We start from the raw sequence: 115,343 nt of genomic DNA on the forward strand, positions 1-115,343 counted from the left end.
ATTGGTCACTCAGTTCATTGAAATCAATTTTGATTCCGAAGAATCTGTTTTATCTAACGATAAAACGTTTTGATATTCATCAACGAGTGCCCACACAGATTGATAGGTTTAAATTGTTAAAGAGCTTTACTTGTTGAGCCTTCCTTTTAGTAAGGAGCCTCTCGAAGTGGACGGCCATTCTAGCGGATTAGATTCCAGTGTCAAACACTTTTTCCAGCTAATTTTTCAAAGCATCTTAAATGCTTATCACCGTCTTGTTACTCAGTTCAAACCGCTTGGTTATCCTTGGCAACGGAGGCGCATTATAGAGAGAATAATCCTTTGTACAAGGCTAAAAACGAAAAAAAGCCGCCACCGGCGACCGTTCGAACACTATTCACACAAAGCGTTTAAAATAGGTACGATTAAGCCTTAATTTCGGCCAATCGTACCTACCGTTCTTACTTCAACTATTGGTGAGCAATAATGCGGTCGTTGTTTACTAATAGCTGCACTTTCTTATCTGGATTAATTTTTCCTGCCAGTATCGCTTTCGCTAACGGGTTCTCGACACTTTGTTGAATCGCTCTTTTCAAAGGTCGTGCACCATATACTGGATCAAAACCAACTTGAGAAATTAACTTGAGTGCTTTATCCGAAACTTCAAGCTCATAACCATTGTCTTCCATTCTCTTCTTAAGGTGCTCAAGCTGAATAGCGGCTATCGACTGAATGTGCTCTTGACCCAATGGATGGAACACCACGCTTTCATCAACTCGGTTCAAAAACTCAGGACGGAAATGTTTACCTACCACTTCCATCACTTCATTCTTTATTCCTTGGTAGTCGAGCGTATTGAAGTTCTCTTGAATTCTCGAAGAGCCAAGGTTGGATGTCATGATCACTACCGTGTTTCTAAAATCGACTGTACGACCTTGTCCATCAGTTAAGCGTCCATCATCAAGCACCTGCAATAAGATATTGAAAACATCAGGATGCGCTTTCTCTACTTCATCTAGCAAAATCACTGAATAAGGCTTGCGACGCACTGCTTCTGTTAAGTAACCACCTTCTTCATATCCAACGTAACCCGGAGGAGCACCAACCAAACGAGCAACAGAGTGTTTCTCCATAAACTCAGACATGTCGATACGCACCATTGCATCGTCACTATCAAACATGAAGTTCGCGAGTGTTTTACACAACTCCGTTTTACCAACGCCAGTTGGACCAAGGAATAAGAAAGATCCAATCGGCTTGTTTGGATCAGATAAACCTGCACGGCTACGACGAATCGCATTCGATACCACTTCGACTGCTTCCGCTTGGCCAATAACTCGCTTATGTAGAACACCTTCCATTTTAAGAAGCTTCTCTTTCTCGGCTTCTAGCATTTTAGAAACAGGTATGCCTGTTTGCTTCGATAGCACGTCTGCAATTTCTGCATCAGTGACCTTATTACGCAGCAGCGTCATTTCTTGCATTTCAGCTTGAGTCGCAAGATCTAACTGCTTCTCTAATTCTGGGATTCGACCGTATTGCAATTCAGACATTCGGTTAAGATCACCAGCACGTCTCGCAAAATCCATATCCATACGAGCTTGTTCTAGCTCTGACTTGATGTGTTGCGTGCCTGAAAGCGCGGCTTTCTCTGCATTCCACACTTCTTCAAGCTCTGCGAAATCGCGTTCTTTGTCAGAAAGCTCTTCTTGTAATGTTCGAAGACGTTTTTCACTGGCTTCATCATTTTCATTGGTAAGAGCTTGCTGCTCGATCTTCAATTGAATGATCTTACGCTCGAGCTTATCTAGCGACTCAGGTTTTGAGTCGATCTGCATACGGATACTCGAAGCCGCTTCATCAATCAGATCAATCGCTTTATCCGGCAGTTGACGATCAGAAACGTATCGATGAGATAGTGTTGCTGCAGCCACGATTGCTGGGTCGGTAATTTCTACATGATGATGAAGTTCATAGCGCTCTTTCAAACCACGAAGAATCGCCACCGTGTCTTCAACCGTTGGTTCATCGACAAGCACTTTTTGGAAGCGGCGCTCTAACGCTGGATCTTTCTCTATGTATTGACGGTATTCATCAAGAGTCGTTGCGCCAACACAGTGGAGTTCACCACGAGCCAACGCTGGTTTTAGCATGTTACCGGCATCCATAGAGCCTTCACCTTTACCAGCGCCGACCATAGTATGAATTTCATCGATGAAGAGAATGATATTGCCCTCTTCTTTAGACAATTCATTGAGGACTGACTTCAAACGCTCTTCAAACTCACCACGATATTTAGCGCCAGCTACCAAAGCACCCATGTCTAATGAAAGTACGCGTCGGCCTCTTAAACCTTCTGGCACTTCATTGTTAATAATGCGCTGAGCCAAACCTTCAACGATAGCTGTCTTACCAACACCAGGTTCACCGATAATGACTGGGTTGTTCTTAGTACGACGCTGAAGTACTTGGATAGTACGGCGGATTTCGTCATCTCGGCCAATTACCGGATCCAGCTTGCCTTGCTCCGCTCTTTCAGTCAGATCGATGGTGAACTTCTCTAACGCTTGGCGTCGGTCTTCGGCATTTGGGTCATCAACTTTTTGACCGCCACGAACCTGCTCGATAGCTTGAGATAATTTTTGCTCAGTAAGACCTAGCTCTTTAAGCAGGTTACCTAAAGGGCCTTTATCTTCAATTGCGGCAAGTAGGAAGACTTCCGAAGAAATGTATGTGTCTTGACGCTTTTGTGCGACCTTGTCACATAGGTTGAACAAAGTACCCATTGCATTCGACAGTTGAACATCACCACCGATACCACTTACTTTCGGTACACGGTCTAATATTTCGCTTAGCTTTGAACGCAATTGAACCACATCAATATTCAGCATGGTGAGCAATGGACGAATTGCACTACCATCTTGATTAAGCAAAGACACCATTAGGTGCACAGGCTCTATATATTGGTGATCACGACCTAATGCGAGCGACTGAGCATCAGATATCGCAATTTGGAATTTACTAGTGAATCGATCGAGACGCATGCCAACCTTCCTACTCTTAGATATGTTTATCTTATGGTTAGAAGATGGATACGGTAACGCGGATTTTCAAGGGATAAGAATGAAGAATAGAGCTGTTATAAAAATATAAATGAGCTGGATGACTGGTTGCACTAGTTAAAGGTTGCACTAGTTAAAGGTTACTCTAACCAAATAAAAGTAGCTTGGCGTCCAGTAATACCATCACGACGATAAGAATAGAACGCATCGGCATCAGCGAAGGTACATAGATTAGAGTCTGTCACAGAAGTTACACCAACTTTGTTCAGTCGTTGCGTTGCAAGCTGAGACATATTCGCTAGCCATTTGCCTGGTTCAGCTTTGGCTTCAAATGCGAGCTTAGCTTGAGAGTCAAAACTAACGAAAGCTTCCAACACATCATCGCCTACTTCAAAAGCTTGTTTGCCTATTGCAGGACCAAGCCAAGCAATGATCTTATTCTCTGAACCTAAGTTTGAAAACTTTGCGACGGCATTTTCAAGAATGCCACCAGCAAGACCACGCCAACCAGCATGAACTGCAGCAACTTGAGTGCCTTTGGTATCAGTAAGGATTACAGGTAAGCAATCGGCTGTCATCGCAGAACAAACAACATCTTTAGCTGTGGTAAATGCACCGTCAGCATCAAGAATATCTGCCGTAGGGTGTAAAACCGTAACGACATCTGTTGAGTGAGTTTGATGTAGCCATACCGGAGCGGCAGGCATATTAGCGTGTTGCTTGAGCCAGGCTCTGTTGTTTTCAACAAGCGAAGCATCATCCCCAACATGCGTACCTAGGTTTAATCCTTGATACGCACCAGTAGAAAAACCATCAAAACGTGTCGAAGCAAATGCTTTCACGTTTTTTGGTGCATTCCAGTTAGGGATGATCATCGACATGATTAAATGTCGTCTTCCAAGTTTTCGCGCGCATCAACACGTAACGCTTCAGCCATCACGACCATGTCATTTGGCACAGGAGCGTGGAACTCAACTTCTTCACCTGTAATTGGGTGAACAAATTTAAGCATAACGGCGTGCAGTGCTTGGCGATCAAAAGAACGAATCATTGTTGTTAGTTCTTCAGATGCACCTTTTGGAATACGAGCACGACCACCGTATGCAACGTCACCTAGCAGCGGATGCTGAAGGTATGACATGTGAACACGAATTTGGTGAGTACGACCCGTTTCTAGGCGTAGACGAATACGAGTATGCTCGCGGAAGTGCTCAGCAACACGGTAGTGAGTTACCGCTGGCTTTCCTAATTCATTTACATCCATTAAGGTACGCTTAGTTGCATGACGGCTAATGCCTTTCTCTACCACACCACCAGCGGTCATTTTGCCAATTGCAATTGCTTCATACTCACGAGTAATACGACGCTTAGCAAGCGCACGCACAAGACGAGTTTGAGCTGGAACCGTTTTAGCCACAACCATAAGGCCTGTTGTGTCTTTATCAAGACGGTGCACAATACCTGCACGAGGCACTTCTGCAATCTGTGGGTAATGGAAAAGCAATGCGTTTAGTATGGTTCCATCCGGTGTGCCTGCGCCTGGGTGTACAACCAGATCGCGAGGCTTATTGATAACCAATAAGTCATCATCTTCGTAGACAATGTTTAGAGGAATATCTTGTGCTTCCCAGCGCTCTTCATCTGCAAGTTCAGCTTGCAAGATGATCTCTTCACCGCCCAAAACCTTAACGCGCGGCTTTGTAATAACTTCGCCATCCACTTGGATTTTGCCGTCAAGAAGCCACTCTTTAATGCGAGAGCGAGAAAAATCGGTAAATAGTTCAGCGACAGCTTGGTCTAAACGTTGACCTAACTGGCTGCTTTTTACTGTGTCTGTTAATGTGATCTGCTGAGCCATATCGAACTTTTTTAAAAACCGTGAGACTAATACCCATTAGTATGGATAAAATAGAATAATTGCATCATTGTATCTGTTACTGGTTAGAAAGTAACGGAAGCTTACGAAATATTTAATTCAAGGAATCGACGCCTGACATGAAACACCTTACTTTATCGGGTCTATTAGCCGTATCACTCTTGGTTGGTTGTTCAAGTAGTGAAGAGATAGTGCCAGATGTACCACCATCGGTTCTCTACTCTGACGCGCAAGAATCACTGCAGAGCGGTAGCTGGCTTTCAGCAATAGAAAAGCTAGAAGCCCTAGACTCACGTTACCCATTCGGCGCCTATTCTGAGCAAGTACAGCTCGATCTGATTTACGCTTACTACAAAAATGATGACTTGGCACTTGGCCTTGCTACCATTTCACGTTTCCTACGTTTGAACCCAACGCATGAGAAACAAGACTGGGTTCTTTACATGCGCGGCTTAACGCACATGGCACAAGATCGAAACTTCATGCACGATATTTTTAATATCGACCGTAGTGACCGAGATCCTGAACCAGTGAAGCTTGCGTTTGCTGACTTCAAGCGACTACTCGAACGTTTCCCTAGCAGCCCTTATGCTGAAGATGCACAAAAACGCATGTTCGCACTTAAGAACCGCCTAGCAGAGTATGACTTAGCAACCGCTGATTTCTACCTACGCCGCGAAGCTTGGATTGCTGCGATCAACAGAACGCAAGAGCTGCAAAAAACTTACCCAGACACCATTGCTGCGCGTAAGTCTTTAGATATCCAGCTAAAAGCTTATCAACAACTCGGCCTAGATGACGCTGTGTTAAGAACAGAAAAGTTGATTGAGTTAAACCCACTACCTTAATCAAACCTCTTACATCTCAATCCTAAAAGCGCGCTAATTTACTAGCGCGCTTTTTTTCATCTACATATCGCAAACTTGATGGATCGCATAATACACGGTATCTTCAAAAGATAACTTTTAACAAAACATCAACATGGAGTGTGGATGTGAGTAGGTTGTTATTATTTATCTGGATATCGCTGTTTAGCCACTTATCCTACGCATTAGAACTGTCTCCATTAAGCAATAAGCCTTACATGGGTGACTTGGATGTGCTCAAAACCAAAGGAACGGTTAGAGTGCTAGTGTCTGCCGATCTTGGTTTCTATTACATCGAGGATGGCAAGCCAAAAGGCATCGTGGCAGAAATGCTCTACCACTTTGAGAAAAGCCTTCGTAAGAAACATCCCTATCTCAATGTTCAAATCATCCCCGTGCAACGAGATGATCTACTTCCCTCTTTAGAGTCTGGCTATGGTGATGTCGCTGTCGCTAACCTAACGATCACCGATAAACGATTACGAACCATCGATTTTTCGGATCCGATGATTAAAGATGGTAAAGAACTCATTATCACAGGGAAAAAGGCCGAACCTATCACCGAAATCAAGCAATTGAGTGGCAAAGAGGTGTGGATACGAGCAAGCTCGAGTTACTTCGAGAGTGTACAAAGAGTTAATAAGGAGCTTAACGAGCTAGGTTTACCACCACTGCATGTCCACTTTATCGAGGAGTCATTACAAGACTACGAGCTGATAGAACTGGTTAACCAAGGTTATATACAAGGCACAATTCTGGATAACCATAAAGCCAAGCTCTGGATCGATGTAATGGAAAACATTCAAGTCCATAACGACTTACCTTTACTAGAAAATGGTCGTATTGCTTGGGCTTTAAGAAAAGACAGCCCTCAACTGAAGAAAGAGATAAACAAATACGTCAAGACCGCACGAACAGGCACCCTGCTTGGGAATGTCATCTACCAGAAATACATCGACAATACTCGCTGGTTAGGCCGAGCACTCAACCCCAATAAAGTAGACCGAGTAGCTAAACTCTCAGATGTCTTTGAAAAGTATTCGAGCAAGTATGAATTTGATCCTTTGATGATGTCAGCTCAAGGTTTCCAAGAATCAGGACTGGATCAGAGCCGGATTTCTCATCGCGGGGCTATTGGTGTGATGCAGGTATTACCGAGTACCGCCAAAGATAAAAACGTCAACATCAAGAACATCCATAAGGTGGATAACAACATCCATGCGGGTGTGAAGTATATGCGCTTTATCAAAGACCGATATTTTGACGACCCGGCAATATCACCCGACAATCAAATCTACTTTACCTTGGCTTCTTACAACGCTGGTCCTGCTAAGATCAGAAAGATGAGGAGCATTGCCAAGCAGAAAGGTTACAACCCAAACATCTGGTTTAAAAACGTAGAAATCATCACTCGCAAATACGTGAGTAAAGAACCCGTAACCTATGTTGCCAACATCAATCGTTACTTCGTAATCTATAAACAATTACAAGCTATCAATGCTATCCGAGAGGACGGCACAGCGAGATTACTGAACACTAACGACTAGGATCGCCTCCATCCCAGAGCTGGGGAGCCAAAGGTATTAGGTAAAGCTAAAAAACACAAAAGCCGCATAAGAATACTTATGCGGCTTTTGTTTATCTAATTCTGAAGAAGCTTATGTAGCGACCTATATTACAAGACCTATATCACAAAACACTATTGAGTAAATTTCAATCAAGCACTTTCCATAGGCTGTAGGACGCCCCTAAAAACTGATTTAATTTTTAGCGAAGCCTTGCCTCCAAGTTATCGTTTTTCATAAGGATAACAAGCATTTTTCGCCAAAAAGATACTAAGACTTGCGTAAGATCACATTTGATTTTAATGCTTATCCCACCCAACCAAAACAAGATCTAGATCACATTCTTTATTCCTAAAAGTCGTAATCTGAAGTTAACCCATGAGGGATACAACAGAGGAAAACTTCTATGAAAATGAACATCACTGGTAAAAACATCGACATTACCTCTGCAATCCGTGATCACATAGAAAGCAAATTTAAAAAGCTAGATAAATGGCAAGTAGACATCATTGGCTGCCAAGCGAGCTTTAGCGAAGAACCAAACAAGAAGAAGAAATTTGAAGCGGTACTAACCGTACCAAAAGGCCAACTTGTTGCTTCATCAATCCATGACGACCTCTACGTAGCGATCAACGAAGTAGAACAAAAACTAGAGCGTCAACTCAACAAGCTACGCCATAAACCAGAAGCGCGCCGCGCTGAAAAGCCTGAAATCGAAGAGCTAGAAGCTGAAGTAGAATAAGGAAAGAGAACAGATTAAAAAATAGCGCCTCAGGGCGCTATTTTTTTGCTTGACGCTCGTAGCTAGCTTGCTTATTGTGTTTAAACATTCATAAAACAATCACTTTTTATGCACACTCAATCTTTGTTTATTTTTGACTTCTTTTTTCTTCCGTAAATCGGAGGCTAAGTCGTTTTAGAAAAACAAGTCAAAAACGAACAAGAAGCCTCCCACACTAGGGAGGCTTTTTTATAAGGACACATTTATGACTGACCGCTCAATTTCACTGGATGATATCCGCCTTCGTCTTAATGATTTAGACGACGAACTCCTGAAGTTACTTTCAGAGCGTCGCAAGCTAAGTATCGAAGTCGCTAAAAGCAAAGTAGAGACATCAAAACCAGTTCGTGATGCAGTACGAGAACAACAACTATTAGTTAAGCTGATCAACAACGGCAAAGATAAATACGAACTTGATGCGCAGTACATTACCAAGCTGTTTCACACCATCATCGAAGATTCCGTTTTACTACAACAGTCATACTTACAAAACCTAGCGAACCCGCAAAGCCGTAAACCATTGGCTCGCGTTGCATTCTTAGGTTCTAAGGGATCGTATTCTCACCTTGCGAGCCGCGAATACTTCAGCCGCAAGAATATGGAATTGATTGAGCTGAACTGTAATCACTTCAAAGAAGTCGCATCAACAGTAGAGTCTGGCCATGCCGACTACGGTGTCCTGCCGATTGAGAACACCAGTTCAGGGTCAATTAACGAGGTCTACGACCTGTTACAGCATACGACTCTATACATTGTTGGCGAACTTTCTCAACCGATTGAGCACTGCCTTGTTGCTAAAAGTGATATCCGTTTAGAAGACATCAAAACACTCTACTCGCACCCACAACCTCATCAACAATGCAGTGAGTTCTTGAGCCGCCTTAAGGGTGTCAACCTTGAGTCTTGCGCAAGCACCGCTGATGCAATGAAAAAAGTTAAAGAATTGGGTGGTAATGACGTAGCTGCTATTGGTAATGCATCGAGCGGTAAGCTTTATGGACTACAGCCAATCCAGAGCAATATTGCAAACCAAACAGAGAACCACACTCGTTTCATCGTTGTGGCGCGTAAGCCTGTTGAAGTATCGACTCAAATACCAGCGAAAACAACGCTCATCATGTCGACATCTCAAGAGGCGGGTTCTTTGGTAGAAACACTACTGATCCTGCAACGCTTAGGCATCAACATGACTAAGCTAGAATCTCGTCCTATCATGGGTAACCCTTGGGAAGAGATGTTCTATGTCGATTTAGAGGCGCATCTGGATTCAGATAATATGCAACAAGCGATAACGGAACTAACAGCCATTACTCGCCACCTTAAGGTGTTGGGTTGCTACCCAAGTGAGAACATCAAAGCGACTCAAGTTAAGTTGTCATAGCTGAAAGTGAGTATCAGCTTTTAGCTAACATAAGTATTTGGCCTACAGTAGGCCAAATACTTAAATCACCCTCTAGTCGAGTACTATTCTCGCTAAGAAAACTCACCCTAGCATGCCTGAAACACAATTCACTTGTTTCGCACATTCGGCACGCTTACTCTCTCCACTACTTGAGCCTTTCTAACAAAAACTCATTAGTGGCTTTTTTTATCAATAAAGACAAAACCTTACCCCCTTCACAGGAAATCATCGAACTACGTATAATTAATAGCGAGTAAGCATTAAGTAACATAAACTTATGCGCTTAATTTATAAATAGTGTTGTCATTAACTATGAAGCTAAGTACTAAAATCTTACTACTAATAGCCCCTGTGATACTGATCAGTACCGCGGCTTCTAGCTATATTATTTATTCGACGCAAAAAAGCAGTTTCATCAAACGCGAAGACAACGCACTTCAACTGAACATGGAAAAACTAGCCGGATACTTTCGCCAATCTCGTTCGTTCCTCAATAGCTACTCTTACACCTTGACCCAGAGTGATATGGTGAAGCGTTATTTTCTCACTGACCAAAATCTATCTCGCGATCTTGAACTGGTCAGTAATCTTCGAGAAGCCATTCATTTCCTGCAAGATGACGATGAAAGCTATACAGGTTTAGCGCTTCTTAATGGTGATCGAAAACTGCGTTATTACGCGGATAATAGCAATGACTCACGCACTCAGATTGACAGTAAGATATTGGAGTATGTTGACCTGCACTATCAAGACACCTTAGCAACATCGAGTACCAACTATATTCAAAACTCCCAAGGCGAAGGGATGTTGGTTCACTATGACAAGGTAGATAGAAAAGCGATTTTCCCAACCGTTAACAATCAACCCGACGATGTGTTCTTTGTTGTTGTCTCTGTCTCTCTCGACAAATTTAATGCGCTGAGAAAACAGATAGAGTTCGACTACCAAACCAGCTTGTTCTTCACATCCATAGCGGTTTCTTTGGAAAATGATGTTACTCACTCAGTCAAGCTTGCACCAGAACTGTACGCCACGGTCGATCCGGCGCAATTCCTGTTGGAAAACAAGCTCGATTCAATTTGGAACAAGCTGAGTTTGTCGTTTGCACTGTCTGCGTTTGTAACTGTCGCTCTGCTACTCATGCTTCTGTCTCGCACTGTGATTACTCCAATAACACGGCTCGATCGACAGCTACAGCAAGTCGAAAAAAAACAACGTAAGAACATTGAACGCTTAGGCACTCGTGACGAGCTTGGCCGCCTATCACAGCGTTTTTATGACATGTACCAAGAGTTAGATAACACCTACCAACAGACCAAGCTCTTGGCCGAAAATGATCAGTTAACCCAAATAGCCAATAGGCATCAGTTTCAAACCTTCGTTCAGCAATCGTTGCCAAAACCGAGTTCGAATACCGAAACCTGGGTTCTCTATTTTGACTTGGACAACTTCAAGTTTGTGAACGACAAATACGGACATCAAATCGGCGACTCGATTCTGGTCTCTTTTGCTCAGCGTATTTCAGATATTTGTCGTCACTATAAAGAGGAGTTCGACGCTCATTGTATGCCAGCCCGACTTTCTGGAGACGAGTTCGTTGTCTACATTAACGCTCCTAGTCACCGAGGAAATGTCGCGCATCGATTCTCGAATGATTTACTGACTCCACTGCAAAAAGGTTTTGTCACCGAATCAGGCAGCTTTCCGATCACGGTCAGTATTGGTATTGCGACCTACCCTAATGATGGCAACTCAATCGAGAAGCTACTGTCCAACGCGGATACTGCGATGTACCAAGCCAAGCGTGCCGGTAAAAACCAATTTGCTGACTATTCACGGGATTTAGACAAAGCCATTCAGCGCCAAGCAGACATTGAACGTGCGCTTAGAGGTAAGAATTTTGATGATGAATTCAGGCTCGTTTACATGCCCTACATGGATTCTACCGGGACTGATGTTATTGGCGTTGAGGTGTTATTACGTTGGAATTCAAAGCAACTTGGTTTGGTTCCACCGGATGAGTTCATTCCAATAGCCGAACAAACCGGGCTGTTCGAACATGTTGACCGCTGGGTAATACAGAATGCGTTTGCTTCATTCCATCGACTTCAGACTCAATTTGATCACTCGATTCAATTGTCGATCAACTTATCTTCTGCTGGCATTGAAACCACTCACCTTGCGGGTTTCATTAAAGAACACGCGGAGTTAAATCGAATTCCACCAAGCCTAATCGATTTTGAAATCACTGAAACCTTTTACTCAAACTCAGAAGGCTTCCCATTGCTGAATGAGCTGTCATGCATGGGTTATCGACTGGCGATTGATGACTTTGGTTCCGGTTACACCTCTATCACTCAACTGGTGCAGTATCCAACTCAGAAAATTAAATTGGATAAAGCGTTTTTGGATACCTTAATTGAAACCGATAACCAGAACATCGTAAAACCAGTTATCGGGTTGTGTCATGCTCAGGGGAAAAAGGTCACCGCCGAAGGGATTGAAACTCAAGACATGCACCAGTGGTTACAGGATGCACAGTGCGATATGCTGCAAGGCTATTACTTTGGTAAACCCATGCCACTAGAAGAGTTGAGTGACTGGTACCGACAACATCAACTCAATCTAATCGACAACAAAAAGAATCCGACACATGAAATCTGTAATCATCGCATCGCTGAACCCAGCTAAAATAAACGCCGTTAAAAGTGCGTTCTTATCTGCTTTTCCTGATACTGAATTTGATTTCAAAGGCATCAGCGTCCCTAGTGGTGTCGCCGATCAACCGATGAGCAATGATGAAACCTATCAAGGTGCCGTGAATCGAGTTCACAACGCAACTCAAGCTCAGCCTGATGCAGACTTCTATGTTGGTCTAGAAGCGGGAATAGAAACAAACGTCACCTTTGCCTGGATGGTGATCGAAACGAATGGCCAACGTGGCGAGTCTCGTTCAGCAAGTCTGATGCTGCCACCAGCCGTGCTTGAGAAACTAGAGCATGCAAACGAGTTAGGGGATGTGATGGATGAAGTGTTTGGTACCGACAATATCAAACAGAAAGGTGGTGCCATTGGCCTACTGACACATAACCAATTGTCACGCAGTTCGGTCTATCATCAAGCTTTAATTTTGGCTCTGATCCCATTTGTGAATCCTGAACACTTTCCTATTTAGTATTTGAGGCTTCCTTAAACTTCAAAAGATTCCAAGAACAATCTTCAGAAACAAAAAACGCTAACATCCAGTTAGCGTTTTTTATCGAATTCGTATTCATACTATCGCGTGATAGCTTAATTCCATTATTACTTTAGCAATAGGTCGGCGATCACGACTTTCTCTTGCTCAGATTTGGCCTTTAGCTCATTTGAGCCTCTGGTTATCGTCGCTACGCCTACGCCCAGCATTTGACTCACCTGTCGTTGAGACATATCGCCTTTCATCAGCTCACAGAAGATATTAATTCGAGCAACCAGAGCATCTCGCTCGTCTGGTGTCATCATCATAGTCAACAACAGCTCGTGCTGATCTTTTTCGACAGCCGTCTTTACCAAGTCCATCAGTTGTTGCCAATTATCATATTCAGGTTGTGATGCCATATCTCTACACTTACTTTTAAATTCTGACTTTAAAGAGTCGCTTAACGATTGAAAGCGTTTAACACTTTATACCGAAACACTTGATGCGATCCAATGTAAAAAGGCAGTAAGTGGAAATGGTTAGCACTCACTGCCTTTATTCTTACTCAGTTTCGGGCCAAATGCCGAAGGCTTAGTATTTCGTTTTTGCCTCATGGGGCGCTAAAAACGTCCCTTTCTCACCCAAGATATCTCGATAGTAGGTCTCAAACATCAAGATATTCTGAACGTAGCCACGTGTCTCTTTGAATGGGATCATTTCGATAAATGCAAAGGCATCGAGCTTTTCATCGCTGCGTGAACGCCACTGTTTCACACGGCTAGGTCCAGCATTATAAGCCGCAAACGCAAAGATACGGTTGTCATCATATTGAGCGAGTAAACCATCTAAGTAGTGACTGCCAATCTCAATGTTTTTGCCGACATCATAAAGATCATCGCTGCCCTGATACTTAATCTTATGTTTGTTCGCTGTGTATTGCGCCGTCTTGGGCATAATTTGCATAATGCCACGCGCGCCAACTGGAGAGCGAGCTTCTGAATCCATCGCACTCTCTTGTCTTGCTAAAGACATCAAAGTGATTGGATCGAGATCGTGCTTTTCAGCGTAGAAGTTAAACCACCACTTATGAGCAACAGGGAAGCGCAGCGCAATGTTATCCCACATCTTCGCAGAGATACTCGCTGTTACGGTAAAGTGATTCCAACGCTGTGTCGCAGCGTAAGCGGCAAGCATCTCTTTTTGCTCTTTATCTGCATTGGTCAGTAACCAGCGCCATTCACTTTTCGCTGCCGCAATTTTGTCTCGGTCAATCAGTTCACCAATACGCACCAAAGAGGTGTCGAATGGCTTCACTGTTTCAGCATTGTATTTAAGTGTCGATGTTGGATATTGAACTGGCTTACCTAACTGCTTAGCCGCAGCCACACTGTAGAAATTACGCTGACCCAAGATATCTGACAGTCGCTTATTGCCTTTGTCAGTATCGCCCGTCGCGATTTCAGATCTGCCCTGCCAATATTGCCAACGAAGCGAAGCCTGATGTTTATCATCCAAGCGCGCTATCCACTCTTTCAAACCCGTCCAATCGGCATGTTGAATTGCTAAGCGAGCACGTCGTTCCAGCAGAACTTGCTTTGATGAACTCGCGAGCATTTTGTCGCGCCACACCATTAACTCTTCAGAGTCGGTGTTGATCAGACGAAACGTTAGGTAATCAGCGAGCTCTTGAGATTTCTCTTTCGAAAACTTCTGAGCCTTGATGACATCATCAAACACCTTTTGAGCACTGCTTGATGATTTCCTTGCTAGCTTCTCGAAAGCAAACTCGGTTTGAGCTTGGTAGAATTCATTCGCTGGATGTTTTTTAGCAAACGCGAGTACATTTTCAGGCTTGTTGTACAACGCCTTCATCTGCTTCGCTTGAGCAATTGACTCATCATGATCCAATTGCTTAATCAGATAGCTCATTAACTTACCGTTACGGCCCTCGAACGCTAGCAGCATTCTATCCAGAATCAGCTCATCAGTTCTTAGCCCAGCTTGATCCCAGCTTTTAAATAAAGGGTCACAAGCGTCATCAACACCACTACCACTCAACCAAAGTTGTTTAGCTCCTTTAAAGGCAAGCTCTTGGTTACCTTGCTCGTAATGCGCTCGATAATAAATACATTGGTATTTTTCACCGACAGGCTCTTTGGTTTGAAACTCAAGGATCGTCTTCCACTGTTTTTGAGAAGCCAATGAGTCCAAATAAGGTGCGCGCATTCGATTGGAGAAAGGCAATGCCTTGTTCTCTTCAATGAAAGCATCGACCTCAGCAGGTGTGCGATCACCTAAGCCAATCAGAAAGGCCCGATAATCGGTGTAAGGTGTTAAAGGGTATGTTTGAATTTTGTTACGCAGCGCGGAGTAAGCTTTTAGATCACGGCTGTCTAAAACCTCTTGCGCTTTGTCATAAACGTCACGCTGCATTTCAAGCTCGGATGCATTGCTAGCCATAGCGACCGGAGCCAGTGAAACCGAAGACAAAATTGCCGATGCAGCCACAGCAATTTTCGTATTACCAATGCGGAAAAACATTCGCTCTTTCCTTAGTGCGTGTATGAATACGTGAAGTCTATTTACGCCCGACATCACATCAAATGTAAAGGATTTGAGTGTAAATATTATTAATATTTAACACTTCGCCTCAGAAGCCCATTAAATATAGTTTTAATGACCAATGTGACAATAATAGGTAAGGATTAGTTCAAGAGTGGCTTTTCTGCCCTAGGAGTAACATCTTTGAGGATATTGGTATAAAATAGCAGACAATTTTGAACAATAATTAGGATCGATCGGCAATGGCTGAATACGTATATACCATGTCTCGGGTGAGCAAAACTGTTCCACCTAAGCGTCAAATTCTTAAAGACATTTCTCTTAGCTTTTTTCCTGGCGCTAAAATCGGTGTTTTGGGTCTAAATGGTTCAGGTAAATCTACCCTACTACGTATCATGGCTGGTATTGATACTGATATTGATGGTGAAGCACGTGCACAACAAGGCCTTAAAGTAGGTTATCTACCACAAGAGCCTGTGCTAGACGAATCAAAAACTGTTCGTGAAATCGTAGAAGAAGCGGTTTCTGACGTTGCTGACGCACTTAAGCGTATTGATGCGGTTTACGCAGCTTACGCAGAACCAGATGCAGACTTCGATGCACTGGCAAAAGAGCAAGGCGAACTAGAAGCTCTGATTCAAGCAAAAGACGGTCACAACTTAGAGACTGCTCTAGAGCGTGCTGCTGATGCACTTCGTCTTCCTGAGTGGGATGCGAAAATTGAATTCCTATCAGGTGGTGAGCGTCGTCGTGTTGCTATCTGTCGTCTACTTCTTGAAAAGCCAGACATGCTGCTTCTTGATGAACCAACCAACCACTTGGATGCAGAATCAGTAGCATGGCTTGAGCACTTCCTTGTTGATTACAGTGGTACTGTTGTGGCGATTACCCACGACCGTTACTTCCTAGACAACGCAGCTGGCTGGATTCTAGAACTTGACCGTGGTGAAGGTATCCCATGGGAAGGTAACTACACGTCTTGGCTAGAGCAAAAAGACGAGCGTCTTAAGCAAGAAAAAGCGGGCGAAAGCGCACGTCAAAAGACAATCGAGAAAGAACTTGAATGGGTTCGTCAAAACCCTAAAGGCCGTCAAGCTAAGTCTAAAGCTCGTATGGCTCGTTTTGAAGAATTGACAACTGGCCAATACCAGAAGCGTAACGAAACTAACGAACTGTTTATCCCTCCAGGTGAGCGTCTAGGTGACAAAGTTCTTGAAGTGAACAACCTAACTAAATCGTTTGGTGATCGCGTTCTTATCGACGACTTATCGTTCAGCATGCCTAAGGGTGCAATCGTCGGTATCGTTGGTGCCAACGGTGCAGGTAAATCAACACTATTCAAGATGCTAAGCGGTGCAGAACAGCCAGATTCAGGTACAGTTGAACTAGGCGAAACCGTTAAGCTTGCTTCTGTTGATCAGTTCCGTGACAGCATGGACGACACTAAGACAGTATTCCAAGAGATCTCTGAAGGCGCTGATATCATTAAGATCAACAACTTCGAAATCCCTGCGCGTGCTTACTGTTCTCGTTTCAACTTTAAAGGCAACGACCAACAGAAGATCATCGGTGAGCTTTCTGGTGGTGAACGTAACCGTGTTCACTTAGCGAAACTGCTAAAAGCGGGCGGTAACGTACTGCTACTCGATGAGCCTACCAACGACCTTGACGTTGAAACGCTACGTGCTCTTGAAGAAGCACTGCTTGAATTCCCGGGCTGTGCAATGGTTATCTCGCATGACCGTTGGTTCCTTGACCGTATTGCGACCCATATCTTAGACTACCGTGATGAAGGTCAAGTTAACTTCTACGAAGGTAACTATACTGAGTACACTGAGTGGCTTAAGCAGACTCTAGGCGCACAAGCGGCAGAGCCGCACCGTATCAAGTACAAGCGTATAGCTAAGTAAATAAGCTTGTATTTTGAACAAAGGCCGCGATAATAGCGGCCTTTGATATATCTGGCTTACGTGTAATGCATCGATATAGAGAGATTACTTATGGTTGAAAGACGTCAATTTTCACGAGTTATTTATCAAGTCCCTACTGAGATCTCACAAGGACAAGTAAATATATCAGGCTCAGTGCAAGACTTATCACTCCATGGTTTACTCATTCAATGCAATGAATCAAAACAACTTAGCCATGATGTCCCTGTTCAAGTGAGCTTTAAGCTCGAAAACAGTGATATCAATATTCAGTTAGAAGCAACGATAGTCTCTACCATCAATACCTCAATGCGTTTACGCATAGAGCATTTAGATATTGATAGTATCAGCCACCTTAAGCGACTTGTGGAGCTTAATGTTGGCGACGATGACCTGCTTTATAGAGAGATTGAACACCTTACCGACTTAGGTAGTAAGTGACATCTCCATTACCCTTTTTCTATTAGAAGCATTTAGTTAATACAGAACCATGTCTAAAAAACTATCCATTACTATTCCCTCCAGTCAGGGGGAACAGACGTTTTACTTCGGCCGTAAAGCCGTGCTCATTTGCACTACTGCCATTTTTTCAGTACCGCTATTGATTGGCGGAGCGGCGTACATGCACTTCGAGAGTAAACAAGAACTCGCACTGCAAGCGGGTGATGCCCAACAGTTGATTGAAACACTGATTGTTGAAAAAGAACAAACAGAATTTCTTTATGCTGAGCAAGTAGAAACCAACCATTCGCTATCGCAAACACTGACCGAGAAAGAAGGCACGATTCAGCTACTTGGTAAGCGTGTATTCGATGTGGAATCAGTACTGGGTCTTGCTGATGAAGATCTGCTTACCGATGATATTTCTTTAGAAGATCGCATTGATGCGGCTGCAGTCGATTCAGCAGTAAGAGCCACAATGTTCCGCTTGATTCCAAACGACAGTCCGATGGCTTATCAACGTATATCTTCTTCTTATGGTAGCCGCACTAACCCTATTTCAGGGAAACGCCATGTACATACTGGTATCGATCTAACGTGTAAGCGTGGTGAAGATATTGTCGCGCCCGCAGATGGAGTCATTGAAACGGTACGCCCAAGTAAAAAAGGCTTCGGCAACTTTATTACTATGCGTCACTCGTTTGGTTTCATGAGTTCTTATGCGCACCTACAGAAGTTCAAGGTACGTAGCGGTCAGTTTGTGAGTAAAGGCGATGTGATTGCGAGCTGTGGTAACTCAGGTAACTCAACCGGCCCACACTTGCATTATGAAGTACGCTTCCTTGGTCGTTCATTGAACCCTCAATACTTGATGGATTGGACACCGGAAAACTTCAACTACGTGTTCGAGAAAGAGAAAAAGGTTAAGTGGGGCCCACTAGTTCAGCTGATTGATAATGTGGTTCGCTTGCAGATCAACCTGACTAACGTGCCTTACATTAGCTCGACCATCGACACCGTATCGAGTGAAGATAGCAAAAAACCTATCACGACTAACTAGTTGTTAATGGCTAACTAGTTGTTAATAGCTAAGACCTGTTGATTTGGCCTATGATGATCTAATTGCTTTTAGTCTACTGTAGGCAAAATGCTTTCATAGCGTTCAGCACAAACAAAAAGAGCGACCAGATGGTCGCTCTTTTTTATGATTTCAAATCAGTATTAACCACGATGAATCGAGTCATGTGCTTGTTTTAGAAGACTTTGGCTCTCTTGCAAGAATTGTTGTGAGTAGTCACCAAACCAATCACTCACTTGGTTGAAGCTCTCAACAAACTTAGCCTTATCTTTGCCATCTAGGATTTCTAACGCTTCTCCGAAACAGCTATGGAAGCGTCGAATCATCTCTATATTCTCATCCGAAGACAGAATGATATCACCGTACAAGTTCGGGTCTTGAGCAAATAGACGACCAACCATCGCAATCTCAAGTCGGTAGATTGGTGAGCTTAGCTTCAGAAGCTGATCAATATTCGGGTTCTCTTTACTCAGGTGTAAGCCGTAAGCAAAAGAGGTGAAGTGACGAAGTGCTTGAATCAAGGTCATGCCGTGATCGTGTTCAGCTGCATCCATCTGGCAAAGGCTCGCGCCCCAAATACCAAATTGATTCAGTAGCCATTGGTAGCTCTCAGAACCACGACCATCACTGTAAACAATCACCTGCTTAGCAAGGCTTGGAACATCAGGACCAAACATTGGGTGCAATCCAACCACTGGGCCTTGGTGCATGTTCATCATTGCTTGCAGCGGTTTAGATTTAATTGACGTCAAATCACATAGAATACAATCACTTGGTAGATTACCTAGCTTCGCAATCACACCTTCAGTTAAGTGAATTGGAACAGTCACAACCACAAGTCCTGCATTATCCAAGATTTCATCGGCTGTATCCCAATCTTGGCTGCCAAGGACTTTCACTTCGTAGCCAGACAGTTTGAACATACGACCAAACAAGCCACCAAGTTGACCATTACCACCAACGATCACCACTGAACGTAACTCTGGGTTAAGACACTTAAAGCCAGAATCTTTCTCACTGGCATAAGACTCACGCATAGTACGACGCAAAATATCTTCGATTAACTGTGGTGGAACCCCTATTTTCTCGGCTTCTTGACGACGAGATGCCAGCATCGCAGCTTCACGCTCTGGTACATAAATAGGTAAACCATGTTCACTTTTTACTTCGCCTACTTTCTCTACTAGAGCAAGGCGTTGAGCCAGTAAATCCAACATTTGTTTATCGACAGCATCGATTTGGTCGCGTAATTCGTTCAGTTCAACGGCCATTTTATTCCTTACTAATCTATAAGCCCGTGCCAATCTATCATCCCACAATCACGTAGGTTCGCTAGCAACAGATCTTAAAATGCCCCATTAGATGAGGCACTTAAATTTAAACTCTGACTAACCTTTCAAGCGGTTCTCTAAGAACGGGACTAATTCCGTATGTGCATGTTTCAATAGTGCCTCAGTTGAATCCCAATTGATACACGCGTCGGTAATAGAAACGCCGTATTTCATCTCATTGAGAGGTATATCCGAAGATTGATTTCCTTCGTTAATATGGCTTTCAATCATCAGGCCGATAATCGACTTGTTGCCTTCACGAATTTGGTGAATCACATCTTCTGCAACTAAAGGTTGGCGACGGAAATCTTTACGAGAGTTCGCGTGGCTACAGTCGACCATTAGCGCGGCCTCTAAGCCAGATTTACCCAGCTCTTGCTCACATTCGTGTACCGATACTGAATCGTAGTTCGTCTGCTTACCGCCACGTAAAATCACGTGACCATTTGGGTTACCTTGCGTTGTTAGTAGTGCAACCTGACCTTCGCGGCTGATACCCATGAAACGGTGGCTAGAAGAAGCCGCCTGCATTGCGTTGATTGCAGTGCCTAGGTTGCCATCGGTGCCGTTTTTAAAACCGATTGGCATTGAAAGACCACTTGCCATCTCACGGTGAGTTTGAGATTCAGTCGTACGAGCGCCAATAGCCGCCCAGCTGAAGGTATCTGCTAGGTATTGCGGGCTAATTGGGTCTAATGCTTCAGTCGCTAGTGGGATTTCCATCTCAGCGAGTTCAACAAGTAGTTCACGACCTACATGCAGACCATGCTCAATATCGAAAGTGCCGTCTAGATGTGGGTCATTGATCAAACCTTTCCAACCGACAGTGGTACGAGGTTTCTCAAAGTAAACACGCATAACAATATACAGTTGATCGCTAAGTTGCTCAGATAAGGCTTTTAGGCGTTTCGCGTACTCTTTCGCAGCTTCAATGTCATGGATAGAACATGGGCCACATACAACAAGCATGCGATGATCTTTCTTATGAATGATGTTTGCGATAGTTTGACGAGACTCTTGAATGAAACGACGAGCATTATCACTCAAAGGCAGTTTTGCTTTTAACTCCTCAGGAGTAATCAGTACCTGTTCGTCGATGATATTGACATTGCTTAATTCACTTTTCTGCATAACTCAACCTGTATATTTATTTTTACACCCAACATTTCCATTTGGGCTAACAATCTTTAAAAACACAATAACAGCTAAAAAAACGATTGCAAGTGTAAACAATAAAAAACATCAACTGTAAATCTTATCTTACACATTGAATTTAGCTCACTCTAAGAGATAAATAGGTTTAAACCACGGATCACACATACAAAAAAGGCGATATTTATCATATCGCCTTATCTAAAATTATTATGTGTTTATTTATCACTCACTGCCTAGCATTCGCTTAATCGTCTCTGAGGTCTCTTTCCACCTAGCATCCGAGTGAAGTGTCGACAAATCAAAGCTGTGTTTTTTAAGCAATGAGTTGGCTAAAGGCACCTCTTGAATCGCTAAGTTATCCAGAGCTTCAATTTGTGCATCTCGTTTATTACACATCAACACCATGTCACAACCTGCATTCAAGGCCGCTTTCGCTCTGTCGGCTGGTCCACCCATTATGGCAGCGCCTTCCATCGTTAAATCATCAGAGAACACCAAGCCTTTAAACCCAAGCTGCTGCTTCAATACTTTCTGCAGCCAATACTGTGAACCGCTCGCAGGTTGATCATCATAGTGAGAGAAAACCACGTGAGCTGGCATCATGGCATCCAATATTCCAGCTTCAATTTGCGCCTTGAAGATTGCCATGTCTGTTTCAAAGATGTCGTCTCTAGGGTCATATGGCGTCTCTAAGTGTGAGTCAGCAATCACGCCACCGTGTCCAGGGAAGTGCTTGCCTGTCGTCGCCATGCCAACCGACTTCATGCCTTTGATGAAAGCGCTGCTATGACGAACAATAGTATCAATATCTTCGCCAAACGCTCGGCTACCAATCGCTTTACAGTCATGGCCTTTGTCTAATACTGGCGCAAAGCTCAGATCGATATCGTGGGCAATCAATTCTGCCGCCATCAGCCAGCCAGCCTGTTCTGCTAAATGTTCACCGTTATTCTTAGTCGCGAATTCTTGAGCAGCTGGGATAATTGAAAAGCCATCGCGGAAGCGCTGAACTCGACCACCTTCTTGGTCAACACCAATCAAAATAGGACGTTTCGCTACCTTACGAATTTCTTTGTTTAACGCCGATAACTGTTTGCTATCGTGGTAGTTTCGAGCAAATAAGATGAGACCACCAACAGTTGGGTGCTCTAAAATTTCTCTGTCTTCAGCTGTCAGCTCGTAGCCTGCAACATCAACCCACAACGGTCCCATATTTATCCCTTATTAAACCTAATTTCATAAACTTCCCGAGATTATTCTCTTTAAATTTGCTTTACAATGTTTTTAAACCAACCTGTGGAAGACTTTAAGAATGCAGTGCAAGAGCTTAGGAATGGATCATAAAGAACTGTATATCGGTGTGATGTCAGGGACGAGTATGGACGGTGTTGATACTGCCTTAGTGTCGATTGAAGATACGCGCATCACATTGCTTGCTCATGATGAGTTCCCAATGCCTGACGACCTCAAAGCGCGTCTGCTTGAAGTTTGTATTGGTCAGAAAACCGATTTAATTGCCATTGGAGAACTCGACCACCAGCTTGGCCATCTGTTTGGCGATGCGGTTTTGCAACTTCTCGAAAAGTCAGGTACACCTGCATCTTCTGTGACTGCGATTGGTAATCATGGTCAAACGGTATTCCACCAGCCAAGCGGCGAATCTCCATTTACCATGCAGTTGGGTGATGCCAACATCATTGCCGCTAAAACACAGATTCAAACGGTTGCCGATTTCAGGCGTAAAGACATGGCATTAGGCGGACAAGGTGCGCCATTAGTCCCTGCCTTCCACCATACTATTTTCCAGCCACAAGACAGCTCAGTTGTGGTGTTGAATATTGGTGGTATCTCGAATATTTCAGTGCTGCGCCCTAATCAGCCAACGCTTGGTTATGATACAGGTCCGGGCAATATGTTGATGGACGCTTGGGTTGATAAACACACGGGTGAGAAGTTTGACCGTGATGCGCAATTTGCGCTTAAAGGTCAACTCAATCAAGCTTTACTCGAACAGTTGTTAAATGAGTCTTATCTATCTCAAATGCCACCGAAAAGTACTGGTAGAGAACTATTCAACCTACCTTGGCTAGAGCAACAATTAACAGAATTTAAAGATCTTGCAGTAGAAGATGTTCAGCGCACGCTTTGTGAATACACCGCATTGACGATAGCCAATGAAGTGGAGACTTATCGCTTGGGTAACCAGCCTGCACTGTATGTGTGTGGCGGTGGTACAAGAAACCCATTGTTGATGAAGAGACTGTCTGAACTGCTTCCAAGTTGGGAGGTTTACTCAACCACCAGTAAAGGCGTGGATGCCGATTACATGGAAGCAATGGCCTTTGCGTGGCTTGCTCAGCGTCATGTTCATAAACTGCCAAGCAATTTACCAGAAGTGACTGGCGCAAGCAGAGCGGCCTCTCTAGGCGTTCTCTATCGAGCTGACTAAACAACTTTAGAACCATAATTTTAGAATCACCATTTAAGGATCATTATGAGTAACGACGCTCTCATATCAGCGCTCTCGCACCTCGTTTCGGAGGGGAGAAACCCTGACACTATGGATATTGATCTGCTCACCTCTCTCGAAGTGGTTGAAAAGATTAACCAACAAGACAAACAAGTCCCACTGGCGATTGAAGCGGAACTGCCACAGATCGCGAAAGCGGTCGATAAAATTGCTCATGCCTTTCAAAACGGTGGTCGACTGATTTATATGGGCGCAGGCACCAGTGGTCGATTAGGTGTGTTAGACGCCTCAGAATGCCCACCGACTTTCGGTGTTTCGGACAAAATGGTTATCGGCTTAATTGCAGGCGGACCAGAGGCGATTTTAAAAGCCAAAGAAGGTGCAGAAGACTCGCTAACTCTCGGCATTGAAGATCTGAAAGCGATTCAGTTTTCAGAAAATGATGTCGTGGTAGGTATTGCTGCGAGCGGTCGCACACCTTACGTGATTGGTGCACTCAACTATGCCAATCAGCTTGGCGCAGTAACGGTTGCATTATCTTGTAACCCTGACTCTCCAATTGCTGAAATCGCTCAAATCGCAATTAGCCCGGTGGTTGGCCCAGAAGCATTGACTGGTTCAACACGACTCAAATCAGGTACAGCACAAAAGCTGGTGCTTAATATGCTGACCACTGCCAGCATGATTCGCATTGGTAAGAGCTACCAAAACCTTATGGTCGACGTAAAAGCGACCAATGAAAAGTTGGTTGCCCGCGCCGCTCGTATCGTTATCCAAGCAACGGAGTGCGATAAAGCACTGGCGGTGTCGACACTTAAAGCGACTGATTACGATGTGAAGTTATCTATTTTGATGATTCTAACAGGGCTAGATTTAGAGTTAGCCAAGGCTCAGCTTGATAAGCAAAATGGCTTCTTGAGAAAAGCCGTCGAGAATAATCAGTAATCTTAATTTGGCTTGTAGCTTCTCATTTAGACAGCTACTTCAACGACATACAAAAAGACCAGCACACACGCGGTACTGGTCTTTTTTTAGTTTTAATTTTTTATGGCTAGCTTGGGCTTAATAGTCGTTTGAGAACTCGTCCCAGCCGCGTTGCCATTCCATACGGAAACGTTGAGCGTCTTCCGTACCAGAACACACGCCTTCATACACCTGACCAGATAAACCAATCTGATAAGCATGGTTCGGATTACAATATTCAGTCACACCTAGGTGATAACCTTCTGTGTAACTCGCTTGATCGACTGCGCCAAGCTCAGTCATCTCTGAATACGAACGCTGAGTGTGGCCTTTGATACCATCACGATAGCCAATCTCTTGCCAATTGCCTTCAGCTGCTAAATCTTGAACATTGGCGCTGCATCCTGCAAGGCTAAATGCCACGGCGAATAGTACGATTATTTTTTTCATTTCAATCCTTTATATTGTTACTTCACCACTTTCTGACGAAGCGCTGCCTTTGTGGTGATTCTCCGCTGAACACGTACTGATGTCCACTCATTGTCTGTTGTTGTCCTCTTAAGCAAGAGAACAAACCGCTCAATCAGTTATAACACCACTTAATTAGCTATTCGACCACTCACTCTCATAGCGGAAGTTTCTTCTCATACACTCCTTTAATATACACCCTGACTTAATTAATACATTCAGGGATAACAAATTATGATGTGGTTTCTTACCTGTGTTGCAGCACTCATTGGTGGCTACTTTATTTACGGTGCCTTTATCGAGAAGATTTTCGGTATCAATGAAAAGCGTCAAACACCCGCTCACACCAAGCAAGACGGCGTGGACTTCGTTCCAATGTCGACGCCAAAGGTTTACCTAGTTCAACTGCTTAACATTGCAGGTGTAGGTCCAATCTTCGGCCCTATCATGGGTGCCCTTTACGGCCCAGCAGCAATGCTTTGGATCGTGCTAGGTTGTATCTTCGCAGGTGCCGTACACGACTACTTCTCAGGTATGTTATCTATCCGCAATGGTGGCGCTTCGGTTCCAACCATCACTGGACGTTACCTAGGCAATGGCGCAAAACACTTTATGAACATCTTTGCCATTGTTCTACTGCTTCTTGTTGGTGTGGTGTTCGTTTCTGCTCCAGCAGGCATGATCACTAACCTAGTGAACGACCAAACTGATTTCGTAATGTCTACGAGCACCATGGTTGTCATCATCTTTGCTTACTACATCATCGCAACGATTGTCCCTGTCGATAAAATCATTGGTCGCTTCTACCCATTGTTCGGTGCACTGCTTATCTTTATGTCTGTTGGCCTAATCACTGCGATTGGTCTATCTGACGAGCACCAAATCATGGGTGGCTTCGAGATGAAAGACATGTTCACCAACATGAACCCTAACGATCTACCACTTTGGCCTGCTCTATTTATTACCATCGCTTGTGGTGCTATCTCTGGCTTCCACGCAACTCAGTCTCCACTAATGGCGCGTTGCATGGAAAACGAGAAAAATGGTCGCTTCGTATTCTACGGTGCAATGATTGGTGAAGGCATCATCGCTCTAATCTGGTGTGCGCTTGCTCTGTCATTCTTCGATTCAGTTGAATCTTTATCTGACGCGATTGCAAACGGCGGCCCTGGTAACGTGGTATACAGCGCTTCATTTGGCCTACTGGGTGTATTTGGCGGTATCCTTGCTTTCCTTGGCGTGGTTATCCTGCCAATCACTTCTGGTGACACAGCGTTCCGTTCAAGCCGTCTTATCCTTGCTGAATACTTCAACATGGAACAGAAAACACTGCGTAACCGTCTACTAATGGCGTTACCACTGTTCGTTATCGGTGGCATCCTGACTCAAGTTGATTTCGGTATCATCTGGCGCTACTTCGGTTTTGCTAACCAATCAACAGCAGTCATGATGCTATGGACAGCTTCGGCTTACCTACTTCGTCACAATAAACTGCACTGGGTAACAACGGTTCCAGCTGTGTTCATGACATCTGTGTGTATCACATTCATCCTGAACAACAGCCAACTGGGCTTCGGTCTACCAATGCAGCTTTCAACCATCATCGGCGTGGTGAGTGCATTCGGAATTGCGGCTTACGTTATCAAAATTTCAAAAGGCAAAGGCGATATCGACCTTGCTGATGAAGAAGAAAAAGAAGCAAAAGGCGTCACCAAAACCGCCTAGTTCTTTCAGACTCTTGAGAACAAGAGACACGTCTTCATAGAGAGACAAAAGAACAGCCAAACACAACTTCGCTTGCTCCCGTAATCACCCAGTGATTCGTGGAATCTAAGACTAAAGCCCGTCCACTGTGATGGGCTTTAGTGTTTTCAGGCGTTAGTGCTTTCGACTCTGGGAAGCGAATATAACCTACGAAAACACAAGCAAAGCTACCGTTACCAAGCAATGAGCTTTACACTTAACAAGCGTCTCAATAGGTGAAAATATGGAACTCATTCTCTCTCTGCTGCAACAAACCTGCGTCTACTTAGTGATTGCTTACATGCTGAGTAAAACCCCACTGATTCTCCCTTTGTTGAGCATCTCATCTCGCTTAAGCCATAAGATCAGCTGCTACGTTCTGTTTTCCCTGTTCTGCATTATGGGTACCTATTTCGGACTGCAGATCAATGATGCCATCGCCAACACGCGTGCGATGGGTGCGGTAATGGGAGGTCTGTTTGGCGGCCCTGTCGTTGGCTTTGCCGTCGGCTTTACTGGTGGAATTCACCGTTACTCATTAGGCGGCTTCACAGACTTGGCTTGTGCGATTTCAACCACAGCAGAAGGCTTGATTGGCGGCCTGTTACACGTTTATCTCGTGAGAAAGAACAAAGCCAGCCAACTGTTTAATCCGTTAGTGGTTTTCTCGGTAACCCTGTTTGCAGAGATCATTCAGATGCTGATTCTGCTGGCGGTCGCAAAACCCTTCGAACAATCCTATGCTCTGGTCTCCGATATTGCGGCGCCAATGATCATTGCTAACTCGGTCGGTGCGGCGCTGTTCATGAGCATCATCCAAGATCGGAAAACCATCTTCGAGAAGTATTCGGCAACTTTCTCACGCCGCGCACTTACTATTGCCGAACGTTCGGTGGGTATTTTGCATGGTGGGTTCAATTCCGATAACGCACAAAAAATCGTACGTATCGTTTATGAAGAGACCAACGTAGGGGCGGTAGCGATTACCGACCGAGAGAAAATCCTCGCGTTCGTTGGTATTGGTGATGAACACCATATTCCGAACACCCCGATTTCATCGCAAAGCACGCTCACTTCGATGGAACAGAACGACATCATCTACCTTGATGGCAAAGAGAACCCATACCAATGCTCCTTGTCGCAGGATTGTAAATTGGGTTCTGCGTTGATTATTCCATTGCGCGCGGGTAACGAAGTGGTCGGCACCATCAAGCTCTATGAGCCAAAGCTGAAACTATTCTCGACCATCAATATGTCGATGGGTGAAGGTATCGCTCAACTATTATCGAGCCAGATCCTATTTAGCAACTACCAGCAGCAGCAAACGCTACTGACACAAGCAGAAATCAAACTGCTGCACGCTCAAGTGAACCCGCACTTCTTGTTCAATGCGCTTAATACTATCAGCGCAGTAACACGTCGTGACCCAGATAAAGCTCGAGAGTTGATTCAACACCTGTCTCACTTCTTTAGAAGCAACCTAAAGCAGAACATCAACACCGTGAAGCTCAAAGACGAACTGGCACACGTCAACGCTTACCTGACCATAGAGAAAGCACGCTTTACCGATCGACTAGAAGTGGAATGGGATATCGACCCGCAGTTATATGAATCTCAATTGCCGAGCTTTACCCTGCAACCGCTGGTAGAAAACGCCATCAAACATGGGATATCTAATATGTTGGAAGGCGGTAAAGTAAAGATCTCTAGCGAGGCTTTCGAGGGTGGGTTCAAGTTAACCGTTGAAGACAATGCAGGTAATTATCAGAAGCCATCTCAAGATCATGTAGGATTAGGGATGGAAATTGTTGATAAACGACTCACTAATTTCTTTGGACAAGATTCAGCACTAAAAATAGAATCTCAACCACAGCAATTTACTCGAATGAGCTTTATCATACCTATACTCAAATAATGGTATTTTCGGAGACGGATCGCTCCGAGTTGAAACATTTAGAAGCAGACATTTAAAAGATAAGCGTGAACCAAGCAGGGATAGAACCAAGATGAAGATTGTAGGATGTTAAAGGCACTAGTTATCGATGATGAGCTTTTTGCTCGCGAAGAGCTGATTGAGCTGCTGACCGAAACCGGAGAAGTGGAAATCATAGGCCAAGCGAGTAACGCGATCGAAGGACTGAAACAGATCAACCTACTCAAGCCTGATGTCGTGTATTTGGATATCCAAATGCCGCAGGTTACTGGGATTGAGCTGTTAAGCATGCTTGACCCAGATACCATGCCCTACGTGGTATTCGTCACCGCCTACGATCAATATGCGATTCAAGCCTTTGAAGACAATGCCTTTGACTACCTACTCAAACCCGTCGAACCTTGTCGATTAAACAAGAGTGTTTGCCGTCTGAATAAGGTCATCAAGCAGAATCAGAAAGCGCCAGCACAAGACATCTCTGCGATTGCTCCCTGCCACTTAGAGCAGATTCCGTGTATTGGTCATAACCGCATTGTGATCATGGCAAGCCAAACGGTTGAATGCGCCTATTCTGATATCAGTGGCGTGCATGTTCGTAGCTCATCACAAACAGCAACCTCGCAACTAACCCTGAAGATCTTGGAAGAAAAGACCGATTTGATCCGCTGCCATCGACAATATTTGATCAACATAAAATCGATCCAAGAGATCAAGTTACTAGAGAATGGATTAGCCGAGATCATCACACTGACGGGCTTTGAAGTCCCGGTGAGTCGTCGCTATCTCAAGACGTTAAAAGAGCAACTCGGCCTCCAGTAAACAAATTTCAGGTTTAGATATAGCACGATCAAAAAAGCCAACGCATCAACGTTGGCTTCCTGCTGTTTACAAATCAATAGTGTTTGCAAATCGATAGTGTTACGCATCGATCTTGTCACCAATCAATAGAGATTAGTCGACTTGCTTAATCTGTAGCTCTTTTGGTACTTCAAAGAACATGTTCTCTTCACGACCTTGAATCTCTTCAACGTCAGTCGCACCTAGCTCACGAATACGATCTAGAATTTGGTTTACCAGCTCTTCAGGAGCAGAAGCACCGGCTGTTACACCGATTTTCTTTTTCCCTTCAACCCACTCGGTTTGAATGTCTTCAGGACAGTCAGTTAGGTAGCCTGGTGTGCCTAGTTTCTCAGCTAGCTCTTTTAGACGAGTTGAATTCGATGAGTTCTTAGAACCAACCACTATCACCACATCAACGTCATTCGCCATCTCACGCACAGCGTCTTGACGGTTTTGAGTCGCGTAACAGATGTCGTCTTTACGTGGGCCTTGAATCTCAGGGAACACTCGACGTAGCTCTTCAATCACATCTGCAGTTTCATCTACTGATAGCGTAGTTTGGCTAACATAGTGCAGGTTACTTGGATCATTCACCACGAGGTTCTGTACGTCCTCTGGTCTTTCAACCAAGTACATACCACCAGTTTGGCTCGCGTACTGACCCATAGTGCCTTCCACTTCAGGGTGACCTGCGTGGCCAATCAGTACCACTTCCATATGTTTGCGGCTCGCACGAGCAACCTCCATATGAACTTTAGTCACCAAAGGACACGTCGCATCAAATACCGTTAACTCACGCTCTTTCGCTTCTTTACGAACCGCTTGAGAAACACCGTGAGCCGAAAAGATCACGATGTTGTCGTCTGGCACCTCACTCAGTTCTTCGACAAAAATAGCACCACGCTGCTTGAGCCCCTCAACAACAAAGCGGTTGTGTACCACTTCATGGCGAACATAGATCGGTGGCTGATACATTTCGAGTGCACGCTCTACGATGCTGATCGCACGATCGACACCGGCACAAAAGCCACGAGGGTTAGCTAACATTATTTTCATTTCATTGCTCATCATTTACCGCGGTACTAAGGTTGCTTCTATAGAGTTCGCCGTCAGCGAGGTTCGCATTCTACAGTGAAGCGTCTAGACAGTGAAGCTCTGGGTGAGATCACAGCTGTAAGGCTATCTTATTCTAGCGTGAAGACAGCTATTCTAACGTTAAGAGAGTTATTCTACCGTTAAGATATTGACGTCAAAGCTAACGTCTTGACCAGCGAGTGGGTGATTAAAATCAACCGTCACTGAATCACCTGCGATCTCAGTAATAATACCTGGAATTTCCATACCGTCAGGACCTGAAAATGCCATGATAGTGCCCACTTCAACTTCAGAGTCGCCAACAAACTTAGCACGATCCATATAGTGAATATGATCTGGGTTTGGCATACCAAACGCGTCTTCCGCCTTCAGTTCGATAGACTTTTCAGTGCCGGCTTCAAGTCCAAGTAAGCACGCTTCAAAGTTCTCACTTAGGCTGCCATCACCCATGACGAACTTCGCTGGTTTGCCCATGTTCTCCGTACTATCGGCAACTGAACCATCCTTCATTTTAATCGTAAAATGTAGAGTTACTGCTGAATCATTTTTAATTGCTGCCACGTTACTTTCCTTAGACTTCTTTATTATTTGAGGATGCGCTGTGCTTTGCTTCCTTGTTGACTGAAGCATAAAAAAAAGCGCCGTCGGAATCAACCGACAGCGCTTAGGGCTATTCTATTCTGTGAGTCATAGACTGACTTTGAAGCAAGCTATTTGCTTTCGTCTTTCTTACGGAAACCATCTAAGATGATCATCGCAGCACCGATACAGATTCCCATATCCGCTAAGTTAAATGCAGGCCAGTGGTAAGTGCCCCAGTAGAAGTCTAAGTAATCGACAACAAAGCCATGTACGACTCGGTCAAACACATTACCTACTGCACCACCAATGATGATCGCATAAGCAATGTTATTCCACTTCTCTGTTGCTGGTAGTTTGCTCATCCAGTACGTCAGCATACCTGTTACCGCAAATGCGATACCCGTAAATAACCAACGCTGCCAACCACTTTGATCACTCAAGAAGCTAAACGCTGCACCGTAGTTATGCACGTACAAAAAGTTAAAGAATGGCAGCACCTCAATACGGTTTGCCCAACCATAACCCATATTGTCCATGACAAAGAGTTTAATGCCGATATCAGCCAAGAAGACCAATAGAGCCAGCCATAACCAACGTACACCAGATTGTTTTAACGAAACTTCACTCATTTCTATTCCTAGTATTTACGAAGTTGGTATTCATTGTTAGTCACCTTACGTGACCTTGATTACCAACTTGGTTAAACACATTTCCTATAACTAAAAATAACCCCAGTTGATACTGGGGCTATGATTTTTACAAAAAGTTCAGTCTTTCTCTGAGTCGTTATGCGAACTTACGCACTTCGCCTTCACCGTCGATGTTCGACACACAACGACCACAAACTTTCTCGTGACCTTCGATAGTGCCTACATCTGGAGTGTGGTGCCAGCAACGGTCACACTTCTCAGCTTCAGTAGCCGCAACTTCAACGAATAGACCAGCAACGTCTGTCGCTTGCGCTGCATCAGACTTCTCGCTCAGTGGCTTAACAACAGCTGCAGAGGTGATAAGTACGAAACGTAGCTCATCTTCTAGCTTGTTGATTTTAGCCGCTAGTGCATCGTCAGCGTATAGAGTAACTTCAGCTTGCAGTGCACCACCGATCGTTTTCTCTTTACGAGCATCTTCAAGAAGCTTGTTCACTGCGCCACGAACAGACTGGATTTCAGTCCAGAATTCGTTGCTTAGCTCTTCGCCTTCTGCAAGACCAAATAGACCTTCGAACCACTCACCTGTGAATACGAACGTGTCGCGCTGCTCTCCAGTTGGTAAAGAGCTTGGCATTTCGTTCCAGATTTCATCTGCAGTGAACGACATGATAGGTGCCATCCAACGAACTAGAGCTTCTACGATGTAGTAAAGCGCCGTTTGACAGCTACGTTGAGCATGGCTGCCCTGCTTCGCTGTGTACTGACGGTCTTTGATTACGTCTAGGTAGAAAGAACCCATTTCGATAGAACAGAACTGCATTAGACGTTGAGTCACACCGTGAGTGTTGTACTCGCCGTATGCTTTAACAATCTCTTCTTGTGCAGCTTGAGCACGGCCAACAGCCCAGCGATCAAGTGCAACCATCTCTTCAGCAGGAACTAGGTCAGTTTCAGGGTTGAAACCGTTCAAGTTCGCTAGGAAGAAACGAGCCGTGTTACGAATACGACGGTAAGCATCCGCTGAACGCTTCAGGATTTCATCAGAAACCGCAACTTCACCCGTGTAGTCTGTAGAAGCAACCCATAGACGCAGGATATCTGCACCTAGCTTGTTGGTTACGTCTTTAGGAGCAACAACGTTACCGATAGATTTAGACATCTTACGGCCGTTACCATCCACTACGAAACCGTGCGTTAGTACTTGCTTGTACGGTGCTTCGTCTTTCATCGCGATAGATGAAATTAGAGAAGACTGGAACCAGCCACGGTGTTGGTCTGAACCTTCAAGGTAAAGATCAGCACTGTGAGTGCGCTCTTCGTTCGGGAAGTTGTACTCTTCACGAGAATCAACAACAGAGAAGTGCGTAACACCTGAGTCGAACCATACGTCTAGCGTATCCATTACTTTTTCGTACTTATCAGCGTCTTCTGCGCCCATAAGTTCAGCAGCGTCTACATCCCACCAAGCTTGAATGCCTTTCTCTTCAACTAGCTTCGCAACTTTTTCAATAAGCGCTGGGCTTTCTGGGTGAAGTTCTGCTGTTTCTTTATGAACAAACAAAGCAATTGGCACACCCCAAGTACGTTGACGAGAGATACACCACTCAGGACGACCTTCAACCATGCCTTCGATACGGCTTTGACCCCATTCAGGCAACCACTCAACACTCTTGATTGACTCTAGTGCTTTAGCACGTAGGCCAGCTTGATCCATAGAGATGAACCATTGTGGTGTTGCGCGGAAGATGATTGGAGTTTTGTGTCTCCAACAGTGTGGGTAGCTGTGCTCGTAAGCGTGGTGATGCAGAAGTGCACCTTTCTCTTTTAGAACTTCTAAAACAGAGTCGTTCGCTTTGAATACGTGCTGACCAGCAAATAGCTCTGTATCTGGCAGGTAAACGCCGTTAGAACCAACTGGGTTAGCGATTTCTAGGTTGTACTTTTTACCAACCACGAAATCTTCTTGACCGTGACCAGGCGCAGTGTGAACCACACCAGTACCTGAATCTGTTGTTACGTGATCGCCAAGAACTGCAGGAACAGTAAAGTCGTAGAACGGGTGGTTGAACTGAGAAAGCTCAAGATCAGCACCTGTAGCAAAACCAAGGTTGTGGAAGTGCTCGATACCTGCACGATCCATTACGTCTTTTGCTAGTTCAGAAGCAACAACGATACGTTGAGCAGGCTGGTCGCCATTCGCTTCAACTTGGATAAGCACGTATTCAAGATCATCACGTAGACATACTGCGCGGTTAGCAGGCAGAGTCCATGGTGTTGTTGTCCAGATAACGATAGAAATTTCGCCTTGACCCGCATGACCTTCAGCTAGAGTAAATTTCTCTAGAAGCGCCGCTTCGTCAGCTGCTGTAAATTTCACATCGATAGATGGAGAAACTTTATCTTTGTATTCAACTTCAGCTTCAGCCAGAGCAGAACCACAATCAGTACACCAGTGAACGGGTTTGAAACCTTTAAGAAGGTGACCTTTGTCTGCGATTTTGCCAAGAGAACGAATGATGTTCGCTTCTGTGCCAAAATCCATAGTGCGATAAGGTTTGTCCCACTCGCCCATGATGCCAAGACGTTTGAAGCTCTCTTTCTGACCTTCAACTTGACCCGCAGCGTACTTTCGACACTCTTCGCGGAATTCAGCCGCCGAAATCTTCTGACCAGGCTTACCTTTCTTCTTCTCAACCATTAGCTCGATTGGAAGACCGTGACAGTCCCAACCAGGGATGTACGGTGCATCAAAACCAGAAAGGGTCTTAGATTTGATAATAATGTCTTTAAGAATCTTATTCAGCGCGTGGCCAATGTGAATATCGCCGTTCGCGTATGGAGGGCCATCATGCAGTACGAAAGATTTTTTACCTTTCTTTGCCTTACGGATTTCGCCGTAAAGATCTTCTTTGTACCAACGCTTCAGCATTTCTGGCTCACGATTTGCCAGATTGCCGCGCATTGGGAACCCTGTTTCTGGTAAGTTCAGGGTATCTTTATAATCACTCATCGATTCTTAATTCCGTTATATTGGGCGAAGTTAGACATTATGTTAATCGGTGGAATCATCCGATTAATTCTTTAGCTGAAGCAGCCACACCCTTGCGGCTTCAGCATCCAATTCTATTTGATTCTTTAGTGCGTCGAACGATTCAAATTTTATCTCGTCGCGCAGTTTGTGCAAAAGTCGTACTTCTAACTGTTTACCATATAAATTGGCTTTAAAGTCAAAAAAATGCACTTCCAATTGCTGCCTTACCCCATTAACTGTTGGTCGTTGTCCAATATTAGCAACGCCACCGACAGGAACACCGTCGATATCCAAAGCTTCAACAACATACACTCCCGATACAGGAGAAACACAACGCTTTAATGGAATATTAGCGGTAGGGAAACCGATAGTTCTCCCTAGTTTTCGACCATGGGACACTCGACCACTAATACTGTAATCACGTCCTAACATGGTAGCACTTGCAGCCAAGTCATCGACCGCTAATGCATTTCGTATCTCAGTACTGCTTACTCGTAATTGGTTTAAGCAATAGCTTTGGGTGCTGACCACCTCAAAACCGTACTTCTCACCCGCCTCTTTGAGCATAGCGAAATTACCGGTACGACCTTTACCAAAGCAAAAATCGTCACCAACCACCAAGAACTTCACACCAAGCTTATCAACCAAAAGATCCTTAATGAATGCTTCCGCGGATAAACTTGCAAAATACTGATTAAAATTAACACACAATAAGCGACTGATATCTAGCTTACTCAGTTGCACGTATTTGTCTCGTAAACGAGTTAAACGTGCTGGCGCTCTATCTCGGGCAAACAGCTCCATAGGCTGCGGTTCAAACGTCATAACAACAGAAGGTAGCCCTAATGCTGCAGCTTGTTTAGAAACCTGACTCAAAACCTCTTGATGTCCTAAATGAACACCATCGAAGTTACCTATGGTTAATACACAGCCATGATGCTGCGCTTTAATATTGTGTATACCTCGGATCAGTTCCATTATGATCAGCTAAAACCTGTTATTTGCATCATTTATTGTGTGAAACCGACGGATTATATACTAATCAGTATTAATCTGTCGCTGCTTTTAAATGTTTTACTCGGATACCTAAAATCAGTACCGAAACAATATAAACAAAGCCACCAAGTCCAATCAAGCCAGTTAATGTCAGCGCTCTCTGGCTAAAGCTCCATTCAAGCCAATGTTGCATATTATCCAGCTGCCATAAAATAGCCGCTACCATCACCACACCTGAGATAATTAATTTGGCACTGAACAACAAGGTTGTCTTAGTTAATTGATACACACCCGCAAGGTGCAATCCTCGATATAACAAGGCCATATTCACAAAGGCAGACAGTGCCGTCGCAATCGCCAAACCCACATAGCCATAAAAATAAGCAAAGATCGCGTTAAACACCATATTAGTCACCATAGCGATAATGCCGTACTTAACCGGTGTTTTGGTATCTTGGCGAGAGTAGTAACCCGGAGCTAAAACTTTAATCAACATGAAGTTAAGCAAGCCTGATGCGTAAGCTACCAATGACATCGATGCCTGCTGTACATCGTGTGGAGAGAACTCACCGCGCATGAATAGCACCATCAGCATTGGTTTAGCTAAAACGATAAGACCTAACATCGCAGGAATACCAAGCAGCAAAACCATGCGCACGCCCCAGTCCATGGTATGCGCGAACCCTTCCCCTTGAGCATCTACATGTTTACGAGATAAAGCAGGAAGAATCACGGTCGCAATCGCGATACCGAATAAACCGAGAGGAAATTCAAGCAGTCGGTCTGAGTAGTACAACCAACTGATAGAGCCTGTTGCGAGGAAGCTGGCAATAAAGGTATCAAACAATAAGTTGATTTGACTGACCGATACACCGAACAAAGCAGGGATCATTAATGTGCGGATCTTAACCACCCCCGGATCTCTCCAGCCCCACTTTGGCTTAACCAACACACCCGCTTTGATCAAGAAAGGCATTTGGAAAAGGAATTGGACTAAGCCGCCAAGAAACACACCAATGGCCAAGCCAATTTCTGGTTGCTCTAAATTAGGTGAGATAAACCATGCAGCGCCTATGATCATCACGTTCAAGAACACAGGGGTAAAAGAAGAGACCGCAAACTTACCTAATGTATTAAGAATCGCACCGGATAAAGCAACGAAGGTAATAAACCATAAATAAGGAAAGGTAATCTTGAGCATAAAGCTCGCCAACTCAAATTTGGGTGCTGATGGGCCATCATTTAGCCAGTCGATAAACCAACCTGCACCAAACATCGCGGTGATCACGCCAGAGCCCAATACTCCGATAACGGTGACAATAGAAACTAAAACCCCGAGCGTACCCGACACCTTAGCAATTAAATCTCGTGTCTTATATTTATCACCTGCGGCGTGATATTCCGTTAATACAGGAACAAACGCTTGAGAAAACGCACCTTCTGCAAAAAGTCGACGTAAGAAATTAGGAATTTTATTAGCGAAAAAAAATACGTCGGCACTCGCTCCTGCCCCCATCAAATTTGCTACTACTACATCACGTACTAGCCCCAATACACGGGAAACAAAAGTCATTGCGCTGACAATCAGGCCTGACTTTAATAGTCGTTTACTCACAGAAACCTCTGACACTGGTTGATTACTTTCAAGCGAGGATAAATACTATCCTGTCCTAAGAAGCATATTTATTAGCATTGGTCTAAAAATGCTGTTAGAATCCCCGCCATCTTAACCGCGATGACCTTTCCATACCAAAGTTTGTTTGGCTACGATTGGTTTTTGCACAAATCATTTGACAATTAAGCGCTAATGAGGGATAGTCCTCGCCCTTAAATTGTCACCGAACTAAGTTTTTGGGAGTTAGACCCTTGGCAAACAGTAAATCTGCTAAGAAGCGCGCTATCCAAGCTGAGAAACGTCGCCAGCACAATGCTAGCCGTCGTTCTATGATGCGCACTTACATGAAAAAGACTATCGCAGCTATCGCAGCTGGTGATAAAGAAGCTGCAACTGCTGCTCTTGTAGAAGTTACACCACTTCTTGACCGTATGGCGACTAAAGGCCTTATTCATAAGAATAAAGCTGCACGTCATAAGTCTCGTTTCGCTGCTGCAATCAAAGCTCTTTAATAGAAATTTGATTACAACGCAAAACGAAAAAAACCGGCCTAGGCCGGTTTTTTTATATCTAAATTTTGAGTAACGCTTTTATTTTACGTGCTAACAGCCGTTTTTCTGACCGATAAACAATTTAAGCAGATAGATAAAACAAACAATCAGAAAAATAAATAGAGAAGCAAATTGGTACGTAGATAGATAGGTAAACACTAACGTTCAATGTGAAATGCTAACACTTCCTTGTGTCATTCTATCGCTGATAAGAAATCCCCCTCCCACCAGCAATAAGCTACTTGCAGTAAATACCATGCAGTAGGTTAATCATCGCTTTTACTTCTTCACTACTCAATGTGTAATACACAGTTTGAGCTTCTTTGCGAGTTTCGACCAAACCATCTCTTCTCAACCAAGCAAGATGTTGAGATAAAGCAGACTGACTCAGTTCCAACTTGCCACACAACTCCCCAACCGACAGTTCAGTGCCATGTAATAGGCACAAAATCTGTAAGCGACGCTCGTTAGCCATGGCTTTGAGTAGAATCACAGCTTGTGCTGAGTTCTTCTCCATCTCTTTTAAGTTCATAGTTTGGCTCCCTACAACCTTTACGCCAACTACGGGCTATCAGTATTTCCGGCATATTGCGGAGTTATGATAATCGATATCAATTCATTAACAAACTATCTCACTCGAACAATTTGCTAAAATCTGCGTCACATACGTTTTTTACTGCTGGATGTTGGATCATCCTCTCAGCAAATATGACGTAGTACTCCTCTTTTAACTCTTCAATACCGCCTAATAGTTGCAGTGATGTGTCGTCTTCCACTTCAGACATATAAATCGTCGGTGCTAAAAATATTACGTCATGATGGTAACGAGCAAAAGCCTTCATCAATGCGGCATCATCAAACTCACCTAAAATATCTGGCTTAAGCCCTTGTCTATCAAACCATTGCAGCACTTTACGACCCATTGAGGTTCGGCTGCCAGGGATCAAAAGCTTTCTTTGCTCCAATACAGCAGGGAAATTAACCCCTTCAACCTGACCTGAACTAAAAAAGCTCATTCCACTCTCACCCAGCTTTTTACTGAACAGGCCCGGGCTTTGACTAGAGTCCACCGGACAGTCAGACAAAATCATATCGAGCTTATGTTGAGAGAGTTGCTCAAGTAGCATTTCATGGGTCGATTCAAAACAGCGCAAGTGAATGCTGTTATCTGGAGGGATGGTCGACATCAGTATCTTACTGACGAGTCTTTTAGAGAGCGCATCCGCGACGCCAACATCAAACAGAATATTGGAGTGCTGGCTGTAATTCACGATGTCCAGCATCTCGTAACTCAGGCCAAACATACGATCGGCATATTTAAAGACCAGTTGCCCAAGCTCTGTAGGCTCAACACTTCGGCCATTACGCTTGGTCAACTTGCCATCCATGCGTTCTTCTAAGGCTTTTATCTGCCCCGTTACCGTTTGTGGTGTTAGGAATAGGGCTTCTGCAGCTTTAGTAACAGAGCCTTGCTTGCAAACCATCCAGAAGTAATACAGATGGTTGTAGTTGAGATGCGACATAGATGTGCCGTAATAAAAGAGTAGATACCCTTTTATATCAAATATGACACCGCCACTCAACAAACTCGGAAAAACCTAACCAAACATAGATTTACCACTTATTTTTTCGAAGTGTCTGATTTCATAATGTAATATTTCATCGATTATTTTCAATTTTTTTTTAACTTTTAAGATCTATATCACCTATAGAATTTCCATTAAAAAACAATTTAAAACAACAACTTAAAACAACCACATTAGCAATTGGAATATTTAAAGAGTAAATCATCACAAAAAAGTCGCACCTAAACCAAAATGTAATATTACTGAAATATTTCCCCTCTAACATCACGCTCAGATTAAACAAACAGACCAAACACAGACTTAAACGGTCCAATGGAGAAAACATTATGAACCAAGCTACTACTGCAGCAGCGCCTATCTCGAGCACTACTCGTTGGCTACGCTGGGCTAACTTGGCATTCATGCTTTACCTACTATTACTTTCAGTTTCAATGGTTGGTACAGGCTTCAAATGGGCAACAGGCGAGCAAGCAAAGGTTCTTTTCGAATTTGCTTCACACCCAGTTGCAGGCTTAATGATTGGTTTAGTAGCAACAGCGCTTATTCAATCATCAAGTACAGTTACTTCAATTATCGTTGGCCTTGTGGCAGGTGGTTTACCTGTTGAGCTAGCAATTCCTATGATCATGGGTGCTAACATTGGTACTACGGTAACCAATACGCTAGTTAGCCTTGGTCACGTTCGTTGTAAAGAAGAGTTCAAACGTGCATTCGCAAGTGCGACAATCCACGACTTCTTTAACCTATTAGCCGTTGCTATCTTCCTACCACTAGAGATGGCGTTTGGAATTCTAGAGAAAATTTCTCACTGGTTAGTATCACCGATGCTAGCAACAGGTGATATGAGCATGGGTGGTCTTAACTTCATCAAGCCAATCACTAAGCCTGTTGTAAGTGCGATTAAAGAACCACTATCAACGTTTGGCGACACTGTTGGCGGCATCATGCTTATCGCTCTAGGTATCGCAACTATCTTCGTAGCTATTACTGTAATGGGTAAGCTGATGAAGAGCCTAATGGTTGGTCGTGCTCGTGAGATTCTAAAGAACGCAATCGGTCGTGGTCCAATCCACGGTATCGCTTCTGGCTCTATCGTGACTATCCTTGTTCAGTCTTCTTCTACGACAACAAGCTTGATGGTTCCACTAGTAGGTTCAGGTGTTCTTAAAGTACGTGACGTTTACCCATTCACTCTGGGTGCAAACATCGGTACATGTATTACGGCTCTACTTGCAGCTACAGCAGTGTCTGGTGAGTTCGCAGTATTCGCACTACAAATTGCTCTAGTACACTTGGTGTTCAACATCATGTCAACGGTATTCATCTTCGGTATCCCGTTCCTACGTGAACTTCCAGTTAAAGCGGCAGACATGATTTCAGACATGGCTGTGAAGAACAAAGCTGTAGTGGCTGGTTACCTTGTTGCGGTATTCCTTGTACTGCCTGGTAGCGTGTTAGCTCTTACCGCTTAATAGCAAAATAAACATCGCTTATAGCAAAGCCCGCTACCTCCTAGGTTGCGGGCTTTTTCTTTTTAAGAGCAGATACGGGATTCGTGTAAGCGAGTATCGAAGAGAAAGAGCCAATGCGCGTTGAGAGTATACGAGTAACATAAAGCATCACACAGCATATGATTTCTCTGCTCTTCGAATCTCGATTACTCGTCACTGTAACTTAGATACAAAAAAGGCTGCACAGAGGCAGCCTTTCAATCAAACAAAGCGAGTGAGATTAAACCGAGAATGGGTACTTAATCGCTTCGTGGCATTCGTAACCTTCAACCCAGAAGTCATCCATCGTTACCCATGTTTCCAAATCTTCTAGAGACTTAATCTGAGGATTGATATGGAATGTTGGGCCAGCTAACGGCTCACGCTTTAACTGGATATCACGCATAGGTGCAAGTTGATCTTCGTAAATATGAGCATTTACTAGCTTATGGTAAGCCACGCCAGCTTTCTTACCCGTGATTTGCGCCATGATAGCTAGGAAGACATACACTTGAACCATGTTGAAGTTCAGGCCTAGGGGTACATCGCAAGAGCGCTGAGTGCTGTTTAGGTACAGAGTATCACCAAGTAGTGAGAAGTGATGGCTGTACATACACGGACGCAAACATCCCATGTGGAACTCACCTGGGTTGTAGAAGTTTAAGATCTCGCCGCGGTCATCAATACCGTTAGTTAGATCATCAACAATCTTCTTCAGTTGGTCGATATGACCGCCGTCAGGTTTTGCCCATGCACGTCCTTGAACGCCATAAACACGGCCCATGTCATCTTCACCCTTGCGGTAAGGGTTATTCAGCCATGCTTCATTCAGGTTAGAATTCGCATCCCAAGTTTTAGTCCCTAGCTTACGAAAATCTTCAGCATTGTCGTAACCACGGATATAGCCAAGCAGCTCAGCAACTGCGGCTTTCCAAAAACTCTTACGCGTTGTTACCAGTGGGAATTGGTTATTACCAACATCATATTCAAGATCAGCATTGATCACGGTTAGGCAACGCTTGCCCGTGCGTTCATTTTCAATCCAAGTACCGTCATCAACGATACGCTGACAGAGATCTAAATACTGTTTCACACCAATTCCTTACTTCGTTTGTTGTGGTAATTCGTCTTTGTAGTGACCACGCTTGTATGCCCACACCATCATCAGCACACCGATGATAACCATTGGCAGTGACAAAATTTGTCCCATAGAGATAAATCCACCGAACAAACCTAGGTGAGCATCAGGTTCACGTACGTATTCTACTAAGAAGCGGAATGTACCATATCCAGCTAGGAATAACCCTGATACAGAACCAAGAGGACGCGGCTTTTTGATAAACCAGTTCAAGATGAAGAACAGCACGATACCTTCAAGCGCCATCTCGTAAAGTTGAGATGGGTGACGAGGAAGTGGACCACCGTTAGGGAACACAATCGCCCATGGCACATCAGTCACACGGCCCCAAAGCTCGCTGTTCATGAAGTTACCTAGACGGCCCATACCTAAACCAAATGGGACGAGTGGTGCAATCATGTCTGCCACGCCAAAGAAGGTGCGACCATTCTTTTTCGCATACCAGAACATTGCGGTGATAACACCCAGCAAGCCACCGTGGAAAGACATACCGCCAGTCCATACCTTAAATAGGTACAGTGGGTCTGCTAGGAAAAGGTCAAAGTTGTAGAAAAGTACGTAGCCAATACGACCACCCAACACCACACCTAGAAAGCCAGCAAACAGTAAGTCTGATACTTGCTCTCGAGTCCAACCACTACCCGGTTGATCAGCTCGGCGATTTGCTAACCAAAGAGCAAACATAAAACCGACAAGGTACATTAGGCCGTACCAACGAACTGAGATTGGTCCTAGTTCAATAAGAACAGGATCGATATTTGGGAATTCGATAAAACCCTGAGACATACTTGGCTCTCTATCTAAATTGATTAACGGTTAGCTCAATGACTAACAGAAAAGACACTACAGCAGCATTGTGGCTGCTATAAACATTAAAAATACCGCAAAGAATTTCTTCAGCACAGGGGTTGGCAATTGAGTGGCCAGTTTCGCACCCACTCGAGTGGTCAAAACTGAGGTACAAGATATCGCGATCAAAGCCGGTAGATAAACATAACCCAAGCTATACGCAGGAAGATCATCGACAGAAGATCCATGCCAAATGAAACCTAGCATTCCCGAAATCGCGATAACACAACCGCATACCGAAGATGAGCCGACGGCTTTACGCATTTCCACACCGTGATGGTTAAGGAAAGGTACCGATAAAGACCCACCGCCAATGCCCGCTAAGCTTGATACCAAACCAATCCCGCCGCCACACAACACGGTTTTAGCTGAACCCGGCATCGATTTTTGGCTCTTGGAGCGAATCGACAATAGCATTTGCAACGCCAACACCAAAACAATCACACCAAAGACTTTTGGTAAGTATTGAGCTGGAATTACATCGGCCACGAAAGAGCCGAGGAAGCCACCTATCACCACACCTGGCATCAACCATTTAACGACAAACATCTCTAAGTTACCCAACTTTAGATGGTTAATCGCAGACGATCCCGACGTAACGATGATGGTTGATAGCGAAGTAGCCAATGCCATTTGCATCGCAAACTCTTGGGGGATACCCGCTTTAGGAAGCAAAAACAGTAAGGCAGGAACAACCAGCAAACCACCACCAATGCCTAGCAAGCCTGCTAAAACACCAACAATAGCACCAAGGCCCGCTAACAAGCCTATCAGTTCATATGACACGTTAAATCCTATTTTTTACCTGCTCGAATGAAGCCTGTAAATTCACGCTCTTCGAAATAGTTCAGCATCATACTATAGATGTCACTACCATACGGTTTTGAAAGTGCCTTATTTGCCAAATCCTGTAATTCAGCCAAGTTCGATTGACGAATCAAATATTTGGTTCTTGCGACATTCGAGGTATTCATACTTAACGTCTCATACCCCAATCCAATCAATAGCAGCGCGCCCATCGGGTCACCGGCTAACTCGCCACAAATACAAACAGGTAATTGATATTGCTTACAAGTATCATGAATTTGTTTTAATGCCATGATCACCGCAGGGTGCATTGATTCATAGACATCGGATACTCGTGAATTGTTCCGATCAACCGCTAATAAATATTGGGTTAAGTCGTTGGTACCGACTGAAACAAAGTCGACCTTATGCGCAATCAGCGGCAGTATGTACAGCATGGATGGCACTTCAATCATGATACCAACGCGAGGCATACGCACTCGGTTATCAAGCTCATGCACTTCATAATACGCTTGTTCAATCAACTGTAGCGCGTCATCCAACTCCTGTGCACCAGAGATCATCGGCAGCAAAATACTCAAGTTATGGCTTTCACAGCTCGCACGTAGCATGGCACGTAACTGAATAATAAAGATGTCAGGATGATCGAGCGTAAACCGAATACCACGCCAACCAAGGAATGGATTGTCCTCTTCGATAGGAAAATACGGTAAGGCCTTATCACCACCGATATCGAGTGTACGCATCACCACTTGTTTCTCTGGGTAGCTTGCCAGTACAGAACGATACTGCTTGAATTGTTCATCCTCTGACGGGAATCTTTGCTGCAACAAGAAAGAAATTTCAGTTCGATACAGCCCTACGCCATCAACGCCTTGGTTGATAGCGATGTTAGTGTCTGCACTTAAACCCGCATTAAGCAGAATCTCGACTTGCTTGTTGTCTTGCGTTTTTGCCGGTAGGTACAGCTCGCGATTGACCATAGAGGAGAGCTCACTCTCTTCTAGAATCAGCCCTCGATACTCTTTGAGCAGGCTTTTAGTCGGCTCAATAAAGATCTCACCGCTATACCCATCAACAATCGCTCGCTTGCCATTAGCTTGAGCTAGGTTGAGGTTTACCCCCATGACGGAAGGAATGCCAAGCGCTCGAGATAAAATCGCTGCGTGCGAGTTCGCCGCCCCTTCCAAGGAAATCACCGCTAAGAGCTTTTCTTTGGGAATAGACGCTAATACCGAAGCGGTTAACTCACGAACCACTAGGATAATCGGCTTATCTAACGTGCGAAGTTCATGTTCAGAGTTGTGGAGGAAATAGAGCAGCCTTTGTCCGAGCTCTCGGATGTCTTGTGCTCTCTCACGAAGATACACGTCCGACATACGAGCAAAGCGATTAGAATAACTCTCTACAACCTGTCTTAGTGCCCAATCGGCTTTATCGCCTTTCTGGATTTGGCTTTTTAGATCCTTACGCAGCATAGGATCGTTGAGTAAGTGAGTAAACAGGTCAAAGATCGCCAACGCATCTTTATTGATTTCGCTATCTAAGCGCTTTCGCATGCGCTTAAAGTCATTGAGGGCGTTTTCAACCGCTACCGCCAACAACTCATGCTCTCTCTCTATATTGAGCGTCGAAGCAGGATAAACATCGGTGAGTTCAGGCTGAGTGTTGTCCCACCATAAGTCACCAATCGCCACGCCCGATGAAGCTGCAATACCTTTAGTAGCCGGTAGCTTCTGTTGCTCTAACAGCCAATGGCCTTGAGTTTGGGCGTGCGCCACAATAACGGCAAGTTGTGCAGAGAGCGTGACAAGGAAGGATTCTTCCATCTCACTAAATAAACGTGGGGTCTTCTGTTGAATGACCAATACACCGAGCACTTGCTTGCGGTGGATAATCGGAGTACCGAGAAAAGAGTGATAGACGTTTTCTCCAAGCTCTGGAAAAAACTTATAAGCAGGGTGAGCAGACGCTTGTGCAAGGTTGATAGGTTCAGCACTTCTTTTAACAAGGCCAACCAGACCTTCGTCAAAACCAATGTGAATGCTATTGCCTTTGAAGATCAGGCCTTGAGTTGCCATCAACTCAAGGCGCTGCATATCATTATTTGCCAAATACACGGTGCAACATTCCGTCTGCATCGCACTGCATGTCTCTTTAACCAAAATATCAAGAGCCGTCGACACATCTTCAACTCTTGATACGTGTTCAACTATTTCCCTTAGTTGACTGAGCATGCTTAACCTCTACGCAATTTGCGCTTTCCTTTTATTTTTCGCTCTTTAAACGGCATTGCTAAAGATGCGAACTCTTTCATCGCTCGACGGTAAACATCTCGCTTGAAAGAAACAACTTGTCGAACTGGGTACCAGTAACTCACCCAACGCCAACCATCAAACTCAGGTGTACTTCCACGCTGCATATTGATATGCGATTCATCGCAATCTAAGCGCAAAAGGAACCACTTCTGTTTTTGTCCAATACAGACAGGTTTAGAATCCCACCGAACCAGTCGTTTGGGTAGCTTGTAGCGTAACCAATGACGACTTGTCGCGACGATCTTTACATCCTTTTTAGTAAGGCCAACCTCTTCATACAACTCGCGGTACATTGCCTGTTCCGGAGTCTCACCTTCATCTATTCCCCCTTGAGGGAATTGCCATGAATGTTGCCCGTATCGTTTAGCCCAGAAGACCTGACCATGGTTGTTACAGATTACAATACCAACATTTAATCGGTAACCATCGCCATCTATCACTGGCCAACCTCTATCTAAATTTTTAATTACTCTGATTTTTCCACATATCCCCAATCGGAGCAAACTTAGTGACGTGATAAGCGCTATATTTATGAATAATAACTAGGAATATGGATAAGTTTTGCTCAAATTCTAGTTACCCACACAATAGTGAGACATAGACCACATTTATTCACCTTTTCTGTGAATAACTATGTGAAGAATTACCCGCAATCGTTTTTTTTAATCCATAGATTCATCAACACCAAAAACAACAAATCAGTCAAAATAATTTTATTATTATATAAATCAGTAGATTAAAATAACATTCTAGTTTTAAAAAACATTAGAAATGTAAAAGATCTTTCAGAAACCTGACATGGTTAAAGATCAACCACTCCGATGTTTATCCACACTACTAAGTGAAAGATTCATTTTGAACCCCATTTGGCAAGCATTTTATCCACCATAAACCCCTGTTTATTTATCCACTAAATTAATATTTCAATTAATTACCTTTATGTCCTGTGGATAACCCTGAATTTGATCCCTTCTCTCGCAAGGAGATCATTTCTTAACCAGTCGTCATTTGGTGATAACTTCTGATAAAATCATTTTTTTGATCATGCCTTTTATTATGAAACCAGAACCACAAACACAACAAGAGCTGTTAGAGCGCGCGTATGCCATCGCCGGAATGACCTTTAAAGAGCTCGCTGACGAAGCTGAGATGGTGATGCCAAACGACCTTAAGCGTGATAAAGGCTGGGTTGGGCAGCTATTGGAATGGCACTTGGGTGCACCTGCAGGCAGTAAGCCAGAACAAGATTTTGCCAAGCTCGGTATCGAGCTAAAAAGCATTCCGATTAGCTACTCTGGCAAGCCACTCGAAACCACCTTTGTGTGTGTTGCTCCTTTGATGGGTGTGCAAGGCATAACTTGGGAAACCAGCCACGTTCGAAACAAGCTGTCTAAGGTGTTGTGGATCCCTGTCGAGGGAGAAAGAGAGATCCCGCTAGCAGAGAGGCATGTAGGATCCCCATTATTATGGACACCTAGCCAAGCTGAAGACGAACTCTTGAAGCGAGATTGGGAAGAACTGATGGAGTTGATCGTTTTAGGCAATGTTGAACAGATAACAGCAAGACACGGTGAAGCACTGCATTTACGTCCGAAGGCTGCTAACAGTCGTGTGTTAACGGAAGCTTACGGTGCAAGCGGAAAACCTATCAAAACTAAACCACGTGGTTTCTATCTGCGAACTCAATTCACCCATAAATTACTGACAACACATTACGCATAGATCGTTTAATCGAGCCTCGATAGCCAAAACTATCAGTGCGTTAAAAAACAGTCTGGAATTAGAATCAATATCTCGCTACCAACGCCTCTTAATGAGGTTTGAGCGCCAGTTCAATATCACAGTAGCTTTGGCTTGGCTCATTACCAAACTCATCATAGGCGTTGTGTAAGCGAAGATACGCCTTTTCAAAGCCGAGCCGGAGTAACTCCTCTTTCACTTGATCCAAGGATCCAAAGTGAAGCGGCTCGCCGTCTTGCTTTACCGGTTCTAGCTTATGTTTGTACTCCACCGCCAATAGATATTCTGAAATATCAGAACAGCCAATAACGTACACTTTGGGTGTTTGATAAGAGTCTTTGTGCTCTCCATGTAACCACATGTCTAATTGATGCTTTTGCATAGCCGGCCTCCCTTGCTCTATAAAGCTTAGTAGAACTCTTTTCCTTTACTAGATAACGACTTAAAAAAGCACAGATCTCGGCTTAAAAAAGCAAAAAAGAGAAGCAAGCGCTTCTCTTTTTTGGCCAGTTCTAGTTCAAAAGTTTGCACTTTCGACGCCATAACTATCACTGTTAATTATCTTAGGGGTTGAAAGGTGCTATCAACCCCGCAGATTACGTCGGTATTCGCGCACTTAAGACACGACGAAGGTGACGTACTCGACGTTCAATCGTGACGACTTCTGGTTCAGAAAAACCAATCGGTCGACCGTCAGCTTCAAGACCAATATCTCTTAATAAGTGAGTATTGTTCCATGGCAGCTCATATGAACTACGACGAACTTTTCGTTGCCATTCGCGCTCTTCACGACGAAGATCGGCACGGATAAGGACTGTTGCTAATTTTAAATATACTGAGTGACGCATAATAACTCTCCAGTTGTTGAATCAACTGAGGAAAAATAGCGTGTTAGATAGTATGAGGGCTTCTCACTTAGCTGCTATTTTTCCGCAGCCAAATAAGGGTACGGATCTATTAGTTAGGTTTATCTTGGGTGTTTCGATCGGCTATGGCTGATGTGAGTGACATATCAGTCACCATGTCAGTACACGGCTCAAACGACGCGCAAATATGCTGTATAAAATCGAAATGTTTCATTTGCGCCTCCAAGCTAACTAAAAAATCCAAAAAAAATGGGGAAGTAAAAGCAGACAAGTCTTTGTTAAATCGTTGCTTTAACGGTTAAAGTCTAACCAAGTGAGTATATTATTCAACCGCTAATTGATTAACATTTTTAAAACAATGCATTCGCCTAAAATATCAGTTGCATATTCATTTACATATAACATATTCACTATGCTTATATAAAATCACAGCATATCTCTCTTAGGGTCTAACTAGAAAACAACGGACTACCCTTCAGAAACAAAAAAGCCACGTAGATACGTGGCCTTTAATTTACGGTGACTGAATAAAGTCATGTAGAGAAGAGTCTAAACAACACCTTCAGAGATTAGGCTGTGTTTATTCAGCAAGCGGTACATCGTCGCTCGTGATACACCGAGCTCCTTAGCCGCCAATGAAACCTGACCACCGTAAGATTCCAATACAATCAGTAACGCATCGCGCTCTGAGCGCTCTCGAATACTCTTCAAGCTTCGGCGTTCATCATTCTGTTTTGGTAAATCCAGTTGGTGATCCTCAATGATCACAGCATCAGACATCAACACAACACGCTTAATCTGATTCATCAGCTCACGCACATTTCCAGGCCAATGGTATCGATTCATCGAACGGATAGCATCGTCTGAGAAGCTCTTCGCTTGAGCATTAAACTCTTTCGAGTACTCACGCAGAAAATGATTCGCCAGTACTGAAATATCGCTCACACGTTCTTTTAAGCTTGGAACATGAATACGCAGAACATTGATATAGTGATAAAGCTCTTCATTGAAGTCGCCCTCGATCAACGCCTTCTCGATATCAGAGGAGTTCGCGGCCAGAATACGCACATCGACAGATTTAGGTCCATTCGCAGTTTCAATCTTACCTTCTTGTAGAAAGCGCAACAGGTTCAGTTGTTGATTGCGTGGCATCGCTAAAACATCATTAAGCAAGATGGTTCCGCCATCGGCTTCTTCCAACATACAAGGCGCAGTCGCTGACTGTGCTGATATGCCAAACACCTCGGCCTCTATTCTCATTTCAGACAAGGCACGACAGTTAACCGTTAAAAATGGTTTCTGTGCTCGCGACGAATTTTGATGAATCGAGCGTGCAATCGTCTCTTTACCAGCCCCACTCTCGCCATAAATCAAGATACTGACATCAGTCGGCCCAATACGCTTTACTTGGTCTCTCAAGCGCTTCACGGCCACAGAATCGCCTAGCAGTCCCATGTTGTTATTGATGCCGTAGTTTGGCCATACCTTCTGCTCAAGCTTAAGCATACCCAGTTGGTGACCAATGGTACTCAGCAATTGAGCATCTGGGATTGGTGCCGTGAAAAAGTCGATACAGAAGTTGACGATAAACTGGCAGATCGTATCAGAGCTTAATTGAGATTCACGGATAAAGGCGAGCCATCGCACCTGCTTGTTATTGCTTACGAGGTTAGCAATACCGTTAAGACTAAACTCATCATGGCTAAGATCAACAATACCGATACATGGACCAATGTCAGCAATCAAGGCATCGGCTTTTCGTAGATCTGCACACTGGGTACACTGCCAACCCACTTGTTCTAACACTGATAACCAGGGTTCGTACGCACCACCAACCACGATAAGAGAACCTGGTAAGGAATCCATCTTAAATTGAGTTCCCATCCTTCTTCCTTATTCTATTTTTATTTAAATCAGACTAATACGAGTTTAATGCTGATAACTCTACAAAATGCCACGAGATCGTATTCAGCGCCGAGGCGTATAATAATGAGACTATCTTAGATTTTTCGTCTCAATAGTAAGACTATGTCAGAAATAGTGATTTTTCGAATCAAGAGTGCGGTGCAAGCAAGGTTTTAAAGTCATAAAAGCAGAAAAGCCACCCGAAGGTGGCTTTTCAATTAACGCGTTTGTTACAAACCGTAAGCGAAAATTACGCTTGTGGGCGCATTGCCGGGAACAAAATCACATCACGAATTGTGTGCGTGTTTGTAAATAGCATCGCTAGACGGTCGATACCGATACCTTGACCCGCTGTTGGCGGTAGGCCGTGCTCTAGTGCTGTAATGTAGTCTGCATCGTAGTACATAGCTTCATCATCACCCGCGTCTTTCGCGTTAACTTGCGCTTTGAAACGTTCGTCTTGATCTTGTGCATCGTTAAGCTCAGAGAAACCGTTCGCGACTTCACGGCCACCGATGAAGAACTCAAAACGGTCTGTGAAGAATGGGTTGTCATCGCTACGACGTGCTAGAGGAGAGATGTCCGCTGGGTAGCCAGTGATGAACGTTGGTTGAATTAGCTGAGGCTCAGCCGTTTCACCAAAGATCTCTTCAAGAAGCTGACCACACGTCCAAAACTTCTCAACGTACAGACCTACTTCTTCTGCAATTTTAACCATCAATTCTCTGTTCTGAAGATCATCTTCAGTCAAAGCTTGAATGTTTGCATTTTCAGGAGTGTAGTGTTTGATTGCATCGAACATGCTCATGCGAGCGTAAGTGCCACCGAACTCAACTGTTTCCTCACCGTAAGGCATAGAAGTAGAACCAAGAACGTCCATTGCTGCTGTGCTTAGCATCTCTTCCGTTAGATCCATTAGATCTTTGTAGTCAGAGTACGCTTGGTAGAATTCCATCATTGTGAATTCTGGGTTGTGACGTGGAGAAAGACCTTCGTTACGGAAGTTACGGTTGATCTCGAATACACGGTCAAAACCACCAACCACTAGACGCTTAAGGTAAAGCTCAGGTGCAACACGTAGGTACATGTCGATGTCTAGTGCGTTGTGATGAGTGATGAATGGACGTGCTGTTGCACCGCCTGGGATCACGTGCATCATTGGCGTTTCAACTTCTAGGTAGCCTTTTGAGCTCATGAAGTTACGGATTGAAGACACAAGCTTCGAACGCACGATGAATGTGTTACGAGAGTCTTCGTTCACGATTAGGTCAACGTAACGCTGACGGTAACGCATCTCTTGGTCAGTTAGACCGTGGAACTTCTCTGGTAGAGGACGAAGTGCTTTAGTCAGCAATTCAAACTCTTCCATGTTCACGTAAAGGTCGCCTTTACCTGATTTGTGAAGCGCACCTTTAACACCGATGATGTCACCGATATCTAGGCCTTGGTACTTCTCTTTCAGTACTTTTTGAACGTCTTTCGCTGCGTATGCTTGGATACGACCAGAAGTTTCTTGAATCGCAAGGAATGGACCACGCTTCGCCATAACACGACCAGCGATCGCAACGATGTGGTTAAGCTCTTCTAGCTCTTCCTTAGTCTTCTCACCGAATTCCGCTTGAAGATCGCCAGCTAGGTGCTCACGACGGAAGTCATTTGGGTGACCGTTAGCTTTGCAGTTTTGGCGGATGTGATCCAGCTTGCTGCGGCGCTCAGCGATTAGTTTGTTCTCTTCAGGTGAAGAAGCTTCTTGTGCGTTTTCGTTTTGAACAGCATCAGTCATTAGAGATGTACCCTGCTTTTAAAATTTGGACCGCTATATTTTTGCAAATATAGGCATTTTTACCAATATTATTGGTAAAGCTTAATAGTTGATAAAGCTTACAGACCTGATTTCAGGCTAGCTTCAATAAACTTGTCTAAGTCACCGTCAAGAACCGCTTGAGTATTACGGTTTTCGATGCCGGTGCGTAAATCTTTGATACGAGAATCATCCAGCACGTAAGAGCGGATTTGACTGCCCCAACCGATGTCTGATTTCGTCTCTTCGCTCGCTTGTTTTTCAGCATTTTGTTTTTGAATCTCAAGTTCAAAAAGCTTAGCACGTAGCTGCTTCATCGCTTGATCTTTGTTCTTATGCTGCGAACGGTCATTCTGACACTGAACCACAGTGTTAGTCGGAACGTGAGTAATACGTACCGCTGATTCCGTGGTGTTTACGTGCTGACCACCAGCGCCAGAGGCACGGTATACGTCAATACGTAGGTCAGAAGGATTAATGTCGATCGTAATGTTGTCATCAATCTCAGGATAGATAAACGCAGATGCAAATGAAGTATGACGACGACCACTTGAATCAAATGGTGACTTACGAACTAGACGGTGAACACCAGTCTCTGTGCGTAACCAACCGTAAGCATACTCACCAGAAATACGTACCGTTGCGCCTTTAAGGCCAGCAACATCGCCATCCGACACTTCGATAACTTCAGTCTTGAAGCCTTTCGAATCTGCCCAACGTAAGTACATGCGCAACATCATTGAAGTCCAGTCTTGAGCTTCTGTACCGCCCGAACCTGACTGTAAATCGATGTAGCAATCTGATGCATCGTGATCACCAGAGAACATACGACGGAATTCCAGCTTCTCTAGCTTAGCTTCAAGCTCGGCCAGTTCTGGTTCAATTTCATCGAACGTTTCTTGATCTTCTTCTTCAACCGCAAGCTCTAATAGGCCATCAACATCCTCAACACCTTGGTCAAGTTGGTCGATCGTTTCTACTACCGCTTCCAATGCAGAACGTTCTTTACCTAGCGCTTGAGCACGCTCAGGTTCGTTCCATACATCCGGTTGTTCTAATTCTGCGTTTACTTCTTCTAGACGCTCTTTCTTAGCGTCATAGTCAAAGATACCCCCTCAGGATATTTGTGCGCTCAGACACATCCTGCAGACGGTTTTTTATAGGATTGATTTCAAACATTTTAGCTCATCATTTATGAGTAGAATTTAACCGAAGAATTGTACTCAAAAGTGTGACGGAGATACAGAATTTTTTAGAGTGGTGAACCAAGATTCAACAACTTAATGGGATATAAAATTGACAGGCATAAAAAACACGTAAATTTTGTAAGGGCAGGAAGGAAAACAAGCCCTGTTTTTGAACAGAGCTTGTTGAATTTGGCACTATATGATGAGCATTATTGAGCCCAAAATCACTATTTGGCTTCGATATGATCAATCATCAGCTGCAACGATTGGTTGCCGCGAAATTCGTTGATATCGAGCTTAAATGCAAGATGAACGGTTTTTACTGATGCATCAGGCCAGCGACGTAGGTCGACGTTAAAGGCAATACCGTCAATCATCACATTGGTTGGGTGGCCTTTGTAGAGCGGCTCAAGCATCAGCTTAAGGTGCTTTTCACCCACCAGCTTTTGGTGCAGCACTTTAAACTCACCATCGAAGATTGGCTCAGGGAAAGCTTGTCCCCACGGGCCACCTGAACGCAGCGTTTCAGCGGTGTGCATCGAGAACTCTTCTGGTAACAGCTCACCATCAGACAAGATAATGCCCTTCAGTGCTGTTTCTCCAAGTTCATACTTCACCACATCATTGAACAGCTTGCTGAAGCGTTCAAAGTCCTTTTCCATGATGGTTAAACCAGCCGCCATTGCGTGGCCACCAAATTTAAGAATCAAGCCAGGGTTTTGAGTATCAATTCGGTCCAATGCATCACGCATGTGCAGACCCGGAATTGAACGACATGAACCTTTGATACTGCCTTCGCCGCCATCTGCAAACGCAATCACTGGGCGGTGGTATTTGTCTTTGATACGCGAAGCCAAAATACCAATCACACCTTGGTGCCAATCACGTTGGAACAGGGCTAAGCCAGAAGGTAGGTCGTCTTTACCAAATTCAAGGCGCTCACAAAAAGCCATCGCTTCTTGCTTCATACCCTCTTCGATCTCTTTACGTGTTTGGTTCAAGCCATCTAACTCACTCGCCATTCGACGAGCCGCATGGATGTTGTTACTCATTAGCAGCTCAACACCAAAAGACATGTCGTCTAATCGACCAGCTGCATTGATACGAGGACCAAGAGCAAAGCCAAAGTCAGACGCCACCAAACGCTTAGCGTCTCGCTTAGCAATTTCGATCAAGGCTTGAATGCCCGGACGAGCTTTACCCGCACGAATACGTTGCAAACCTTGATGAACTAAAATTCGGTTGTTTTCATCGAGTGGAACCACGTCGGCAACCGTACCCAGCGCCACAAGGTCAATCAGTTCCATCAACTTAGGTTCTGTCATGCCGCGCTCTGCAAACCAACCCAATTTACGCATGTGAACACACAATGCCATCATCAGGTAAAAAGCGACACCAACCCCCGCTAGGGCTTTCGAAGGAAAAGCACAACTTTCAAGGTTTGGGTTAACCATAGCATCGACCATTGGCAGTTCATTGCCCGGCAAGTGATGATCGGTAACCAGAACCTCTAGCCCTTTCTCTTTAGCAAAGCGAACACCTTCAATTGAAGATACACCGTTGTCGACCGTCATGATCACTTCAGCACCAAGCTCGATTGCCTGTTCAACAACCTCAGGGCTCAAGCCATAACCATCTTCAAAACGGTTTGGTACCAGATAGTCGACGTTAGAGCTGCCGAGCATACGTAACGCTAAAACAGACAGCGCCGAGCTGGTCGCGCCATCGGCATCAAAGTCACCAACAATGATGATGCGTTTTTGCTGCTGAATCGCTTTGAACAACAGCTCAACCGCAGCATCAATGCCGCCCAGTTTTTGATAAGAGTGCAAGCCTTTCGCTGCTGTCTCTAGTTGGTCGGCACTGTCGATTCCACGACTCACATAAATGCGCTTTAACAAGTCAGGTAAGTGAGCAGGTAAGACTGAAATGTCGACCTCAGGACGGCGTTGGATCTCTATCATATAAAAATGGGCCCGATATCAATCAGGCCACTCCTTAAATCAAAAACATGGGGGATAAATTGGCAATACAGAAAACGAGATTATTGCTCTAAACGTTGAAGAAGTTGTGCTGGCGGTAAGTAACCACTCACCAACTCACCACTTGCTAGCACGATAGCCGGTGTGCCATTGATGCCAAGCTCACGACCTAATTGGTATTGTTTAGCAATGATCTGCCTTTGCTCTGCTAGGTCTTTACCAGACGCTGGCATTTGACGGTTTACTTTAGCGTCATGCATCGCTGTTTTTGGATCATCTGACGCCCAGATTGCTGCCATTTGATCGGCAACTTGCCCTGTCGCACCTTGGCGTGGGTAAGCCATGTAACGAACGGTGATACCCAAATCGTTGTAGCCTTGCATTTGGCTGTGCAGACGAACACAGTAGCCGCACGTAATGTCAGTAAATACCGTCACAACATACTTTTCGTTATCGGCTTTGTATTCAATAACCGTATCCGACATCGCTGCCACTTTTTCAGCATTCAGCGGAGCTTGACGCTCAGCCAAAACATCACTGAACTTTCCGTTTTCATCCAAAGAGTAAAGTGTACCGGCTAGAAAGTGATCGCCCTCTGGAGAAGAAAAGATAATGCCGCTGTTGGTTTGAACTTCTAAAAGACCATCGATATCCGAAGGCACAATCTTATCGACCTTAATACCGATTTTTTCAAAACGCTTAGTTAACGCAGCTGTATCAATAGCTTGAGCTGGAGCAGCTTCTACGGCTGTTGATGTTGTTTCTACTTTCGCTTCTGATGCATTACATGCAGTAATCATAAGAGGAAGCGCTAGTAGAGGAAGACGGCGTAATACGCTCATTAAGTTCACCTTAAAAATAAATGGATTTAAGCACGTGGGTGATGCTGCGCATGAATTTGCTTGAGCCTTTCAGTCGCCACGTGAGTATAAATTTGGGTTGTCGATAAGTCACTATGCCCAAGTAACATCTGTACGACCCTGAGATCTGCGCCATAGTTCAGTAAATGCGTCGCAAAAGCGTGTCTCAATACGTGTGGTGACAACAGCTCTGTATCGATCCCAGCGACGACCGAGTAGTGCTTAATACGATACCAGAACGTCTGACGGGTCATTTGCTTGGCGCGTTTACTCGGAAAAACCACATCAGAACTGTTTTCGCCAAGTAGATGTGGACGACCTTGTTCAATAAAAGTCTCTATCCAATCCACCGCATTTTCGCCCATTGGTACTAAGCGCTCTTTGCCACCCTTACCAATAACACGCACCACGCCCTGTCTTAGGCTGATGTTTTCCATCGTCAAGCTAACCAGTTCTGTCACACGCAAACCGGTTGCATAGAGTAACTCAAGCATCGCCTTATCGCGAAGCTCAATCGGATCGTTCGGATCTGGCGCATCGAGCAAAGCATCAACCTGCTCTTCACTCAAATCTTTCGGCAAGCGTTGCGGCAGCTTCGGGCTGATCAACAAGGCACTTGGATCATCGCCTCTGATTTTCTCGCGGTGCAAATATTGGAACAAGCGACGAATCGCCGACAACATACGGGCACGAGAGGTCTGCTTAAAATCGGCGTCGGCTAACCAGCCTTGATAATCCTGTAAACCTGAAAGGCTAATGAAGTCGAGGCGGTAATTGTTCTTTTCCATCCACGCTAATAACTTGGACAAATCGGTACGGTACGAGACAAGCGTATTCTCCGATAATCCTCGCTCCATCCACATAGCATCTAAAAACTGCTCAACGAGACCGTGGTCTGCGCTCTGCCCTTGAGGCGACTGCATAGTGTTACTCACAATATTGGAAACTGTTTTGAGAGTATGCCAGAGCAAATATGAATGCCATAAAAATTACGACTTGAGCGGATAATCGCTGCAATCGAAGTCGATTTATGGTTAGAATTCGCCATCTGAAATTAAAATCGAACGTTTGCTATGAAAATTGGATTATTTTACGGCTCAACCACCTGCTACACAGAAATGGCAGCAGAGAAAATTCGCGGCATTATTGGTGAAGACCTAGTTGATATCCATAACGTGAAAGAAAGCCCTCTTTCATTGATGGCGGACTACGACCTTTTATTGCTGGGCATCTCGACTTGGGACTTCGGTGAAATCCAAGAAGATTGGAATGAACTGTGGGAAGACATCGCAACCACGCCTATGAAAGGCAAGGTTGTGGCTCTGTTTGGTTTGGGTGACCAAGAAGGCTACGGCGAATGGTTCCTAGATGCGATGGGTCTATTGCATGATGAACTGAAAACCGCGGGTGCAGAGTTTGTTGGCTTCTGGCCAAACGATGACAGCTACGAGTTCGAAGCGTCTAAAGCGTTAACCGAAGACAAATCTCAATTCGTTGGTTTGGCGCTTGATGAAGATTCACAATACGAGCTAAGCGACAACCGTATCGCAAGCTGGGTTGAGCAAGTACTGGTTGAGTACAGCGAAAAGCTATAACCAAACAGAAGTACTCCCGGCTAAGTAGCTAACCAAGTAACTAGCTGGATATAATAAGACCACAGAATACAAAAAGGCCTCATTACTGCGAAGTAATGAGGCCTTTTCTATTTCATCTCGAAGGACAATCTAATCTCAACGGAAGATTAAACAGTCTCTTCAGCCATCTCTTGTTCTGTTGACTTGCCAACAAAGAACATACAGATGATTGCAGCCGTTGTTGGAAGCAACCAACCCATACCGATCTCAAACAGTGGCAGCATCTTAAGTGCAGACACGTCTACACCCGCTACTTTAGCGCCATCAATAAGAGCAAACAGCAGTGACACTAATACCACTACGCGGTAAGCCGCTTTTGGATTAGGGAAACGGCTACGTAAGAATGTCAGAGCAACCAACGCGATAGCGACTGGGTACAGTGCAAACAGTACTGGAACAGACAGAGAAATCAGTTGAGAAAGACCAACGTTCGCAACGGTTGCACAAGCTACACCATTGATGATTACCCAAGTCTTGTAAGACAGAGGCGTTAGCGAGCTGAAGTAATCAGAACATGCTGACACAAGACCAATCGCCGTAGTTAGACATGCTAATAGTACGATCACAGAAAGCACTAGCTGACCAGAAGGACCAAACAACGATTGAACGTATAGGCTTAAAATAGCACCGCCATTGTCTGCACCAGCTGCGACTGTTGCACTTGTTGCGCCTAGGAAAAATAGAGAGATGTAAACAAACGCCAGACCCGCTGCGGCAATACAACCCGCGCTAATTAGGTACTTAGTCGTCGCTGCACGGTCAGTAATGCCCTTGCTACGAATCGCATCAACAATCAGCATACCAAACATCAAAGAAGCAAAAGTATCCATGGTGTTGTAGCCTTCAAGGAAACCTTTGGTTAGTGGTTGAGTGATGTACTCACCGTGAGCCGCAAGAATATCGCCTTGAGGGTTAACGAATACAGCAATCGCCAGCACAACCAAACCAACGAACAGTGCAGGTGTTAGCACCTTACCAATGACGTCAATAAGCTTACCTTGCGACCATGAGAAGAACATCGCTACTGCAAAAAATGCAATCGAAAAGAGAGTTAGGTGAGCTTGAGAGGCATCGATGAAGAACGGTTTCACCGCCATCTCATAGGCAACAAGGCCAGTACGCGGTGCAGCAAATGCAGGACCGATAATGATAAAGATCAGTACAGCCATGATGGTTGCTGCTTTCTTAGGAAGATCTTTAGTTAAGTGACCCCAAGAGCCACCAGCCACTGCGACCGCGACGATAGTGATTAAGGGCAGACCAACGGCAGTCAGCAGAAAACCAGACATCGCTGGAAGGAAGTGATCACCGGCTAATTGGCCAGCTAGAGGTGGGAAGATGATGTTACCCGCACCCAAGAAAAACGCAAAAAGCATAAAGCCCAATGCCATTATATCTGTTAGTTTTAGACTCTGTTTCACAGATAATCCTTAATTATATTTATGAATTTATGTTGTGCTTACATGAATGTTACAGCTCAAAGCTGCCAATCAATCTATAAAATAGTCGCGCATAATGACGAAACAACTGGCTAGCTGCAAGTCACCACACAAAAACACCATATAAATTTGCATATGAGAACAAAAAGCAGTGGATTCCACTAGCTATAGAAAAATAGCCACAATTATAAACTAACCATAATGCACAACAATATTCTTCCAAGCAGAACATTGATTCATACAAGCGGTTAACATTAGAGCTAATCACTTAAAATATCTCGATACTCAGAACATTAATGAAAGACAAAACAGTGCAAACTAAAAGCTTCAATTTTAAGCAATTCTCAATTTACGGCGGGAAAAGCGGTATGCCCGTCAGTACCGATGGCGTATTACTTGGCGCTTGGGTAAGCCTGCCACAAAGATCATGTGTACTCGATATTGGAACCGGGACAGGTCTGCTGGCTTTGATGGCTGCGCAGCGTTTTGAAGATGCTTCAATCTCTGCGATAGATATTGATCAACACGCTATTGATGCTGCCACTGTCAATATTGAGCAGTCGCCTTGGCAAAATCGTATCTCCCTTGATCACGGCAGCGTGTTAACAGCCGACTTTCCACAAAGGTTTGATGCGATCATCTGTAACCCACCCTACTTCAACTCTGGAGAACAGGCGCAGCAAAGCCAAAGAGCCACCGCCAGGCACACCGACAGCTTGGATCATTTAGCGCTTGCCCAGCGTTGTTTCGAGATAACAACCGACGCCGCGACTGCCAGTTTCATCCTACCGACGCCTGAGGGGGAAGGTTTTATCAAGCTTGCCGAGCAATGTGGTTGGTATCTAGCAAAACGCCTTGATGTAAAAACAACAGATAAAAAGCCAGCTAGCCGAATTTTATTCGAGTTATCTAAAGATCCTGCTTGCGAGCAAGATTTGCAGCGTGAATCGCTTACAATTCACCATCAAGGTGGTTATAGCGAAGCATTTATTGCGCTCACTAAAGATTTTTATCTCAAGATGTAGCAAATACCATGTGATCCTAATCACTAATGCTTCTATAATGTCCGACTACTCTTTTTTATCGTCTGCTTTTTGAGGCAGAAACATTTATTGCTTGTGGAGAAACAACAGTGATCAGAACCTTTGCAGAACTCGATCTAAACCAAGAGCTGCTTAAAGCAATTGACGAAATGGGCTACGAACGTCCAACACAGATACAAGCTGAAGCAATCCCACAAGCGTTAGATGGAAGAGACGTTTTGGCTTCTGCGCCAACAGGTACTGGTAAAACAGCATCATTTGTATTGCCAGCACTGCAATACCTACTGGATTTCCCACGTAAAAAATCTGGCCCTGCACGTATGCTTATCCTGACGCCAACGCGTGAGCTAGCAATGCAGATCACCGAACAAGCACGTGAGCTTGCTAAATACACCAGCCTAAATATCTTCACGATCACGGGCGGTGTTATGTACCAAGAGCACGCAGATATCTTAAGTACCACTCAAGATATCGTAGTAGCAACACCTGGCCGTTTGATGGAATACATTGAAGGCGAGCGTTTTGACTGTCGTGCGATTGAATGGCTGGTTCTAGATGAAGCCGACCGCATGCTAGACATGGGCTTTGGTCCTGTTGTTGACCGTCTGTCTGCAGAGTGTCGCTGGCGTAAACAAACTTTACTGTTCTCAGCAACGCTAGAAGGTAAAGGCATTGAAGGCTTCACTGAAGATCTACTGAAAAACCCAGCGGAGATCGATGCGAAATCATCACTTCGTGAGCGTAAGAAGATCACTCAGTGGTACCACCGTGCAGACACAGCAGAGCACAAGCTGAACATCCTAAAGCACGTCATCACAGAGCAAGCTGAGCGCAGCATCGTATTCTTGAAGACTCGTGATCGTCTAGGTGATCTACGAGCTCAACTTGAAAGCGCACAAATTCCATGTGCGTGGATCCAAGGTGAAATGCCTCAAGATCGTCGTAACAACGCGATTGCTCGTTTCCGTGACGGCTCTGTAAACGTACTACTAGCGACTGACGTTGCTGCTCGTGGTATCGACCTTCCAGACGTAAGCCACGTAATCAACTACGACATGCCACGTACTGCTGACGTATACCTACACCGTATTGGCCGTACGGCTCGTGCTGGTAAAAAAGGTAACGCGGTTTCTATCATTGAAGCGCACGATCAACTAATGATTGAGCGTGTGGCTCGTTACACAGACGAACCAATCAAAGAACGCTTCATCGAAGGCATGCGCCCTACGCATAAGAAAGCGGCCGTGACTAAGAAGAAGAAGCCGAAGAAAGAAGATAAGAAAGCGGTAGAGAAACAAAAAATCGCGAAGAAGAAAAAAATCGCGAAGAAAAAGAAAGCAGCAAAGAAGAAGTAATCTACCAGCTTCAACGATTCAATAAAAAAGCCCCATGCAGTTCGCTGCATGGGGCTTTTCTCTATCTGGTCTGTTATCAGGCTAAAACCGAGAGCTACTCGTTAGCCAAGGACTACTAGTTTTGCTCTTCGCGCTTAAAGACAAGCTCTTTCGCGTTCGACTCTTCTTCAACGAAGTAGTAGCCCGCCGTATCAAACTGGGTCAGCGCCTCAACCGAGTCGATCTTGTTCTCGATGATGTAGCGAGCCATCATGCCACGCGCTTTCTTCGCGTAGAAACTGATCACCTTGTACTGACCGTTCTTGCAGTCTTTGAATACAGGGGTAATCACTTGGCCATCCAAGTTCTTCGGCTTCACGGCTTTAAAGTATTCGTTAGACGCCAAGTTGATCAACACATTGTCGCCTTGAGCATTCAACGCTTCATTCAGCTTGTCTGTGATGATATTGCCCCAGAACTGGTACAAGTTAGTACCACGAGCATTGGCTAAGCGTGTACCCATCTCTAGGCGGTATGGCTGCATCAAATCTAATGGCTTAAGCAAGCCATATAACCCAGAAAGCATGCGCAGGTGGTCTTGTGCGTAGTCAAAATCTTCATCCGATAGCGTTTCAGCGTCTAGGCCAGTGTATACATCGCCTTTAAAGGCTAGGATTGCTTGGCGTGCGTTGTCTTGGGTAAAGGTCTCGCTCCACTGCTCAAAGCGCGCTACGTTCAACCCTGCGATTTTATCGCTGACTTTCATCAGTGCAGAAATATCTACTGGCGTCAGTTTGCGGCACTCTTCAATCAGCTCAGCAGAGTGTTCAACAAACTCAGGCTGACTAAAGCGTTCCGTCGCTAATGGTGATTCGTAATCAAGTGTTTTGGCTGGAGAAACGACAACTAACATAACTTTACCCTAATCGGTTATCTAACTGGATGCTGCTAGAGTATAGAAAAAACATCAACTTGTCTTTATGACTCTTCCTATTACTTCGATAGGGAGAATGAGCTTCGATAGACAGAATGAGACAAATGACAGGCAAACAAAAAGGCTAAGGTCGAAACCTTAGCCTTTCTAATCACTTTAGGATGAGCCGTTTATCGCTCCAACAAGATTACTTCTTGTTGTTGTCCCAAATACCGTCTTCCAGCTGAGACTTAAGCTCTGGGAAGTCATTCGAATCGAATGTTGGTACTTTACCCGCGTCTAGTTGGCGGTTGTAGTCTTTCGCTAGCTTAATCACGATGCCTGATAGCAGGATAATCGCCACCAAGTTAACAATCGCCATTAGGCCCATCGATACGTCAGCCAGTGCCCATACCGTTGGTAACGTCGCTAGAGAACCGAACATAACCATACCCAGAACAACGATACGGAACAGCACTAGGCCCTTCTTGTTGTTGTGCTCAAGGAAGATAAGGTTCGTTTCAGCGTACGAGTAGTTTGCAATGATTGAAGTGAAAGCGAAGAAGAAAATCGCTACCGCTACAAAAATGCCGCCCCATTCGCCCACTTGTGCTGTTAGTGCACGTTGCGTTAGTTCGATACCCGTTACTTCACCGTGTGGTACATACTCACCAGACATCAGGATGATTGCGACTGTTGCTGAACAGATAACAATGGTATCCATGAACACGCCTAGCATTTGCACGTAACCTTGTGATGCTGGGTGCGGTGGGTAAGGCGTAGCAGAAGCTGCTGCGTTTGGCGCAGAACCCATACCCGCTTCGTTCGAGAACAAACCACGTTTGATGCCGTTAATCATCGCTTGTGCGATTGCGTAACCTAGGCCACCCGCTGCTGCTTCTTGCAGACCGAATGCACTCTTGAAGATAAGAGCCAGTACTTCAGGCACTTTCTCGATGTTCGCGAACATCACGTACATAGCGATCGCTAGGTAAGCCAATGCCATGATTGGAACGATGATTTCTGCTGTGCGTGCAATCTTACGGATACCACCGAAGATAACGAACGCAGAGATGATTACGATACCAACACCAACGTAGCTACGCTCAAGGTCGAATGCCGTATTCATTGCGCTTGCAATCGCGTTCGCTTGAACCGCGTTGAATACAAGACCAAATGCAATGATGAGGAAGATAGAGAATAGAACCCCCATCCAACGCATGCCTAGGCCTTTCTCCATGTAGTATGCAGGGCCGCCGCGGTAGTTACCGTCGTTATCACGCGTTTTGTATAGCTGTGCCAGTGTGCTTTCTGCAAACGATGTTGCCATACCTAGCATTGCGATTAGCCACATCCAGAAGATAGCACCAGGGCCACCAGCGGTTAGTGCTACAGCAACACCTGCCATGTTACCCGTACCTACACGAGCAGCGAGACTAGTACAAAGAGCTTGGAAAGAAGAGATACCAGCACTGTCTGCTTTACGGCTGTTTCTAAGAACAGAGAACATGTGGCCGAAATGGCGGAATTGAATGAAGCCTAGTCGTACAGTGAAGTAGATACCCACACCAACCAGTAAGTAAACTAAGATAGATCCCCAAAGGAGATCGTTCATCAAATTGATTAAGTCTGTCACGTGAACCTCGTAATTGAGTTTAAGCACCGATCATGCTTCCTAGCCTTCCTCTTAATCGCCTATGCCTCTGTCAATGTTGTGTCGGCACTCTTGTTATATTCTTGCGGCGATTGAGACTGTAAATGTCGCTTCATGCATCCATTTTACGTATCAGTGTATTTTTTGACGGGCGGATAATGCAGCGAGACGGCCTAAAAATCAATATGCAAATACACTTATATTAAAATGACATTTCACTAATAACACACCTTTTGTTAACACAACTTTCAACAATGCAGCCCAATAAAAGTCACATTATCGGGACATAATATCAACAACAGCCACGGCACTACCCCAACAAGAACACCATCCTATAAAAATGACGTCAGCCTAGGTTTTACAAGGTATAGTGAAGATCTTCGTTTTTTTCTAGGCCAATGAGATCCCTATACCGCACGGTACCATGTGCACTTCAATGCATTGTAGTCAAAACGCTATTCCATTCGCACAATGAATTAACATTCAATAACCCCCAATTTAATCGTTTACTTAGGTTTGTTTGCCTGTTTTTTATACATAATAATTCTCACAATGTGTGAGCATGCATAAGAAAATAGAACAAAAGCTTCATGGATTTGAAACAAATGAGAAACAAATCAAAGTTATTGTGAACCTAAATATGATATTTATTGGTTCGTAAGAACTAGTCCCACGGAAGGAGATATGGCTTATGGATAGCTTTCAATTCGATGAAGTATCAGAACTAGAAATGCCTCGTGTAACTCAAAAATCACGCTCGAAACCACTCAAGCGTAAGTGGCGTGAAATCGAAGCCATCAACGATCGTAGGCAGCTTGAGAAAGAGCTGAGAGAGATGAACCTAGGTCTTGATTTTAGCCTTGACGATATAAAACTTTAATCAGCACGATAAGAAATCAGATAGCAAAAGTCACCTATATAGGTGCCTTTTTTATTTTTTGAGGTAGTTAATCCGCTCAAAGCGCCATTTGGAAACCAACCCTCTAATATAGAGGACACCTAAAATAGGTGCACCTCAACATTACAACGGGCTAAACACACTCTTGTTCATTTTGTCGAACCCGAGCCGCGAGTTGGCGATATTGATCGGCGATGGTCTCTCCAAAAACAGGGTCATCTTCCGGTTGAAGCCATTGAGACTCCACTTCTTGCCAATCTTTCACCGTGAACGCCTCAACAATCATGGGTAGCACATGCTTCTCTTCATATTCCATGTGCTTTCGCTGAGCCTTAACAAACGCTTCAAGCTGCTCAATAAAGACTTGCTGAGGAACCACCGCATCTTGAAGGATCATATCGACCAAACCTAAAAAGTCCGCCGTTTTCTCAGAAAGCAATTGATGCTCTAACTCCAAGTCTTCAATCGCTTGCTCGCTGCCATATTGCTTAAGATAGTAGCGATAAATGACGTCTTCTTTAGGGTGATGCACTTTGTCTGAATGGTTCATAAGGTAATGAACCACCTCTGCGATCAGGCTATAGTTTATTTCTCGCTCCTGTTTCAGAAACTCTAACTTACTGTTGAGTATCGCGAGTAAACGAGCCATATAGCCATGCTCTCGTCTTATCCTTTCAATCATCATAGTATTGCACTCCATTACACCTACTATTTATAAGTGTATACGAATATGCTGATTTATGATTTGACCCTGCTCAGAAAACCACCAACCTACACTTCTGTTGGTAAACGCCAGTCAATAGGTTGTTGATCCATAGAAGAAAGCAGCTTGTTGGTTGTAGAGAAATGCTGACAACCGAAGAATCCACGGCGTGCCGATAATGGCGATGGGTGAGGTGCAACCAACACATGATGCTTGTCGTCATCAATCGCTTGACCTTTCTTCTGGGCGTGTGCGCCCCACAACAAAAAGATGATCGGTTCAGAGCGCTGATTGAGCTCAGCAATAATGGCATCGGTAAAGGTTTCCCAGCCACACTTAGCATGTGAGTGTGCTTTTGCCTCTTCGACTGTAAGGACTGTGTTCAACATCAACACCCCTTGCGATGCCCAAGAATCGAGATAACCATGACTAGGAATCTCAAAGCCCTCTATATCTTGTGCAAGCTCTTTGTACATATTGCGTAGAGAAGGTGGGATTTTCACACCAGGAAGCACTGAGAATGCTAAGCCGTGAGCTTGGTTAGCACCGTGATAAGGATCTTGCCCTAAGATAACCACTCGCACGGATTCGAAAGGCGTCATATCAAAGGCACTGAACACCTGTTCTTGTGGCGGGTAGACGGTTTTACCACTATTACGTTGCTGTTCAACAAACGCGAGGACACTCTGAAAGTACTCTTTATCACGTTCATCATTAATAATGGATTCCCAAGTCTTTGGTGCGCTCATCGTTTTACTTCCCAATCATCAAGGTTTCTAGCGGCTTTCGCCAGACAAAAAAATAGCTGTATCGGCTAACTGTCCTAAATAAGGCTCTAGTTATACCTCATACAGCTATCAATAAACATGATGTGTAGGGTTCACTTGTTGATGAATCATAATAATCAGTTCAAGTTGTGCTTATCTCGATTAACCACTTTTCTGCTGTGTACGATGGTGGCCGTGGTTATGCACGTGACGGTTTGGTGTAGGTAAACGGCGTGCGACAGCAATAGTTGAAGTTTGGGTGATTGAATACATAAAGGCACCTCCTCTAAGACATCGTGAACTACATATTCACTTTAATACTATGAAAGAAAGGTGCCAATTTTTAGAAATAGACGGAAATAAATTTCCCCCTCTATTATTACGCTTGTTCGCTCGCTAGCGTTGCTGAGCGATGAAACATTCTAAGTTGTTGAATTTCCTCTTTCCAGATCGTCGAATCAATGGTTTCCAAGATAAGAGGGATACCATTAAAGCGAGAATCAGAGGCAATATACTCAAAACAATCCCAGCCAATTTCGCCTTTTCCTAAAGAATGGTGTCGATCGACTCGGCTCGCGAACTCAGCTTTTGAATCATTGATGTGCATTGCTCTTAGATAGTGCATACCCACGATGCGGTCGAACTCAGCAAAAGTATGCTCACACGCCTCTTTTGTACGTAAGTCATAGCCAGCAGTAAACGTATGGCAGGTGTCTAAGCACACACCCACACGTGACTTATCTTCTACCTGCTCGATAATCTCGGCTAGATGTTCAAACTTCCAACCCAGATTAGTGCCCTGCCCAGACGTATTCTCGATCACTGCGATTACGTCAGGTACCGCTTGATGAGCTAGGTTGATCGATTCAGCGATCTTCGCCAAACATTCGCTTTCTGAGATTTTCTTTAAATGACTCCCAGGATGAAAATTCAAAAGCGTTAGTCCAAGTTGATTACAACGCTCCATTTCATCAATAAAAGCCGCGCGTGATTTCTCTAGCTTCTCTTCTTCTGGCGCTCCTAGGTTAATCAGGTAGGAGTCATGAGGAAGAATGTGCTCAGCACCGTAGCCCAACATTTTGCAATTGGCTTTAAAGGCACTAATGGTTTTCGCTTCTAGTGGTTTTGCCGCCCACTGTCTCTGGTTCTTGGTAAACAGTGCAAACGCATTGGCACCTATTTCACGTGCACGCATAGGCGCCTGATCAACTCCACCAGCAGCCGAGACATGAGCGCCAATAAACTTAATATTTGTTTCCGGTTTTGAGGATGAATTATTGTTTGTCATTAAATCACTTTACACTTTCAGAATGCTTAATAAATAAAGGGTCGTATCGGTTGTAGTTCAATAAAAACACAATAAATGTAGTAAACTTACAACAAATATGACTGTTAAATATTTTTTATACTTTAAAATATTTTGTAATTACTTTGTTTTCAAAGGTTTTATTGATTTACCTCAATATAATCACCTTTGTGAAAATATGGTTTTTGGTTGTTTTTTGACTTGAATCAATGTTAACCTTACTAGTATTAGGTATATATTACCCAGCTCAATAAAAATCGAAAGTTAACACCATAATCAAACCACATTCAGTGGACTAGGAGATAGTTATGATCCAAGGTATTCAAATTACTAAAGCAGCAAACGATGACCTACTAAACTCAATCTGGCTACTAGATAGCGAGAAGAATGAAGCTCGTTGTGTTGTTGCTACTGCAGGTTTCGAAGCTGACCAAGTTATCTCAGCTGCAGACCTAGGCGAGTACGAAAGCCGTGAAGTTGCAATCGAAGCAGCACCACGCATCGAAGGTGGTCAACACCTAAACGTTAACGTTCTTAAGCGTGAAACGCTAGAAGACGCAGTTGCTCACCCAGAGAACTACCCACAGCTAACTATCCGTGTATCGGGTTACGCTGTACGTTTCAACTCTCTAACAACTGAACAGCAACGTGACGTTATCGCACGTACGTTCACTGAGTCTCTATAATTTTTAGAGCTTAAATTAGAATACAAAAACGGCGCTCATTGAGCGCCGTTTTTATTTGTTCGAAAAACAAATGGACGTTACGGTTGAACTCGACGAAGCACAGCTTTTAGCGCTTCAAAATCGTTATCAAGATCTTCAGACAACAATTCCATCGCCGCGTGTTTTGCTAGCGGGCCAGGCAGTTCGATATCAGAACCTAGGATGTCATCAACCACTTCTTTGAATTTCGCTGGGTGTGCTGTACACAGGAACAAGCCAGTTTCGTTCTCTTGCAGTTGCTCTTCCAGTAGACGGTAAGCAATCGCACCATGTGGTTCACATAGGTAACCTTGTGCTTTTAGGTCGCGAACTGACTCAGCGCTCTGCTCGTCAGATACTTTACCTTTGCCTAGTGTATCTAAGCCCCAACCTTTCAGTTGGCAAAGCTCTTCGATACGAGGCCAGTTGTTTGGTTGGCTTACGTCCATCGCGTTCGATGTTGTCGCAACAGTCGGTTTTGGATCCCATTGACCTGTTTCTAGGTAACGAGGAACAGTGTCATTTTCGTTAGTTGCTGCGATAAAACGCTTAACAGGTAGACCTAGCGCTTTAGCCAATAGACCAGCCGTTAGGTTACCAAAGTTACCACTTGGTACAGAGATAACGAGGTTTTCACGTTGCTCTTTAGTCAGCTGAGAAGCCGCCTCAAAGTAGTAACAGATCTGAGCCATTAAACGGCTGATGTTGATCGAGTTTGCCGAATTAAGACCGATCTCTTTACGCAGTTCAGCGTCATCAAATGAGTCTTTAACTAGAGCCTGACACGCATCAAAGTCACCATCAATCGCCACAGTGTGGATGTTCTTGCCAAGCGTACAGAACAGCTTCTCTTGCAGTGGGCTGATCTTGCCTTTCGGGTAAAGAATCACAACATTGATGTCTTCCATGCCGTAGAAAGCATGCGCAACCGCCGCACCAGTATCACCTGATGTTGCCGTTAAGATAGTGATTTGACCACCATCAGAAACAGCTGCTAAAGATTGAGCCATAAAGCGGCCACCGAAATCTTTAAACGCCAGTGTTGGACCGTGGAAAAGCTCAAGCGCGTAAACGCCGTCTTTTACTTGGTTGATTGGTGCAGGGAATTGGAACGCTGCATCCACCATTTGGTCGATCTGTTCTTTTGGTAATTCATCACCAATCAATGCTGACAGAATCTTTGAGCTACGAGGGACAAAGTCCTCTGCTAGCAGCGCATCGATATCATCAAACTTTGGCAGTTCAGATGGGAAAAATAGACCTTGATTACGGCCTAAGCCTTGACGAACGGCTTGGCCAAAAGAGACTTGTTCATCATTTTCTTTGATGTTGTACAGTTTCATAACTCACTTCCTGTAACGATCGAACCCTGCTTATCTAGGCGACAAACGTGAACGAATCCTTCTTCATTTTGTACGTAATTTTGTTCTAACCAGCGTGCAACACGCTCGGCGACATCTTGTTCTTTGCAAATGCTAAATAGAGTTGGACCACTACCAGAAATACCAGTAGCCAGTGCCCCAGCTGACAGCGCGTATTTACGAGCATCAGCAAACCCTGGAAGCAGTTTCTCACGATATGGTTCAGCGATCACGTCTTTGATCATCTTCGCCGCCAGTTCAGGTTGACCTGAATGACACGCGTGGATAAAGCCCGCTAAGTGACGACCATGAGCAATAATATCCTGACGACGATATTGAGATGGTAGGATCTCTCTCGCTTCAGCCGTTGAAACCTTAATACCCGGATAAGCCATTACCCAGTACCAGTCGTCAAAACACGGTACTTCTTGGCTGATGATGCCTAGCTCTTCAAGCATGAGCTGCACACCACCAAGGTAACATGGCGCAACGTTATCGTAGTGGATACCACCTGAAATCTTGCCTTCCATTTCACCCATCAGAGTAAGCAGTTCAGTTTCATTCAGGGGCTGACCGTGAAAACGGTTTAGCGCATCCAGTGCCGCGACGATTGAACATGCACTAGAACCCAAACCTGAACCGATAGGCATGTTCTTTTCTAGTGTCATTTCTAAAGGCTTTAGCGTAACGCCTTTTTTATCAAGCTCTCTCGAGAACACCACCCAGCAGTCGTAAACGATGTTTTCTTTTGCTTCAGTTGGCAGCTTAGAAACAAAGCTGCCTGCAGTTTTAAGTGAGAATGGTTCATCACCGGCTTTAACCATAACTCGGTCACCTAGCAGCGTGCCATCCACTGGAGACACAGCGGCCCCCAGCACATCAAACCCTACACTGACATTACCGATTGATGCAGGAGCATAAACGACAACATCCATATCACTTGAACTCATTCTTAAACTCCTAATTTCCAACCAAGAGTACGCATCACATCAGAGAATACGCCAGCAGCTGTTACTTCAGTACCCGCGCCGTAGCCACGCAGTACTAGAGGGATTGGTTGGTAGTAACGGCTGTAGAATGCTAATGCGTTCTCGCCATCTTTAATCTTGAACATTGGGTCGTCGCCATCAACAGCAGCGATACGAACCTTACACTTACCTTCAGCGATTTCACCCACATAACGAAGTACTTTACCTTCTTCTGCTGCGATAACTGACTGCTCTTTGAAGTAAGCATCCGCTTCTGGTAGGCGAGCCATGAACTCTTCAACCGTACCTGAATCATCAAAACCCGGTGGCAGAGCTTGGTCTACTTCAACATCTTCAAGTTCAAGCGCCATGCCTGCTTCACGAGCAAGAATTAGCAACTTACGCGCCACATCCATACCAGATAGATCATCTCGAGGATCCGGTTCAGTGAAGCCGTTATCTTTTGCAATATTGGTTGCCTGGCTCAGTGTCATACCTTCATCAAGCTTGCCGAAGATGTAAGACAGTGAACCTGAAAGAATGCCGTTGAACTTCTCAAGTTCATCACCTGCAGAGATAAGGTTCTGTAGGTTTTCGATGACCGGTAGACCTGCACCTACTGTTGTCTCGTACATCAGCTTACGACGTGAGTTGCGTGCAACTTCACGAAGCTGATGGTAGTAAGCCATGCTTGCTGTGTTTGCTTTCTTGTTTGGTGTTACTACGTGGAAACCAGCCGCTAGGAAATCAGCGTACTGCGCCGCAATACCTTCGCTAGACGTACAATCAACCAATACTGGGTTGATGATGTGGTTACGTTGAACCAAAGCCGCTAAACGCGCTAGGCTGAACTCTTCAGTCGCACTCGACATACGGTCACGCCACTGCTCTAACGGTAGACCATCGCTGTCTAGCAACAAACCTTTACTGTTTGCTAAACCACATACGCGAATCACGATGCCTTTTTCAGCCAGTTTGCCTTGCTGACGTTGGATCTGGTCAACAAGCTCGCCACCAACACCGCCGACACCCACAACGAATACATCTAGGAAGTGCTTAGAGTTAAATAGGTTCTCGTGACACGCTTTGATTGCTTCAGAGATTTTGTCTTCAGGGATAACCGCTGAAATAGCGCGCTCTGAAGAACCTTGAGCAATAGCAACAATGTTGACGTTCACTTCAGCTAAAGAAGAGAAGAACTGAGATGCTACGCCACGTGAAGTGCGCATACCGTCACCCACCAGCGTTACAATCGCAACGTCATCCATGAACTCAACTGGCTCTAATAGACCATCTTTAAGTTCAAGTTCAAACGCGTCTGACAACACTTGTTTCGCTTTCACCTTATCAGCCGATTCAATACAGAAGCTGATGCTGTACTCAGAAGAAGATTGAGTAATAAGGACAATAGAAATGCCAGCAGAAGACATCGCGCCGAATACACGACTCGCCATACCTACCATGCCCTTCATGCCTGGGCCTGATACGTTAACCATGGTTAGGTCACTTAGCGTCGTAATACCTTTGATTGCTAGGTTATCTTCGCCAGTGTCTTGGCCAATCAAAGTACCTGCGCCTTGTGGGTTGAAGCTGTTTTTGATCAGACAAGGAATGTGGAATTGCGCAATAGGAGCAATGGTTTTCGGGTGTAGAACCGAAGCACCAAAGTAAGAAAGCTCCATCGCCTCTTGGTAGCTAAGAGACTTGAGCAGACGAGCATCATCAACTAAGCGTGGGTCACAGTTGTAAACGCCATCGACATCAGTCCAGATTTCACAGCAATCAGCACGTAGACACGCCGCTAACACAGCCGCTGAGTAGTCAGAACCATTACGACCTAGTGTGACTAGCTCACCTTTTTCATTACCCGCAGTAAAGCCAGGCATGATGTTAACGTGACCTTTAGGAAGTGGAGATTGTTGGAAGTTCTGAGTAGAGACATCCACATCGACCATAGCTTCAAGGTGATCGCCTTTAGCGTATAGGTATTGGACAGGGTCAATCAGGCTTGCTGGTTGGCCTTTCGCTTCCAGTACCGCTTTCATTAACTGGATAGAGATTCGCTCACCTTTACTGATGATGCGAGCATTAACGTGGTTCGGGCACATACCAAGTAGGTTGATGCCATTCACGAACTGCTTTAGCTGAGCAAGAGAGGTATCCACCTGCTCTTGAAACGCGGCACCATCGATAGAAGGCACGACCGCTTTGATCTCTGCAAACAGTGTGTTAAATGAAGATTCGATCTCTGTAATCTGTGCGTCAGCTTCACCATTTTTCAGTGCAGCTTCAATAACAGCGACCAACTTATTGGTTGTTTTTCCTGGAGCCGATAGTACAACGGCTAGCTCTTCTTGCTGGGCATTATTAGCGATGATATCAGCCGCTCGTAAAAAACGATCTGCATCAGCTAATGATGAACCTCCAAACTTTAAAACGCGCATCCCTTTCTCCATAAGTCATAAAAATGGTACAAAAAAAGGCCTGTATCTTGTTGGATACAGGCCTTTTTTTTAAAATCCGTTACTTAGCAGCCTGCCCCAACAATGTTAATGTCGGTAATAATAATGGTTGTGGTCATTACTAGGTGGCTTACGTGCTGCATATCAAATTCTCTGCTTGTGCTTTACTCTACGTGTATCAATTTTTACCACTGGACGTCAATGAAAAGTTGCGTTTTTTTTACATTCGCACCGTTTTTCAGAGCAAACCGTCATTTAAGGGATAAAACACCCTGTATAAACCTTCACTTAAGATACTGGATTTACTCATTGAACAGGCAAGAGTGATCAATTGCATATATAGTCATAACAAAATGCTATATCGATTGTGCAGCGAACGTACAAGTTCTGTGCTTTAATTGAACGATAACGTTCGAAGAACAATAATAATGACATCAGGAGTGGGAAATGAAGAGATTACTTATTCTTTTGGCTTTTGCTATGCCTGTTGTTTGTTCAGCGAATAGCTTGCCTCTACTACCCAGCCAGATCGATAGTTCTTCTCATAAATTCTTTATCTCCACACAAAACGCGTCGAGTGAAAGCTTCGATACTTGGAAGATAGACAGTGGCTACTCTTATAGCTTGTTTGCTGATGTTGACCTTTATGTAGGTACACGAATCAACAGCGATTCACTTAAGTATGAAAGCGGATTTTTAAGTGGTGTCAGTTATCAGTTCTCAGAAAGAGTTTCTTTCAACAGTTCTCTGCACACCTATAAAGACGAAACCGAAGACAATGAGAAATCAGTCGCCGCAGAGGTTTCCAGCCGAGTGCAACTAACAGATAACCTAGATTTGCATGCCACTCTTGATTATGAAGAGTGGCAGCAAGGTGTTGAAGTGGGATTAGGGTTTCGCTTTTAATCTTTGGCTTGTTCTTTATTTACTAACTAGATCGGATTGAGCTACAAACTTTCAGCACATCACAAACCATTCCCCGTTCTAATCTATCAACGGCATTCAATTTGAGTCAGTTACGATTCAATTAACAACTCAGATGAAATTAACACACCATTCCAATCGGCATAAATATAGTCACCAGGCTGAATCAGTTGATTATGTATAGAGAGCGTCACATTCACTTGGCCGACACCGCGTTTCTCTGTTTTGAATGGCGATGCACCTAACGCTTGAACGCCAAGGTCCATTTGCGACATCATGCCAACATCACGCACCGCACCGTTCACAATCACGCCTTCCCAACCATTTTCTATTGCGAGAATAGCGAGTTGATCGCCAAGCAGCGCCTTCTGGCATGAGCCATTACCGTCAACGACAAGCACTTTGCCACAGCCGTCGGTCTCTAAAACCTCGCGAACCTTGGAATTATCGTGATAACAACGAACTGTTACAATTTTTCCAAAGAACGCACCACGTTGGCCGAAGTTCTGCAATGGCATGTTCAGTAGGGTGACTTCGCTTTCAAACTCATCACACAAGTCGGGTGTTATATCGTGCATATATCCTCCGTGAGTAAGGCGTTACCAGTTATGTCAGGCTAGCCTCTATGCTTTTATATGTTATTAAAATTAATCCTTTGTTTTCATTGTTCTATGCTCAATTTATTACTCAATAAAGGTTGATTGAGCATATTTATCTACTAGACTCTTAAGACAGCTTTCAGCTTCCTTGGTTCATAATCCGGTCTTTAGCAGGCAAGATGTGCGAAGCATCTCGAATAATCATTCTTGTTTTGGTGCTAAATAGTCACCATAACATTGGTTAAGTTGTAGCCATACTATTAAAGTTTGTTGCGATACGGCAATTGATGTAAATCAACAAAGTGAATGGAATTAACATTCTCGCGTTGTTAGCATGCTGTTAACATTATAGAATCCACTCCAATCACTAAAAGAATGATTGAAAGGCGTACTGGATCTACGTTATTGGGCAATACTTCAAGGAAGGCAGATAGCTGGAAGTAAGTGTTTTTTTGAAAACTTTAAGTTATCATCAAAAATACATTACCTGTATGTTATGTTTTTGCCTAGAATTTATTCTATTAGCACAGTTTCGTCACAAATTTAGGTACCGCCAAATGCAAACCCCGCAGATTCTTATCGTTGAAGATGAGCAAGTAACTCGTAACACTCTAAAGAGTATTTTTGAAGCAGAGGGATATGCTGTTTTTGAGGCTAGCGACGGTGAAGAGATGCACCAAGTGCTATCTGACAACCAAGTTAACCTTGTAATTATGGACATCAACCTTCCAGGTAAGAATGGCCTACTACTTGCACGTGAACTACGTGAGCAAGCAAACGTAGCGCTTATGTTCTTAACTGGTCGCGATAATGAAGTTGATAAGATCCTTGGCCTAGAGATCGGCGCTGATGACTACATCACTAAGCCTTTCAACCCTCGTGAACTGACTATCCGTGCACGCAACCTTCTGAACCGTTCTATGAGCACAAGCTCTGTTCAAGAAGAGAAGCGTAGCGTTGAGAAGTACGAGTTCAACGGTTGGGTACTAGATATCAACAGTCGTTCTCTGGTTAGCCCAGATGGCGAAGGCTACAAGCTACCTCGTTCAGAGTTCCGTGCTCTACTTCACTTCTGTGAGAACCCAGGTAAGATCCAAACACGTGCAGACCTTCTTAAGAAGATGACTGGCCGTGAGCTTAAGCCACACGATCGTACTGTAGACGTAACAATCCGTCGTATTCGTAAGCACTTTGAATCTGTTTCTGGTACGCCAGAAATCATCGCAACGATTCACGGTGAAGGCTACCGCTTTTGTGGTGACCTAGAAGACTAATTCGATTCGCGCTTCTTACCATTTAGCACTACTCACCAGTAAGTGTTATTAACAATAGAAGCGTCATCAATAGTTATTAAAAAGGGAGAATGCCAACGCATTCTCCCTTTTTTATTGTTCTTAATTGGATAAGGTTTTAGTAAACCGTATCCACCTTAACGTCTTTCTCTACTAACCACTTCACGGTTTCGCCATCTTTAAGTTCAACCGCTACATCAACAGGCTTGTCGCTGTCGATCTCTAGCTGCCATACAAACGCGACTTCCCATTGAGTTTCACTGTGTGTTCTTAAATCAAGATCGTCAGCCGTTACCAACAAGGTGTCTGCACCCTGTTTAACCGTAACACTCTCAACCGCAAGCGTTGCTGGCAGTTGTGAATCTGACTCTAGGTAGATAGAACCATGCAGGGTCTTATCTTGAGTCTCGCCAATCGTTGGCATCTTGTTGTGCCAAAGGTTGCTTTTCATGGTAACTGTTACTGCAGATACTTCGACTTGATTATCTTGCTGCCATTCTACTTGTGGCGCAGAACAACCCGCTAATGCCACTACACATGCAGCGAATGCTAATTTTTTCATTATTCTTCTACCTTTGATTTAACCAACTCTTTAAAACTTCAATGTCATTCTGGTATTCGTTATTTATCTCATCAACCCAATCTGAAATGTTCTCCCACCACGCAGGCAAATCTGGAGATTGAGCTTTCTGGGCAACTTGTTGGATGCGTTTCAGACCAATAGAACCTGCAGCACCTTTAATCTTATGTGCCTCAGAAACGATACTGGCTTTATCTTTCGCGACCATGTTGGAGTTCAATATTTCCATATACTCCGGCATCATATCTTCGAACATCGCGATGCTATCCAAAACCGGTTTCGGTCCAACAATATCAACATAAGACTCTAGCATATCAATATCAAGCAAAGTGGTATCAATTTCTGAAAGAACAGGCTTACTCGCGTCGACTTTATCAATGCTCTCAACCTTATCGGTGCCCGCTACCTTCTCAATTACCTCTGGTGCATCTTCGATAAGTTCACTGATGACATCTTGGATAGCTCGAACCGACAAAGGTTTACTGATCGCTTCGTCCATGCCTTTCTGGAAGTACTCTTGCTTGTTGTTTAATACGTTCGCAGTTAACGCCACCAAAGGCGGTAGCTGGCTGTATTTCTCGCGGTAGTATTGAGCAATATCGAAACCCGTCATATCTGGCAGTTGGATATCCAACAACACCAAATCATAGTCTTCAGGATTGAAAGCAATTTGCGCCTCTTTACCCGTCATCACGACTGTCACTTCATGGCCAAGGCTTTCAAGTAGAGAGCGAGCCACTGTGATATTGAGTTCAATGTCTTCGACCATAAAGATCTTAAGATTCGACTGTTTTCTTGGCGTTTTGATCAGAGCCTGAGTATCGTGATTCACTGGAACTCGAATCGAAACCGTAAAGGTACTGCCAAAGCCCTCTTCACTGATGACTTCAATGTGGCCATCCATCATATTAATTAGCTGTTGAGAGACAGCGAGACCAATACCCGTGCCGACAGCGTGCAAGTTGTCCGTGCCCGATTTCACCTGATAGTACATCGCGAAGATCTTCTCGATTTCACTTTCAGGGATACCAATACCAGTATCTTCCACTTCCATCGTAATGTTGGCAAAGTCACCATCAATGTCGGCGCTGACTGTCATCACCACTCCACCATCTTTGGTGAACTTCATCGCGTTACTAACAAGGTTCCACAGTACCTGTCTAAGACGAGTACCATCCACCTCAACAGCAGCTGGAAGATCAGACAATCTTTCTAGATCGAACCTTAACCCTTTCTGCTCAGCCATCAACGCAGAGATACTTTCGATCTCGACAACGAAATCTTCAAAGTTAATAGGCGTAGGGAAGAGTTCAAGCTTACGGCGGTCGAACTTATCCATATCAATAATATCGTTGAAGATATTACCCAGTGTCACCGCGCTCACCTTGATGGTTTGCATCTGCTTGCGCTGTTCGGTGGTCAGTTGGCTATCAAGCAGCATGCGGCTCAAGCCAATGATGCCGTTGAGCGGCGTTCTTAACTCGTGGCTAATAGTTGAGATAAAGGTGGTCTTATCGCGGCTGGCTTTTTCTAACGACTCTTGATGCTCTTTACGTTCAGTAATATCGCGGCCAAAACCAACCAAGCCCAAGTGACGACCATCTTTGCTGTAGAAAGGCACTTTACGCAGTTCGAAGTAACTCTTGCGGCCATCTGGGTATTCAAGCCATTGGTCATAAGTCAGTGCTTGGTTGTCAGCAAATACTTTCTTATCGGTTTCAACAACTTGCTGAGCGACCTCTTTACTGTAAACATCCCAAGGAGTTAAACCAACTAGCTCTTTTTCTGTTTTACCAGTGAGCTCTTCAACCGCACGGTTACAACCAGAGAACACACCATCTTCATTACGGTAGTAAATAAGGTCAGGCGAGGCATCGATAAACGAGCGTAACAGTGCAGTACGTTCTGCGAGTTCAAGCTGAGTACGCTCGCGCTGGAACACCTCGTTTTCGAGATCTTGCATTGCTTCTGCGCGCGCTTCTTCCGCTTTTTCACGCTCTTCAATTTCTTGATTAAGCTTCTCGATATTGAGCTGCATTTTATTGTTGAGTTCTTGGTCTCGCTCACGCATGTCGCCAAGTTTAGAGACCAATTTCGCTAACCTTTGACGTGATTCTTCCAACTGGTCCACGACCACTGACAGAAAATAAACCGCCCAAGGCGTGATCACTAAACCGAAGAAAACTGAACGGACAATGTCGATGTCATCAACATTGCCTTTGAGTGCAAGGGTGATACCGACTTGCACAACAACAGCGAGGGCAACAAGCGCTAGGGCGAGTAAGATAGAAAAGCGGACAATCCCCAGTTTTACGAGTAGATCCACGTAATACTGGGCAAGATTTTTCATGGGTTTCATTTAGCGCTCCATGCGATAAGACTAGCAACATTCTACCCTGTTTGAAGATGGGAGGTAAGCTAGCTACATCACACGCAGCAAGTGTTCAGCGGTAATTTCGAAGGTTAATTAACCAATACAAATACTAACTAAGCAAAAATAGCCGGGGATAATCAAATTGCCAATTTTATAGCGTTAGCGAATTGAGTATGGATGCACCATTGAACGGTTGCGACCGTCTGATTTCGCTTGATACAACGCACTATCAGCCAAGGCAACAGCCGATTCCATTTCATCATCAGGTGTAGGAATGTAAGAGATAATACCAATACTCACCGTGATGAATTCAGAGACTGTCGACTTCTCATGCGCAAGTTCCAATTTTAGGACTTCATCATGAATACGCTGCGCCACCAGCTGAGCACCTTCGGTCGTTGTATTTGGCAGAATAAAGCCGAACTCTTCACCACCATAACGAGCCACACAATCAGATGAACGATTCAACACCTGCTTAAATGCCTGAGAAACCTGAATCAAAGCATCATCGCCTTGTTGGTGTCCGTAAAAGTCGTTGTAGCCTTTAAAGAAGTCGATATCACATAGCATGATCGTCAGTGGCAGCTTCTCACGCACATGATAATGCCACAGTGTAGAGAGCTGTTCATCGAAACGACGTCGGTTAGACACTTTAGTCAGGCTATCCATAAAGCTGAGGCGTTCAAGTTCAAGGTTGGCTTCTTCAAGCTTTTGTTCTGCTAGATAACGCTCTGTAATATCACGCGCCATGATCAACACACCATTAGTGCTCGATGCTGGATCTCTAAACGGTGATTTGACTACATCATACCAAGTAAATGTTCCATCACTTGAGACCACTTTGTCGATATAACGCAGTGATTTACTTTGATGAAGCACTTGATGATCGGTTTCTGATATTCGCGTATAGATGCTATGTGGCACCACATCTTGTAAACGTTTACCGATCAAGTCACTGACTTCAGAGATACCCAGCGCAGCCACAAATGGTTTATTACACGCTTGATAAACCATGTTTTCATTAAAGATACCAATCGAGTCTGGGCTGGCCTCCAGGAGGTTTTGCAAGATGGTGTCACGCTGCGCAAGTGCCACTTCGGTATCTTTTCGCTTCTCCATCTCGCCACGCAGTTTCTGCTGCATGTCATGCCAATCGGTCACATCATGACTAATAGAGAGCGTGCCGATGGTTTCTCCATCTTGGGAAAGCAGCACACTTTGGTAGGTTTCAAGCAAGCAGCTTTTTCCATCTTGATCTGTAGTCCAAGAGCGTTCACTTACACGACCTTTTAATACTCCACCAGAAACACTCAGGGTGCCCTCTTCAGCACGACCATGCCAAAACTTTTTAAACGAGCGATTACTCGTCACTAACTGACCTTTCTGATCTTTCACGTAGATCAGCTCAGACAAAGAATCCAAAGCGGTACGAGCAACATTCAGTTCTCGAACTTCTTGGGACAGTTCTTCGTTAGTGTTTTTATAAGGTGAGGCGTGAATCATCCAAGCCTGCTTATTTCTAAAATGGATCTTACGACCGATCAAGTTGATCTTGAACGACTCAAATTCAGAAAGCGCCCACAGGGAGACCTGCTCGAAGGCTCGAGAGTTGATGTGGTTGGTTAAGTAGTGACGAAAGCTGTTCTCGCTTTCCACAGTAGGAAAGCGAAAATTAACACCGATTTGGCGGATACCAAGCAACTGCATGGCTTGGCGATTGGCATAGAGTATTTCGCCACTTCGAACATCAACAAAGTAGAGTGGCGACGGGGTAGCAAGTAGAAGCGTTTCGATATGCGACTGATAACGAGAATAGAGATGCCAGCAGATGAGAGCAATCAGCAATACAACAACGATATAAATACCGTAGCCATACGCCCTGTCCCACAACCAAGTCATTACCAGTTCCATTTACTCTCAATCTATACCATAAAATCTGTTAGGGAAATGTTACCACTATTTATTGGTTTTATCTGCTGTCACCTACAGTCACCCATTTCTATTAATTGGCCGCGTTTAAAACAGGCAACGTGTACTCGAATGCAGAGCCCGTTTTGATGCCTTGAGCACCGGTTTTATCCAACGAACGACCTATTTCAGTCATCGCTAACCAGCGGTTCTCACACCATAAAGGAGAAAGTAAGGTTGGGCGTCTCGCCGCTGAAGAAACACGGTGATAAACCACGTCCGCAGGCGTGCGTTGAATGACCTCACTCGCGATATCGATGTACTCTTCAAGGCTTGGGGCTTCTAGCTTTCCTGCCTTCCACGCCTTAGCCATGGTACTGCCCTCTACTATATGAAGGCCGTGCAGCTTAATACCATCGGTGCCAACGGCTAATACCTTGTCTAAGGTTTCAAGGTTATCCGCTTTGGTTTCTTTTGGTAGACCAACAATCAGGTGAGTACACACCTTGATACCTAAAGCGCGTGCGCGTTGGGTGATCGTTTCATACACCGCAAAATCGTGGCCGCGGTTAATTCGCTTGAGGGTTTTATCATTGGCGGTTTGCAGGCCAAGCTCGAGCCAAATCTCATAGCCTTGTTTAACGTAGCCCGCTAACAGATCCAACACCGCATCAGGCACACAGTCTGGTCGCGTACCAACACAAAGGCCGACGATCTCTGCACCGGGTGCTTTTAGCGCCTCTTCATACATATTCTTGAGCACTTGCACCTCAGCATAAGTGCTGGTGTACGCCTGAAAGTAAGCCAGATACTTCTTAGCACGAGCAATTTCACCCGCACGATCTTTTAGCTGGTCAGCAATACTTTGAATTTGAGTTTGTTCATCGGCAAAGGAAGCCACGTTACAAAACGTGCAACCTCCACGGCCAATTGTCCCGTCTCGGTTTGGGCAGCTGAAACCACCATGAAGCGTCAGCTTGTGAACCTTCTCGCCATAACGGCGTTGAAGGTCTTGGCCGATAGTATTGACCAACTCGTGTAATTGCATATTTTCAAAGCACTCAAGTAAATAAGAATGAATATCAGTCTTTTTTGAAAAAAAATTACATCCCTGCAAAATTCGACCAATTAGTTTACTCAAGGCTTTTTGCGAGCAACCTAACAAATATCAATAAACATGCAAAAAATCGGCTCTATTTGCCTAATGTTGCACATTTGTTAGGCATTAAATTCAAAATAAAACGAAAAAAGTGGTCTACATGGGTCAACTTTCATTGCAATTCGCCTAGACAAAATTGTAGGATACTTACACATATTGGCTATTTTTGAGTATTTACTTACAACGAAAACTTGCTAATAAGTCGGTGATATCTAACTCCCACCTATATAAACCACTAGTTTGTGGTTAAAAATAAACAGGTATCACTAAGGATTGTTTTTCTCGCAATACTTTTCCTGCGAGATACGGAAAGGATTCAAACCGCCAACATAGGCAGGTTTAGACTCATAAATATAAAAGGACAAGGCTGACTTTATACAAAGAAGTTGCGCCTAGATTTAACTGGAAGGATGTATCTATGGTAGATCAAGAGCAGAACTCACAGGGTCTGTATACTCCTGAACTGGAGCATGACGCTTGTGGTATCGGTTTTGTTGCGCATCTCAAGAATCGCAAATCTCATGATGTAGTAACTCAAGCACTCGATATGCTTGCACGTATGGAACACCGTGGTGGCCAAGGCTGCGATCCGTGTTCTGGTGATGGTGCAGGTATCCTGCTACAGAAGCCGCACGAATTCTTACTAGAAGAAGCCGTAAAGCTTGGAATTAAACTGCCATCTTTTGAAAAATATGGTGTTGGTGTTGTACTTTTCCCTAAAGATGAACACAAACGTGCACAGTGTCGTGACATTCTAGAACGCAATGCACAACGCCTAGAGTTAGAAGTGATCGGTTACCGTGAACTTCCAACGGACAATTCAATGATTGGTGCTGACCCACTAAGCACTGAACCTCAATTTGAACACGTATTTATTTCTGGCGGCCCTGGTATCACACCAGAAGAGCTTGAGCGTAAACTGTATGTTCTACGTAACTACACGGTTCGTGTATGCCTAGAAAGCGTTTCAAATATCGGTGATGACTTCTACATCAACTCTATGTCTTACAAGACATTGGTGTACAAAGGTCAGCTAACAACTGAACAAGTTCCTCAGTACTTCCTAGATCTGCAAAACCCAACCATGGTGACAGCTCTAGCACTAGTACACTCTCGCTTCTCTACCAATACATTCCCACGTTGGCGTCTAGCTCAGCCTTTCCGTTACATCGCGCACAATGGCGAAATCAATACGGTTCGCGGCAACCTGAACTGGATGAAAGCACGTGAAGCAATCCTAGAATCGGATCTGTTTACACAAGCTGAAATCGACATGCTGCTTCCTATCTGTCAGGAAGGTAGTTCGGATTCATCAAACTTCGATATGGCACTTGAGCTACTTGTTCTTTCAGGTCGTACTCTGCCACACGCGTTGATGATGATGATCCCGGAAGCATGGCAAGAAAACAAAAACATGGATCCAACTCGTCGTGCGTTCTACCAGTACCACGCGAACGTAATGGAACCATGGGATGGCCCAGCATCAGTATGTTTCACCGATGGTGTTCAAGTAGGTGCAACACTTGACCGTAACGGTCTGCGTCCTTCTCGCTACACAGTAACTAAAGACGACTTCCTAGTAATGGCGTCTGAGTCTGGTGTTGTTGAGATTGCACCTGAAAACGTTGAGTACCGTGGTCGTCTACAACCAGGTCGTATCTTCGTTGCTGACCTTGAGCAAGGCCGCATCATTTCTGATGAAGAAGTGAAAGACAGCATTGCTAAAGCACAACCTTACGAAAAGTGGGTTGAAGAGAACCTTCTGAGCCTGAAAAAGCTACCGGATGCGAGCAACGAATTTAGCCAACCTTCTCCAGAGAAACTTCTCCACAAACAACAATCGTTTGGTGTGAGCTCTGAAGAAGTAAACGAAATCATTCTACCTCTTGCGAAGACTGGCTATGAGCCGCTTTCTGCAATGGGTGCTGACTGGCCGCTAGCGATTCTTTCTCACCAATCGCAGCACCTTTCAAACTACTTCAAACAGCTGTTTGCTCAAGTAACTAACCCACCAATCGACCCGATTCGTGAGCGTATGGTTATGTCTCTGAACACTTACCTAGGTAAAGATCAGAACCTACTTGCTGAAACACCTGAGCACTGTCAAAAGGTAGAGCTTGAGTCTCCAGTACTGTCTAACTCTGAGTTAGAAAAGCTGCGTGCTATCGATAACGAGCACCTTCAAGCGAAAACGCTAGATATCGTATTCCAAGCAAACGGAGACCAAGGTAAGTTAGAGCGTGCTCTGAAACGTATTTGCCAATACGCAGAAGATGCCGTGATTGATGGTTACTCAATCATCCTACTGACTGACCGTGCGGTTAACTCTAACCACGCTGCAATTCCAGCAATGCTGGCTGTTGGCGCGGTACACCACCACCTAATCCGAAAAGGCCTACGTGCTAAGTGTGACATCGTGGTTGAAACGGGTGATGCACGTGAAACACACCACTTCGCAACGCTTCTTGGCTATGGTGCAAACGCAGTTAACCCATACCTAGTAATTGAAACGATTGTTGAACTACAACGTACTAAAAAACTAGACCCGAACGTTCACACACGTGAGTTCTTCGATAACTACCGTAAAGGTGTTAACGGCGGTCTACTGAAGATCTTCTCTAAGATGGGGATCTCGACACTGCAGTCTTACCACGGTGCACAAATCTTTGAAGCACTTGGTATCAGCAAGTCAGTGGTTGAAAAATACTTCACTGGTACGGTTTCTCGTATTCAAGGTCTAACGATCGACGATATCGCACGTGAAGTACTTGTTCGTCACCGTGTTGGTTACCCAGCTCGTGAAATCCCAGCTCAAATCCTTGATGTTGGCGGTGTTTACCAGTGGAAACAACGTGGTGAGAAGCACTTATTCAACCCAGAAACCATCTCTCTACTTCAGGAGTCGACGCGTAACAAAGATTACGGTCAGTTCAAGAAGTACGCAAAAGCAGTTGATGACCAAGGCGACAACGCAGCAACGCTACGTAGCCAACTTGATTTCATCAAGAACCCTGCAGGCTCTATTCCTCTAGCGGAAGTAGAACCAATCGAGAATATCCTTAAGCGTTTCGCTACTGGCGCAATGAGCTTTGGTTCTATCTCGCATGAGGCTCACTCAACACTGGCTGTTGCAATGAACCGCATTGGCGCGAAGTCAAACTCAGGTGAAGGTGGTGAAGATCCAGCACGTTTCGAACGTAAAGAAAACGGTGACTGGGAACGTTCAGCTATCAAACAGGTGGCTTCTGGTCGCTTTGGTGTAACGTCTTACTACCTATCGAACGCTGATGAGCTGCAAATCAAGATGGCTCAAGGTGCGAAACCTGGTGAAGGTGGTCAGCTACCTGGTGATAAGGTTGATGACTGGATCGGCGCGACGCGTCACTCGACTCCAGGCGTAGGTCTAATCTCACCACCGCCACACCACGATATCTACTCAATCGAAGATTTAGCTCAGCTGATCTACGATCTGAAAAACGCGAACCGTAACGGCCGTGTCAACGTGAAGCTAGTATCAGAAGCTGGTGTAGGTACGATTGCATCAGGTGTAGCAAAAGCGAAAGCTGACGTAGTACTTATCGCAGGTTTCGATGGTGGTACGGGTGCATCTCCGATGTCTTCTATCCGTCACACTGGTCTGCCTTGGGAACTGGGTCTAGCAGAAACGCACCAAACACTACTGAAAAACGGCCTACGTAACCGTATCGTTGTTCAGTCAGATGGTCAGATGAAAACACCACGTGACCTTGCAGTAGCAACGTTACTTGGCGCGGAAGAATGGGGCGTAGCAACAGCAGCATTGGTTGTTGAAGGCTGTATCATGATGCGTAAGTGTCACAAGAATACCTGTCCTGTTGGTATCGCAACACAAAACAAAACTCTGCGTGAGCGTTTCGACGGCCGCGTAGAAGACGTAGTGACTTTCTTCCAATACATGGCTGAAGGTCTGCGTGAAGTTATGGCTGAACTTGGCTTCCGCTCTATCGATGAGATGGTAGGTCAATCGCACAAACTTAAAGTTCGTGACGACATCGGCCACTGGAAGTACAAGAACCTAGATCTAACACCTGTACTGCACATTGAGCAGGCACGTGAAGAAGATGGTATCTACAACCAGACGCAACAAAACCACAACCTAGAAGACGTTCTAGACCGCAAGTTGATTCAAGCTGCGATTCCAGCTCTTGAGAAAGGCGAAGCCGTGAATGCGAGCTTCCCTATCATCAACACGGACCGCTCTGCTGGTACCATGCTGTCGAACGAAATCTCGAAGGTTTACAAAGACCAAGGTTTACCACAACCAATGAACGTTAAGTTCCACGGTAGTGCTGGCCAATCTTTCGGTGCGTTCCTTGCGAAAGGCGTTAAGTTCGAAGTAGAAGGCGACGCGAACGATTACTGGGGTAAAGGTCTGTCTGGCGGTACTTTGGTACTGTACCCAGATGCGAAATCGACTATCGTTGCTGAAGATAACATCGTGGTTGGTAACGTATGTTTCTACGGTGCGACCTCAGGTGAATCTTTCATTCGCGGTATGGCAGGCGAACGTTTCTGTGTTCGTAACTCAGGTGCGAAGGTTGTTGTTGAGGGCGTTGGTGACCACGGTTGTGAATACATGACTGGTGGTGTTGCCATTATCCTTGGTTCAACAGGTCGTAACTTTGCTGCGGGCATGAGTGGCGGTGTTGCTTATGTTTGGGACAAAGCGGGTGACTTCGAAACCAAGCTCAACCCTGAACTTGTAGACCTAGATCCAATTGAACAAGAAGATAAAGATCTTCTACTGGATATGCTAACTAAGCATGTTGAATTCACAGGAAGTGAAGTTGCTCAATCTTTCCTAGACAACTTTGAAGCAAGTGTTGCATCGCTAGTTAAAGTAATGCCACGCGACTACAAAGCTGTTCTTGAAAAGCGTAAAGCTGAAGCACAACAGGCACAAACGGAAGAAGTGGAGGCAGTATAATGGGTAAGCCTACTGGATTTTTAGAACACGGTCGTGAGCTTCCAAAGAAGCTCGACCCGTCAGTTCGAATTGAAGACAACAAAGAGTTCGTACTTAACGAAGAGTTTGGTGAAAAGATCAATACTCAAGCCTCTCGTTGTATGGACTGTGGCGTACCTTTCTGTCACAACGGCTGTCCGATTGGTAACATCATCCCAGAATTCAATGATGCGGTTTACCGTGACAGCTGGGAAGAGGCTTGGAACATCCTAAGCTCTACCAACAACTTCCCTGAGTTTACCGGTCGTGTTTGTCCTGCTCCTTGTGAAAGTGCCTGTGTTCTTGGTATCAACCAAGACCCAATCACTATCTGTAATATCGAGAAAACGATTGTCGAAACTGCGTACCGTGAAGGGTACGCAAAACCTAAAACACCACGCTCTCGCACAGGTAAAACTGTCGCAGTTATCGGTTCAGGTCCTGCTGGCTTAGCCGCAGCGGAGCAGCTAAACAGCGCTGGTCACTCGGTAACGGTATTTGAACGTGACGAGAAAGTCGGTGGTCTACTTCGCTTCGGTATCCCAGACTTCAAACTGGGTATGGACGTGATTGATCGTAAGATCAACCTAATGGCTGAAGCGGGCGTTGAGTTTAAAGTTAACCAACACATCGGTGTTGATGTTAACGCTCAGCAGCTACGCCAAGAGTTTGATGTGGTATTGCTAACGGGTGGTTCTACGGTTCCACGTGACTTGCCAATCCCAGGTCGTGAGTTGAAAGGCGTTCACTTTGCCATGGAGTTCCTTGGTCAAAACAACCGCCGAGCTAACAACCTAGATCTTAAAACAGAAGAGATTCACGCGAAAGATAAGCACGTTGTGGTTATCGGTGGTGGTGATACTGGCTCTGACTGTGTGGGTACATCAAACCGTCACAAAGCAGCGAGCATTACTCAGGTTGAGATCATGCCGATCCCACCAGAGAAGCGCCCAGCAAACATGCCTTGGCCTCAATACCCAATGATCATGAAAACCACCACTTCTCACGAAGAAGGTTGTGAACGTCACTGGAACATCTTAACCAAAGAGTTCATCGGTAACGAGCAAGGTCAAGTGACGGGTCTACGTATTGCTGACATCGTTTGGCAAGATGCGAAACCAGGTGAGCGTCCAGGCTTTGATGAAGTAGCGAACTCTGAACGTGTTATTCCTTGTGACATGGCATTCCTAGCAATGGGCTTCTTACACCCGGAGCCAACCGGCGTGCTTGCTCAACTAGACATTAAACTGGACGAGCGCGGTAACGTCGCTTCTGAAGGTTTTGCAACGAACCAGAAAGGCGTTTTCGCTGCTGGTGATATGCGTACTGGTCAATCTCTAGTTGTACGTTGTATTAATGAAGGTCGTGAATGTGCAATTGCCATTGATGACTTCTTAATGGGTAACTCAAACTTAGAAGCGAAAGCTGATTCACTCATGCTTTCCGCATAATATTTCTCGGGCTAACGTCAATTACGTTAGCCTAGAGGAAAAGCAATACCCTTCCTAACTTTTATATTTGGCTAGCACTCGATGCTAGCCTTTTTTCTATCTGGCATTTGTCGTTTTCAAAATCATCCTGTTGTATATGTTAAATCTCGTTAACATTCACCTTATATATCTCATTGATATCCATCGACTATTTTAGATTATTAAGTGGCTAATCGCGTTTATGCATGATAATTAACCATGAACTTGACCTTAAACACAATTAGCTATACGTTGTAAAGCTGATGAAAATAAAATCAATCGGTTTTGTTAACACAACCAATAACGTTTTAACTGGCTAAAGCAAACTATCAGTTTATAAAAAACAACAAGTATATGAATAGTTAGTCATTTACTGTCTGGATGACAGAGAAGCAAAAGGGAGAATTGCAATGGCTCTATATGATCCTAGTCTTGAAAAAGACAACTGTGGATTTGGTTTAATAGCGCAAATGGAAGGCCAACCTAGTCATAAGTTGGTAAGAACTGCTATTTCAGCCCTCGATCGCATGACACACCGTGGTGGTATCGCTGCGGATGGTAAAACCGGGGATGGCTGTGGCTTATTACTACAGAAGCCTGACTCTTATCTCAGAATTATTGCAGAAGAGAATAACTTCAAGCTCGGCAAGCAATACGCTGTCGGCATGATTTTCTTCAGCCAAGATCCAATCAAAGCGCAATCCGCGCAAGACATCGTCAATAAAGAGCTCGCTCAAGAGACCTTAACGGTTGCAGGTTGGCGCGTAGTACCGACCAACACCGACGTATTAGGTCCGATTGCCAAAGATTCAGTTCCCAATATTCAGCAAGTGTTTATCTCGGCCCCCGCGGGTTGGCGTGAACGCGATATTGAACGACGCCTTTATATCGCTCGTCGCAGAATTGAAAAACAGATCACCGAAGACAAAGATTTCTATATTTGTAGCCTTTCGACACAAGTCATGGTTTACAAAGGTCTGTGTATGCCGGCCGATCTTCCGCGATTTTACCTCGATCTTGCAGACTTACGCATGGAATCGGCGATATGTCTGTTCCACCAGCGTTTCTCAACCAATACTCAGCCACGTTGGCCACTGGCTCAACCATTCCGCTATTTAGCGCACAATGGTGAGATCAATACCATTGAAGGTAACCGACAATGGGCTAAGGCTCGTGCCTATAAATTCTCTTCGCCGTTGCTGCCAGACTTACAAACCGCCGCACCCTTTGTGAATGAGACAGGCTCAGATTCATCAAGCCTAGATAACATGCTCGACCTGTTCCTTGCCGGTGGTATGGATGTGTTCCGAGCGATGCGCATGCTTGTGCCGCCCGCTTGGCAAAACCACCCAGATATGGACCCAGATCTACGTGCATTCTACGACTTCAACTCAAAGCACATGGAACCGTGGGATGGTCCTGCTGGTATCGTACTTTCAGATGGTCGTTACGCTGCGTGTAACCTAGATAGAAACGGCCTGCGTCCTGCGCGTTATGTGATTACCAAAGACAATCTAATCACGCTCGCATCAGAAGTCGGTATCTGGAACTACGCACCGGATGAAGTCGCAGAGAAAGGCCGTGTTGGCCCGGGCGAACTGTTGGTAATAGATACTCGCCGCGGCAAGCTATGGCAATCTAATGAGATCGACAATGACCTCAAAGGCCGCCACCCATATAAAGAGTGGATGGAAAAGAACGTTCACAAGTTAACGCCATTTTCTGCGCTGCAAGATGACCAAGTGGGTAAGCGTAGCTTTGACGATGATACGCTCAAGACCTACCAAAAACAGTTTGCGATGAGCAACGAAGAGTCCGACCAAGTGCTGCGTGTGCTTGGTGATATGGGGCAAGAAGCAGTGGGCTCAATGGGCGACGACACGCCAATGGCTGTGCTCTCTTCAAAAGAACGCTTGGTCACTGATTACTTCCGTCAAAAGTTTGCACAAGTCACCAACCCACCGATTGATCCATTGCGTGAAAAACACGTGATGTCTTTGGCGACCAGTATTGGTAAAGAGATGAACGTGTTCTGTGAAACAGACGGTCACGCCTATCGTGTCACGTTTGATTCACCAGTACTGCTTTACTCAGACATGCAGCAGCTTCTGCAGTTGAGTCAAAAACATTATCGTCATGTCATTCTCAGCATGCACTACGACCCAAATAACCAAGATCTAGAACAAGCAATCAAAGCAGTATGTGATAGCGCCGAACAAGAAGTCAGCGAAGGTGCGGTTTTAGTTGTGCTGTCGGACAAAGGTTTAGAGAAAGGAAAACTACCGATCCCTGCAGCCATGTTGGTTGGTGCGGTGCAAACAAGGCTTGCTGATACCAACCTGCGTTGTGATGCCAACATCGTTGTTGAGACAGCAACTGCGCGCGACCCACACCAATTTGCTGTGCTGCTTGGCTTCGGTGCAACCGCGGTTTACCCATACCTCGCTTATGAAGCGTTAGGTAAAATGTTGGATGATGGCTCTTTAGATAAAGATTATCGTGCCGCAATGCAAAATTACCAAAACGGCATCAACAAAGGTCTGTACAAGATCATGTCGAAGATGGGAATTTCAACCATTGCCTCTTATCGCTGTTCACAGCTTTTCGAAGCCGTTGGCCTTCATTCCGATGTTGTTGAGCTCTGTTTCCGCGGAGTTACCACTCGAATCCAAGGCGCAAGCTTTAGCGATTTCCAGCAAGATATCTATAACTTATCTCGTAAAGCCTGGACTAAGCGTAAGCCAATCGAGCACGGTGGTTTACTCAAATACGTACACGGCGGCGAATATCACGCCTATAACCCTGATGTGGTTGGCACTCTGCAAACTGCAGTAAAAACAGGTGAGACATCGGATTATCTCTCTTTTGCTAAGCAAGTAAATGCTCGTCCAGCTGCGATGTTACGCGACTTAATGAGCCTCAAAAAAGCCGATCAGCCTCTACCACTAGAGCAAGTCGAGCCTAACAGCGATCTGTTTAAACGCTTCGACTCTGCGGCAATGTCGATCGGTGCTTTGAGCCCAGAAGCGCATGAAGCATTAGCAATGGCGATGAACCGCTTGGGTGGTTACTCAAACTCTGGTGAAGGTGGTGAAGACCCTCGACGCTTTGGTACTGACCGTAACTCTCGTATCAAGCAGATAGCTTCCGGTCGTTTTGGTGTGACGCCACATTACTTAACCAATGCGGATGTTTTGCAGATCAAGGTCGCGCAAGGTGCGAAGCCTGGAGAAGGTGGTCAACTGCCCGGCCATAAAGTTACCGCAGAAATCGCTAAGCTGAGATATTCAGTTCAAGGGGTGACACTGATCTCCCCTCCTCCACATCACGATATTTATTCTATCGAGGATCTAGCGCAGCTGATTTTCGACCTTAAACAAGTGAACCCTAAAGCCTTGGTTTCAGTAAAGTTAGTATCGGAACCGGGTGTAGGCACGATTGCAACTGGTGTAGCGAAAGCCTATGCCGATCTGATCACCATTTCTGGCTACGATGGCGGTACCGCGGCAAGCCCTCTAACCTCGGTAAAATACGCAGGTTGCCCTTGGGAGCTTGGCTTAGCAGAAACTCAACAAGCACTGGTTGCTAACGGGCTTCGTCATAAGATCCGCCTGCAAGTCGATGGTGGTTTAAAAACTGGCCTTGATGTGATTAAAGGTGCGATTCTCGGTGCAGAAAGCTTTGGTTTTGGTACCGCGCCAATGGTCGCAATGGGTTGTAAGTTCTTACGAATTTGTCACCTAAACAACTGTGCGACGGGTGTTGCGACTCAAGATGAAACACTACGCCGCGAATACTTCAAAGGCCTGCCAGACATGGTGGTGAACTACTTTACAGGTCTAGCCGATGAAGTTCGCCAATACCTTGCAGAACTCGGCGTAGAAAAACTCACGGACCTGATTGGTCGTACCGACTTACTTGAAGCCGTTCAAGGCCTCACTGCGAAACAGAACAAGCTCGATCTCTCTTCAATACTCGAAGCTCCGGTATCTCCAGAACGTCACCCACTGTTTTGGACCGAGCCAAACGCACCATTTGATAAAGCTCAGCTCAACCAGCAGATTCTGGATGATGCACTCGATGCAATTGAGAAACGTCAATCCACCAGCCTTTACTACAACGTGATCAACACAGACCGCTCGATTGGTGCTCGTATCTCTGGTGAAATTGCTAAGCGATACGGCAACCAAGGGATGGCAGGTTCACCAATCAAGTTATATCTCGACGGTACAGCAGGCCAATCTTTTGCGGTTTGGAACGCAGGCGGCGTTGAGCTTTACCTAACAGGCGATGCCAATGACTATGTTGGCAAAGGCATGGCTGGCGGCAAAGTGGTTATCAAGCCTCACCAAGGCACCGCATTTACTTGTAACGAAGCGACCATCATAGGCAACACCTGTCTGTATGGCGCAACTGGAGGCAAGCTGTTTGCAGCTGGTACGGCTGGCGAACGATTTGGCGTACGTAACTCAGGTACGGTTGCTGTGATTGAAGGCGCTGGTGACAACGCCTGTGAATACATGACCGGCGGTATTGTTGCCATTCTTGGCGCAACTGGCGTCAACTTCGGTGCGGGTATGACAGGTGGCTTCGCTTATGTCATGGATAAGAACGAAGACTTCCAAGGTCGAGTAAATAACGAGTCGGTCGAGGCACTTTCTCTGTCTGACTTATTTATCCACCAAGAACATCTGCGTGGCTTAATTGCAGAGCACTTAGAAGAGACTGGCTCAGTACACGCTGAAGCTATTCTGGCGAACTTTGATGAATGGATTCCAAAGTTCTACCTAGTGAAGCCAAAGACGGCGGATCTGAACACCTTGCTCGGCCACCAAAGCCGCAGCTCAGCTGAACTTCGTGTTCAAGCGCAATAATTGGAAGGAGCCAATAATGAGCCAGAATGTATACCAATTTATTGATGTGAATCGCGTAGACCCAGCGAAGAAACCAATCAAGATACGTAAGATTGAGTTTGTAGAGATCTACGAACCTTTCACTAAACAGCAAGCGAAAGCGCAAGCAGACCGTTGTTTAGACTGTGGTAACCCATACTGTGAATGGAAATGTCCTGTTCACAACTACATCCCTCAGTGGCTTAAGCTTGCCAATGAAGGGCGCATTATCGAAGCCGCTGAACTGTCTCACCAAACCAACAGCCTGCCTGAGGTTTGCGGTCGAGTTTGCCCTCAAGACCGCTTGTGTGAGGGCTCTTGTACCCTCAATGACGATTTCGGTGCCGTAACCATTGGCAATATTGAAAAGTACATTACCGACAAAGCCTTTGAGATGGGTTGGAAGCCTGACATGTCTCACGTTGAGTGGACTGATAAAAAGGTCGCGATCATCGGTGCGGGGCCAGCAGGTCTAGCGGCGGCTGACATCCTAGTTCGTAATGGCGTAAAAGCCGTTGTGTTTGACCGCTATCCGGAGATCGGTGGCCTACTGACGTTTGGTATTCCATCGTTCAAGCTTGAGAAAGGCATCATGGAAAATCGTCGCCGTATCTTTAGCGAGATGGGCGTCGAGTTCCAAATGAATACCGAAGTCGGCAAAGATGTACAACTTCAGCAACTCGTCGATGACTACGACGCTGTTTTCCTTGGTGTCGGCACCTATAAAAACATGCGTGCGGGTTTAGACAACGAAGATGCACCGGGCGTTTATGATGCTCTGCCATTCTTGATTTCTAATACCTACAAGGTCATGGAACTGGAAAACCCAACCCCATTTATCGATATGCAAGGTAAGAAAGTCGTCGTGCTTGGTGGTGGTGATACGGCGATGGACTGCGTTCGAACCTCTATTCGTCAGAATGCGGCAGATGTGGTGTGTGCTTACCGCCGAGATGAAGCCAACATGCCAGGTTCTCGCCGTGAGGTAAAAAATGCACGTGAAGAGGGGGTGAAGTTCAAGTTCAACCTACAACCTATCGGCTTAGAGCTTAACAGCGCTGGTCATGTGGTTGGTGTGAAATTCGTGAAAACCGCTTTGGGTGAGCCTGATGAAGCAGGCCGTCGTCGTCCAGAACCTGTCGAAGGCAGTGAGCATGTTCTTGAGGCTGATACCGTAATTATGGCATTTGGTTTCCAACCTCATACGATGGAATGGCTAGAACCTTTCGGTGTGGAGCTCGATCAGTGGGGTCGCATCAAGGCTCCTAACAAACAAGAGTTTCAATACCAAACCACCAACAGCAAGATATTTGCAGGTGGCGATGCGGTTCGAGGATCTGACTTAGTGGTGACCGCTATCGATGAAGGCCGTAAAGCCGCAGAAGGGATCTTGGACTACCTAGAAGTGTGACTAATCTAAGGTTTCCTTTATTACTCAGGCCGTTACTATAAAAAAGGGATCCAATGATGGATCCTTTTTTGAATTAGATACGTTTATCACAAGCATATCGAAAAATACGTAAAACAATCGCAAACAAGCCAATACCTATAACTAAAATTAAAACAACGCCATAGGAAACATTATGAAAAAAGCAGCTCTCCTCTCGTTATCACTTTTAACGTTAACCGCTTGCAGCCAAGGAATCACGGACATGAAAGACAGAACTTCATCACCTTGTGGAGACAAACCAAACTGCGTATCAACTCAAGATGATCGTGAGCAACATGCATTGGCCGCGTTTGAGTTGTCAGATTCAGCGAGCTTAGATGCGATTGAGCAGGTTGCGCTAACCTTACCGGGATCAAAAACCGCGAGTAAAACAGAAGATTATCTGCGTGTTGAATGTACTTCGCGCATCATGCGTTTTGTCGATGACTTAGAACTTAAAATCACGGATGGCAAACTGATCGTGCGTTCAGAGTCTCGTACTGGCCATTCTGATTTTGGCGTAAACCGAAAACGAGCTGAACAACTTCGTGCTAGCTTGAAAAGCGAAGGCCTAATCAAATAGATAAAAGAATGCGCAGATAAATCGCTACTATTCGGATGAGAAGTGCCTCTGGGCAGTCGCTCGACACTTCTTATCCATGCTACAATTTCGCTCTACTGTTTAAATATTATTTATTAAGAGACTACACATGAAAATCGGCATCATTGGCGCAATGGAGCAAGAAGTTGCGATCCTAAAAGCAGCAATTTCAGACATTACTGAAGTTAATAAAGGCGGTTGTACCTTTTTCTCTGGTCAGCTAAATGGTGTTGACGTTGTTTTGCTTCAATCTGGCATTGGTAAAGTAGCAGCGGCTGTTGGTACTTCAATCCTACTAAGCGAATACCAACCAGATGCCGTTCTGAACACGGGCTCTGCTGGCGGTTTTGATTCAACACTGAACCTTGGCGATGTGGTTATCTCAACTGAAGTTCGACACCACGATGCAGACGTTACAGCTTTCGGTTACGAAATCGGCCAAATGGCAGGTCAACCTGCAGCGTTCAAAGCTGACGACAAACTGATGGCTGTTGCTGAACAAGCACTAGCAAAAATGGAAGACAAGCATGCCGTTCGCGGTCTTATCTGTACTGGCGACGCATTTGTTTGTACAGCAGAACGCCAAGAGTTCATCCGTAAGCACTTCCCATCAGTGGTAGCTGTAGAGATGGAAGCATCGGCTATCGCTCAAGCTTGTCACCAATTCCAAGTACCATTCGTGGTTGTTCGTGCAATCTCTGATGTTGCAGACAAAGAATCACCAATGAGCTTCGAAGAGTTCCTGCCACTAGCAGCGCAAAGCTCTTCTGAAATGGTTATCAAGATGGTTGCCCTACTAAAGTAAGCGACTAGACATGCAAACACTGTTTGATCAGGTATTTGCAAATGGCGTGCTCCTTGTGATGTGGGGAGCACTGCTTTTTCATTTAATTTTACCTATCCCCCATGCCGCACACCCCACGACCTTATGGCATAAGTTTGCTGAGCTTTTAGCAAGCAAGGTTAATAACAATAACAACCACAACTATTCCCAAAGTTTAATCTCAGGCACATTAGCCTGGGGGTTAATGGTACTGCCAACTCTGGTTATTCTATTGGCACTGCAACCATTGGTTTGGCAATCTCAACTGTTTGAATTGGCACTGTTATTACTCGCGATTGATTGGCGCAATAATGAAAAGCTGGCTAACCAACTGATCAAAGCACTTGGCCGAGAAGATAAAGCGGCCGCTCGTCAGTTACTGGCTCCGATTGTCAATCGTCAAACCGAATCACTTTCGTCACTTGGCCTCGGCAAAGCCGCCACAGAAACCATCATCATGGGTTACGCTCGTAACGTAGTTTGTGTGTTTTTCTGGTACGCCATTGGTGGTGGAATCGCTGCGTTAATGTATCGCCTTGTGGTCGAGTTAGCTCGAGCTTGGTCGCCAAGTCGCAAGCAATTTTCTCCGTTCGGCTCAACGGCGATCAAGATAGTCGCGATTCTCGAATTTATACCGATGCGTTTGTTTGCTTTGATGATCGTATGTGGTGATAAAGCAACGCACACATTTAAGATGATGTTAGTCCAAAGTCGCTCTTGGCCACTACCCGGCCCAGCCTGGTTGATCACGGCTGTTGGCAACAAGCTTGAACTATCATTGGGTGGCCCTGCGATTTACGACAACACTAAAGCCATTCGCGCAAAATTAGGCGGAAGAATCGCACCGTCAGCTCTGCATCTATCTCAGGTTCAGAAACTACTCTTTGGTCGCATCGCTATCTGGATATTTTTACAAAGCCTAGCCTTACTATTTATTCACCAAGGGATTTAGAGTGGAATCTTCAGCACTTGTTACAAGCCTTACTATTTTGTCTTCCAGCTTATGGCTGCCTTTATCATTTGCAGAAGAAGTACCACTGACTCAAGAACAAGTACAGCCGGCTCAACGCGTGGTCAGCCTTGCTCCTCATGCCACTGAACTCGCGTACAGCGCAGGTTTAGGTAACAACCTTGTCGCCGTAAGTGAACGAAGTGATTACCCACCACAAGCCGATAAGCTTGAAAAAGTGGCAAACTATCAAGGCATCAAGGTTGAGAAGATCATCGCACTTCAGCCTGATTTGATTCTTGCGTGGCCAGCGGGAAACCCGCCCAGAGAGCTCGCGAAACTAGAGCAATTTGGTTTTAATATTTACTACTCCAAGACCAAAAGCCTAGACAGTATCGCAACCAATATTGAACAACTGAGCCAATACGCTAGCGATCCAAGTATTGGCGAAAATAACGCTCAGCAATACAGAGAGCAGCTCAACGCCTTGAGACTAAAATACAAAGATGCCGAGTCAGTAAACTACTTCTACCAACTCAGTGAAAAGCCGATCATCACTGTTGCTCAAGGACACTGGCCAAGTGAGGTGTTTGAGTTTTGTGGTGGCCACAATATTTTTGAAGACAGCGCCTCTCCCTATCCGCAAGTTGGTATTGAACAAGTTGTATTAAGAAAACCGCAAGTAATCTTCACTTCTCAGCACGCGATTGAGAATGGAACCATGTGGCAAACATGGGAAGATGAGATCCCAGCTGTCGCTCAAAATCAGATTTGGTCCCTCAATTCTGACTGGATTAATCGCCCGACAACGAGAACTTTGAAAGCGATCCAACAAGTGTGCGATTTCTTTGATAGAGCTAGGCAAAATCACTAACTATTTGCTGCGTTTTTTCGTACAATTCGCCACCGACCTGTCCCTACAATTTTAACTATAAGAGCACCAGTATCATGGACTCCATGCTGCTTTATATTATCGATTTATTTGGCACTGCCATCTTTGCCGTCTCAGGCGTATTTGTCGCTGGCCGTCTTAAGATGGATCCCTTTGGCGTCGCCGTTCTAGGCAGTGTAACCGCGATTGGCGGCGGCACAATTCGTGACATGGCATTGGGTGCAACTCCCGTGTTTTGGATCACCGATACCACCTACCTTTGGGTCATCATCATCACCTGTTTGCTGACCATGATTATTGTAAGACGCCCGAAACGTCTGGCTTGGTGGATATTGCCGGTATGTGATGCGATTGGCCTAGCGGTGTTTGTTGGCATTGGTGTAGAAAAAGCACTTATCTATCAAGATTCAGCACTAGTGGCGATCATCATGGGTGTCATCACCGGCTGCGGTGGCGGTATTATCCGCGACGTACTTGCCCGTGAAGTGCCTATGATTCTAAGAAGTGAAGTCTACGCGACCGCTTGTATCATTGGTGGTACTTTCCATACCATGGCGATCAGCATGGGGCACGACTCAGAAACTGCATTTCTGGCCGGCGTGTTCTCAACACTATTGATAAGGCTTGGCGCTATTCGTTGGCATTTATCATTGCCGACCTTCGCCATCAAATAAGCTAACGTTACAAAGTGAAAGGCTCCGTAAAGGAGCCTTTCTTAATTTGAGCTCCCCAACACAATTATTATGCTCTCGCGCTACACGTGCGAGCATAGCTAAAAATACCTAACTTGGTTCAAAGCTTTAGTTTCAAGACTAGAGAATGAATGTTGTTTGAGGTAAGTTGAAACAATCATTCCCAACTTTCATGAATATAACCCAATGCTACTCGAAGGAATCGAAACTCTACTGGTATTGAGTAAAGCAAAGACCATGAGCCGCACAGGCAGTTTGCTTTATATCAGCCAATCAGCGGTCAGCAAACGGATTGCGAATTTAGAAAAGAAGCTAGGTAAAAAGCTCATTGAACCGAGTGGCCGACAGATAAAACTCACGCCAGATGCGATAGCATTAATCGAGAGTATTGGCCCGACATTCAATGAACTTCGTGGGCTTATTTATGAACAGCAAGAGTTGGAAGATACCACTCTCATCACCCTAGACAGCAATAAGTCTCTGATAGCCGGTTATTTAGGTGAGATGATGGGCCAATTTATCCAGCAAGATAAGTACATCACCATTACCACCAACCACACGCCGAGAATTATCGAACGGGTGCAGTCCGGCAAGGCGACCTTGGGGTTGTGTGCTGGCTTACTGCCACCACATCATGGGTTGATGACCTTCCATCTTTTTGATGAACCGTTTTACATAGTGAGTAAGTCGCCGCTAACGGATCTCCCTCCAATGGTCATCACTAACGACATGACCAATCCAGCCAATTCTTATCAACTTTCTGTATTAGAAAAATTTGGTATCAAACCCTTGATGGAGATGGATGCCTACACCGCAGCGGCGCAACTTGCATTGGGCGGGACTGGGCCAGCGTTGATCCCGCTCTCTATCGTAAAAACACTCAATATTGAGCCTCAATATCTGTATAGCTTCACCGAATTAGCAGGCTTGATTCGGCCGATTCATATCTGTGTCAGACCAAATAGTTACCAGTCTCCACGAGTTAAAACACTGATAGAATCCATTGTTGATGCTGTTCCCAAAGCAGTTTAGACGCCATTAGCATCGACATCACGATCACAAGGGGGCGAATCCATTTCTGCCCTTTTGTCACCACCACTTTAGCGCCAATCTGAGCGCCCATAAATCCACCGACCGCCATCACTAATCCCAACTCCCAAATAGGCAAACCAGCCAAAATAAAGAAAATTAAGGCAGCGATATTCGAGGTAAAGTTAAGTACTTTAGTACGCGCCGTAGCATCGACTAACGAGAAGTGACCAATAGCAACAAAGCAGACGGTGAAGATAGAACCTGTTCCTGGGCCAAAAAAGCCATCATAGAAACCCACGCCGCCACCAATACACAGAGCAAACATCGCCTCAGAGATCTTCTGTTTTCCTTCAGACGCTCTAGTTTGGGGTGCCAACAGGAAATAGAGAGAGATAGCGATAAGCAGCAGTGGGATAACACTGGTCAGTAGGCTCGCATCAATGTGCTGGACTAACTCAGCGCCAATTGCAGAGCCAATAAAGGTACAAAAGATAGCAAGGCGCATCTCTTTGATGCTGACGATACCGTTGCGCACGAAATACCAACTCGCGGAGAAGCTGCCAAATGAGCTTTGGAGTTTGTTGGTTGCCAGTGCCTGCGTGGGTGGAACTCCAGCCGCTAGCAATGCAGGTAGAGTCAGTAACCCACCGCCGCCAGCCATTGCATCAATAAAGCCTGCTGCCGTTGCAACAACAAACAAGATAGCCAATATTTCTAGAGTAATTTCCATATACCCAACGCCTTAAAATCCTGTGTAGCGACAAGTTACCACTCACAGCAGACGAGCAATAACGAAACACAAGATTCTAACCTATTCCAAATATTCATCATTAAGCTACCGCGGAATAACAGACATAAAAAAGCCCACTCCGAGGAGTGGGCTTTGAGCATTTATATCCGCATATCAGCGATACACTTTAGGCGATTAAGCTTGAGAAGCTTTAACCTGAGCGTGTAGCTCTTGAACTGAAGTTACTGACGTTTTCGCGTCTGCAGTGTGCGCCATACAAGTCGCGAATGCAGCATTTAGCGTAGTCGTGTAGTTAACTTTCTCAGCAAGTGCACCACGACGAAGAACTTTAGAATCTTCAATCGCTTGACGGCCAGCTGCAGTGTTCACGATGTACGTATACTCGTTGTTCTTGATACGGTCAAGAATGTGAGGACGACCTTCGTGTACCTTGTTTACTAGACGTGGGTTGATGCCCGCTTCGCCAAGGATAACCGCAGTACCGTGAGTTGCGTCTAGCTGGTAACCAAGCTTAGATAGTTTAGATGCTAGGTCAACAACACGCTCTTTGTCGCCTTCGCGAACAGAAAGAAGTGCACGACCGCCTTCTGGGTAGATGTTACCACAACCCAATTCAGCTTTAGAGTATGCTTCTGCGAACGTCGCACCAACACCCATAACTTCACCAGTAGAGCGCATTTCTGGGCCTAACAGTGGGTCAACACCAGGGAACTTGTTGAATGGAAGTACAACTTCTTTCACTGAGTAGTAAGGTGGGATGATTTCTTTCGTAAAGCCTTGAGACTCTAGAGATTGACCCGCCATTACACGAGCGGCAATCTTAGCGATTGGCGCACCAGTTGCTTTAGATACGAATGGAACCGTACGTGCTGCACGAGGGTTAACCTCGATTAGGTACACTTCATTGTTCTTAACAGCAAACTGCGTGTTCATCAGACCACGAACACCCAACTCGAACGCTAGCTTTTCAACTTGCTCGCGCATTACGTCTTGGATTTCTTGGCTTAGCGTGTATGCAGGAAGAGAACATGCTGAGTCACCAGAGTGAACACCCGCTTGCTCGATGTGCTCCATAATACCGCCGATTACAACGCGCTCACCGTCACAAATCGCATCTACGTCTACTTCAACAGCGTCATCTAGGAAGCTATCAAGTAGTACTGGAGATTCGTTTGATACGCTAACTGCTTCGTTGAAGTAGCGACGTAGGTCTTGCTCGTCGTATACGATTTCCATCGCACGACCACCAAGTACGTAAGAAGGACGTACAACAAGTGGGAAGCCGATTTCACGAGATTTCTCTACCGCTTGCTCCATTGTTGTTACTGTCGCGTTTTCTGGTTGAAGTAGGCCTAGACGGTCTACAGCAACTTGGAAACGCTCACGGTCTTCTGCACGGTCGATTGCGTCTGGGCTAGTACCGATGATTGGTACGCCAGCAGCTTCAAGAGCACGAGCCAGTTTAAGTGGTGTTTGACCACCGTACTGAACGATAACGCCTTTTGGTTTCTCAACGCGAGCGATTGCTAGTACGTCTTCCAGAGTTACTGGTTCGAAGTACAGACGGTCAGACGTATCGTAGTCTGTAGAAACAGTCTCAGGGTTACAGTTAACCATGATAGTTTCGTAGCCATCTTCGCGCAGCGCTAGTGATGCGTGTACACAACAGTAGTCAAATTCAATACCTTGGCCGATACGGTTTGGACCGCCGCCTAGAATCATGATTTTTTCTTTGTCTGTTGGGTTTGCTTCACACTCGTCATCGTAAGATGAGTACATGTAAGCCGTATCTGAAGAGAACTCAGCCGCACACGTATCTACACGCTTGTATACCGGGTGGATATCGTATTGGTCACGTAGACGACGGATTTCGCTTTCCGCTACACCTAGAATCTTAGATAGGCGCGCATCAGCAAAACCTTTACGCTTAAGCTTGTTTAGCTCGTCTTTATTTAGACCAGCAAAGCCTTTCGCTTTAAGTTCTTGCTCTAGCTTAACGATGTCTTCGATTTGAACTAGGAACCAACGGTCGATTTGCGTTAGGTTGAATACACCATCTACCGACATACCAGCACGGAATGCGTCAGCGATGTACCAAATACGCTCTGCGCCAGCTTCTTTAAGTTCGTGACGGATAGTCGTTAGAGCATCTGGTGCGTCTAGGTCTACCATTTCGTCAAAACCAGTCGCGCCAACTTCTAGGCCGCGAAGTGCTTTTTGTAGAGATTCTTGTTGGTTACGGCCGATAGCCATAACTTCACCAACCGACTTCATTTGCGTCGTTAGGCGGTCGTTAGCACCTGCAAACTTCTCGAAGTTAAAACGAGGAATCTTAGTTACTACGTAGTCGATTGTTGGTTCGAATGATGCTGGAGTTGCGCCGCCAGTGATGTCATTCATTAGCTCGTCTAGCGTGAAACCAACAGCCAGTTTCGCTGCAATCTTAGCGATTGGGAAACCTGTTGCTTTAGAAGCTAGTGCAGAAGAGCGAGATACACGTGGGTTCATCTCGATGATAACCATACGGCCATCTTTCGGGTTGATACCAAACTGTACGTTTGAACCACCTGTTTCAACACCAATCTCACGCAGTACTGCTAGAGATGCGTTACGCATTAGTTGGTATTCTTTATCTGTCAGCGTTTGAGCTGGAGCCACAGTGATTGAGTCACCTGTGTGAATACCCATTGGGTCGAAGTTTTCAATCGCACATACGATAATGCAGTTGTCGTTTTTGTCACGAACCACTTCCATCTCGTACTCTTTCCAACCGATAAGTGATTCATCGATAAGAAGTTCATTAGTTGGAGATAGATCCAAACCACGACGACAGATTTCTTCAAATTCTTCTTTGTTGTAAGCGATACCGCCACCAGTACCACCCATCGTGAACGATGGACGAATGATACAAGGGAAGCCAACCATGTCTAAAACTTTGTAAGCTTCTTCCATCGTTTTCGCTGTATCAGCAGTTGGACACTCAAGGCCAATTGCTTTCATTGCTTTATCGAAGCGTGAACGGTCTTCTGCTTTATCGATAGCGTCAGCCGTTGCACCAATCATTTCAACACCGAACTCTTCAAGAACGCCGTGCTTTTCTAGGTCTAGAGCACAGTTCAATGCAGTTTGGCCACCCATAGTAGGTAGAACTGCATCAGGCTTCTCTTTAGCGATGATGTTACGCACAACTTCCCATTGGATAGGCTCGATGTAAGTTGCATCTGCCATGTCTGGGTCAGTCATGATTGTCGCTGGGTTCGAGTTCACAAGAATAACTCGGTAACCTTCTTCGCGAAGCGCTTTACAAGCTTGAGCACCAGAGTAATCGAACTCACATGCTTGGCCGATAACGATCGGGCCAGCACCTAGAATAAGAATACTTTTAATGTCAGTACGTTTTGGCATTGTCTACTACTCCGAATTACGCTGTGTGCTGTTTGATTAGTTCAATAAAGTGGTCGAATAACGGCGCTGCGTCTTCTGGACCTGGGCTCGCTTCAGGGTGACCTTGGAAGCTGAATGCTGGTTTGTCTGTACGGTGAATACCTTGTAGAGAACCATCAAATAGTGATTTGTGCGTTGCACGTAGTGTCTCTGGAAGGGTTTCTTCGTCAGCAGCAAAGCCGTGGTTTTGCGAAGTAATCATCACAACATCACGATCTAAATCTTTAACCGGGTGGTTTGCGCCGTGGTGACCAAACTTCATCTTCACTGTCTTAGCGCCTGACGCAAGAGCAAGAATCTGGTGACCTAGACAGATACCGAAGATTGGTAAGCCTTTTTCTAGGAACACTTTTGTCGCTTCAATTGCGTAAGTACATGGTTCTGGGTCACCAGGGCCATTTGAAAGGAAAACACCGTCTGGGTTCAGAGCAAGTACTTCTTCAGCTGAAGTCTCAGCAGGAACAACCGTTAGGCGGCAGCCGCGGTCAACAAGCATTCGTAGGATGTTTCGTTTTGCACCGAAGTCATAAGCAACAACGTGGTATGGCAATTCTGAGTCTGCTTTCGCTTCAGGAAGTCCACCCGTAAGCGTCCACGAACCTTGTTTCCATTGATACGCTTCTTTTGTTGTAACTTCTTTCGCAAGGTCCATACCTTTCAGGCCAGGGAATTCTTTTGCTTTAGCTAGAGCCAAAGCTTCGTCTAGGTTTCCGTCGTTTACTGAAGAGCCAGCTACAATACAACCGTTCTGTGCGCCTTTTTCACGAAGAATACGCGTCAACTTACGAGTATCAATATCAGCGATACCAACAACGTTTTGCGACTTAAGGTAATCAGAAAGGGATTGTTCATTACGGAAGTTAGAAGCGATTAGAGGGAGATCGCGAATCACAAGGCCTTGAGCGTGGATTGAAGAAGATTCTTCGTCTTCGGAATTGGTTCCGGTATTGCCAATGTGAGGGTAAGTAAGGGTAACGATTTGTTGAGAATAGGAAGGATCAGTGAGGATTTCTTGGTACCCCGTCATCGAGGTATTAAAAACGACTTCACCAACTGCAGAACCTACAGCGCCAATGGCTTCACCGTGAAATACTGTCCCATCTTCTAGGACGAGTAGTGCTGACTTCTTCAAGACAACCTCCAGAAATAAAAATGCATTAAAATTGATTTAATTTGCAAATCTACCTTCCTGCAACACCAAAAACTGCGTGTTTATGGAAATTAGACAAATTGGCGGTATTTTAGTGATCTGCGTGATACGTGTCAACATTTAACTCAAAAGAAATTAAACATTTGTAAGGACTAATTCAATTTACCCCCTCAAAGCTCCAAAAGTTCAACTTTCATGCGCATTTAGCTCGAATATTACGATTTTCTAATTTTCACTCCTCATTTTAGCCAACCATAGAGTGATAAAAATATCAGCAACAAAACGCAATCGATAAATACCAAGAGAAAACATGACAATTTAAAGATCTAAAACAAAAAACACACCAAAGACCACATAAACAGCATAGAAATGGAGTCAAAAAGGCGATAAGAAGAAAGTAGAAGGAAGATCGGAGAAGTGAGATTACTAAGGAAAAGGCACCAAATAAAGAAAGCGCCGGCAATTGCCAGCGCATAAATATCTATTTATAGGTCATTCAAACCAAGCACATCCGTCATGGTATAAAAGCCTGCTGGTTTATCATTTAACCAAACCGCGGCCTTGATTGCGCCATTAGCAAAGGTCATTCGATCAGTGGCTTTATGGGTAATTTCCACTCGTTCACCGATATCAGCAAACATAGCGGTGTGTTCACCAATAATGTCACCGGCACGAATCGTCGCGAAACCAATCTCATCTTTAGTGCGCTCGCCAGTAATACCCTCGCGTGACCAGACAGCTACATCGTTCAGCTCGTTGCCCATAGCACCCGCAATAGCTTCGCCCATACCAATCGCAGTACCTGACGGTGCATCGACTTTATGACGGTGATGAGCCTCAACGATCTCGACATCACAGTAATCGCCCATCACTTTAGCGGCCTTCTCTAGCAGCTTAAAGACCAGGTTCACACCAACGCTGTAGTTAGGTGCCATTACGATAGCCATCTCTTTTGAAGCAGCATCAATCACCTGCTTCTCTTCTTCAGAGAAGCCCGTTGTACCGATGATCAGTTTTTTACCGTGACGTTTACAAAGTTCAATATTCGCTAATGTGCTAACAGGGGCAGTAAAATCGACAATCACATCAAACTCTTCGATGGCTTTAGACAAATCATCGACTAAAGCAACATCAAAACGACCTTCACCGCATAACTCGCCGACATCTACGCCGACCAAAGATGACTCTGGACGCTCTGAACCAGCTCCAACACTTGCTTCTGAATTATGATGAGCGGCTTTCACCAAGTTGCGGCCCATGCGGCCCGCTGCTCCTGCAATTGCAATTCTTACCACTGCGAATATCTCCATTGTTTTGGTTACCGTTGCCACTTATCTCTTGCAGCAACGTTCAATCGATTAATCTCTTTAAACTAACAACAATCTCAAACTCAGGCTAGCAATTACGAAAACTCTTTTATTACTCGCTCTAAAATTGGCACATTTGCCTCTGGGAAGGCGTATTGATTCAATGATTCTAGGCTTACCCATTCACCTTGCTGACCTTCTTTACCATAAGGCTGCTCTTCAAAATCAGTCACGAGAATGAAATCGAACTTAAGTGACTTATCCGTGTAATCAAATTCAAGATGCTCAAACAGAGACTGCTCGGTCACCTTGATACCGACCTCTTCATCAAGCTCGCGAGTCATCGCTTGCTCAATAGTTTCGCCCTCTTCAACCTTGCCACCTGGAAATTCCCAGAAGCCACCTTTGTGCTTGTCATCTGGACGCTTAGTGATAAAGACCTGTGACTTATCTTGATTGAAGATAATACCCGCTACGATATGGATTCTTTTCATTGATGGTGTTCCTTAATAAAACGCTGAACTCACATAGTCCCTAAATACGTCATCCTCAAGAAAGAGGAACGACTGAGTTGGGGATCTAAAACTACGCGAGCCTAACTAAACAAGATCCCCTACTACGCTCACTCCTCGCTATAGGGAATGACAACTTCCTTGCGTAACAAAGTAAGCCATGAAATTTACATACAAAAAGAGCCGCCTAAGCGACTCTTTATATTCTATTTGTCAGTTTTATGAAGCTAAGTTGTAGTGTATGAGAGCAAGGCGGTGGCACGGAGCTTACGACTGTAAGTGAGTACCACCAACGCAGCTATCATGCGCTACAGCAACGATTCATTAAACTTACGCGATTTTACCGTGACACTGCTTGTACTTCTTACCGCTACCACATGGGCATGGCTCGTTACGGCCAACTTTACGCTCGTCACGCACTACCGTTTGTGGAGATGCCGCTTCAGCTTCATCGTCAGCTAGCTGGTTTTCAGCTGTTGCATGTTGCGCTTGTGCACGACGCGCCGCTTCTTCAGCTTGAGCTTGACGTTGAGCTTCCATCTTTTCAACTTCTTCTTGTTGCTGAACGCGCACTTTAGAAAGGATGGTAACAACGTCTGTTTTCAGTACATCTAGTAGGCCTTCAAACAGTTCAAACGACTCGCGCTTGTACTCTTGTTTCGGGTTCTTCTGAGCATAACCACGTAAGTGGATACCTTGACGAAGGTGATCCATCGCAGCCAAGTGCTCTTTCCAAAGGCCGTCTAGCGTTTGTAGCATCACAGATTTCTCGAAGTTACGCAGTACTTGAGCACCAACCACTTCTTCTTTCTGTTTGTACGAATCAACCGCCATAGCAAGAATACGCTCACGCAATGCTTCTTCATAAAGCTTGTCGTCTTCGTCTAACCAACCTTGAATATCAAAGTCTAGATCGAAGTCATTCTTCAGACGATCTTGCAGACCCGCGATATCCCACATATCTTCAAGAGACTGAGGTGCGATGTATTCATCAATCACTGATGCCAATACATCTTCACGGTTGTGTTCGATCATCTCGCTGATATCGTCAGAGCTCATCAGTTCATCACGAAGCTCATAAACCACTTTACGTTGGTCATTGGCTACATCATCGTACTCAAGAAGCTGCTTACGAATATCGAAGTTACGACCTTCAACTTTACGTTGTGCTTTTTCAATTGAGCGAGAAAGCATCTTAGATTCGATCGCTTCGCCTTCGTCCATACCACTTTGGATAAGACCAGCCATACGATCCGATGTGAAGATACGTAGCAGAGAATCTTCCATTGATAGGTAGAAACGAGAAGAACCCGCATCACCTTGACGACCAGAACGACCACGTAGCTGGTTGTCGATACGGCGAGATTCATGACGCTCAGTACCAATGATGTGCAGACCACCTGACTCAAGCACTTTATCGTGGATTACTCTCCAGTCAGCTTTGATCTTCTCGATCTGCTCTTTGGTTGGATTCTCTAGCTTCTCAACTTGTGCCTGCCAGCTACCACCTAATACGATATCGGTACCACGACCAGCCATGTTAGTTGCGATAGTTACCGCACTCGGCATACCAGCTTGTGCAACGATCTCTGCTTCCATTTCGTGGAATTTAGCATTTAGAACGCTGTGCTTAATTTTTGCTTTTTTCAGTGCGTTAGACAGTAGTTCAGACTTCTCGATAGAAACCGTACCAACCAATGATGGCTGACCAGCAGCTACACGGTCTTTGATGTCTTCAATGATCGCATTGAACTTGTCTTCTTCGGTACGATAAACCACATCTGGCATATCGTTACGAACCATAGGCTTGTTGGTTGGGATAACCACTGTTTCTAGGCCGTAGATAGACTGAAATTCGAAAGCTTCTGTATCGGCTGTACCTGTCATACCTGACAGTTTTTCGTATAGACGGAAGAAGTTCTGGAATGTAATCGATGCTAGCGTCTGGTTTTCATTCTGAATCTTCACACCTTCTTTAGCTTCAACAGCTTGGTGTAAACCTTCAGACCAACGACGACCTGGCATAGTACGACCAGTATGTTCATCAACGATAACCACTTCGCCTTCTTCAGTAACGATGTAGTCGACGTCTTTCTCAAACAGTACGTGTGCACGCAGCGCTGCATTAACATGGTGCAATAGGCTGATATTAGTTGGAGAGTAAAGCGTGTCACCCTCTTCCATCAGGCCGTTTTTGACCATTAGCTCTTCTACAAATTCTTGACCGTTTTCAGTCAGGTGAACCTGTTTCGATTTCTCGTCCATGGTGTAGTGACCTTCACCACGGTACTCTTCAGAATCTTCTTTATCTTGGCGCTCAAGGTTAGGGATCAACGTGTTAATACGCGTGTAAAGATCTGAACTATCTTCAGCTGGGCCAGAGATAATAAGTGGAGTACGAGCTTCATCGATTAAGATTGAGTCAACCTCATCGACAACAGCAAAGAAGCGCTCACGTTGAACACGATCTTCAGCACGGAAAGCCATGTTGTCACGTAGGTAATCGAAGCCAAACTCGTTGTTTGTTCCGTATAGGATATCCGCTTGGTACGCTTCTTTCTTCTCTGGTGGAGCCATGTTTGGCACGTTTACGCCAACAGTCATACCAAGGAATTCAAATAATGGGCGGTTTGTTTCCGCATCACGCTTCGCTAGGTAGTCGTTCACCGTTACTACGTGAACACCTTTGCTAGGTAGGGCGTTAAGATAAGCTGGTAGGGTTGCTGTAAGAGTCTTACCTTCACCAGTACGCATTTCTGCAATTTGGCCAGCATTTAGAACCATGCCACCAATCATTTGCACGTCAAAGTGACGCATGCCGTAAACACGCTTAGACGCTTCACGTACCGTAGCAAATGCTTCAGGTAGAAGTTGGTCTAGCGATTCACCTTTATCTAAGCGCTCACGAAATTCAACCGTTTTTGCTTTTAGTTCTTCGTCTGAAAGTGCTTCAAACGTTGGTTCGAAGTTATTAATTTCTTTTACAATTTTTCTAAGGCGGCGCAGTGTTCTGTCATTGCGACTGCCAATTACCTTTGTCAGCAGCTTAGTAATCATGTGCTTGGAATCTCTTCGTTCTCAGATCGTCCGCGATCTATTTTAAATGCCGTCAGTGTCTCTACTAGCTATGAACTAGTCTTCAGTTACTAACCAAGGATACTGAGATAAATCTAGTATCTTTGATATTGTACTTGAGAGTAGAGTTTTCAAGGCTTGAGTTAAAATTAATGCCCTTTAGTGTAAGTAATTTTCACACCAACAACCATTTATAACCCCATTTGTTTGATGTGCTTGGAACTTTTCTTTCTAATTGCTGATGGATTAGCCAGACTGCAGCTCATTGGGAGACAACTTTCGGATGTTGACGACACTGTATCTGGAAAATAGATACAAAAAAACCAGGTCAATGACCTGGTTTTCGAAATCTTATATTGCTGTAAACAACAATTACGCTAGAACCATTCCTGGCTCAGCAAATGCAACAGGAGAGCCTACTTCTTCTTCGAATGTTGCCCACTCCCAAGCTTCTGCGTCAGCAAGTACTGCACGTAGTAGTTGGTTGTTTAGGCCGTGACCTGATTTGTATGCACGGAACTCACCAATAATAGCGTGTCCACACATGTACAAGTCACCAATCGCGTCTAGTACTTTATGAGTTACGAACTCATTGTCAAAACGTAGACCTTCTTCATTAAGAATTCGGTATTCGTCCAGTACGATAGCATTATCAAAGCTACCGCCAAGTACTAGGTTTTGAGATTGTAGATACTCAATGTCGCGCATGAAGCCGAAAGTACGAGCGCGAGAAATTTCTTTCACAAAACCTTGTGAAGAGAAATCAAACAACAAACGTTGCTCATCAGATTCAATAGCTGGGTGGTTAAAATCGATCTCAAAGTCCATACGGAAGCCGTTAAATGGAACAAATTCTGCCCACTTATCGCCATCTTCAAAACGGATAGGCTTTTTGATACGAATAAAACGCTTCGCTGCATTCAGTGTTTCTACACCCGCTTGCTGTAGCAAGTATACGAATGGGCTTGCGCTACCATCCATAATTGGGATCTCAGGTGCATCTACTTCAACAATAATGTTGTCGATGCCCATACCCGCTAAAGCTGCGTTAAGGTGTTCCACTGTAGAGATACGTACGCCTTCGTCATTAACAAGAGCTGTACATAGCATAGTGTCACGAACTGACGCTGGATCAGCTGGGAAATCTACAGGTGGATTTACATCTGTACGACGATAAACAATACCTGTATTTGCAGCTGCCGGGCGAAGAGTAAGTGTGACTTTACGACCAGAGTGGAGACCCACACCAGTTGTTTTCACAATTTCTTTCAGAGTACGTTGTCTGATCATCTGCTTGCCTCGTTATCAGTGCTACAAATCACGGTCAGTATTTACCGACCGCGAATTTTACCATTAATTCGACAATAGTCAAATTTTGGGTATTTGTTAATCAGCCTGACGTCGTAAGAATGCTGGAATATCTAAGTATCCACTCTCTTTCTCAGCCTTAGGTGCTGCACTTTGGCTAGCGCCTGTACCTGAAGAAACAGGTGACGTTGTTGGCTGCGGCTTAACTTGAGGTTTAACCTCAGTTTTTTCTTGCAATGGTTGTGCCACTTTCTCTTCCACTTTTGGTGCAGTTTGAGCCGCTACCTGTGGTTGAGGAGTTGGTGCAACCTTAGCTTTACCACCAGCAACTAATGTAATGTCTGGTTTTTTCTCTGTGCCGATACCTGTTGCTACAACAGTTACACGGATTTCATCCGTCATATCAGGGTCTAGAGAAGTACCAATCACAACTGTTGCGTTATCAGATGCGAATGCCTTAACTGTATTACCTACTGTTTCGAATTCATCTAGACGCATATCTAGGCCAGCTGTGATGTTCACAAGAACGCCACGTGCGCCAGCTAGGTCGATGTCTTCTAGTAGTGGGCTAGAAATTGCCGTTTCAGCAGCTTCTTCAGCACGGTCTTCACCTTTTGCGATACCGCTACCCATCATTGCATGACCCATCTCAGACATTACGGTGCGAACATCCGCGAAATCGACGTTAATCATACCAGGGCGAGTAATTAGCTCAGCGATACCTTGTACAGCGTTTTTAAGTACATCATTGGCACTTGCGAAAGCTTCTAGCAGAGTTACGCCGCGGCCAAGTACTTTAAGTAGCTTCTCATTTGGAATCGTAATTAAAGAATCCACATGTTTAGAAAGCTCTTCAATACCTTGCTCAGCAAACGCTAAACGTTTTTTGCCTTCAAAGCTAAATGGCTTAGTTACAACAGCAACCGTTAGCACACCCAACTCTTTCGCAACTTCAGCAATAACTGGAGCAGCACCTGTACCAGTACCACCGCCCATACCAGCTGCGATAAATACCATATCGGCGCCAGTTAGAACTTCTTTAATTCTTTCTCGATCTTCGAGAGCTGCATCACGGCCTACTTGTGGGTTTGCACCAGCGCCCAAACCTTTAGTGATATCACCACCAATTTGGATCACGCTGCTCACGCTTGTTTTACGAAGTGCTTGTGCATCAGTGTTAACACTGATGAATTCTACGCCTTCGATTGATTCACGTACCATGTGCTCAACAGCGTTACCGCCACCGCCACCAACTCCAACGACTTTAATTACTGCATCGTCAGACATTTCCATCATCGGTTCAAACATGTGTTATCTCCGTTTTTTCCTGCAACTCAGGTTAAAACTCTTTTTGTATCCAATTACGCAATTTGCCAAATAAACCAGACATAGAAGGTGCTGAACGCTTAGGTTCGCTGTAATCACCTTCATCACTGATCTGACAATCTCTTGCGTAATGAAGTAAACCAACCGCCGTAGAATGATACGGCTCTTTAACATAGTCAGTTAAGCCACTAACTTCTAACGGCTTACCAACTCGAACTTGATTGCGGAAAACACGTTCCGCACACTCTACCAATCCGTCAATTTGTGCCGCTCCACCAGTGAGAACGACGCCAGCTGCAAGGTGGTGTTTAATACCTTCATCTCGTAGCTGTAATTGAACCGTATCAATAGTTTGGTTAACGAGACCCATAAGTTCAGTGTAACGTGGTTCAATCACTTCCGACAAAGTTTGTCGTTGCAAACTTCTCGATGGGCGACCACCAACACTTGGGACGTTAACAGAGTCATCCTTGCTTACGAGTTCACTCAGAGCGCAACCATGGTTTACTTTTATCTCTTCAGCATCGCTCACTGGCGTGCCGAAAGCGAAGGCAATATCACTGGTTACTGCATTTCCTGCGTAGGAAAAGACTTCTGTGTGTCGAAGTGCGCCGCCAGTCCAAATGGAAATATCCATTGTACCCGCACCGATATCGACAACACATACTCCAAGCTCTCTCTCGTCTTCAGTAATTACCGCATTGCTTGAGGCAAGTCCTGAAAACACGATTTGTTCTACTGTGAGACCACATCGTTCAACAGCTTTAATAATGTTTCTCGCCATGTCGCTATGGCAAGAAATTAGGTGAACACTGACTTCCATTCGAACACCAGATAAGCCAAGTGGGTTCTTAATCCCTTCTTGATAATCAATGGTAAATTCTTGTGGGATCACGTGCAGAATTCTCTGCTCATCACCTATTTTAATTGATTTCGCGGTATGGATCGCTCGATCCATATCGTCTTGAGACACCTCTTCATCAGAGATAGTGCCCATGCCTTTTTCAATTCGGCTTGCGATATGTTTACCCGATAGCGAGATAAATACATTGCTGATTTGGCATTCCGCCATCAACTCTGCTTGATCAATAGCTCGCTGAACCGACTTAACTACCGACTCTAGGTCGTTTACACCACCTTTATCCATACCTCTGGATGGGCTTTGCCCAGAACCAATGATATTGATTTGACCATCAGGCAATATTTCACCAACCAGAGCTGATATGGTCGCAGTGCCTATATCAAGACCAACGATTATGTTGTCATCTGCGGTCTTAGTCATCTGTGCTCTCTTCTAACTCTTGCTCTGGAAACCAGCCTACAGCGGCTCCCGTATCATACCTGAGGTCGATGTAGCTCACTTGATTCGCTTTACTACCAAGTTCGTTGTAAAGCGAAATGAAGCGTTCAACACGCTCATCTAAAGAATCTTTACCTAGTTCTAAACGGATACCGTTATCTAGGATTATTTGCCAAGCGCGACGCTCATTGAGAACGAGAGAGGTAACGGTTAACCCTAGACTGTTAATCAAAGGGGTTATCTGTCGCCACTTTTCTATCACTTCTTGGCTGGTGCCGTCTGGGCCGTAAAGCTTAACTCTATCGCCCTTCAACAGGCCGATATCACCATTAAACACCTGACCATCGTCATTCAGCAGCATGTTACCGTTCCAGATTGCTGCCGCATGGTACTCAGTCAAAAATACTTTTATTGTGTCTGGCCACTGCTTACGAATGGAGACCACTGAAACCCAAGGTAACGCTTCTAAACTGTCTTGCAACACACCGATGTCTTGCGACATGAAGGTTCCAATGTGCTCTAGCTCGCTAAAGGCATGTTGAACATCACCAGCGGTTACGTAAGTTAAGTCGCCTTGAAGTACTATTTTGGAGAGAGGCAATCGCTGATCGTCCCACATCCAAGTTAGTGTGGTATAGAAAAGAAACCCAATGAATAGCAATACCATGACAAAAAAAGACCCGCCTAAGGCGTGTTTCTTGAGCGACGGTAA

Annotated in this window: 88 protein-coding genes, 1 pseudogene and 2 other annotated features; of the genes and pseudogenes, 35 read left to right on the plus strand and 54 right to left on the minus strand. The window is 44.9% G+C overall.

Annotated elements, in window-relative coordinates; all coding sequences use genetic code 11:
- Window positions 1-449: 449 nt before the first annotated feature.
- The 3 genes from clpB to rluD all read right to left on the minus strand — a co-directional run bounded on the left by clpB (window position 450) and on the right by rluD (window position 4,899).
- Window positions 450-3,023 (minus strand): ATP-dependent chaperone ClpB, encoded by a 2,574-nt coding sequence (clpB, locus tag AB4263_RS08050; protein WP_065584733.1) that lies wholly within the window; start codon window positions 3,021-3,023, stop codon window positions 450-452.
- 158 nt (window positions 3,024-3,181) lie between these two features.
- Window positions 3,182-3,922, minus strand: a complete 741-nt coding sequence (gene pgeF / locus AB4263_RS08055) for a peptidoglycan editing factor PgeF (RefSeq protein WP_065584732.1) — start codon at window positions 3,920-3,922, stop codon at window positions 3,182-3,184.
- 2 nt (window positions 3,923-3,924) lie between these two features.
- Window positions 3,925-4,899 (minus strand): 23S rRNA pseudouridine(1911/1915/1917) synthase RluD, encoded by a 975-nt coding sequence (gene rluD, locus AB4263_RS08060; RefSeq protein WP_017059364.1) that lies wholly within the window; start codon window positions 4,897-4,899, stop codon window positions 3,925-3,927.
- A gap of 137 nt (window positions 4,900-5,036) precedes the next feature.
- Here rluD and AB4263_RS08065 point away from each other — a divergent pair, with 137 nt between their 5' ends.
- The 6 genes from AB4263_RS08065 (at window position 5,037) to yjjX (ending at window position 12,706) form a co-directional block, all read left to right on the plus strand.
- Entirely contained in the window at window positions 5,037-5,765 is a 729-nt protein-coding gene (locus AB4263_RS08065) for an outer membrane protein assembly factor BamD (protein WP_017059363.1), read from the plus strand.
- A gap of 140 nt (window positions 5,766-5,905) precedes the next feature.
- Window positions 5,906-7,330: a lytic transglycosylase F gene (locus AB4263_RS08070; RefSeq protein WP_346763713.1), complete on the plus strand. Its 1,425-nt coding sequence runs from the start codon at window positions 5,906-5,908 to the stop codon at window positions 7,328-7,330.
- Window positions 7,331-7,754: 424 nt separating this feature from the next.
- Complete coding sequence (gene hpf / locus AB4263_RS08075; protein ID WP_004735034.1) at window positions 7,755-8,090, plus strand: ribosome hibernation-promoting factor, HPF/YfiA family; 336 nt, start codon at window positions 7,755-7,757, stop codon at window positions 8,088-8,090.
- Between the two features lie 110 nt (window positions 8,091-8,200).
- Window positions 8,201-8,322: a sequence feature (Phe leader region), on the plus strand.
- A gap of 12 nt (window positions 8,323-8,334) precedes the next feature.
- Window positions 8,335-9,510 carry a prephenate dehydratase gene (gene pheA, locus AB4263_RS08080; protein WP_017059361.1) on the plus strand — a complete coding sequence of 392 codons (1,176 nt, stop codon included), beginning with the start codon at window positions 8,335-8,337 and terminating at the stop codon, window positions 9,508-9,510.
- Window positions 9,511-9,843: 333 nt separating this feature from the next.
- On the plus strand, window positions 9,844-12,222 hold the full coding sequence (locus AB4263_RS08085; protein ID WP_017059360.1) for a bifunctional diguanylate cyclase/phosphodiesterase: 2,379 nt from the start codon (window positions 9,844-9,846) through the stop codon (window positions 12,220-12,222).
- Window positions 12,185-12,706 carry an inosine/xanthosine triphosphatase gene (yjjX, locus tag AB4263_RS08090; RefSeq protein WP_017059359.1) on the plus strand — a complete coding sequence of 174 codons (522 nt, stop codon included), beginning with the start codon at window positions 12,185-12,187 and terminating at the stop codon, window positions 12,704-12,706. The genes AB4263_RS08085 and yjjX overlap by 38 nt, the downstream gene beginning before the upstream one ends.
- Window positions 12,707-12,834: 128 nt before the next feature.
- Here yjjX and trpR read toward each other — a convergent pair whose 3' ends face one another.
- Entirely contained in the window at window positions 12,835-13,128 is a 294-nt protein-coding gene (trpR, locus tag AB4263_RS08095; protein WP_017059358.1) for a trp operon repressor, read from the minus strand.
- A gap of 172 nt (window positions 13,129-13,300) precedes the next feature.
- Window positions 13,301-15,250 (minus strand): murein transglycosylase, encoded by a 1,950-nt coding sequence (gene sltY / locus AB4263_RS08100; protein ID WP_372098053.1) that lies wholly within the window; start codon window positions 15,248-15,250, stop codon window positions 13,301-13,303.
- A gap of 263 nt (window positions 15,251-15,513) precedes the next feature.
- Between sltY and ettA the strand changes: the two genes are divergently transcribed.
- The 3 genes from ettA to AB4263_RS08115 all read left to right on the plus strand — a co-directional run bounded on the left by ettA (window position 15,514) and on the right by AB4263_RS08115 (window position 18,700).
- Window positions 15,514-17,181: an energy-dependent translational throttle protein EttA gene (ettA, locus tag AB4263_RS08105; RefSeq protein WP_017056147.1), complete on the plus strand. Its 1,668-nt coding sequence runs from the start codon at window positions 15,514-15,516 to the stop codon at window positions 17,179-17,181.
- A gap of 90 nt (window positions 17,182-17,271) precedes the next feature.
- A complete protein-coding gene (locus tag AB4263_RS08110) occupies window positions 17,272-17,640 on the plus strand; it encodes a PilZ domain-containing protein (protein ID WP_371713293.1) in 369 nt (122 codons plus the stop codon).
- 49 nt (window positions 17,641-17,689) lie between these two features.
- On the plus strand, window positions 17,690-18,700 hold the full coding sequence (locus AB4263_RS08115; RefSeq protein ID WP_029235086.1) for a M23 family metallopeptidase: 1,011 nt from the start codon (window positions 17,690-17,692) through the stop codon (window positions 18,698-18,700).
- A gap of 161 nt (window positions 18,701-18,861) precedes the next feature.
- Here AB4263_RS08115 and tyrA read toward each other — a convergent pair whose 3' ends face one another.
- The 3 genes from tyrA to nagZ all read right to left on the minus strand — a co-directional run bounded on the left by tyrA (window position 18,862) and on the right by nagZ (window position 22,416).
- On the minus strand, window positions 18,862-19,989 hold the full coding sequence (gene tyrA, locus AB4263_RS08120) for a bifunctional chorismate mutase/prephenate dehydrogenase (RefSeq protein ID WP_017062859.1): 1,128 nt from the start codon (window positions 19,987-19,989) through the stop codon (window positions 18,862-18,864).
- A 117-nt stretch (window positions 19,990-20,106) separates the two neighbouring features.
- A complete protein-coding gene (locus tag AB4263_RS08125) occupies window positions 20,107-21,180 on the minus strand; it encodes a 3-deoxy-7-phosphoheptulonate synthase (RefSeq protein WP_017059354.1) in 1,074 nt (357 codons plus the stop codon).
- Window positions 21,181-21,426: 246 nt separating this feature from the next.
- A complete protein-coding gene (nagZ, locus tag AB4263_RS08130; RefSeq protein ID WP_017059353.1) occupies window positions 21,427-22,416 on the minus strand; it encodes a beta-N-acetylhexosaminidase in 990 nt (329 codons plus the stop codon).
- A gap of 121 nt (window positions 22,417-22,537) precedes the next feature.
- On the opposite strand from nagZ, the gene AB4263_RS08135 reads away from it, so the two are divergent.
- Both AB4263_RS08135 and murQ read left to right on the plus strand, forming a co-directional pair.
- Window positions 22,538-23,653: an anhydro-N-acetylmuramic acid kinase gene (locus AB4263_RS08135; RefSeq protein ID WP_372098054.1), complete on the plus strand. Its 1,116-nt coding sequence runs from the start codon at window positions 22,538-22,540 to the stop codon at window positions 23,651-23,653.
- Window positions 23,654-23,698: 45 nt separating this feature from the next.
- Complete coding sequence (gene murQ / locus AB4263_RS08140; RefSeq protein ID WP_050651903.1) at window positions 23,699-24,619, plus strand: N-acetylmuramic acid 6-phosphate etherase; 921 nt, start codon at window positions 23,699-23,701, stop codon at window positions 24,617-24,619.
- A gap of 117 nt (window positions 24,620-24,736) precedes the next feature.
- On the opposite strand, the gene AB4263_RS08145 is transcribed toward murQ, so the two are convergent.
- Window positions 24,737-25,087, minus strand: a complete 351-nt coding sequence (locus tag AB4263_RS08145; protein WP_017059350.1) for a DUF2799 domain-containing protein — start codon at window positions 25,085-25,087, stop codon at window positions 24,737-24,739.
- Window positions 25,088-25,339: 252 nt separating this feature from the next.
- Here AB4263_RS08145 and AB4263_RS08150 point away from each other — a divergent pair, with 252 nt between their 5' ends.
- The 3 genes from AB4263_RS08150 to btsR all read left to right on the plus strand — a co-directional run bounded on the left by AB4263_RS08150 (window position 25,340) and on the right by btsR (window position 29,600).
- Window positions 25,340-26,830: a carbon starvation protein A gene (locus tag AB4263_RS08150; protein ID WP_372098055.1), complete on the plus strand. Its 1,491-nt coding sequence runs from the start codon at window positions 25,340-25,342 to the stop codon at window positions 26,828-26,830.
- Between the two features lie 262 nt (window positions 26,831-27,092).
- Window positions 27,093-28,763 (plus strand): sensor histidine kinase, encoded by a 1,671-nt coding sequence (locus AB4263_RS08155; protein ID WP_017080271.1) that lies wholly within the window; start codon window positions 27,093-27,095, stop codon window positions 28,761-28,763.
- A 105-nt stretch (window positions 28,764-28,868) separates the two neighbouring features.
- Entirely contained in the window at window positions 28,869-29,600 is a 732-nt protein-coding gene (btsR, locus tag AB4263_RS08160) for a two-component system response regulator BtsR (protein ID WP_065584722.1), read from the plus strand.
- A 132-nt stretch (window positions 29,601-29,732) separates the two neighbouring features.
- Here the strand turns inward: btsR and ispH are convergent, their stop codons facing one another.
- The 6 genes from ispH to murJ all read right to left on the minus strand — a co-directional run bounded on the left by ispH (window position 29,733) and on the right by murJ (window position 37,593).
- Window positions 29,733-30,689, minus strand: a complete 957-nt coding sequence (gene ispH / locus AB4263_RS08165; RefSeq protein WP_029235087.1) for a 4-hydroxy-3-methylbut-2-enyl diphosphate reductase — start codon at window positions 30,687-30,689, stop codon at window positions 29,733-29,735.
- A 156-nt stretch (window positions 30,690-30,845) separates the two neighbouring features.
- Entirely contained in the window at window positions 30,846-31,277 is a 432-nt protein-coding gene (fkpB, locus tag AB4263_RS08170; RefSeq protein WP_017059345.1) for an FKBP-type peptidyl-prolyl cis-trans isomerase, read from the minus strand.
- A 149-nt stretch (window positions 31,278-31,426) separates the two neighbouring features.
- Window positions 31,427-31,927 (minus strand): signal peptidase II, encoded by a 501-nt coding sequence (gene lspA / locus AB4263_RS08175; protein ID WP_004739521.1) that lies wholly within the window; start codon window positions 31,925-31,927, stop codon window positions 31,427-31,429.
- Between the two features lie 157 nt (window positions 31,928-32,084).
- Window positions 32,085-34,961, minus strand: a complete 2,877-nt coding sequence (gene ileS, locus AB4263_RS08180; protein WP_017059344.1) for an isoleucine--tRNA ligase — start codon at window positions 34,959-34,961, stop codon at window positions 32,085-32,087.
- Between the two features lie 63 nt (window positions 34,962-35,024).
- On the minus strand, window positions 35,025-35,960 hold the full coding sequence (gene ribF / locus AB4263_RS08185; protein ID WP_017062867.1) for a bifunctional riboflavin kinase/FAD synthetase: 936 nt from the start codon (window positions 35,958-35,960) through the stop codon (window positions 35,025-35,027).
- Window positions 35,961-36,030: 70 nt separating this feature from the next.
- Window positions 36,031-37,593: a murein biosynthesis integral membrane protein MurJ gene (gene murJ / locus AB4263_RS08190; protein WP_372098056.1), complete on the minus strand. Its 1,563-nt coding sequence runs from the start codon at window positions 37,591-37,593 to the stop codon at window positions 36,031-36,033.
- 251 nt (window positions 37,594-37,844) lie between these two features.
- Between murJ and rpsT the strand changes: the two genes are divergently transcribed.
- Window positions 37,845-38,105, plus strand: a complete 261-nt coding sequence (gene rpsT, locus AB4263_RS08195) for a 30S ribosomal protein S20 (protein WP_004739529.1) — start codon at window positions 37,845-37,847, stop codon at window positions 38,103-38,105.
- Between the two features lie 277 nt (window positions 38,106-38,382).
- On the opposite strand, the gene AB4263_RS08200 is transcribed toward rpsT, so the two are convergent.
- Both AB4263_RS08200 and nhaR read right to left on the minus strand, forming a co-directional pair.
- Window positions 38,383-38,676 carry a metalloregulator ArsR/SmtB family transcription factor gene (locus tag AB4263_RS08200; RefSeq protein WP_004735028.1) on the minus strand — a complete coding sequence of 98 codons (294 nt, stop codon included), beginning with the start codon at window positions 38,674-38,676 and terminating at the stop codon, window positions 38,383-38,385.
- A 100-nt stretch (window positions 38,677-38,776) separates the two neighbouring features.
- Entirely contained in the window at window positions 38,777-39,667 is an 891-nt protein-coding gene (gene nhaR, locus AB4263_RS08205) for a transcriptional activator NhaR (RefSeq protein ID WP_017059341.1), read from the minus strand.
- A gap of 389 nt (window positions 39,668-40,056) precedes the next feature.
- On the opposite strand from nhaR, the gene AB4263_RS08210 reads away from it, so the two are divergent.
- Entirely contained in the window at window positions 40,057-41,202 is a 1,146-nt protein-coding gene (locus AB4263_RS08210) for a Na/Pi symporter (RefSeq protein ID WP_017059340.1), read from the plus strand.
- Window positions 41,203-41,461: 259 nt separating this feature from the next.
- Here AB4263_RS08210 and AB4263_RS08215 read toward each other — a convergent pair whose 3' ends face one another.
- The 5 genes from AB4263_RS08215 to rppH are packed head-to-tail and all read right to left on the minus strand — an operon-like array spanning window position 41,462 to window position 46,772.
- The gene (locus AB4263_RS08215) at window positions 41,462-42,313 is read right to left on the minus strand and encodes a thymidylate synthase (protein WP_017059339.1); all 852 of its coding nucleotides are present in this window, start codon (window positions 42,311-42,313) and stop codon (window positions 41,462-41,464) included.
- 9 nt (window positions 42,314-42,322) lie between these two features.
- Window positions 42,323-43,144, minus strand: coding sequence for a prolipoprotein diacylglyceryl transferase (gene lgt, locus AB4263_RS08220; RefSeq protein ID WP_017059338.1), 822 nt, complete (start codon window positions 43,142-43,144; stop codon window positions 42,323-42,325).
- Between the two features lie 57 nt (window positions 43,145-43,201).
- Window positions 43,202-43,993 carry a sulfite exporter TauE/SafE family protein gene (locus tag AB4263_RS08225; RefSeq protein WP_372098057.1) on the minus strand — a complete coding sequence of 264 codons (792 nt, stop codon included), beginning with the start codon at window positions 43,991-43,993 and terminating at the stop codon, window positions 43,202-43,204.
- A gap of 8 nt (window positions 43,994-44,001) precedes the next feature.
- On the minus strand, window positions 44,002-46,251 hold the full coding sequence (gene ptsP / locus AB4263_RS08230) for a phosphoenolpyruvate--protein phosphotransferase (protein WP_372098058.1): 2,250 nt from the start codon (window positions 46,249-46,251) through the stop codon (window positions 44,002-44,004).
- A 2-nt stretch (window positions 46,252-46,253) separates the two neighbouring features.
- Window positions 46,254-46,772 (minus strand): RNA pyrophosphohydrolase, encoded by a 519-nt coding sequence (gene rppH / locus AB4263_RS08235; protein WP_017059335.1) that lies wholly within the window; start codon window positions 46,770-46,772, stop codon window positions 46,254-46,256.
- Between the two features lie 616 nt (window positions 46,773-47,388).
- On the opposite strand from rppH, the gene mutH reads away from it, so the two are divergent.
- The gene (mutH, locus tag AB4263_RS08240) at window positions 47,389-48,054 is read left to right on the plus strand and encodes a DNA mismatch repair endonuclease MutH (RefSeq protein ID WP_032546406.1); all 666 of its coding nucleotides are present in this window, start codon (window positions 47,389-47,391) and stop codon (window positions 48,052-48,054) included.
- Window positions 48,055-48,142: 88 nt separating this feature from the next.
- On the opposite strand, the gene AB4263_RS08245 is transcribed toward mutH, so the two are convergent.
- The 8 genes from AB4263_RS08245 to xerD all read right to left on the minus strand — a co-directional run bounded on the left by AB4263_RS08245 (window position 48,143) and on the right by xerD (window position 57,596).
- On the minus strand, window positions 48,143-48,454 hold the full coding sequence (locus tag AB4263_RS08245) for a DUF6482 family protein (RefSeq protein WP_004735016.1): 312 nt from the start codon (window positions 48,452-48,454) through the stop codon (window positions 48,143-48,145).
- 214 nt (window positions 48,455-48,668) lie between these two features.
- Window positions 48,669-48,920: a hypothetical protein gene (locus tag AB4263_RS08250; protein ID WP_017059332.1), complete on the minus strand. Its 252-nt coding sequence runs from the start codon at window positions 48,918-48,920 to the stop codon at window positions 48,669-48,671.
- Between the two features lie 567 nt (window positions 48,921-49,487).
- Window positions 49,488-50,822, minus strand: a complete 1,335-nt coding sequence (vpsR, locus tag AB4263_RS08255; protein WP_017062873.1) for a cyclic-di-GMP-binding transcriptional regulator VpsR — start codon at window positions 50,820-50,822, stop codon at window positions 49,488-49,490.
- 271 nt (window positions 50,823-51,093) lie between these two features.
- Window positions 51,094-52,626 carry a lysine--tRNA ligase gene (lysS, locus tag AB4263_RS08260; RefSeq protein WP_016795688.1) on the minus strand — a complete coding sequence of 511 codons (1,533 nt, stop codon included), beginning with the start codon at window positions 52,624-52,626 and terminating at the stop codon, window positions 51,094-51,096.
- 98 nt (window positions 52,627-52,724) lie between these two features.
- A protein-coding gene (gene prfB / locus AB4263_RS08265; RefSeq protein WP_100208942.1) for a peptide chain release factor 2 occupies window positions 52,725-53,823 on the minus strand; the annotation gives its coding sequence in 2 pieces (ribosomal slippage) (window positions 52,725-53,747 and window positions 53,749-53,823; 1,098 coding nt in all).
- Window positions 53,824-54,058: 235 nt separating this feature from the next.
- Window positions 54,059-55,795, minus strand: a complete 1,737-nt coding sequence (gene recJ, locus AB4263_RS08270; protein WP_372098059.1) for a single-stranded-DNA-specific exonuclease RecJ — start codon at window positions 55,793-55,795, stop codon at window positions 54,059-54,061.
- A gap of 80 nt (window positions 55,796-55,875) precedes the next feature.
- Window positions 55,876-56,655, minus strand: coding sequence for a thioredoxin fold domain-containing protein (locus tag AB4263_RS08275; RefSeq protein WP_372098060.1), 780 nt, complete (start codon window positions 56,653-56,655; stop codon window positions 55,876-55,878).
- 26 nt (window positions 56,656-56,681) lie between these two features.
- Window positions 56,682-57,596, minus strand: coding sequence for a site-specific tyrosine recombinase XerD (gene xerD, locus AB4263_RS08280; RefSeq protein WP_017059327.1), 915 nt, complete (start codon window positions 57,594-57,596; stop codon window positions 56,682-56,684).
- Window positions 57,597-57,746: 150 nt separating this feature from the next.
- Here xerD and fldB point away from each other — a divergent pair, with 150 nt between their 5' ends.
- Window positions 57,747-58,268: a flavodoxin FldB gene (gene fldB, locus AB4263_RS08285; RefSeq protein WP_017059326.1), complete on the plus strand. Its 522-nt coding sequence runs from the start codon at window positions 57,747-57,749 to the stop codon at window positions 58,266-58,268.
- A 146-nt stretch (window positions 58,269-58,414) separates the two neighbouring features.
- Here fldB and brnQ read toward each other — a convergent pair whose 3' ends face one another.
- Complete coding sequence (gene brnQ, locus AB4263_RS08290) at window positions 58,415-59,728, minus strand: branched-chain amino acid transport system II carrier protein (RefSeq protein WP_017059325.1); 1,314 nt, start codon at window positions 59,726-59,728, stop codon at window positions 58,415-58,417.
- A 314-nt stretch (window positions 59,729-60,042) separates the two neighbouring features.
- Here brnQ and AB4263_RS08295 point away from each other — a divergent pair, with 314 nt between their 5' ends.
- A complete protein-coding gene (locus AB4263_RS08295) occupies window positions 60,043-60,771 on the plus strand; it encodes a tRNA1(Val) (adenine(37)-N6)-methyltransferase (RefSeq protein ID WP_017059324.1) in 729 nt (242 codons plus the stop codon).
- A 107-nt stretch (window positions 60,772-60,878) separates the two neighbouring features.
- Window positions 60,879-62,144 (plus strand): ATP-dependent RNA helicase SrmB, encoded by a 1,266-nt coding sequence (gene srmB / locus AB4263_RS08300; RefSeq protein ID WP_017059323.1) that lies wholly within the window; start codon window positions 60,879-60,881, stop codon window positions 62,142-62,144.
- A 115-nt stretch (window positions 62,145-62,259) separates the two neighbouring features.
- On the opposite strand, the gene yaaA is transcribed toward srmB, so the two are convergent.
- Together yaaA and AB4263_RS08310 are read right to left on the minus strand one after the other, a co-directional pair.
- A complete protein-coding gene (yaaA, locus tag AB4263_RS08305) occupies window positions 62,260-63,036 on the minus strand; it encodes a peroxide stress protein YaaA (RefSeq protein WP_017059322.1) in 777 nt (258 codons plus the stop codon).
- Window positions 63,037-63,244: 208 nt separating this feature from the next.
- Window positions 63,245-64,672 carry a sodium:alanine symporter family protein gene (locus AB4263_RS08310; protein ID WP_032545312.1) on the minus strand — a complete coding sequence of 476 codons (1,428 nt, stop codon included), beginning with the start codon at window positions 64,670-64,672 and terminating at the stop codon, window positions 63,245-63,247.
- A gap of 709 nt (window positions 64,673-65,381) precedes the next feature.
- On the opposite strand from AB4263_RS08310, the gene AB4263_RS08315 reads away from it, so the two are divergent.
- On the plus strand, window positions 65,382-65,570 hold the full coding sequence (locus AB4263_RS08315) for a DUF3545 family protein (RefSeq protein WP_017059319.1): 189 nt from the start codon (window positions 65,382-65,384) through the stop codon (window positions 65,568-65,570).
- Between the two features lie 151 nt (window positions 65,571-65,721).
- On the opposite strand, the gene AB4263_RS08320 is transcribed toward AB4263_RS08315, so the two are convergent.
- The 3 genes from AB4263_RS08320 to nfo all read right to left on the minus strand — a co-directional run bounded on the left by AB4263_RS08320 (window position 65,722) and on the right by nfo (window position 68,346).
- Window positions 65,722-66,273: a hemerythrin domain-containing protein gene (locus AB4263_RS08320; RefSeq protein WP_017070073.1), complete on the minus strand. Its 552-nt coding sequence runs from the start codon at window positions 66,271-66,273 to the stop codon at window positions 65,722-65,724.
- A gap of 86 nt (window positions 66,274-66,359) precedes the next feature.
- A complete protein-coding gene (gene ung, locus AB4263_RS08325; protein ID WP_102428207.1) occupies window positions 66,360-67,040 on the minus strand; it encodes a uracil-DNA glycosylase in 681 nt (226 codons plus the stop codon).
- 397 nt (window positions 67,041-67,437) lie between these two features.
- Window positions 67,438-68,346 (minus strand): deoxyribonuclease IV, encoded by a 909-nt coding sequence (nfo, locus tag AB4263_RS08330; protein WP_102319761.1) that lies wholly within the window; start codon window positions 68,344-68,346, stop codon window positions 67,438-67,440.
- A gap of 326 nt (window positions 68,347-68,672) precedes the next feature.
- On the opposite strand from nfo, the gene grcA reads away from it, so the two are divergent.
- Entirely contained in the window at window positions 68,673-69,050 is a 378-nt protein-coding gene (gene grcA, locus AB4263_RS08335) for an autonomous glycyl radical cofactor GrcA (RefSeq protein ID WP_017059315.1), read from the plus strand.
- Window positions 69,051-69,127: 77 nt separating this feature from the next.
- Here grcA and thrC read toward each other — a convergent pair whose 3' ends face one another.
- The 3 genes from thrC to thrA are packed head-to-tail and all read right to left on the minus strand — an operon-like array spanning window position 69,128 to window position 73,841.
- Entirely contained in the window at window positions 69,128-70,411 is a 1,284-nt protein-coding gene (thrC, locus tag AB4263_RS08340; protein WP_017059314.1) for a threonine synthase, read from the minus strand.
- On the minus strand, window positions 70,408-71,364 hold the full coding sequence (thrB, locus tag AB4263_RS08345) for a homoserine kinase (RefSeq protein WP_102319763.1): 957 nt from the start codon (window positions 71,362-71,364) through the stop codon (window positions 70,408-70,410). Before thrB ends, thrC begins: the two co-directional genes overlap by 4 nt.
- Window positions 71,365-71,381: 17 nt before the next feature.
- On the minus strand, window positions 71,382-73,841 hold the full coding sequence (gene thrA, locus AB4263_RS08350; protein ID WP_372098061.1) for a bifunctional aspartate kinase/homoserine dehydrogenase I: 2,460 nt from the start codon (window positions 73,839-73,841) through the stop codon (window positions 71,382-71,384).
- A 29-nt stretch (window positions 73,842-73,870) separates the two neighbouring features.
- Window positions 73,871-73,989, minus strand: a sequence feature (Thr leader region).
- 317 nt (window positions 73,990-74,306) lie between these two features.
- Here thrA and AB4263_RS08355 point away from each other — a divergent pair.
- Window positions 74,307-74,765, plus strand: coding sequence for a ribonuclease regulator (locus AB4263_RS08355; RefSeq protein WP_136978408.1), 459 nt, complete (start codon window positions 74,307-74,309; stop codon window positions 74,763-74,765).
- A 110-nt stretch (window positions 74,766-74,875) separates the two neighbouring features.
- Here the strand turns inward: AB4263_RS08355 and AB4263_RS08360 are convergent, their stop codons facing one another.
- Complete coding sequence (locus tag AB4263_RS08360; RefSeq protein WP_017059310.1) at window positions 74,876-75,361, minus strand: putative 4-hydroxy-4-methyl-2-oxoglutarate aldolase; 486 nt, start codon at window positions 75,359-75,361, stop codon at window positions 74,876-74,878.
- 47 nt (window positions 75,362-75,408) lie between these two features.
- Between AB4263_RS08360 and AB4263_RS08365 the strand changes: the two are divergent.
- Together AB4263_RS08365 and arcA are read left to right on the plus strand one after the other, a co-directional pair.
- Window positions 75,409-75,510: pseudogene (locus AB4263_RS08365) on the plus strand (ribonuclease activity regulator protein RraA); the annotation flags it as partial.
- Between the two features lie 429 nt (window positions 75,511-75,939).
- Window positions 75,940-76,656 (plus strand): two-component system response regulator ArcA, encoded by a 717-nt coding sequence (arcA, locus tag AB4263_RS08370; protein WP_004741534.1) that lies wholly within the window; start codon window positions 75,940-75,942, stop codon window positions 76,654-76,656.
- A gap of 136 nt (window positions 76,657-76,792) precedes the next feature.
- Here arcA and AB4263_RS08375 read toward each other — a convergent pair whose 3' ends face one another.
- From AB4263_RS08375 to AB4263_RS08390, 4 genes are all read right to left on the minus strand, one after another.
- The gene (locus AB4263_RS08375) at window positions 76,793-77,236 is read right to left on the minus strand and encodes a hypothetical protein (protein ID WP_050644351.1); all 444 of its coding nucleotides are present in this window, start codon (window positions 77,234-77,236) and stop codon (window positions 76,793-76,795) included.
- A 7-nt stretch (window positions 77,237-77,243) separates the two neighbouring features.
- Entirely contained in the window at window positions 77,244-79,613 is a 2,370-nt protein-coding gene (arcB, locus tag AB4263_RS08380; protein ID WP_017062885.1) for an aerobic respiration two-component sensor histidine kinase ArcB, read from the minus strand.
- 174 nt (window positions 79,614-79,787) lie between these two features.
- Window positions 79,788-81,539: a diguanylate cyclase domain-containing protein gene (locus AB4263_RS08385; protein ID WP_017059307.1), complete on the minus strand. Its 1,752-nt coding sequence runs from the start codon at window positions 81,537-81,539 to the stop codon at window positions 79,788-79,790.
- A 91-nt stretch (window positions 81,540-81,630) separates the two neighbouring features.
- Window positions 81,631-82,584: a TIGR01212 family radical SAM protein gene (locus AB4263_RS08390; RefSeq protein ID WP_372098062.1), complete on the minus strand. Its 954-nt coding sequence runs from the start codon at window positions 82,582-82,584 to the stop codon at window positions 81,631-81,633.
- 529 nt (window positions 82,585-83,113) lie between these two features.
- Between AB4263_RS08390 and gltB (AB4263_RS08395) the strand changes: the two genes are divergently transcribed.
- From gltB (AB4263_RS08395) to AB4263_RS08440, 10 genes are all read left to right on the plus strand, one after another.
- Window positions 83,114-87,661, plus strand: a complete 4,548-nt coding sequence (gene gltB / locus AB4263_RS08395; protein WP_372098063.1) for a glutamate synthase large subunit — start codon at window positions 83,114-83,116, stop codon at window positions 87,659-87,661.
- Window positions 87,661-89,130, plus strand: coding sequence for a glutamate synthase subunit beta (locus AB4263_RS08400; protein ID WP_017066517.1), 1,470 nt, complete (start codon window positions 87,661-87,663; stop codon window positions 89,128-89,130). The genes gltB (AB4263_RS08395) and AB4263_RS08400 overlap by 1 nt, the downstream gene beginning before the upstream one ends.
- 428 nt (window positions 89,131-89,558) lie before the next feature.
- Window positions 89,559-94,022 carry a glutamate synthase large subunit gene (gltB, locus tag AB4263_RS08405; RefSeq protein WP_372098064.1) on the plus strand — a complete coding sequence of 1,488 codons (4,464 nt, stop codon included), beginning with the start codon at window positions 89,559-89,561 and terminating at the stop codon, window positions 94,020-94,022.
- A 16-nt stretch (window positions 94,023-94,038) separates the two neighbouring features.
- Window positions 94,039-95,451, plus strand: coding sequence for an FAD-dependent oxidoreductase (locus AB4263_RS08410; protein WP_372098065.1), 1,413 nt, complete (start codon window positions 94,039-94,041; stop codon window positions 95,449-95,451).
- Window positions 95,452-95,623: 172 nt separating this feature from the next.
- The gene (locus AB4263_RS08415) at window positions 95,624-96,052 is read left to right on the plus strand and encodes a DUF1499 domain-containing protein (protein WP_017059301.1); all 429 of its coding nucleotides are present in this window, start codon (window positions 95,624-95,626) and stop codon (window positions 96,050-96,052) included.
- Between the two features lie 127 nt (window positions 96,053-96,179).
- The gene (mtnN, locus tag AB4263_RS08420) at window positions 96,180-96,875 is read left to right on the plus strand and encodes a 5'-methylthioadenosine/S-adenosylhomocysteine nucleosidase (protein WP_136978402.1); all 696 of its coding nucleotides are present in this window, start codon (window positions 96,180-96,182) and stop codon (window positions 96,873-96,875) included.
- A 10-nt stretch (window positions 96,876-96,885) separates the two neighbouring features.
- Window positions 96,886-97,845, plus strand: a complete 960-nt coding sequence (locus AB4263_RS08425) for a cobalamin biosynthesis family protein (RefSeq protein ID WP_372098066.1) — start codon at window positions 96,886-96,888, stop codon at window positions 97,843-97,845.
- Window position 97,846: 1 nt separating this feature from the next.
- A complete protein-coding gene (gene btuF / locus AB4263_RS08430; RefSeq protein ID WP_017062892.1) occupies window positions 97,847-98,716 on the plus strand; it encodes a vitamin B12 ABC transporter substrate-binding protein BtuF in 870 nt (289 codons plus the stop codon).
- Between the two features lie 74 nt (window positions 98,717-98,790).
- Window positions 98,791-99,408 carry a TRIC cation channel family protein gene (locus AB4263_RS08435; RefSeq protein WP_017062893.1) on the plus strand — a complete coding sequence of 206 codons (618 nt, stop codon included), beginning with the start codon at window positions 98,791-98,793 and terminating at the stop codon, window positions 99,406-99,408.
- A 204-nt stretch (window positions 99,409-99,612) separates the two neighbouring features.
- The gene (locus AB4263_RS08440; protein ID WP_102394343.1) at window positions 99,613-100,458 is read left to right on the plus strand and encodes a LysR family transcriptional regulator; all 846 of its coding nucleotides are present in this window, start codon (window positions 99,613-99,615) and stop codon (window positions 100,456-100,458) included.
- Here the strand turns inward: AB4263_RS08440 and AB4263_RS08445 are convergent.
- From AB4263_RS08445 to AB4263_RS08490, 10 genes are all read right to left on the minus strand, one after another.
- A complete protein-coding gene (locus tag AB4263_RS08445) occupies window positions 100,409-101,188 on the minus strand; it encodes a TSUP family transporter (RefSeq protein ID WP_372098067.1) in 780 nt (259 codons plus the stop codon). The genes AB4263_RS08440 and AB4263_RS08445 overlap by 50 nt on opposite strands.
- 195 nt (window positions 101,189-101,383) lie before the next feature.
- Window positions 101,384-104,614, minus strand: a complete 3,231-nt coding sequence (gene carB / locus AB4263_RS08450) for a carbamoyl-phosphate synthase large subunit (protein WP_017059294.1) — start codon at window positions 104,612-104,614, stop codon at window positions 101,384-101,386.
- A 16-nt stretch (window positions 104,615-104,630) separates the two neighbouring features.
- A complete protein-coding gene (carA, locus tag AB4263_RS08455) occupies window positions 104,631-105,785 on the minus strand; it encodes a glutamine-hydrolyzing carbamoyl-phosphate synthase small subunit (RefSeq protein ID WP_010434758.1) in 1,155 nt (384 codons plus the stop codon).
- A 503-nt stretch (window positions 105,786-106,288) separates the two neighbouring features.
- Window positions 106,289-107,113: a 4-hydroxy-tetrahydrodipicolinate reductase gene (gene dapB, locus AB4263_RS08460; protein WP_020628676.1), complete on the minus strand. Its 825-nt coding sequence runs from the start codon at window positions 107,111-107,113 to the stop codon at window positions 106,289-106,291.
- A 92-nt stretch (window positions 107,114-107,205) separates the two neighbouring features.
- Window positions 107,206-107,604: an 8-oxo-dGTP diphosphatase MutT gene (gene mutT, locus AB4263_RS08465; RefSeq protein ID WP_017062897.1), complete on the minus strand. Its 399-nt coding sequence runs from the start codon at window positions 107,602-107,604 to the stop codon at window positions 107,206-107,208.
- A 348-nt stretch (window positions 107,605-107,952) separates the two neighbouring features.
- Window positions 107,953-110,679 (minus strand): preprotein translocase subunit SecA, encoded by a 2,727-nt coding sequence (secA, locus tag AB4263_RS08470; RefSeq protein ID WP_017059292.1) that lies wholly within the window; start codon window positions 110,677-110,679, stop codon window positions 107,953-107,955.
- A 390-nt stretch (window positions 110,680-111,069) separates the two neighbouring features.
- Window positions 111,070-111,987, minus strand: coding sequence for a UDP-3-O-acyl-N-acetylglucosamine deacetylase (lpxC, locus tag AB4263_RS08475; RefSeq protein WP_010434751.1), 918 nt, complete (start codon window positions 111,985-111,987; stop codon window positions 111,070-111,072).
- Window positions 111,988-112,083: 96 nt separating this feature from the next.
- On the minus strand, window positions 112,084-113,313 hold the full coding sequence (gene ftsZ, locus AB4263_RS08480; RefSeq protein WP_017059291.1) for a cell division protein FtsZ: 1,230 nt from the start codon (window positions 113,311-113,313) through the stop codon (window positions 112,084-112,086).
- A gap of 31 nt (window positions 113,314-113,344) precedes the next feature.
- Window positions 113,345-114,613, minus strand: a complete 1,269-nt coding sequence (ftsA, locus tag AB4263_RS08485; protein ID WP_010434747.1) for a cell division protein FtsA — start codon at window positions 114,611-114,613, stop codon at window positions 113,345-113,347.
- Window positions 114,606-115,298, minus strand: coding sequence for a cell division protein FtsQ/DivIB (locus tag AB4263_RS08490; RefSeq protein WP_017059290.1), 693 nt, complete (start codon window positions 115,296-115,298; stop codon window positions 114,606-114,608). The genes ftsA and AB4263_RS08490 overlap by 8 nt, the downstream gene beginning before the upstream one ends.
- Window positions 115,299-115,343: the final 45 nt, after the last annotated feature.

This window comes from Vibrio sp. 10N.261.55.C5 (assembly GCF_041470505.1).
Classification (GTDB): Bacteria; Pseudomonadota; Gammaproteobacteria; order Enterobacterales; family Vibrionaceae; genus Vibrio; species Vibrio crassostreae_C.

Excerpts from the sequence above, each read along its gene's own strand:
- clpB (WP_065584733.1), bottom strand. The coding sequence starts at position 3,023 with ATGCGTCTCGATCGATTCACTAGTAAATTCCAAATTGCGATATCTGAT.
- trpR (WP_017059358.1), bottom strand. The coding sequence starts at position 13,128 with ATGGCATCACAACCTGAATATGATAATTGGCAACAACTGATGGACTTG.
- AB4263_RS08410 (WP_372098065.1), top strand. The coding sequence starts at position 94,039 with ATGAGCCAGAATGTATACCAATTTATTGATGTGAATCGCGTAGACCCA.
- AB4263_RS08375 (WP_050644351.1), bottom strand. The coding sequence starts at position 77,236 with ATGAAAAAATTAGCATTCGCTGCATGTGTAGTGGCATTAGCGGGTTGT.
- AB4263_RS08435 (WP_017062893.1), top strand. The coding sequence starts at position 98,791 with ATGGACTCCATGCTGCTTTATATTATCGATTTATTTGGCACTGCCATC.
- nagZ (WP_017059353.1), bottom strand. The coding sequence starts at position 22,416 with ATGGGACCGTTGTGGGTTGATGTTGCAGGCTACGAGCTGACAGCTGAA.
- AB4263_RS08085 (WP_017059360.1), top strand. The coding sequence starts at position 9,844 with ATGAAGCTAAGTACTAAAATCTTACTACTAATAGCCCCTGTGATACTG.
- AB4263_RS08385 (WP_017059307.1), bottom strand. The coding sequence starts at position 81,539 with ATGGAACTGGTAATGACTTGGTTGTGGGACAGGGCGTATGGCTACGGT.
- AB4263_RS08440 (WP_102394343.1), top strand. The coding sequence starts at position 99,613 with ATGCTACTCGAAGGAATCGAAACTCTACTGGTATTGAGTAAAGCAAAG.
- ftsA (WP_010434747.1), bottom strand. The coding sequence starts at position 114,613 with ATGACTAAGACCGCAGATGACAACATAATCGTTGGTCTTGATATAGGC.
- lpxC (WP_010434751.1), bottom strand. The coding sequence starts at position 111,987 with ATGATCAGACAACGTACTCTGAAAGAAATTGTGAAAACAACTGGTGTG.
- pheA (WP_017059361.1), top strand. The coding sequence starts at position 8,335 with ATGACTGACCGCTCAATTTCACTGGATGATATCCGCCTTCGTCTTAAT.
- AB4263_RS08245 (WP_004735016.1), bottom strand. The coding sequence starts at position 48,454 with ATGCAAAAGCATCAATTAGACATGTGGTTACATGGAGAGCACAAAGAC.
- lspA (WP_004739521.1), bottom strand. The coding sequence starts at position 31,927 with ATGAGTGAAGTTTCGTTAAAACAATCTGGTGTACGTTGGTTATGGCTG.
- nfo (WP_102319761.1), bottom strand. The coding sequence starts at position 68,346 with ATGACAAACAATAATTCATCCTCAAAACCGGAAACAAATATTAAGTTT.
- AB4263_RS08425 (WP_372098066.1), top strand. The coding sequence starts at position 96,886 with ATGCAAACACTGTTTGATCAGGTATTTGCAAATGGCGTGCTCCTTGTG.
- AB4263_RS08390 (WP_372098062.1), bottom strand. The coding sequence starts at position 82,584 with ATGCAATTACACGAGTTGGTCAATACTATCGGCCAAGACCTTCAACGC.
- AB4263_RS08200 (WP_004735028.1), bottom strand. The coding sequence starts at position 38,676 with ATGAACTTAAAAGAGATGGAGAAGAACTCAGCACAAGCTGTGATTCTA.
- thrB (WP_102319763.1), bottom strand. The coding sequence starts at position 71,364 with ATGGATGTTGTCGTTTATGCTCCTGCATCAATCGGTAATGTCAGTGTA.
- hpf (WP_004735034.1), top strand. The coding sequence starts at position 7,755 with ATGAAAATGAACATCACTGGTAAAAACATCGACATTACCTCTGCAATC.
- AB4263_RS08490 (WP_017059290.1), bottom strand. The coding sequence starts at position 115,298 with ATGGTATTGCTATTCATTGGGTTTCTTTTCTATACCACACTAACTTGG.
- AB4263_RS08150 (WP_372098055.1), top strand. The coding sequence starts at position 25,340 with ATGATGTGGTTTCTTACCTGTGTTGCAGCACTCATTGGTGGCTACTTT.
- AB4263_RS08320 (WP_017070073.1), bottom strand. The coding sequence starts at position 66,273 with ATGATGATTGAAAGGATAAGACGAGAGCATGGCTATATGGCTCGTTTA.
- AB4263_RS08400 (WP_017066517.1), top strand. The coding sequence starts at position 87,661 with ATGGGTAAGCCTACTGGATTTTTAGAACACGGTCGTGAGCTTCCAAAG.
- xerD (WP_017059327.1), bottom strand. The coding sequence starts at position 57,596 with ATGCAGTCGCCTCAAGGGCAGAGCGCAGACCACGGTCTCGTTGAGCAG.
- recJ (WP_372098059.1), bottom strand. The coding sequence starts at position 55,795 with ATGATAGAGATCCAACGCCGTCCTGAGGTCGACATTTCAGTCTTACCT.
- pgeF (WP_065584732.1), bottom strand. The coding sequence starts at position 3,922 with ATGTCGATGATCATCCCTAACTGGAATGCACCAAAAAACGTGAAAGCA.
- mtnN (WP_136978402.1), top strand. The coding sequence starts at position 96,180 with ATGAAAATCGGCATCATTGGCGCAATGGAGCAAGAAGTTGCGATCCTA.
- fldB (WP_017059326.1), top strand. The coding sequence starts at position 57,747 with ATGAAAATTGGATTATTTTACGGCTCAACCACCTGCTACACAGAAATG.
- nhaR (WP_017059341.1), bottom strand. The coding sequence starts at position 39,667 with ATGTCGCATCTCAACTACAACCATCTGTATTACTTCTGGATGGTTTGC.
- AB4263_RS08295 (WP_017059324.1), top strand. The coding sequence starts at position 60,043 with ATGAAAGACAAAACAGTGCAAACTAAAAGCTTCAATTTTAAGCAATTC.
- AB4263_RS08315 (WP_017059319.1), top strand. The coding sequence starts at position 65,382 with ATGGATAGCTTTCAATTCGATGAAGTATCAGAACTAGAAATGCCTCGT.
- tyrA (WP_017062859.1), bottom strand. The coding sequence starts at position 19,989 with ATGGCCGTTGAACTGAACGAATTACGCGACCAAATCGATGCTGTCGAT.
- ftsZ (WP_017059291.1), bottom strand. The coding sequence starts at position 113,313 with ATGTTTGAACCGATGATGGAAATGTCTGACGATGCAGTAATTAAAGTC.
- AB4263_RS08135 (WP_372098054.1), top strand. The coding sequence starts at position 22,538 with ATGGATCATAAAGAACTGTATATCGGTGTGATGTCAGGGACGAGTATG.
- AB4263_RS08355 (WP_136978408.1), top strand. The coding sequence starts at position 74,307 with ATGAAGAGATTACTTATTCTTTTGGCTTTTGCTATGCCTGTTGTTTGT.
- lgt (WP_017059338.1), bottom strand. The coding sequence starts at position 43,144 with ATGTCTCAGGGTTTTATCGAATTCCCAAATATCGATCCTGTTCTTATT.
- AB4263_RS08145 (WP_017059350.1), bottom strand. The coding sequence starts at position 25,087 with ATGAAAAAAATAATCGTACTATTCGCCGTGGCATTTAGCCTTGCAGGA.
- mutH (WP_032546406.1), top strand. The coding sequence starts at position 47,389 with ATGAAACCAGAACCACAAACACAACAAGAGCTGTTAGAGCGCGCGTAT.
- AB4263_RS08125 (WP_017059354.1), bottom strand. The coding sequence starts at position 21,180 with ATGCAGAAAAGTGAATTAAGCAATGTCAATATCATCGACGAACAGGTA.
- AB4263_RS08250 (WP_017059332.1), bottom strand. The coding sequence starts at position 48,920 with ATGCGTCACTCAGTATATTTAAAATTAGCAACAGTCCTTATCCGTGCC.
- arcB (WP_017062885.1), bottom strand. The coding sequence starts at position 79,613 with ATGAAACCCATGAAAAATCTTGCCCAGTATTACGTGGATCTACTCGTA.
- dapB (WP_020628676.1), bottom strand. The coding sequence starts at position 107,113 with ATGGAGATATTCGCAGTGGTAAGAATTGCAATTGCAGGAGCAGCGGGC.
- btsR (WP_065584722.1), top strand. The coding sequence starts at position 28,869 with ATGTTAAAGGCACTAGTTATCGATGATGAGCTTTTTGCTCGCGAAGAG.
- ribF (WP_017062867.1), bottom strand. The coding sequence starts at position 35,960 with ATGGAACTGATCCGAGGTATACACAATATTAAAGCGCAGCATCATGGC.
- thrC (WP_017059314.1), bottom strand. The coding sequence starts at position 70,411 with ATGAAACTGTACAACATCAAAGAAAATGATGAACAAGTCTCTTTTGGC.
- rluD (WP_017059364.1), bottom strand. The coding sequence starts at position 4,899 with ATGGCTCAGCAGATCACATTAACAGACACAGTAAAAAGCAGCCAGTTA.
- AB4263_RS08110 (WP_371713293.1), top strand. The coding sequence starts at position 17,272 with ATGGTTGAAAGACGTCAATTTTCACGAGTTATTTATCAAGTCCCTACT.
- ptsP (WP_372098058.1), bottom strand. The coding sequence starts at position 46,251 with ATGCTCAGTCAACTAAGGGAAATAGTTGAACACGTATCAAGAGTTGAA.
- ung (WP_102428207.1), bottom strand. The coding sequence starts at position 67,040 with ATGAGCGCACCAAAGACTTGGGAATCCATTATTAATGATGAACGTGAT.
- AB4263_RS08210 (WP_017059340.1), top strand. The coding sequence starts at position 40,057 with ATGAACCAAGCTACTACTGCAGCAGCGCCTATCTCGAGCACTACTCGT.
- thrA (WP_372098061.1), bottom strand. The coding sequence starts at position 73,841 with ATGCGCGTTTTAAAGTTTGGAGGTTCATCATTAGCTGATGCAGATCGT.
- AB4263_RS08360 (WP_017059310.1), bottom strand. The coding sequence starts at position 75,361 with ATGCACGATATAACACCCGACTTGTGTGATGAGTTTGAAAGCGAAGTC.
- yaaA (WP_017059322.1), bottom strand. The coding sequence starts at position 63,036 with ATGTTAGTTGTCGTTTCTCCAGCCAAAACACTTGATTACGAATCACCA.
- ileS (WP_017059344.1), bottom strand. The coding sequence starts at position 34,961 with ATGAGTGATTATAAAGATACCCTGAACTTACCAGAAACAGGGTTCCCA.
- arcA (WP_004741534.1), top strand. The coding sequence starts at position 75,940 with ATGCAAACCCCGCAGATTCTTATCGTTGAAGATGAGCAAGTAACTCGT.
- lysS (WP_016795688.1), bottom strand. The coding sequence starts at position 52,626 with ATGACTGATGCTGTTCAAAACGAAAACGCACAAGAAGCTTCTTCACCT.
- mutT (WP_017062897.1), bottom strand. The coding sequence starts at position 107,604 with ATGAAAAGAATCCATATCGTAGCGGGTATTATCTTCAATCAAGATAAG.
- AB4263_RS08445 (WP_372098067.1), bottom strand. The coding sequence starts at position 101,188 with ATGGAAATTACTCTAGAAATATTGGCTATCTTGTTTGTTGTTGCAACG.
- sltY (WP_372098053.1), bottom strand. The coding sequence starts at position 15,250 with ATGTTTTTCCGCATTGGTAATACGAAAATTGCTGTGGCTGCATCGGCA.
- yjjX (WP_017059359.1), top strand. The coding sequence starts at position 12,185 with ATGAAATCTGTAATCATCGCATCGCTGAACCCAGCTAAAATAAACGCC.
- carB (WP_017059294.1), bottom strand. The coding sequence starts at position 104,614 with ATGCCAAAACGTACTGACATTAAAAGTATTCTTATTCTAGGTGCTGGC.
- AB4263_RS08275 (WP_372098060.1), bottom strand. The coding sequence starts at position 56,655 with ATGAGCGTATTACGCCGTCTTCCTCTACTAGCGCTTCCTCTTATGATT.
- ettA (WP_017056147.1), top strand. The coding sequence starts at position 15,514 with ATGGCTGAATACGTATATACCATGTCTCGGGTGAGCAAAACTGTTCCA.
- murQ (WP_050651903.1), top strand. The coding sequence starts at position 23,699 with ATGAGTAACGACGCTCTCATATCAGCGCTCTCGCACCTCGTTTCGGAG.
- AB4263_RS08415 (WP_017059301.1), top strand. The coding sequence starts at position 95,624 with ATGAAAAAAGCAGCTCTCCTCTCGTTATCACTTTTAACGTTAACCGCT.
- grcA (WP_017059315.1), top strand. The coding sequence starts at position 68,673 with ATGATCCAAGGTATTCAAATTACTAAAGCAGCAAACGATGACCTACTA.
- gltB (WP_372098064.1), top strand. The coding sequence starts at position 89,559 with ATGGCTCTATATGATCCTAGTCTTGAAAAAGACAACTGTGGATTTGGT.
- AB4263_RS08155 (WP_017080271.1), top strand. The coding sequence starts at position 27,093 with ATGGAACTCATTCTCTCTCTGCTGCAACAAACCTGCGTCTACTTAGTG.
- vpsR (WP_017062873.1), bottom strand. The coding sequence starts at position 50,822 with ATGGGAACTCAATTTAAGATGGATTCCTTACCAGGTTCTCTTATCGTG.
- gltB (WP_372098063.1), top strand. The coding sequence starts at position 83,114 with ATGGTAGATCAAGAGCAGAACTCACAGGGTCTGTATACTCCTGAACTG.
- AB4263_RS08065 (WP_017059363.1), top strand. The coding sequence starts at position 5,037 with ATGAAACACCTTACTTTATCGGGTCTATTAGCCGTATCACTCTTGGTT.
- AB4263_RS08115 (WP_029235086.1), top strand. The coding sequence starts at position 17,690 with ATGTCTAAAAAACTATCCATTACTATTCCCTCCAGTCAGGGGGAACAG.
- ispH (WP_029235087.1), bottom strand. The coding sequence starts at position 30,689 with ATGAGCAATGAAATGAAAATAATGTTAGCTAACCCTCGTGGCTTTTGT.
- secA (WP_017059292.1), bottom strand. The coding sequence starts at position 110,679 with ATGATTACTAAGCTGCTGACAAAGGTAATTGGCAGTCGCAATGACAGA.